This window comes from Corynebacterium pseudodiphtheriticum DSM 44287 (assembly GCF_000688415.1).
Lineage (GTDB): Bacteria > Actinomycetota > Actinomycetes > Mycobacteriales > Mycobacteriaceae > Corynebacterium > Corynebacterium pseudodiphtheriticum.
In genome coordinates this window covers 115344-230686 of the sequence record NZ_JIAH01000007.1, presented here as the reverse complement: position 1 = coordinate 230686, position 115343 = coordinate 115344, and the positions used below count along the sequence as shown (strand labels likewise).

Sequence of the window (115343 nt, the reverse complement as noted above, 5' to 3'; positions counted from 1 at the left end):
GAAATCACCTGCGGTGGTAACCCGACCACGGGGTGCCCGGATTTCGTGACCAAACCGAGTCGCCGGGCAATGGTTTTCGCATTCCGGCTAATTCGCAACTGGTACCGAGGAGTCTTGTGCGTACCTGCTAGGCCCGTGGGAGTGGGGCGAATCACGATATTAAACAATTCTTCTATGTCTTTGGCCAAACGTTCCGCAACCGCCCGTGAACTGAGTTCTACTTCAAAGGTGAGTGCATCACCTACGACTTCCATGGTGGATGCAAGACGTAGGATAGCGGCGACTTCCGCGCTTCGAGCAGATTGTTTCGTCGGAACCACCCTGGTGAGTTCTTCTTGGACCTGTTCTGTCAGTCCCATCGCGTCACCCCTGTTTCTCTTCGGTTGGTTCAATTTCGGCCGGCTCCTGGTCATGGGTGTATCTAACGTAAACATCGCTCAGAACCTGGGCCAGTTTTAGTTCATCATGTCGCGAACTTGCTCTGCCAGCCTCGTCGATTTCTCGAACATCAGCAAAAACCATCGAGGCCTGCAGAATGCGCGCTGCTTTCTGCAAATATTCGCGCTCAGATTCCGAGGTTACCGATGCCGAATCACAAATGACTACGTCGACATGCAAGCCCGGCGCATGTTGCGCTAAGACGTGGATATGACGCTCATAGGAAAATCCCTGCGTTTCGCCAGGCTCACCATTGAGGTTGAGCACCAAGATTCTTAAAGCATCGGACTCATTAATTGCACGCACTACCTGTGGAAGCACAAGATGCGGGATCACACTAGAAAACCATGAGCCGGGGCCTAGCGTGACCAGATCAGCTCCACGGATAGCCTCGAGTGCTGCGGGGTTAATTTCAGGGTTTTCTGGAATAACACTGACTCGCCGTACCTGCCCTGGTGTCGATGCGACAGCTACCTGACCACGAACTGAACGCATTACCCTTGGGTCGTCATCTAGACCAGACACGTCCGCTTGAATATCCAACGGCTCTGTACACACCGGCAGTACCCGGCCCTGAGCACCGGTGAGTCGCATGACCGCATCGAGAGCGGCCTGTTCCTGACCAAGAATTTCTTTCAAACCGGTAATCAATAAATTACCTAAGGCATGACCAGCCAGCGCGCCACTACCACCAAACCGATGTTGAAGGGTCTGTTCCCAAAACTTACCTTCCGCATCATCGCGCACTGACAAGGCGACTAACGCCATGCGGAGGTCACCAGGCGGAATCATATCGAATTCCTTACGCAATCGCCCAGAACTACCACCGTCATCAGCGACAGTGACGATTGCCGAAATATCCTCTGGAGCAAGCCGTCGCGCAGCTTTCAGCGTTTGAAACAGCCCATGGCCGCCCCCTAATGAGGCAATACGTAAGGGGCCTGGCTGTTTCTGACCTTGCTGGACTTCTAAGACACGCGAAGACACCGCGTTCGATGGGGTTGATTCGGGCTGTTCGGACTGTTCTGACTCTGCAGCCATAGCGCAGTATTATTCCTTCGTAGGTTGTATTACATATACGGAGTGCGGGTACTAAGGAGCAGTACCTAGGGTCTCTAGCAACAATTCTGTCTTCGACCCCTAAGGCAGCTAAGAGCACTCAAAATCACGATGCATGATAGTAACCTCGAGTTCATCACGGATCCGCAGCCTCCGAGCAAGCTCCTCCGAAATGGCAACTGATCGATGATGACCACCAGTACAACCTATTGCCACCGTGATGAAATTTTTACCTTCGTGCCGATAACCATCAAGCATGGAATCAAGCATCTTCTCGAAATTCGCGATAAAACTATGAGCAGCCGGGCTAGCCAAGACATAGTCGGCTACTGGCCCATCGGTGCCGCGGTATTCTCGCAATTCCGGAACCCAATACGGATTAGGCAAAAATCGCACATCGAGGACCAAATCCGCATCCCGTGGTGCCCCATGTTTAAACCCAAATGACTCGACAGTGACATGCTGCTTATCCAGACCTGTGGAACCGAAACTGGCTTCCATTGCACGACGTAAATCATGCACAGACAGATTTGAAGAATCGATAATGACGTCAGCTCGTTCTTTGAGTGCAGAAATTGCTGCCCGTTCTCGTTCAATACCGATTTGCAAGGTATCTTTTTCTTGCAACGGGTGGGTTCTGCGCACCGAATCAAAACGCCGAATCAAAACATCGTCACGGGCATCCATAAACAAAACTGTGACCGGCATATTCCGATTCTTTAGCTCATCCATAGCAGACAAGATCGAGCCACCAAACATACGCGAGCGAACATCCGCTACGACTGCCACTTTGTCAACCGGGGAATTGTCGTCTGCACACAAATCAAACAACTGCACCATAAGCTCCGGTGGCAAATTATGAGCGACATAGAACCCTTTGTCTTCCAGTACACGAGCAGCTGTAGACAGGCCGGCTCCAGACATTCCGGTAAGCAAAATTGGCGACGTGGCGAATGCGGTCATGCTGTAAAGCATAGTCGCTGGATCACACCAGTGCGATTCGCTTCCTTACTTATGGAGCGCAGCATAAATACTTTCTGCTAACGCAGGACCAAACCCCTTCACCTCAGTAATTTCCTTCACGCTGGCTTGCTTTAACTTTTTGACCGAACCAAAATGCTTCACCAAATCTGCGCGCCGGGCTGGACCCAAGCCAGGTACCGCGTCTAACGCTGAGCTGCGCATGCGCTTGGAACGCTGCTGACGGTGATAGCTAATTGCAAAGCGATGTGCTTCGTCGCGAATGTGCTGCAGCAAATAAAGTGCTTCACTGCCGCGTGGAAGGATAATCGGCTCTTCTTCACCGGGAACCCAGATTTCTTCGAGCCGTTTAGCCAAACCAATCAATGCTACATCGTTAACGCCAAGATCATCGAAAACTTTCTGTGCTGCATTAACCTGCGGTAAGCCACCATCGACGACGAATAATTGCGGTGGGTAGGCAAAACGATTCCCATCCGCGGATTCTTCTGTGACGTCCTCGTCTGCAAACGTGCTCGCTTCAAATTCTTCATCAGGCACATGCAATTTATCATCCTGGTGACGCTTGAACCGTCGCCGCGTGACCTCAGCGATGGAAGCAACGTCATCTGAATGCCCACCACCTGCAGCTTCCTTTATTCGGTAACGACGATAACTTGCTTTGCGTGGAAGACCGTCCTCAAAAACGACTAATGACGCGACCACGTCTGTGCCCTGAATATGCGAAATATCGATGCACTCAATACGTAGCGGGGCGCTATCCAAGAACAGAGAAGTCTGCAGATCTTGCAGGGCCGCCGACCGCGCGGTGAGATCACCGACGCGTTTTAGCTTGTGCTGTTTCAGCGCATCTAGGGCATTCCGATACACGGTGTCCATGAGGGCTTTTTTCTCGCCTCGTTGTGGTACCCGAACTTCCACTGACCCACCACGTAGATCAGATAATACTGTCGATACCTGTTTAACATCTTGTGGTTCGGTATGCACCATGATCTGGCGTGGAATCACATCGCGCGTGGTAGTCCGCGCTGCTTCGTCGTGTTCTTGGATTTCTAGCCTGGATTCTTGATCTACCCCGCGCCTGTCAATGAGTTTAGCGTCTTCCGCTGCTTCCATTTCTTCACGCTCAGCAGCATCGGAATAGAACTGGACCAAAAAATTTTCTATCAGTTCTGGAAGCTCCGTCAATTTTTCTACTACCCAGCCGCGCTGACCACGGATACGTCCATCGCGCACATGGAAAATCTGCACTGCAGCTTCCAATTCATCATCTGCGAAAGCGATAAGGTCTGCTGCCGTACCATCCCCCAGCACCACCGTCTGCTGCTCCATCAGCTTGTCGATCGCCCCTAGGTCATCACGCAAGCGTGCCGCTTTCTCAAATTCGAGTTCCTCTGACGCTTTTTCCATGTCTGCAGTCAGACGCTTAACGACGTCGTTAGTTCGTCCACGCATGAAACCAACCAACCCGTTCACGGTTTCCCGATGTTCATCGGCACTGACCCGTCCAATACACGGCGCATCGCATTTGCCGATATAACCTAGCAAGCATGGCCTGCCCAACCGTTCGTGTCGGCGATATACACCGGATGAACAGCTACGCATTGGGAAAACTCGCAACAACAAATCCATGGTTTCTCGCACCGCCCAAGCATGTGCGTATGGACCGAAATACCGGACTCCACGTTTTCTTGGCCCCCGGTAGAAAAACACTCGAGGAACCTGTTCTCCCACTGACACCGCGAGCATCGGATATGTCTTGTCATCGCGGTACATGACATTAAATCGGGGGTCGAATCTCTTGATCCAGGTGTACTCCAGCTGAAGTGCTTCGACCTCGCTAGCGACGACTGTCCATTCCACAGAATCTGCGGTCTGCACCATTTGCCGTGTCCTGGGGTGCAGTTGCGTGATGTCCTGGAAATAATTCGATAAACGTGCCCGGAGGTTCTTCGCCTTACCGACGTAAACTACCCGACGATTCTCATCACGAAATTTGTAGACGCCGGGTTCCGTGGGGATAGTTCCGGGCGCCGGCCGGTACGTTGCTGGATCACTCATCGCTAAGAAAAATTTCGCTATTCTTCGGGCATGTATTGGGCTTCAAGCTCGCGGAATTTTCGTACCGCCTGGATGGTGTCCGCACCATCAGAAACTTGAATCGCCCACAACGGCATATACTCGAATTCAGGAAGTTCGAGACGTGCCATACGAGCACCTTCGGGAACGGATAGTCCGTAAATGAGTTGCCAATAATAAAACCGAGTTCCGATAATATTACGGACTTCTACGCCATCACTATTGACCCGCACACGAGGACGCGAAAGCGCGAGCCAAACTAAAACAGAAATAATCACGCCGACGCCGGGAAATGCAATGAAATCGACGCCAGTGACCGATGCCCCAGTAAATTCGAGGCTAAGTTGCCACGCCATAAAAATGTGAACAGCCATGATGATCGGGATCAAGAGCGTGGCGTAGACGCGCAGTTTACGAGAAGTAATGGTTAACTCCCACGGTTTATTGCTCGTCACCGAAAATGGATCCAACGCGGTATACGCTGCTAATTTCTTTTCGTCGAGCTGCTGTTCTTTGTGAAACTGTTGGTGGGAATTCGTCTCATCAGATTGGGACGTCATGCTTGTTCCTCGCAAATGTCTGTCTCACGGTGGTGCGCAGTGGCACGCAGCTCACGAAGGGTAGCCAATGTGTCAAGCGCTGCAGCCATGGCCTCACCACCCTTATCCTCAATCGAATCCGGAAACCCAGCTCTGGCACGTGCCTGCTCTTGGGAATTCACGGTCAACACCCCGTTGGTAACCGGGGTCGATTCATCCAGACTCACCCGGGTCAACCCCTGGGTCACAGAATCACAGACATAATCAAAGTGCGGGGTTCCGCCCCGAATCACGCAACCCAAAGCAACCACGGCGTCGAATTGCCGTGCCGCTTGCTGGACAACAACTGGCAGCTCAATCGCACCCATGACACGTGCTTCCGAAACCGTGGCCCCTGCTTCAGCAGCCACGGCTAGCGCCCGGGAGCGCATCTGCTCACAGACTTCCTGGTTCCAGCGAGTGCTCACTACGCATACTCGCACCCCTTTAGCGCTGCCTAGGGGGATCTGCGGTGCTCCACCGTGTGCCATGTCAGCTCCTTGCTGTAAATAGATATATGATGACGCAAATTTGCCGCGGATTATTGTGGACGTTGCACATCCCAGTCCGCAACCGTTGGCAAGTCATGCCCCATGCGGTCACGTTTCGTACGTAGATACGCGATGTTATCTTCGTTCGCTTCGGTAAGCAGTGCAGTGCGTTTAGATACTTCGACGCCAAACCCTTCCAAGGCTTCAGCCTTGAACGGGTTATTGGTCAACAAATTCGCGCTCGCGATTCCCAGATCAGCCAAAATCTGACCAGCCACGGAAAATTCGCGTGCGTCCGCAGGCAGCCCTTGTTCCAAATTCGCGTCTACGGTATCGGCACCACTTTCCTGCAGACGATAAGCTTTAAGCTTGGCGAGAAGCCCGATGCCCCGGCCCTCGTGTCCGCGAATATAGATCACTACGCCGCTACCAGCTCTTTGGATATAGTCAATCGCTTGATCCAGCTGCTGTCCACAGTCACAGCGACGCGAGTGGAAAACATCACCAGTGAGACATTCCGAATGCACGCGTACTGGGACGTCTGTGGCATTGTGCAACTCGTCCACCGAGCCCGCGATCAGTGCCACATGCTCCGTCCCATCCACCTGGTGGCGGTACCCGAGCGCAGTCATCGGTCCAGCATCCGTCGGCAAGCTGGTTGCTACCTCACGGACCACCTGCATTTCATTACGACGTCGCCACTGAATCATTTGCTCTATTGAGATCAAAGCCAGGTCATGGGTATCGGCAAATTCCCGTAGTTCCGGAAGACGTGCCATATCGGTCGGGTCTTTTTCCGACACAATTTCACAGATCACACCGGCCGGGCGCAAACCTGCCAAGCGTGCCAAATCAACAGAAGCTTCGGTGTGTCCGTTGCGGTCCAACACACCATTAGGGCGAGCGCTCAGGGGTACGACGTGGCCCGGGCGGGTGAACTGCTCCCGATGCGCATCCGCGGACGCCAATGCACGCAAGGTCTTGGCACGACTAGCCGCAGAAATACCAGTGGTGCCGTCATTGAAATCAACAGTCACGGTATAAGCCGTACCGCGCACGTCCTCGTTAACCGCCGCCATAGGCGGCAAGCCCAGCTGATTGAGGTCGTCTGGAAGCATCGGCGCGCAGATATAACCAGAGGTGTACCGGACCATAAAAGCCACTAATTCTGGAGTAGCTTTTTCTGCGGCAAAAATTAGATCGCCTTCGTTTTCGCGGTCTTCATCATCTACGACCACTACAGCTTTGCCTGCCCGAATATCGGCTATTGCACGTTCGACGCTATCAAGCTTGATTGCTTTGCCATCCTGGGTGACCTCGATGCTCATATGTCTCCACTTTAGTGTGTGTCTGACGGAAAGCTATAACCGGTCGGTGTTCCCGCGGCCAACAGCTTTTCGACGTATTTGCCGATGATGTCGACCTCTAGATTAACCCTCTCGCCCACTGCCAAGGTGCCTAAGGTGGTTTCGGACAATGTCGTAGGGATCAAGGAGACTTCAAACCAGTCGCCACTGTCAGCATTAGGGATAGGAGTCGTTCTAGGAATCGCTTCAAATTCTGGACCAGAGGGCACAGTCGATGTCGCGGCCGTGGCCGCAGCTGATGGTCTAGGAGTCTCAGAAATAGCAGACACAGTCAAAGACACACCGCTGATAGCAATAGACCCTTTTTCTACGACGTATTTTGCCAGTTGCGCTGGTAATTCGAAGCGCAAAACTTCCCAGTTCTCTGAGGGAGTGCGAGAAACCAGTCGCGCTGTACCATCAACATGCCCTTGCATGATGTGCCCACCAAGTCGCGCGTCGGCACGGAGTGCACGTTCGAGGTTCACTATGCTGCCAGGGCGCAAGTCGCCCAGCACTGAACGATTTAGTGATTCCTGCATGACGTCAGCGCCAAAAACTCCGGATTCAACATCCAACTCCGCAACCGTCAAGCAGACGCCGTTGACTGCTATGGAATCCCCCAGGCTGGCATCGTGCATGATTCTCCCACCTTGGATGCTCATACGAACCGCATCACCGACGTTGTCGACCGTTACGACCTCACCAGTGTTTTCTACCAATCCACTAAACATTTATCGCCTTTCTCCGTAGCTTATCTACTTCGCTCCCGGCACCATGGTCAACAACACATCATTGCCAAGTCTTTCGACACGATTGATCTCTAAACGCATGCCATCTGCCAGATTCACACCAACAGCAGAAGCAAGCACACTACGCCCGTCTCCTAGCAATAACGGTGCCACATATGCTTGCACTGCATCGACGTAACCACTCCCGACAAATGAACTCAGGAGTTTCGGACCGCCCTCGACTAGCACATCTCGACAGCCCTGTTCCCATAAGGCAGTCAGAGCAGTAGGAATATCGGGATATTGTGCAAAGCCGAGACGCTGCAAATTACTGCATGCGGACAAATCTGACTTGCCGATTACCACACGACGTGGCTGCTGCTTATACAACAAGGTTTCTCCGGTTTCGGAGATATAGCGAGCGGTCAACGATGGATTATCGGCTAACGCTGTCCCCGTGCCAATAATGATCGCATCACGTTTACTGCGATCGAGATGCACCCTCTCTCTTGCCTTAGAACCAGTGATCCACTTGCTTGATCCGTCAGATGCAGCACTAAACCCATCGACCGATTGTGCGAACTTTGCCGTGACGTGCACTCGTCCCATGGCTGTAGCCTGCAGCCATGGCTCCAGCTCGTCGCCTAAAATCGCGGTGGAATCCCGCTGCAAAAGACCAGAGGCCCCAAGATGATGAACCGCAATTCCCGCCGCGCGTAGTTTTTCTGCACCACCGGCTGCAATCACATTGGGGTCAGCATGTAAATAATGCACTGAAGCCACACCTGCATCGATGAGAGCTTGCGAGCACGGGCCGGTCCTGCCTTGATGGTTGCACGGTTCGAGGGTGACCACTACATGCGCACCCTTCGAAGACCTACCCGCCTGGTCCAACGCAACAATTTCTGCATGTCGCCCACCTGGCGGTTCAGTGGCGCCGACTCCACAAATATCTCCATTTTCAGTCAGAATTACTGCCCCTACGGGCGGATTCGGGCTTGTACTACCACGGACCTCCAGGGCTGCTCGGTGAGCTGCCGAGAGCGCAGCGTTGAGAATACGAGCGTCTAAGGCGCTCGCAGAAAATTCAGAAGTCATTTAGTGTTGTGTCGCCCCAGTCGCTAACGCGCGAAGATGATTCACCGCTGCTGCCGGATCTGTTTTCTTGAAGACCGCGGAGCCTGCAACGAAGGCGTCACAACCAGCTTCAGCGGATTTCTCGATTGTATGTTCTGAAATTCCGCCGTCAATCTCGATGAGACAATCAAGATTCCGCTCATCAATGGCCTGGCGCAGTGCGCGAACTTTGTCTAATTGGTCAGGCATGAACGATTGTCCACCAAATCCGGGCTCGACACTCATTACCAAGGCCAAGTCGAAATGTTCAAGATCCGCAAGATACGGCTCAATCGGGGTAGCTGGTTTCAGCGAGAAGCCAGCACGAACGCCTTTTTCCCGGATCTTTTTGGCTAAAGCAACATGGTCATCAGTCGCTTCTACATGGAAGATGATGCAATCAGCACCGGCAGCAATATAGGTATCGACCCAGTGCTCCGGATTTTCGATCATCAAATGCACATCTAAATACTGCTCAGTGATCTTATCGACGGTTGCGGTCACATCCGGACCAAACGACAAGTTTGGGACAAAATGTCCGTCCATGATGTCCACGTGAATCCAGTCAGCGTTGTCAACGCTACGGACTTGATCGCCAAGACTGGAAAAATCCGCAGCCAAAATAGACGGCGCGATCAAGGCCCGCCGCTTGATTAATGGATCAGAAATAGAAGACGACGCATCAAGGGGCGAGACTCCCGGAGAGGAATTTGCTGAATCACGAACAGACATACTGGCCATTCTACGGTTATTCGGGCTAACGTCTAGTCCACTGGTTTAGGTACTCTTCCGGCGGAGCACAGCAAAAAACATAGCGTCAGTGCCGTGCCTATGTGGCCACATCTGTGCCGAAAGGAAATTCCCAGTGCCGATTCCTGGAATGTCCGGAAGAGTTGCCAACGCTGATAATTCTTCTACCGCCGGGCCGTCAGTATCCCCCAAAATTGTGTCAACGATTGACCGCGTTTCACGCAGGTCTGGCGAGCACGTGGAATAAACCACCACCCCACCTGGTCGCACCAACTGCAGCGCTGAGCGTAATAACTCCACTTGCAGTGTATTCAAATCCAGAATATCGCGATCGTCTTTTTTCCAGCGTGCTTCCGGACGTCGACGTAACGCTCCCAGCCCTGAGCATGGGGCGTCGACAAGCACCCGGTCAAAGCCAGCTGCTAACCCCGGACTTCTACCGTCAGCCACGTGCACTGTGACCGGCAAATCAGCCACCGTTGAGCGAATCAATTCCGCACGGTGAGGCGAGACTTCCACCGCGTCTACCGAGGCACCATCGATGGCGGCTAAAGCACCTAACAGAGCAGCTTTTCCACCAGGCCCAGCACAAAGGTCGAGCCAACGCCCAGAGTCCTCTCCCAGCACCTCGGCTTCCACGACCGCACGCGCAATCAACTGCGAACCTTCATCTTGCACTGCCGCCATTGACTGCTGCACTGGTTCCAGTGCCCCCGGGTTGCCACCAGACTCCAAGTACACCGCATATGGGCTATACCTGCCGGTTTCTCCCCCAATCATCAACGCGAGTTCTTCAGCACTAATCTCTCCTGGACGCGCGACCAAATGCACCAATGGGCGCTCTGAATCGGCCGCAAGCGCAGCGGCAAGTTCTGGATGAATCCCGTCAGAATGCGGGCTTTCCACATCTAAGCTGGCATCTTGGTTTTCCGCTAACAACGCCTCATTGAACGCCCCTGCAATCCACTCAGGGTGCGCATGTTCAAATGCCAAACCAGCGAGTTCACTTTCTGGTCGCAGCTGTGCGATCCATTGCTCTCGGGGGGTTCGGCCGACCGTGCGCAAAATGCCGTTAACAAAACCTTTAGCCTTACCATGCTCAGCCGATTCGACTAGCCGTACTGAAGTATCCACAGCAGCATGATCATCAACGCGCGTAAACAACAACTGGTAAGTTCCCAAGCGAAGGGCATTCAGGACCGGCGTGGCGAGCGAGTCCAACTCGCGTGACGAGCACGCGTCAATCACAGTATCGAGAACGCCAAGCGACCGGAGACAGCCATAGGTGATTTCTGTTGCAAACGCAGCATCACGCCCTTTAACACGCTCTTCCCGCAAACATTTCGGCAAAATCAAATTCGCATAGGCATCATCGTCGCTAACCCGATTCAAGACCGCAAAGGCAAGCAGGCGAGGCTTGTCGACGCCCGCTGTCTCGCGGTGTGTTCGCTTCTGTCGCTTCTGCTGCTTGTAGCTGTGTGGACGCCGCTTGTCATGCTGTTGCGACTTAGCTCCTCGAGCATCCGTCTTTTTTCCAGTCTGGTTGCCTGCTTTATCCGCTAAACGTGGGGATTCGCCGGAACGCGACCGAGATCGAAATCCGCCAGCTGCTGCACTCATGACAAAATTCCTTCCGGTTGATTTCCGCGCGCCCAAGCTGCGGCATCCATTCTCTTCTTTCCTGGTGCTTGGACCATTCCCAAGCGCACTGGTGTAGTAGCGGTGCCAACAAACACATCGTTTTTCGCAACATACAATTCGCCAGCAGACAAAGATTTCTTCGCAAACAGGGCCGCAGCGTCACTCCCCGCTGTAACCAGCGTCACCGGTGCAATCTTTAAACGTTGCTCACCGAGCATCGTCCACGCGCCAGGACCGGGTGTATAAGCCCGAATGTGCCGATCGATCGCAAAATCTGGTTGTGACCAATCGATGTGCGCCTGCTCAGCAGAAATTTTCGGGGCGTAGGTGGCCTCACCAGATTGCGGCTGCGCCTCTAAGCGTTCGTCGGCCAGCCCATCCATGGTAGCAACCAACAAATCCGCGCCGGAATAAGCCAGACGCGTCAACAGATCATCCGCCGTATCGTCGTCACGAATAACCTCCGTCACCGTGCCAAATACGTCCCCGGTATCAAGCCCTTCTTCAATCCGGAATGTGCTGGCACCAGTAATATCATCGCCATGCGCAATTGCAGCTTGCACCGGAGCCGCTCCGCGCCACTGTGGAAGTAGAGAAAAATGCAGATTAATCCAGCCATGCCGGGCAACGTCCAACAAATCCGTACTAATCAATTTACCGTAGGCCACCACCGCGATTGCCTCCGGAGCTAATTCCTGCAACCAGGCGCGAACCTGAGAACCAGCCTCGCTGTCAGCACGCAAAGTCTCGGGAGTAAGCACCTCAATCCCACGTTCCCGAGCCAAAGCTGCAACCGGCGACGACGCCAAACTACGACCGCGCCCTTTCCGTGCATCTGGACGGGTAAGCACACCGACGACCTCGTGCTCAGATTCCAAGAGTGCTTCCAAAGCCACAACAGCCGGCTCCGGTGTACCAGCAAACACAATCCGCATTGTTCTTCCTACTCCTTTAATGGTCCATAACTATTCAGACTAACCGATTCTGATTTAACCAATATGGGGCGGATCGACCTGAATCCGTAAAGGAAGCTCGTCTTTCCGCAAACTACGAGCCACCGCAGCGGTCCGCAACGCCACACCTAGTTCCGCCCGGGGCCCCAACGGGGTCCGCACCAAAATTCTCTGTGGGAGGCCAAAGCGCTGTTCATCATAGTCCCCAGGCAACCTGGTGGAATAAGGCAGGTCAACTGGGCCCAGTACCTCCGCGTGCGCTGGAAGTTCAACTAAGTCAAGAAACATGTCCAGGCTCGCATCCGCGCCATCAATAGCAGCCATATGCACGGCGGGGGGAAATTTGGTCTCCCTACGCCCTGCCAATTCAGCTGTTGCAGCGCCTACGGGGTCCCAACGAATCAAATACTGCACGGACGGCAAGCTAGCTTCAGCCACAACGATGACCATGCCACCTGAAGCACGACTTTCCACTAAAGCGGCAGCGCGCATCCACGTCGCCAGAGTATCTTCCGCGGCACGTAAATCCTGCCTGCCAAGCAAAGCCCAAGTATCTAATAACAACGCGGCCCCGTAATGGCCACCATCCACCAGGGGTTCCGCACCTGGGGTCGCAACCACCAACGCGGGTGAATCTGGAACCGAATCCAATACCCGCGAACCACCAGAGGTAATCACACGTGTGGACGGAAACGCTCTCCCCAATTCTTCCGCGGTGCGTTGCGCACCAAGTACCACTGCCCGGAGACGTTGTGAGCCACATTCGCCGCACCGAAACGCTGAGTGAATCGCTCCACACCATCGACATGTGGGCACTTCCGCTCGTGATTCGGTTGATGTCGCAACTCGTGACTGTGACTGTATCGCGCTTGTCGTGGATGCTGCCACAGCAGCCGCAGGATCCTGCCCGGGTAATCCTACCGGCCCATTACAGATACGACATCGCGCTGGATGTCGGCACTGTGCGCAAGACAGCGTCGGGATATAGCCCTTCCGTGGAACTTGCACCAATACTGGCTTTCCTGCAGAAAGCGCCCGACGAGCTGCATCAAACGCGAGCCCTGGTACACGAGCCTGCCTGGCTACCGGGTCTTTTTCCAGTTCAAAATCCGTATCGGCTGCCGCTCGTATAAGTGGGGACGATTCGCGTACTCGATCGCGTGAAGCAAGCAAACCGTGCATCCAGCCGGCTTCCACCAATAGCTGTGTCTCCGCGGTGCGGGCAAGCCCGCCGATGAGCAACGAGCAGCCCTCCAGCCCAGCGCGCGTGGTCAGCACTTCCCGAGCGTGAGCATAAGGAGCGCGCTGTTCGATGAGGTTTTCGTCTCCATCATCGATAATGACAGCTAAACTGAGATTTTTCAGTGGCGCATACGCCGCGCTGCGCGTACCAATTACTACCCGTGCTTGTCCATGTAAGACGGATAAAAATCTACGGTAGCGTCCCTGCGCCCCCAACTGAGCGTTAAGCACCGTGATTTGCTTCGGCCCCAAATGCTCGCGAAGGGCAGTTTCCACGCGGTCAAGATCCCTTTGATCAGGAACCACAGCCAGTGCTCCGCCCCCATCAATGGCCACTTTCGCTAGCAACGACGCCACGATGCCTGCCCAGTCATCGCCTGGTGTGATCTGCCATGCAGCGCGTGCGGAACGGCGAGCCAGTACTGAATCAACAAAAGACTGCCCGTGCCGATAATTCGACCAACCAGAAAGGTCCGGCTCAATAGCTTCGCCGAGTTTGTCCCAGGCAGTAACAAAATCGGAGGATTCCGCTTGGGCATGACGCGGAGGTATCGCGGTTCTGATGAGGTCCGCACGGGTGCCGCCATAGCGCTGCGCCAGGGATTCCACAAGCCGTGCGGTCTGCTGCGGATAGACAACGTGCTCGGAATAAACCCGCTCTAGATAACGCAATCGCCCTAAATGCTCTGAGTGCGCACGACGTTCCAACACAATCCCGTCGACGAGTCGGCCGTGAAATCGAATGCGCACACGAGTACCTGCCTGGGCTACTTTGTCGTCTTTGTCTGCGACTAAGTAATCAAACCCACGGTCCAGATGTGCTAACCCCAAAAGAGGCAACACATGCGCAACCGGATGAGCTAGCTCCATAAACTCTCCATGAAGAGCTAGGATACCCCCGCGGCAGCCCGTAACTGCTCAACACGGTTCGTCTGTTCCCATGGCAGATTCAAATCTGTGCGACCGAAATGGCCGTAAGCAGCGGTAGGACGGTAAATCGGACGCAATAGATCTAACTCACGAATAATAACCGCAGGGCGAAGGTCAAAAGTCTTCGCGACGGCAGCTTGAATTGATTCATCGTCCAACCCATGGTGCGCAGTGCCAAAGGTTTCGACATAGAGTCCCACAGGATTCGCTCGCCCGATAGCATATGCGACCTGTACTTCTGCACGGTCAGCCAGACCCGCAGCCACAATATTTTTAGCGACCCAACGCATCGCGTAGGCTGCGGAACGATCTACCTTCGACGGATCTTTCCCGGAAAAGGCTCCTCCGCCGTGACGCGCCATGCCACCATAAGTGTCAACAATAATCTTGCGTCCGGTCAGGCCTGCATCGCCCATAGGACCGCCCAGGATGAAGGAACCGGAGGGATTAATAAGCAGCGTAACATCGTCGGTATAGAAATTCTGCAGACCAGCTTCAGCAATAACGTATTCGATGACGTGCGTGCGGAGCTGCTCTTCCAACCATTCCTGCGTAACTTCCGGATCGTGTTGCGTAGAAATCACGATAGTGTCAATGTGCGATGGACGATCACCGGAATACGCAAACGTCGCCTGAGTTTTACCGTCCGGGCGCAAGTGCGGAACAATTCCTTGCTTCCGCACCTCCGTGAGTCGACGAGACAACCGGTGCGCGAGTGCGATTGGCAACGGCATAAACTCTGCAGTCTCATTCGTTGCATAGCCGAACATGAGCCCTTGGTCACCGGCACCAGCGAGATCATCGTCGTCAAGCTGCAATCCCGAACGCGCTTCGTGTGAGCGATCGACTCCATCCCCAATTTCCTGAGACTGCTCACCAATGGCAATATTCACGCCACAAGTACGACCATCAAAACCAACATCTGAACTGGTAAAACCAATATCGACAAGGGTTTTCCGAACTAATTGCGGGATCTCTACGTAACTCTTGGTACGCACTTCACCAGCGACATGAACTTGCCCGGTAGTCACTAGTGTTTCCACTGCCACGCGTGCATGTTGATCCTTAGCCAGGAGAGCGTCCAATATGCTGTCCGATATTGCATCGCAAATCTTGTCGGGGTGACCTTCTGTCACAGATTCTGAAGTAAACAGACGCAGGCCCGAGGCGCTTGCGCGAACTGGTGCAGCCACAAAAAATCCTTAATGAGCAGAGAAAACGACGTACATTGCTTATTCATGCTGTCCAAAACAGCTTGTGTGGCGCAGATAACTACTTCAGAAAACCACGCCTGAATACCACTTAGTATAGATTACTATAGACAAAGCTGTCTACAGGCGCAATGCCAATTTATCCAAAATCTGGGCAGCCACCATATGCTTCGTCGCCGCAGCGATCTCACTAATCCCGCCGTCCTTATCCAGGAGGTAGCCCTGGTTAGTGGATTGCCCGAAAACTTTGCCAACACCGACTTCATTGCACATCAGCATGTCGCAGCCCTTACGTTCGAGCTTTTCTTGGGCATATGTCAGAATCGATTGGGTATCGTCGCCCGTTTCAGCAGCAAAACCCATGATGACAGTCTCTGGAGCCAACGTGCGGTTTGCCCGCGCTTTAACCAGGCTAGCTAACACGTCCGGATTTTCCGTCATCTCAATTCTGTTCAGACTGGGACTGTCCGTCTCATTCGATTTCTTCATTTTGAATTCTGCTGGATTCGCCGGACGAAAATCCGACACCGCTGCAGCCATGATGATTAAGTCAGCCTCCGGTGCCTGATTGTGCAGCTCTTGCTGCAGTTCTCGGGTTGTTTCCACCGGAATAACGGTGGCCCCGGGAGGAGCTTGCAAGGCGGCACAATTCGCAGCGACCACAGTGACCGTAGCTCCCCGCTGTACTGCGATTTCTGCCAAGGCAAAGCCTTGTTTTCCAGAAGAGCGGTTACCGATAAAACGAACCGGATCAATAATTTCTTGCGTTCCACCTGCGCTAATAAGTACGTTAACCCCCGCAAGCGTCTGTTTCATGCTGGCACCGGAAAAAACAGTTCGCGCAATATCAGCGATATGGCTGGGTTCCGGCAATCGCCCCGGGCCGGAGTCTCTGCCAGTCAGACGACCGGTGGCAGGATTTACCACGACGATCCCCCGTTCACGCAGCGTTGCAACGTTAGCTTGCGTGGCCGGATTCTCCCACATTTCTGTGTGCATAGCCGGTGCAATAATCACTGGACAAGCCGCCACCAACACGGTAGCCGCCAATAAATCATCAGCACGCCCATGAGCCACACGAGCCAAAAAATCTGCGGTAGCGGGAGCAATAATGATGCCATCCGCTTCCTGACCTAGCCGGACATGGGCGACTTCATCAACTTCAGAGAACACCGTGGTAGAAACAGGGTTACCGGACAACGCCTCAAAGGTCGCGCTACCCACAAACCGCAAGGCAGATTCGGTGGGAATAACACGAACCTGGTCACCTGCTTCGGTGAAGTCTCGAATCAACTGACAAGACTTATAAGCAGCAATCCCACCACATACCCCGATGACGAGGTTGCGTGGCTGGCTTTGATCTCCAGGCATCGTACGTTGGCCTCCTGCTGGTTGGGCTAGCTCATAATGGGGACGTAGAAAAATCCTACCGCGCTAAACAAAATGGCAATAAAGCCGATCGCTACGTAAATGTATCGATTAGTCACCTTGACTTCCGCGACAGTCACGTCCGACTCTACGCGCTGCTTTAACTCCGAAATGTACTGCCACGAGTTTTTCTCGACTGGTCGAAGCATTGATCCAATGATGACCGCGATCAAACTTGCCGCAAGTCCGAACAACACCGGGTGGAATGCCATCGGCCAGTCCACACCCCCGAAGGTCTTGATGCTCTCCAGGATCAAGGTAATCACGCCACCCAACAACATTCCCCAAAACGCGCCAGTTTCGGAAATCCGCTTTGACTGTGTAGAGGCGAAGGCCACAATTCCCCAGGAAGCAGCAAAAAACGATGCAGCCATATAACCAATATCGAGCACGCTCGGGGTAGCAATATAGGCCAACAGCAACGCGATGGCCCCCACGATCAACATTGCCCAACGAGCACTGCGCACATTATCAGTCTTTGTATCTCCACCATCGAGACCTTCACCACGGCGGAACATCGGCCCCACGTCGTGTGCTGCACTGAAGCCGACTAACGACAAGAACGTCGATGCTGAAGATAAACCAGCAGCGACGATACCCGTGACAAGAATAACACCAATTGCAGTCGGCATGATGTTGTATGCAGCCCAAATGAATACCTGGGAGTTCGGTTCAATCTCCGGGTTAATCAAATTCACGGCATACGCCGCGAACATGACGAAAAGATAGAAAGATGGGATTATCAGCAGGGTAACAATACCCGCCCGTATAGCAGTGTGACTGGATTTTGCCATCATGTAACGCGAAGCCTGCCACGGGCTCACAGCCGTGACAAAGGCCCACACCAGACCAAAGGTGAATATATAGATGAGGGCTTCCCCTATCGAGTTCAGACGCTCACCTGGTCCTTCAACCTGACCATGCCACAACAAGCCTTCGCGCAGCGTAGGGTCAGCTGCCAGTTTGTTGAAGGTTTCTTTTACACCACCGGCCTCCCGGAAAATCGCTACCGACCCCAGCACGCCTCCGATGATAAAGAAAAAGAACATCATCGTATCGGTAATAATTACGCCCTTGGATCCAGACAACACCGTAAAAATCGTAAATGCCACCCAGGTTATGAACACCGCCCAAAAACCATCGATCCCCAGAATTGCTTCGATAACGACCGCTAGGCCACGAGTAACGGTAACCAGATAGAGCCCCATACCCACTAACACTGAAGCCCCAGCTAGAGCCCGTAACCGAGACGAGTTAAACCGCTTGCCAAAAAATTCCGGGATGGTCAATGCGTCAGAATCGCGGAGATAACGACCAAACAGTACGACCCCGGCCAGGTAGCCCATTTTGGACATGACACCGAGTAATAGGATTGGCCAAGGGAAACCGTCGTAGGCCATACCCGCCTCACCCATGAGCGCCACCGTCGACAGAAAGGAAGCCACGAGCGTACCGACGATGAACAAAACGCCGACGTTGCGACCCGCAACAAAGTAGTCGTTTTTATTATTAATTCCCCGACTAACCCAAATTCCGACTACCAAAAACCCGATAAACGAGAGGATTACAGTGATCGTGAATGTATCCACTATTTCTCAACCTCCCCGTTCTGCTCGGCGGGGTGCTGGGCGTTTTTCAATTCAGAATTCAGCTTCCAAAAGGCCAAACCAAGTCCGACACTAAACACCACAATATGCAATATGCTGGGAAACAGCAGTTCGAGCATTCATCACTCCATTCAACAACTCATCAGAACCAGGGTTCTCAAACAGTGGAATCCTAGCGTACTTTATAGTTATTGTCAGGTTTCTCACGCGCCCCACAGCTTGTGCCAACGCCAGAGTTCCCTGTTAAGTGCGCGAACAGCTTGAATTCAGAGGGGCGTTGCACGCGGAAAACCCACCGCCCCGTTCTCGGGGACAGTGGGTTATAGAATAAGCAATGAAGCAGAGACTCGATACCAGCTAAGCGTCGAAGCCTACACAACACTAAAAGTTATTCATTGCAGCGGAGCGAATTAGCGAGCTTCTTCGTGATCTAACAAGCCTTCTTCGATTTCACGCAAAGACAAAGAGAGAGGTTTTTCGCCTGGCTCTGGGGTGACCAGCGGACCGACGAATTCGAATACGCCCTCGTCTTGCTCCTGGTAATAACTATTAATCTGGCGTGCGCGCTTCGCAGCAAAGATCACCAGAGCATACTTCGACGAGACTTTATTCAGTAGTTCGTCGATCGGTGGATCAGTGATGCCTTCGGGTGTGTCGAAGACGCTGTCAGATTTCGTGGACTCAGTAGCCACTACGAGACCAACCCCTTTTCGCGTTGAGTGTATGAAAATATATTAGCCGTCCAGGTGAAACAAGAGCTAACTGCGCAAGAATTCACTAATGGACTCTACGGCCTGTTTTAGATCATCGTTAACCACAACGTGATCGAATTCGCCCTGTGCATCCAACTCTATACGAGCTGTGTCTAAGCGACGACGGACAACATCGTCTGGTTCGGTACCCCGGTTGCTCAAGCGCTCGCACAGCACCTCCCAAGACGGTGGCGCCAAAAATATCGTGGTTGCTTCCGGCATCTTTGCCTTCACATTTCTTGCACCTTCCAGGTCCACCTCTACAAGCACAGGGCGGCCTTGTTCCAAGGCCTCGGTTACTGGCTGAGCAGGTGTACCTGAACGCTGCAAGCCGGAGTGTACCTCTGCCCATTCAAGCATTTTCCCGCTGTCAATGGTCTCCTGGAAACGCTCGGGGCTAACGAAATAATAGTCGACTCCATCAGCCTCTCCAGGACGCGGTGCCCTGGTGGTCATAGAAACTGAAAAATAGAGATCTGGAACGGTAGTGCGCAGTTGTTTCACGACCGTCGATTTTCCAACGGCCGTCGGCCCAGCTAACACGACCAAACGGCCCCGTGGTATCACGCCGGTCATTAGCTTTAGTTTTCGGAGTATCCGAAACGATCCAGCAATGCACGACGCTGGCGCTCACCCAAGCCGCGAAGGCGACGAGTCTGAGCAATCTCCAGGTCCTCCATGATTTCGCGTGCCTTGACCTTACCAACCTTAGGCAAAGCTTCCAGCAAAGCCGCAACCTTGGTCTTGCCGATGATCTCATCGGTTTCAGCCTTGTCCAGAACTTCTTTTAGATTGGTTCCGCCACGCTTCAGTTCGGCTTTGAGCTCAGCGCGTGCTTTACGTGCCTCAGCAGCCTTTGCCAGGGCTTCTTTACGCTGCTCATCAGTCAACTTTGGAAGGGCCACGTGGATTCCTCCGATTCAATGTGGGTTTATGGTTCTTATCTTCGGCAACTGTATCAGTTGCCTCCCGACTAGGAATTATAGAGCCGAGATCTATAGAGCCGAGACGCGGTCAATTGACGTGAACTAGCCACTTGTGCCACTCACGTTTCTGACAACGTCAGCTTTTCGCATATCTTAACACCGCAACCAGGCAATCCGCGATATTGCACCAGGCACAACGGCATAATTCTGTCATGCCACAGCTTCATCCACGATATTTTCTCGCAGAATATTCAAATGGTACAAACGACTGAATATTAACGCCCAGGAAAATTATTAGCCTCCTTCAGAACCGCTTTCCGCAGGTCAGAAACATCGGGGCCTGCGGAAAGTACACTCCGAGAGACATTAGGAAATGACCATTCTGTCGCATCTGCTGTAATCCGTGCGATGTCAGCCACAGTGCCGCCTTGCGCCCCAACTCCGGGCATGAGTATTGGACCATTGAATCCGCCCAGATCGAGCGGGCTAGACACTGTAGCTCCCACGACAACTCCCAGCACTGCTGCATTACGGTTTTGGTTAAAATCCCGGCAATAGTCCACTACGTGCTGCGCTAAACTGACGCCTGCTTGTTGAAAGCTTTGCAGTTCTACCGCTTCCGGGTTCGAAGTTGCCGCTAGCACGAAAACGCCGGCTCCATTTTGCTCCGCAGCTGCAATTGCTGGTTTTAGTGCCCCCAAACCGAGATATGGAGCCACTGTGACAGCATCAGCGTGTAACGGCGAATCCGGATCGAGCCAAGCAAACGCATATCCTTCCATGGTGGAACCGATATCGCCGCGTTTGGCATCCGCAATTACCAGCGCACCTGCGTCTCGTAGCGCGTCGAGCGTTTCTTCCAGCACCGCATAACCTGCAGCACCGAAGCGTTCATAAAACGCGACCTGCGGCTTGACGACGCATGCAGTATCCGCAAAGGCGTCGACACAACGCCGGGAGAATTCTCGCAACCCAGCAATATCGTTGGCAAGCCCCCAATCCTGTAATAGACCTGCATGCGGATCAATACCGACGCATAGCCGCCCGCGCTCGGCGGCACGCTCGCGAAGACGTTCGCCAAAACTAACAGAATTGTCTCGCGTACTAGTCGCCATGGTTAAGTTCCTGCAAGCTACGGACGGTCAACTCATCTCCGCGGAGAGCTTCGATTCCCTGCACCGCTGCGGTGATTCCTTGGACGGTGGTAACGGCAGGAATTCCTACTGAAATTGCTGCAGTACGAATGTCATAGCCATCATGGCGGGCACCAGCAGAGCCAGCCGGGGTATTCAGGATCAGATCAATATCGCCTTCAGTGATCTGATCAACGATGGATTTTCCTTCGACTTTGCCGGCACGGATTTCCGACGCCTTATGCGCAATCTCACAATCAATGCCGTTACGACGAAGCATCTGTGCAGTGCCTGCGGTCGCTACGAGGTTAAATCCAAGCGAAGCGAGACGCTGAATAGGAACGATCAAAGTACGCTTGTCCCGGTTTGCCACGGAAACAAACACCGTTCCCTGGCGGGGCGGACAGCCAAAAGCTGCGGTTTCCGCTTTGGCATAAGCAGCGCCGAAGTTATCTGCCAAGCCCATTACTTCACCGGTAGATTTCATTTCCGGTGACAGCAAGGTATCTAATGGAGTACCATCCGGACGCCGGAAGCGCTTGAACGGCATCACGGCTTCCTTCACTGCGATTGGGTGATCCAATGGGAGTGACCCGCCATCATAAGTCGTTGGAATCATTCGTTCAGCACGTAAGTCTTGCAACGTCGCACCAAGCATAATCCGCGCTGCAGCCTTGGCCAGTGGCACACCGGTAGCTTTCGAAACAAACGGAACTGTGCGAGAAGCGCGCGGGTTCGCTTCAATGACGTAGAGAATGTCATCTTTGAGCGCAAACTGTACGTTTATCAAGCCTTTTACACCGATGCCGTGCGCCAATGCTTTGGTCGATTCACGTACTTTGTCGATATCTTCCGGCCCCAATGTCATCGGCGGCAATGCACACGACGAATCACCGGAGTGAATGCCCGCTTCCTCAATGTGTTCCATCACGCCAGCAAGATAGACTTCTTCCCCGTCGCACAGAGCGTCAACATCAATTTCAATCGCCGAATCTAAGAAGCGATCCACTAGGACCGGGTGGTCTTCACTAAGCTCCGTAGCGCGTTCAATATAGCTTTCCAGGCTGGCCTCGTCATAGACGATTTCCATGCCGCGTCCACCAAGCACGTAGGAAGGGCGCACAAGCACTGGGTAGCCGACCTGCGCAGCGACTTCGCGCGCTTCAGCATACGTGGTCGCAGTACCAAAATCTGGTGCTGGCAGTTTAGCTTGCGCCAACACTTTACCGAAGACCCCACGATCTTCAGCATTATTAATGGCCTCTGGACTGGTTCCCACCACTGGTACCCCGGCAGCCGCGAGACGTTCGGCCAGGCCGAGTGGTGTTTGTCCGCCGAGCTGCACGATCACGCCAGCGACGTTTCCGGACTGAGATTCAGCGTAGTAGACCTCCATGACATCTTCGAAAGTCAGAGGTTCAAAATATAGGCGGTCAGCCGTGTCATAGTCCGTGGAGACTGTCTCAGGGTTGCAGTTAACCATTACGGTTTCGTAGCCAATACGCGACAGTTCCAACGCGGCATGCACACATGAATAGTCGAACTCGATTCCCTGACCGATGCGGTTTGGCCCAGAGCCCAAGATTATGACTTTGTCCTTGTCAGGCTGCTCAGAAACCTCTGATTCTGCGTTTGGATCATATTCATAGGCCGAATAATGATACGGCGTATGGGCTTCAAATTCTCCAGCGCAGGTATCAACAGTCTTGTAGACAGGGCGGATGCCCAGGCTCCAGCGCAATGAACGCACGCCGTCTTCGCCAGCAAACTCTGGTCGAAGCGCAGCGATCTGTGCATCTGACAGGCCCATAACTTTCGCCTGCCGGAGTAGTTGCTCGTCTAAGACCGGTGCGGTGCGCAGATAATTACCAAATTCCACGAGGTGCGCTAATTCGGCAAGGAACCAGGGATCAATTTCGGAAGCTTCGTGCACTGCATCAATGCTGGCACCCCAACGAATAGCCAATTCAGCATCGTACATACGCCCTGCGGTTGGGCGCCGCAAGCGATCAAGAATCTCAGAAACCTCAGTTGCCTCGCCAGCGATGACCTCATCTGGCACAGTCCAAAGGCCAAACGGTTTGGCTTCCAGCGAGCGCATAACTTTGTTCAAGCCTTGGATATAGTTACGACCAATTCCCATGGCCTCGCCCACCGATTTCATAGTGGTCGTCAGAGTGTCATCTGCACCCGGGAATTTTTCAAAGGCAAAACGGGGTGCTTTTACGATGACATAGTCCAAAGTCGGCTCAAAGGCTGCCGGAGTAGTCCCCGTGATGTCATTGCTAACCTCGTCCAAGGAATATCCGATCGCGAGCTTGGCTGCCAGCTTTGCAATCGGAAATCCAGTGGCCTTGGATGCCAGAGCTGACGAGCGCGACACTCGCGGGTTCATCTCAATAACAATGATGCGCCCGTCGTCCGGGTTGATCGCAAACTGGATATTACATCCGCCGGTATCCACTCCCACTTCGCGAATAATGTCGATACCCAGATCACGCATTCTCTGGAATTCACGGTCGGTTAGCGTCAGGGCAGGCGCTACCGTTACCGAATCACCCGTGTGCACGCCGAGGGCATCGACATTTTCGATGGAGGCAATGACCACGACGTTATCATCACCGTCGCGCATCAACTCCAACTCGAATTCTTTCCAACCTAATATGGATTCTTCAATGAGAACATTCGCATCTGGAGATGCAGCGATACCTCCACCGGCAATTCTTTCCAAATCCTCGTAGGTGTAAGCAAGCCCTGAACCAAGGCCGCCCATGGTAAACGATGGACGCACTACGACCGGAAGCCCTAACCGCTCGACGCACGCATGGACTTCGTCCATCGTGTAGCACACCTCGGAACGTGCTGATTCACCACCGACTTTCTCGACGATGTCTTTAAACTTCTGACGATCTTCGCCACGTTCGATCGCATCGATATCAGCACCGATAAGCTCAATGCCGTGTTTATCCAGAACACCAGCACGGTCTAATTGGATCGCAGCATTCAACGCAGTTTGTCCGCCAAGTGTCGCAAGCACAGCGTCAATCGGATGGCCACCGGCGCGTTCTTTTTCGATGATTTTCTCTATGTACTCAGTCTCGATCGGTTCAACGTAAGTTGCGTCAGCAAACTCCGGATCGGTCATAATCGTAGCTGGATTTGAATTCACCAAGGTTACCCGTAGGCCCTCAGCCTTCAGAACCCGGCATGCCTGTGTACCCGAATAATCGAACTCACAAGCTTGGCCAATAACAATTGGTCCAGATCCAATGACCAGGACGTGTTGAATATCAGGGCGCTTTGGCATAATTAAGCTTTCCTTTCCTGGTCGTGCTGATCAAGCAGAGCGAGAAATTGATCGAAAAGTGGGTGGGCATCGTGTGGCCCCGCAGCTGACTCTGGGTGGTATTGAACCGAATAAGCTAAACCACTACGAAGTGCCACGCCTTCAACAGTGCCATCGTTAAGACAAGTATGAGTGATTAACGCCGGTCCGAAATCAGTGGAAAACGCTCGATCAGTTTCTGGGCTGTCAGCAGTCAAAGTCTTGGTATTACCAGGCGCGGCCAAGGCAAAACCGTGGTTTTGCGAGGTGATGTCGATCTTCCCTGACTCATGGTGCACCACTGGAACATTGATTCCACGGTGCCCAAACTTCATTTTGTACGTCTCTAAACCCAACGCTCGCCCAAGCAGCTGATTACCGAAACAAATACCGAAAAACGGAATTTTTGCAGCCAGAATTTCGCGTAGCGTAGACACCATCTCATCCGCTGTGGCCGGATCTCCCGGGCCGTTAGAGATAAATACTCCATCAGGCTGCAGCTCTTGCACTTCCGCAAAACTAGTACCCGCCGGAACCACGACAGTTTCAATTCCACGACGCGCAAAATTGCGCGGCGTCGCAGTCTTGATACCCATGTCGAAGGCAACTACGCGGTGACGGGTCTGCCCTTCTGCAGGCACCGTGTAGGCTTTATCTACCGACACCTCACTGGCCAAATCCGCACCGGTCATGTCGTTCTGCCCCTGAACTTCTGCAATCAGCTCAGCATGCGGACGTTGTGCTTGCGCACCAGAAAATATTCCGGCCTTCACGGAGCCATGATTACGGAGACGCCGAACTAACGTGCGCGTATCGATACCCGAAATTCCTATGATTCCCTGCTTTTGCATAACTTCGGGTAACGAGCTCGTCGCACGCCAATTGGACACGCGATGAGCCAGGTCACGAATAACGAGCCCTGCGACCCAGATTCGCCCATCATGTGACTCATCATCTTCCTCATTCCAGCCGGTATTACCAATGTGCGGAGCCGCGGCCACCACAATCTGACGATGGTACGACGGATCCGTCATCGTCTCTTGGTAACCAGTCATCGCAGTTGTAAATACAGCCTCTCCGAGGTTTTTTCCGGTTGCGCCGAATCCAAACCCCGGATATACACTGCCGTCTCCGAGGACAAGGACTGCAGGTATTGCCTCCGGTGGATAGCTTCTGGCTGCAGGATTATTCACGGTCGTTGCCTTTCGCTTGCTGTGTTCGTGTTCTCGAGTACTCAATGCAATTATTCCCTGTGGGACTACTTTTTGTTCGCCGGTTGTGCAGACTTGGCAAGCTCAAAACTCAAGCCACCACGCAAGATAGTGTGGGTGACTTTCGCCCCAAATTCGAGACCCTCATATGGGTTATTCCTAGATTTAGAGGCAAATTCCTCGGCTTTCGACGTCCAGGGATGAGCCGGATCTACCACCGTAAGGTTGGCGGGTTCTCCCACTGCGATCGGTCGACCGTGATCCGGCAGATGAGTAATTTGCGCAGGGCGTTCGGACATGACCCGCGCGACAAATCTCCAGTCAGCCATTCCTGATTCAACAAAAATCTGCGCTATGACAGCCAGAGATGATTCTAATCCGAGCATTCCGGGTTTCGCGTGTTCAAATTCCACGCATTTGTCTTCGCTACCATGCGGTGCGTGATCGGTTGCCACACAGTCAATTACGCCATCAATCAAAGCTTGGCGCAAAGCCATCGTGTCTGATTCCTCGCGTAGCGGAGGATTCACACGAAAAATTCCATCATACGTGCGCAGCTTCTCATCATGGAGCAATAAATGATGTGGCGTGACTTCCGCGGTGATAGGGATATTATTCTGCTTCGACCAGCGGATAAGCTCAACGGTTCCGGCAGTAGAAGCGTGGCAAATATGCACGCGGTTTCCGTAATCCCGTGCTAATAGCGCATCCCGGACGACGATCGATTCTTCTGCGACCCTCGGCCAGCCCGATAATCCAAGCTGCGCGGCAGTCGCCCCCTCGTGAGCAACCGCTGTTTGGGTCATACGATGGTCTTCTGCGTGCTGCGCGATCAATACGTTCAAGCCTTTGGCATATTCCAGGGCACGGCGCATCAATTGTGGATCGTTGACGCATTTACCGTCGTCAGAGAACATTCGCACTTTCGCGGCGCTGCGTGCAAGCATGCCAAACTCTGTAAGGTTTTTTCCCTCCAGCCCCTGGGAAATCGACCCCACGGGATGCACATCGCAAACCCCATATTGCTGACCCTTGTACCAGACGGACTCTGCGATCACCGGCTGATCAGTAACTGGCTGTGTGTTAGCCATGGTGAAGACTGCAGTAAAACCGCCGCGTGCCGCCGCCTCGGATCCCGTGACGATAGTTTCTGTGTCTTCCCTGCCCGGTTCACGCAAATGCACATGCATGTCTACCAGCCCAGGTAATAAGATATTGCCACCCAAATCCCGCTGGTCATCTGCATTAAGCTTCGCAGCGGCTGGTGAATCGGTAGGCTCTATCGCCTGAATGAGACCGTCGGCAAGTAGCACATCGACTGGGCTGCCCTCTCCGTACGGGCGCACGTTGCGCAACAACAGCGATTGCGGTGCTGCTGGACGCAACTCCCCGGTGGCTGGATATTCTCCGTGAGTCGGGGCATGGTGTGCGTGAGACATGTTCGTCGCTTCCCCTGTGTTATGTGGTTTGTGTGCTGTCATTTTTTGTTCTTTATATATGTTGTCTAACCTGTCTCGCATTACGCCACCCCGGACCCGGCCAACAACGTGAATAACACCGCCATCCGCATATGCACACCGTTATTTACCTGCCCCAATACGACGGTATTGGGGTAATCGGCGACATCATAGTTGATTTCCATGCCACGCAACATGGGGCCTGGGTGCATGATTATAGCTTCATCGCGTAACAGCGCCGCACGATCTTTCGAGAGTCCGTAATAGGTAGCGTACTCACGGTGCGATGGGAAAAACCCACCGTTCATACGTTCTTTTTGTACGCGCAGCATCATGACAGCATCCGCTTCAACTAATTCGGCATCAAAATCATGGCTGGTGCGTACCGGCCAGTTTTCCACACCATGCGGCAACAAAGTCTGTGGAGCCACTAACACTACGTCCGCGCCCATTGTGGCTAGCAAATCAACGTTTGAACGCACAACTCTGGAATGCAAACAGTCTCCAACGATTACCACCCGGCGGCCGGCAATTTCGCCGAGATGTTGGCGCAGGGTCATCGCATCCAACAAAGCTTGGGTAGGATGCTGATGCGCTCCATCACCAGCGTTAATCACTGACGGGCCTGCCCCATCAGTATCCACCCAGTTAGCAAGTAGTTGGGCTGCTCCAGACGATGGGTGCCTGGTAATAATCGCATCTGCGCCAATTGCTGCCAATGTCAATCCTGTATCACGCAGCGATTCCCCTTTAGACACTGATGACGAGGATGCAGACAGATTAATCACATCGGCGCTCATCCACTTCCCCGCAGTTTCGAACGAAGAACGAGTACGCGTCGAGTTTTCATAAAACAAGGTATAAATCGTCCGACCACGCAAGGTGGGAAGTTTCTTCACATCTCGATCGAGCAAGGCTTCCGAAAACCGTTCAGCTTCGTCCAGCAAAGCCGTAATTTCATCCGCGCTCAAGTCCGAGATCGACAACAAATGTTTCACTACTGTTCTCCTTGGCTAGTCTGCTCGCCGACAGATGTCACTAGCGCCTGTGTGGCACGCGAACCGCGCGACAAAATCACTGCGTCTCGACCGTCAATATCTGCGTTTAAAACCGAAATACCCTCAGAACGGGCAGTTGGCAGATTTTTACCGACGAAATCTGCGCGGATCGGAAGTTCACGGTGGCCACGATCAACTAAAACAGCTAACTGAATCGCGCGCGGGCGACCGATATCCGACATCGCATCAAGCGCCGCGCGAATCGTGCGACCAGAAAACAATACGTCGTCGACAAGCACCACAATGGCATCATCGATGCCACCACGCGGAATAGAAGTTGGTTTCAGTGCACGATGTGGCTTCGAACGAAGATCGTCACGGTACAGGGTAATATCCAACGCACCAGTGGCAACAGATTGTCCGGAAAATTCGTCAATTTTTTCCGCTATACGTTCTGCTAAAGGTAGGCCGCCTGATGGGATGCCCAATAAAAGCACCGGCGCTGATTCCGGTGAACCAATAGCATTTTTCTCAATGATCTGGTGCGCGATGCGTGCGATCGTGCGCGAAATTGCAGCTGCACTCAACAACTCAGTTGTCTCTGCTACTCCCGCGGACGGTTCTTCCACTGTCATCGTGCCCTCCTTCCCCGCCTCTCTGTGCGGACTTTAAAGGATGCCGACTGCATTTCTGTTTGAGTCTATGATGGAGACACCGCTTCAGTCTAGCACTAAGGATTACGCGCGTGAGCTTCTCCTCCCAGCACCTCGTTCCGGCCCCACGCCCCCAAGTGTGGGACTGGCATACCCGACCTGGGGCAATCAGTCGTCTCACCCCGCCTTTTATGCCAATGACCCCCCATTCTGAGGCCCAAAATCTCGCCACCGGAACCACAGTTTTCCGCCTGCCTGCCGGCCTGAAATGGGTCTCGCGCCACGATCTGACTCGTTACCAACCAGAAATATCCTTTTCCGATATATGTTTAAATTCGCCGGTGCGGCAACTTGCGCAATGGCGTCACGACCACCATTTCGCTGACGGTACGCAGCCAAACACCACACTAATCACCGACACCGTTCATACCCGTGCACCAGCGAATTTGTTGCGCTCAGTATTTGCCTACCGGCAACAACAACTCATCTCGGATTTGTCTTTCTTAACATCCCTCCGGCTCGTTGACGGTTCTGCGACTACTAAGCCCACGAAATCACTTACTATTGCCATTACCGGTGCGCATGGTTCTGTAGGTCGTAATCTCAAGGCTCAACTAACTACAGCTGGGCATACAGTCATCGAGTTAGTTCGCGGTACTACCACAACCGGTCAGCGCCACTGGAATACCGATTATCCATCAGTACACTTGCTTGCAGGCGTTGACGTGCTCGTGCACTTGGCAGGAGAACCCATTTTTGGTCGTTTCAACGAAGCACATAAAAAAGAGATTCGTGATTCACGAGTAAACCCTACCTACAAGCTAGCGCGGTTAGTCGCTGAATCCGCGAGCGTCACCACAATGGTATGCGCTTCTGCAATAGGCATTTACGGGCCAGATCGTAGTGCAGAAAAACTCACGGAAAGTTCTGATCGCGGCGATGGTTTCCTCGCCGACGTCGTCACTGACTGGGAGCACGCATGCCATCCAGCTGCAGACGCTGGAAAACGTGTGGTCAATATTCGTACCGGAGTGGCGCTTTCCGGAAATTCTGGTCTGCTGCCGCTTCTCAAAACATTGTTTTCCACCGGTTTGGGAGGGAGTTTCGGCGATGGCAATTTCTGGTTTAGTTGGATCGCAATGGACGATCTAACCGATATCTATACCCGCGCGATCGTCGACCATCGAATTAGTGGTGCAGTTAATGCCACTGCCCCAGAGCCTGTGCTCAATAAGGACATGGCGAAGGCACTCGGAACTGAACTCAATCGCCCAACCCTGCTGCCTATCCCTACCTTTGGCCCAAAACTTTTACTCGGCAAAGAAGGTGCTCATGAATTAGCTCTAGCTGACCAACGAGTATCAAGTGCGAAAATACGTCAACTGGGCCATAATTTCCGTTTTTCGACCATCGAGGCAGCGCTAGCGCACGAACTAGGAGGTGAACAACTACAGGATAGCAGCGCTTATCTTTAATACAGCCGGAGTAGTGCAAAAATGCATTCGCCGAACCAAGCCGAGGGTCGAAAATACCGATTTCGCCAATGTCTTTGCGTTAACGCATGTGAGACTACAATGATTTTCGGGAGTATTTCCCGGTACGGTGGCAGTAGTTAGATCAAGTCGAACCCCAGAATGGAAACAACCCATGAGCCAACAGTCCGTATCGAATGAGCAAGAACGTTCCCCAGAAACCGTCGGTGACATCGCAGAAGTAACCTTTGAGCGGATCGGCGAAATCCTCGAAGCGGAAAACCTCATTTACCGTCATGAAGAACAAAACACCCCCGATGGCAGCACGTTGCAGGTGGTACGAACCGGGTTTAGCAACGCAGCAATCGCGATAAGCGTACGACAAAATACTCTCATCGTCGATTCCCTCTGGCGTGGACAGTTGAGCACCAGCCAAGCCGTGGATGTGCTTGCGGTCGTAAACTCTTGGAACCAAGCGCAATTTGCGCCGACGCTGCGTTTTTTCGAACAGGGCGAAGAATTACTCGCAATCTCGGCTGTACGTGAGGCAGATGTCAGCACCGGAATGACGCGTAACCAATTGGGCGCGTTCCTTCTCAGCACGCTGGATGCAGTACTTGAATCCTTCCAGTCACTCGAAAAACAATTCCCGGATTCAGTCACCTGGGAAAGCAATCACGCACACAACAAATAAAAATAGGAGTCCGAGGATGAATCAAGCAACGCAGCTTGCACCTGCCAGCATCGATCGCGTCATTGCAACAATGCGGGAATTCAACGTAGAGCTAACAAAAGTGCAAGACAAAGAAATAGCCACGGCCAATCTGAATGACACGTTATGCACATTTGCTGTGCTCGGTTCTGCCATGGTCGTCCGGTCAGAGGTAGCAACAGACACAAAATATGACAGTGCTGACGCGGGCCTGTTTCTAGCCGCTAACCAAATTAACTCCACCTCGATTGGGGCGCGAGCCGTAATCGCAGAGCACGAAGGAAAACTAATCGTGCGTACCGAACGCGACATCGTCGTAGCGGCGGGGATCTCTGATGAACAGCTTCAGGCGAATCTTAAAACGGCCGTGGACGGCGTAGTCCGTGCTCAAGATGCCATGGTCGCGGCCGCAGAAGAAATGCGCAAACTTAACGAGCATCGTGATCAGTAAAGCTACTGGCTTAGGCGCCGCTGCTGCACAGCGACGTCATAGCCAGGATCAGGCCAGTTAAGCCCCATCGCCCGCAACCGGCGAAGTAATAAAAACTTCACGGCTGTGCGGGCATAAAGTTTGTTATCACTCGGGACGATGTACCACGGTGCGTGATCGCTATCGGTACGATCAATCGCAATCTCATAAGCGCGCTGATAATCATCCCATTTAGCGCGGTTCTCAATGTCAGACGGATCGAATTTCCAGCGTTTATCCACCCTGCGCAAACGGCGAAGCAAATTTTTCTTCTGGAAACCAGGAGAGATGTGGAGCATGACTTTTATTATAGTAACGCCTTGCGCAGCCAATTCTGATTCAAAATCGACGATGGCCCCATAGCGTCGCTCGATTTCTTCCGGCGTTGCCATGCTCTCTACTCGTTGAATCAGTACGTCCTCATAGTGAGAACGATCGAAGACAACAATTTCCCCCGGCTGCGGGGTGTGCTTTCGTATCCGCCAGAGAAAGTCGTGGGAAAGTTCCTCTGCATTCGGTGCACCGAAACTGATCGGTTTTAAGCCCTGTGGATCGAAAACTGATAAAGCATTGCGAATCATCCCGCCTTTGCCTGATGTATCCATCCCCTGCAGGATAAGTAGTATTGCTCCAGCTCTATTCGTACCTCTCCCACCCGAGGCAGAATCGTCGGTGCTAGCGCTAATCCGTGCATGGGCGAAGAGCTGCTCCTGTAGAGTCCGCAATTCTTCATCAAACTTATGGAATCGGCGACGCAGTCGTTTTCCGCTAACCTTGCCTACATATCCCGGGGTGGACAGAGGATTAATTGCGGCGAGATCGACAGGAAGGTCTGCCCGCAGTTGCTCTACATCTTTGGGCTTGAATCGCATTTTGCCTTAATCGTTTCCCTCCGATGATTCATCACTGGCTTCTGCAGTCGCCCCATCCCCCATCGGGTTATCTGCCGATTGGGTCTGCGCAATGTCATCAAGGACTGCATGAATGTATGGGGCGGCCGAATCAGTGGAATACTCGCTGGCTAATTCAACGCCTTCCACCACCGCTACAGCAGCGGGGACCTCTTTATTGAAGAGAATCTCCCACGCGGAGACTCGCATGATTGCGCGATCCACCGCCGGCAAACGCCTCAGTTCCCATTCTTGAGACAAGAAGCGCGCGATCAATTCATCAATTTCATCAAGCTTCTCAGCGGCACCAGCAACAATTTCTTTGGTGTAATCCGCCACTGGTGGAACAGGAGGTTGTTCCCAACTAGCTAACTCCACCCGTTCCTTGACGATTGCCACGGGGTCAAGGTCTCTAGCTTCAGCTTCATAGAGAATATCTGCAGCACGGCGGCGGGCCCGATACCGTTTAGTGTGTAGACGTTGGTCTAGCCTGGTAAATCGAGCACCCGCACTAGGCTGATTCTTCTTTACTGACATACCCTGCGCGTTAATTGTTACTACGGGACAGGTAGTCGCCGGTACGGGTATCAATCTTCACCACGTTGCCGGTCTCAATAAACAATGGCACCTGAACTTCCGCACCTGTTTCGAGCGTTGCGGGCTTGGTTCCGCCATTGGAACGATCTCCCTGCAAACCTGGTTCGGTGTGCTCTACTTTGAGGTCGACGTTGATAGGAAGTTCAGCGAACAGTGGCTCGTTGTCGTGGAAAGAAACCTGAATCCGCATATTTTCCAACAAGAAGTCAACGGCACGACCAAATTTCTCGGCGTCTAACTCCACCTGGTCAAAGGTCTTATCATCCATAACAACGTAGTTAGTGCCGTCATTGTAAAGATACGTCATATCCCGACGGTCAACCGTCGCGAGTTCTGCCTTTGCACCGGCATTCCAGGTCTTATCGGTCACCTTGCCAGTCATGACATCTTTCAGCTTGGTACGCACAAAGGCAGGACCTTTGCCAGGCTTCACGTGCTGGAATTCGACAATTTGCTGCAGCTTGTTGTCAATTTTCAGGACGACGCCGTTTTTAAACGAAGTAGTATCAGCCACGAATCAACTCTCCAATGTGTCTAGTTAGCGGCAGTACGCTGTTTTCCGGCACTGCTTAGTTCAGATTAGCTTGCGCCAGTATAACCCTAACGCTTCTGCACAAACTCCGCTGGTTTACAGTTCACGTAATTGCTTTGTAGGCGTTGACAGATTCTTGGGCTTACCGTCGGTAATCACCAATGTGTCTTCAATGCGAACGCCAAGCTTACCTGGAATATAAATACCAGGTTCAATCGTCAGTGTCATTCCCGCCTCAAGGCTACCTTGACCAGTCTTCGCAGCCGCCGGAGCTTCATGTACATCCAAGCCGATTCCGTGGCCAGTAGAGTGGACAAAATACTCGTCATAGCCTGCTTCTCGGATAATTTCACGACACGCCTCATCGACGTCAGAAAGAGATGTGCCCGGAGTAGCTGCTCGAACCCCTGCTTCCTGTGCTTTGAGCACAAGGTCATAAATTTCCCGGGCAAAATCATCAACGGGACCGATAGCCACGGTGCGGGTCATATCCGAGTTAAACCCGCGCAAATGCGCACCATAGTCGATAGTGACTAGATCCCCTTTTTGCAGCTCTCGATCGTCCGCCCCATGGTGTGGTTTCGCACCGTTCGGGCCACTTGCAACAATAGTGTCAAAACTAGGTCGTTCGGCCCCCAACAGCCTCATACGATATTCCAAATCGGCCGCCACCTGCCGCTCGGTACGGCCCGCTGCAATTTCGCCAGCAGCAATCATGTCTTCCAGTGCTTGCGACGCTAATTCTGCTACCCCAGTCAAACGCTCAATTTCAACGTTATCTTTTACCAGGCGGATCTTCTCAATCATCCCGGAAATAGGTACTAAGGTGACTTCATCCGGGCACTGTTTTTCGAGCTGCTTAAACTGCTCAATGCTCACGAAATCGGATTCAACCCCGACGCGACGCGGTCCTTCCAGTTTCTGCAACAGCTCTTTCGTGATAGCGCTCGTGATCACCGCGTCGATATCCGGTACTTCCTCAGCGATCTGTGTTGCATAGCGACCATCAGTGCTAATAGCAGCTGATTGGTCTTTCGACAGCAGGACTGCTCCGTTAGATCCAGAAAATCCAGAAAGGTAGCGCACGTGTATTAAGTGAGTAACCAAAAAGTCATCGAGTCGTTCTTCCGCCATTGCAGTCGCCAACTTACGACGGCGGTTACTGAAACGAGTATCTGCCAGTGCCATTTTTCTCCTCATCGTAAACTAAATCTTATGATCGAATTAAAATCTGCGGTGATTCGCGATTGTTTGCTCTCTTGCTCATATTCTAGAAAAAGAATTACAAATCACGATGTTACGCCAAATTCTTCGCCCAATAATCTACTGCTGCGTAATAACCGGAAACGCCTAACCCGCAAATCACTCCTCGAGCGATAGGAGAAAGGTAGGAATGCGCACGAAACGGTTCGCGGGCATGGATATTGGAGATGTGTACCTCAATGAACCCCTTCTGTTCGGCAACTTCTGCTAGCGCATCACGCAATACTACCGACGTGTGTGTCAGTCCACCCGGATTAATGATCACAGGCCACTGCTTATCCGCAGCTTCATGCACGTATTCCACTAATTCGTGCTCTGCGTTCGACTGTCGACATACTACCTGCAGGCCTCGTGCATGACCTGCGCTAACCAGCTGTTTTTCCAGTTCCGGCAAGGTTACAGCGCCGTAAACATCTGGTTGCCGCTTCCCTAAACGATTCAGGTTTGGACCATTAAGCACCAAAATCGTCGGATGCTTATCACTGGACATTAATTCCTCCTTAACGTTGCACACCTACAGTATTAGCTACTGATCGCTGTGTACGCTGCGCGTAATTCCTCATCTGAGGCATCTGAAATGCGAGTGCACTCACCGATTCTTGTCAGGGCGACAAAGCGCAGATTTCCATCACGATTTTTCTTATCTCGACTCATACCGTCGCGCAGTACAGAAAAATGTCCAGCTTCATACGAAACCGGGAGACCGACAGACTGCAAGATGCTTCGATGACGTCGCAAAAGATCTTCGTCAATCAGTTTGCGGTTGTGCGCGAGATGCGCAACATACATCATGCCGACAGCCACAGCATCGCCGTGGCGCCACTGGAATTCTTCTCGCAATTCCACTGCGTGTGCGAAGGTGTGTCCATAGTTCAAAGTCTCACGTAATCCAGACTCACGAAGATCCATCCCGACGACGTTCGCCTTTACTGCAATCGAACGCGCAATTAATTCTGGAAGGTAACCATCTGGGTCTAGGCAGTTCTGTGGGTCTGCCTCGTAACGATCGATGATAATGCTGTCACTGATAAATCCAGTCTTAATAATTTCAGCTGATCCAGCAATGATTTCGCTTTGCGGAAGCGTCGTAAGCCGGTCCAGATCGACAAATACGCTATCGGGCTCATGGAACGCTCCCACCAGGTTTTTACCGTGACCAGTATTAATTCCTGTTTTTCCACCAACAGCTGCATCCACCATTGCCAAAAGCGTGGTAGGTACTTGAATGACTTTGATACCGCGCATCCAAGTGGCAGCAACAAACCCGACGAGGTCTGTGACCGCACCACCACCAAATCCAATGACCACGTCGCGGCGAGAAAAATTATGCTGTGCGAGCTTATCCCATAATTCGCCGACAACCTCTAGGCTCTTCGCGGCTTCTGCATCGGGTACTGGAAACAAATGCACTCGTAAGCCACGGTCTTCGATGGCAGATGCTAGCTGACGCGCCGGGGCTGCCATCGTCGGCTGGTGAATAATACCCACGGTTTGTGCGCCAGTCTGTTTACTCCGCTCTGCTATCGCATCAGTCAAGCCACGGTCGACAATAACTTGGTAGGGATTAGGGCCGTTAACCTCAATAACCTCCGTGGTACCGCGGGTAAATTGCCGATTATCCGGCGATGGTGAAAACATGTTGAAGTTCATCGTCGTGTACTGCCTTCCAGGCGCTATAAGGTTTCCAAGAATCCCAAAATATCGGCAACAACCTGCTGCGGGCTGCGTTGCTCTGTCCGCGCACGATAATCAGCGACTTCTCGGTACAACGGTCGCCGTTGCGCCATTAATTTTCGGTACCGTTCGTTGGCGTCAGCCCCAGCTAGTAACGGGCGCTGGTCTCTGTTGTGCGGTCGAGTAGTCCGCTCGATACCGGTTTCATCACTGACGTCTACAAAGACTACGGTTTGTTCTCCAAGCAACCCACGAGTGCCTTCGTGTATAACTGCGCCACCGCCGAGTGCAAGAACCCCGGGCTCATGTAATGCTTCAGCAATTATTTCGGCTTCCAGCTCACGGAATGCATCTTCTCCGCTATCAGCGAAAATCTCGGCGCAGGTTTTCCCAGCACGTTGTTCAATTACGGAATCAGAATCGACAAAAGTTTGGTTCAGTACCCGCGCCAAGCGACGCCCAATAGTGGTTTTTCCAGCTCCGGGAGGACCAACGAGTACGACAGAAGGGCGTGGTTGTTCTGCAGAAGTCATTGGTCCCCTTCTTCTACTGGTCCCGTACTTGCCCCTCCTGCCGACTGAGTTCCGAAAAACGAAAACCGCTTGTCGACGCTTTCTTGATAAGCCTGAAAATTGCGACGCGTTTCCGCAACGCTATCGCCACCAAATTTTTCGAGCACCGCCTGTGCAAGTACCAAGGCAACCATAGCTTCTGCGACAACTCCGGCAGCAGGCACCGCGCAGACATCCGAACGCTGGTGAATAGCAGTCGAAGACTTGCCGGTATTCATGTCGAAGGAGCGTAAAGCTCTGGGGACAGTAGAAATTGGTTTCATAGCAGCGCGTAACCGTAGCTGTTCACCATTGGTAGTCCCTCCTTCCAAACCACCTGCGCGATTCGTCGCGCGGGTTAAACCAGATGCTGCATGCATAAATTCGTCGTGTGCTGCTGAGCCTCGTGAACGAGCCTGAGTGAAACCATCACCAATTTCCACGCCTTTAATGGCTTGAATACTCATCAAGGCTGCCGCCAGCTGTGCATCCAGTCGAGTCTGACCCGAAACATGAGAACCTAAGCCGATAGGAAGACCATCGACAACGACTTCGACGATGCCGCCAAGCGTGTCACCAGCTTTCTTCGCCGCTTCTATTTCAGAGACCATCGATCCTTCTGCATCTTTGCCAAAAGCACGCACTGGAGAAGCATCGATGCGGTCAATATCATCCGGCGTTGGTGCAGGGCCATCATAGGGTTGCGATGGCCCAATGGAGATTACATGGGAAAGAACTTCCACGCCGAGAACTTGCCGTAAGAAATTACGCGCAACCGTCGCACAGGCTACTCGCGCAGCAGTCTCACGTGCAGACGAACGCTCAAGAATATTACGAGCATCGCTATGCTCATATTTCACCATGCCTGAGAAATCTGCATGCCCTGGACGAGGTCTCGTCAACTGCGCACCACGCCCCGAGCTCATTGCTTTAGCAATCTCGGGGTCATCTACATCAACCGGATTCGCAGCCATGATAGTTTCCCACTTCGGCCACTCTGTGTTACCAATCATGATCGCGATTGGACTGCCCAGTGTCTTACCATGCCGTATCCCTGCAAGCAGACTTAACTCGTCTGCTTCAAATTTCATGCGTGCCCCGCGCCCATAGCCCAGGCGACGGCGTGCGAGTTGGTGCGCAATATCATCTGAAGTGAGTTCAACGTGTGCAGGCATATTCTCTACGACAGCCACAAGTGCTTGGCCGTGTGATTCCCCAGCGGTTGTCCAACGAAGCATAGACACCATTATTCCACAAACACTATTGAAACCATCACAGTGGCCAATATCATAGATGGCCCATGTGCAACGTAGCTGCGCCGCAATAGTGTTGCAGTGCACAAACTCAGTATTGCTGCAGTCATCGATGCAAGTAAAACAGCAAAAACATTGCCGACAGCGGCTGCGGCAACCCCCAAGGGAACGGCGAGTTTGATGTCACCGCCACCAACTCCGCGATTACATCCGTCCCGCCCATTGCAGGAAAAACTTACAACAAGTTGTGCAATATACAAGGCCGGCCAGGTTACTGCAGACCAGAGGATCTGACCTGTGTTCTGCATAAAAAGAGCCCAAACCACCGACACCAATGCAGCAGGCACGGTAAGTAAATTTGGCAACCGGTGATAGCGCAAGTCGTAGTAGATCAGAGCGCTAGCCCACACGATTGCAAGAACAACTAATGCATGTAGTGATAATCCCCCCATGCTTATTCACGCTACCGCAAGTCCTTAAAGCAACCGGTTATAAGCCACAATTATGCGATGCGAGACGCCAGTACCCCTTCCAATGCTTCCCACATACTTGATTCGGGAGCGGACTTTCCGGTAAAGGCTGTGAACTGGCCAAAAGCCTGATAGGCCAACATAACGTGTCCGCCTACGCTGCGGTGCCCATTAGAAGCAGCTTGGGTGGTCAATGCTGTCGGCCACGGATCATAAATCACATCGAGAACCGGTGCATGAGCAACACGTCGTTCATGACCAAGCAAAGCTGCGGAAGGAACAGTCGATATCACAGCATCACTATCCGGAACTTTGTCTTCCCAACTAATTGTCCGCCAATTAAGTCCGACCGCTTCTGCTAGCGGAGCCCATTCATTACTACGATCCCTTCGGTTTACGACGGTGACAGTAGAAACACCGAGCGTACCCAACGCCCACAAGACAGGCCGGGAAGTTCCCCCAGATCCCAACACCACGACATGCTCCAATTGTTTACTGGTCTGTGGAAACAGCTCTTTTAATGCACCAAGCACTCCATCTCCATCAGTATTATCGGCAAACCAGCCGTTTTCGCGGCGAACCAGGGTGTTCGCCGCACCAATCATTTGGGCACGCCCACTGACGGAATCGGCGACTTGGAGTGCTTCAAATTTTCCCGGCATGGTGACTGAAAACCCCTGAAATGAGGGATCAGCATTAGCCACAAACGATGCTAACTGTCCCTTAGGAACATCGAAGGATAGATAGTGCCACTGGTCAAGCCCCAATGCAGCGTAACCAGCATTATGTAATACCGGTGAGAGCGAATGAGAGACCGGCGACCCCAGCACGGCTGCACGGTGCACGATTTCCGAGCTACTCGGAACGGAACTACTCATGGTGATCCAAGATTCCGGATTCGAGCGCCCGATCTACATCTTCTAAGTGTTTTTCGAAGGTGTCGTTGAATACTGTGGTGCCTTTGTTGTCAATCGTCACGAAAAACAGCCAATTCCCCTCGGCAGGATGTTCCATAGCATGTAATGCATCATCTGAAGGCGCAGCAATCGGGGTTGCCGGCAAGCCATCCATCGCATAAGTATTCCACGGAGTTTGGCGTGCTCGATCTTCATCCGAGGTTGCGAGTTCTACATCATCCAACCCGTAATTTACCGTCGAATCAAATTCTAGACGCATTGGTTCGTCTAAACGATTCAGAATCACACGCGCGACTTTGTCAAAGTCGCCCGCTGGTGCTTCCCTCTCTACCAATGAAGCCGCAATCAATAGCTCATATGGTTCCAAGCCCACTGCTCGCGCACGTTCGACAATTTTTGAATCGTTGTACCGCTTGGTTGTTCGCGTTACCAGATCCGTTAAGATTTCTTCTGCATCCATATTCGGGTCAATGACGTATTGACCTGGAGCAATTAATCCTTCAAGACGTTTTGGATCAGAGCCTTGCGCGCGGACAGGATCCAGCGCCCACTCAGGCGCGCCGAGATCCGCAGGGTCTTTATTAGCGGCTACAGATGCTAGTTCTTCAGCGCTAACACACTGATCCTCTTCATTATCTGCGCAGCTGACATCGGAAATCTGGCTATATATCCCAAGCCGAACATTACCACCTTTGACGTTGACATCCTGCAAAGTAGCGCCGCCGTGAACGTCAAGCAGGTCGACCTGCTTAGCTGGATCCAGCAACGCTGCGACTGCAGCTTGAGCACTCATCTCTTCTTCCAGGCGATAAAATCCAGGCTGTACATTTCCAGCGTCTGGATTACTAGCAGCAGCAGTCTGGAATACGGAATCAGATGCTACAATGCCACGTTCTTCTAGCTCCGGGCCTAATGACGAAATAGAATCGCCCTCTTTAATCTGCACCATGGCAACGACGCCATTGCCGTTCCCGTCGTAGTCATCCACAGATGCACCTCCACGAGCAAAAACGACATTGAACGCAATATAGGCGCTCACACCGATTATCAAGATAAATGACGCAATGAGGACAGCAAGACCCCGCTGCCGACGTTTGACATACTTCGGGTCCATGCTGCGCTTTACGCGCACTCGAGTTTGATTGCTCATCTCTATAATCTCTTCTTAGTTCGGCGAGTCGTTTTCACGCTGGCGGGCGAGTGCAAGGGAATCCAACCACGATTGCAAAATTTCCACAGCTGCGGCTTGATCGATCACCGCTCGCCCGGCTTTTTCAGATACACCCGATGCTCGCAATGCTTGGGATGCGGCCACGGTAGTTAATCGTTCATCAGCGAACACTACGGGGGTTTCGACACCAGCATTACGCAGACGACGTCGGATGCGAAAGGCAATTTCTTTCGCGTGTTTTACACTTTTTGAGCCATGACCTTGTAGATCCCTAGGCAGTCCGACGATAATTTCCACAGCCTCGTACTGTTCGATCAGGCTGAGTAAACGATCGATATCGCTTTGGTCGCGATCTTTGAACCCAGTTTTGCGCTGGACAGTTTCCACAGGAAATGCCATTGTCGCTTCACGGTTCGAAGCAGCAACACCAATACGAACGGTACCGACATCGAGACCGATTCGACGCCCAGCGATTGAAGCATAGTCGCTAGGAGAATCAACGCTTGGCGCGTCTGGCTCGGGCATACTCACGTATACGTTCTACCTTTCTGGTGCCGACAGGTCCGTTGTATTCGGCTTCGTAGGTATTCTATAACTAAACGGTAACAAAATGGCGATCGGCGCGGCTATTACGGCCTATAGCCTCTCGAAATATCACGTTAAACCTGAGAAATTTCCTCGCGTACAGCCGCAAAGCCTTGGTTTATACCAGCTGCGAGGTTCCCTGAGCCTTGCGCTAAGTCTGGTTTGCCTCCACCTTTTCCACCAACATAGCTTCCAAACAGAGATACCAATTTGCCAGCTGCGATTCCCTTGTCGACTGCAGCCGAGCTTACGGCAGCTACGAACGGCACTTTACCGTCATTATCTGCAGCCAGAACGACCACGGCTGGGCGATCTTTAATGCGATTACGGATATCCACGGCGATCGAACGCAACTGCCCCCCATTAACATCAGATGGCAATTGTGCGCAGACAACAGCAATTCCGTTCACATCTACTGCATCGTTTGCGTATTCCGTGGCCTGTGCTGCCATTTGTTGTTGCCGGAGAGCCGCTACCTGTTTTTCGGCATCTTTCAACTTGCGGGTTAGTGCTTCGATTCGTTCCGGGACTTCATTCGGTTTAGCTTTCAACGACTGCGCCACACCATGGGCCAATGCAGCTTCTTTCGAGAAATAACGGAAAGCATCCAATCCAGAGTAGGCCTCAATTCGGCGTGCGCCGGATCCCACGGATGATTCGCCAAGAACTGAAACCGGACCAATCTGCGAAGAATGGCTAACGTGTGTACCGCCACATAGCTCTGTCGAAAACGGGCCAGCAATCTCGACTACCCGAACTCGTTCGCCATAGTTCTCACCGAATAGCGCGAGTGCTCCCATTTCCTTAGCCTGATCAAGCGTAGTTTCCATGGTGTTAACCTGATAATCTGCGTCGACGACTTGGTTGGTGATCGTCGCAATCTGATCCATCTGCTCAGCGCTCAGCTGCTCGGTGTAGTTGAAGTCGAATCGCAAATACCCCGGCCGATTCATCGACCCCGCCTGCACTGCAGTTGGGCCAAGAACGTCTCGCAAAGCACCGTGGATAAGGTGAGTTGCTGTGTGCGCCTGCCGTGCGCCGTGACGCCATTGCTGGTCGTATTCTGCCGTCGCTGCCTGACCGATTTCAATAGAACCGCCTAGCAGCTGACCACGGTGCACCCACAGTTTTTTGGCAATCTTTTGCACATCGGTGACTTCGACGGTGGCGTCCCCCGCGGTAATCGTACCTCGATCTGCCAGTTGGCCTCCGGATTCCGCGTACATCGGGGTTACATCCAGAATAACTTCCACATTCTCGCCGCTGTGGGCAGTTGTGACCGATTGACCGTCGCGAACCAAACCGATGATCGTGGAATTCGTCGCTTGCTCTGAATAGCCCGCAAATTCAGTGGGTTGGTTATCCACCCATTCGCGGTAGACGGATTCGTCAGCATGGGTATTTTTCTTCGCCTTATTATCAGCTTTCGCCCGCGCTTTTTGCTCGGCCATGGCGTTGTGAAAACCGTCCATGTCCACGTCTAAGCCAGCCTCTGCCGCCATTTCCATCGTCAAGTCAATAGGAAAGCCGTAAGTATCGTGCAGCAAAAAGGCGTCTGAGCCAGTGAGTACCTTTTCGCCACGTTGATTAAGCTGTTGTGCGGTCTCATCAAAGCGGCTTGTTCCCGATTCCAGCGTTTTCAAAAAAGCTCGTTCTTCTGCTGAAGATACAGCCAGAATTCGTTCGCGGCTTTCTTGAATTTCTGGGTACGACGGTTCCATCGTATCCATCACGGTCGACATAAAAGTCTTGATGGTTTCAGCACGGGCACCAAGCAGACGAGCAGAACGAATAATCCGGCGTAGAAGGCGTCGCAAAATATAGCCACGGCCTTCATTCGACGGTGTTACGCCGTCGAGAATTAGCATCATCGCGGTGCGCGAGTGATCAGCAATAACCCGGAACCGTACGTCATCGCCTTGCTTAGCACCATAATCGGCACCAGTGAGCTTCTCCGCTGCAGAAATCACTGGGCGTAACAGATCAGTTTCGTACACATTATCTACGCCCTGAAGCAGACAAGCCAGTCGTTCGATGCCTAAGCCAGTATCGATGTTTTTCGCTGGCAACTCCCCCAGAATTTCGAAATCGCCCTTACCGGAGCCAGTCGATTCACCACGTTCATATTGCATGAATACGAGGTTCCAAATCTCCATATACCGGTGTTCATCGGCTGCGGGGCCGCCTTCAATACCGTACTCTGGTCCGCGGTCATAATAGATCTCGGAGCATGGTCCGCACGGACCTGGTACGCCCATGTGCCAATAGTTGTCTTCAACACCCATTCGCTGGATGCGTTCAGCTGGAATTCCGACAACATTTTGCCAGATTTCGGCGGCCTCATCATCGGTCTCATAGACAGTAACCCAAAGGCGATCCGGGGCAAGCCCTAAACCACCATCAGCCAGCGAGTTGGTCAGCAGAGACCAGGCATTGGTAATGGCGCCTTCTTTGAAATACTGACCAAACGAGAAGTTACCAGCCATTTGGAAGAAAGTATTGTGCCTCGTCGTAATACCTACTTCATCAATATCAAGAGTACGGACGCACTTCTGAATCGAGGTCGCAGTCCCATTCGGGTACGGAGGGTTCTGTTGCCCCAAGAAAAACGGCTTGAATGGAACCATACCCGCGTTCACGAATAGCAAATTCGGATCGTCTAAAACCAATGAAGCGCTCGGCACAACCTCATGTCCACGACGCGCGAAATGCTGAATAAATCGGTCTCTAATCTCATGAGTTTTCACTGCGAAGTCCTTTTCTCTTTGTCAAAATCGTTTTCAGAAGCGAGTCTACTAACTCGCTTCTCGTTCTTATTTCTTACCTCGTACCAACCTACGCAGTCTGCCCAGGTATTCCGAAATACGGCTCTCATTACCGTGGTCAGTAGGCTGGTAATAAACTGCGTCGCCTAACCCATCCGGGATATATTGTTGCTTGACAACACCGCGCGGATCATCATGCGGATAGACATAGTCTTGCGCGTTCCCGAGGCGTTTTGCCCCTTGATAGTGTCCATCACGCAAATGAGCTGGCACCATTCCAGTTTTCCCCGCGCGAACATCCCCCAGTGCTGCAGTAATCGCTTGATATACACTCGCTGACTTCGGTGCAGTTGCAAGGTGAATAACTGCCTGTGCGAGAGTTAATTTTCCTTCAGGCATCCCGATAAGTTGCACCGCTTGGGCTGCTGCAACTGCAACCTGCAGCGACTGCGGATCGGCCATACCAATATCTTCGCTTGCCAAAATCACTAACCTGCGTGCGATGAACCGGGGATCCTCCCCTGCCTCAATCATGCGTGCAAGGTAATGCAGCCCGGCGTCGACATCGGAACCACGGATTGATTTGATCAAGGCACTGGATACGTCATAATGCTGATCACCATCACGGTCATACCGGACCAAAGCCTTGTCGACGCTTTGTGCCACCATGTCTGCGGTAATTTCGGGAGTATCCTGTTCATCGTTCCGATAAACAGCAGTTTGAGTCGCATCTCCATCTACAGCTGATTCTTCAGCCAAAGCAGATTCTGCAGCGGCTTCTAGGTATGTCAAGGCGCGACGAGCGTCCCCTCCTGCCATGCGCACGATGTCCTTGACGGCCGCATCTGAAATCTCCACGCGACGCGCGAGTCCACGATTATCAGAAACTGCCCGACGGACGAGTTCAGCAACAGCAGAATTATCCAGTGGTTGCAGAGTCAGTAACAAAGAACGAGATAACAGAGGAGACACAACCGAAAACGAGGGATTCTCCGTTGTCGCAGCTACCAAAAGCACGGTTTGGTTTTCTACCGCAGCTAAAAGAGCATCCTGCTGTGTTTTCGAGAATCGGTGGACCTCGTCTAGAAATAGCACGGTCTTCTTGCCAAGCTGCGCATCACGACGTGCCACGGTAATGACTTCGCGGACTTGCTTAACCCCCGAATCTAATGCGGACAAACCCACAAAATTATGATTCATTTGCGCAGCTATAAGTGAAGCTATTGTAGTTTTTCCCGTTCCAGGTGGACCATAGAGTATGACTGAACTACGGCCGAAACCTTCCACTAACCTGCGCAGCGGTTTGCCTTCATCTAGGAGGTGCCCCTGCCCCAAAACCTCGTCCAATGCCCTTGGACGCATGCGAGCTGCCAACGGTGCATCGTCCCCAGTTTGGAAGAGCTGTGTTCCGCGAAGGTTTTGCACATCCTCGCTTGGATCGTTTGTATCGGATCCAAGACGGGCAGAACCAAACAATGAATCCTGACTCATTACTTCCAACCAGGCTTTTCGACGCGCTGAGCAATGCTGCGGGCGAACTCTGCAATCTGAATACTAAAAGCTGCACCTCCATACGTGCCATACCTCGACATAGCTTCGAAAGTTTCAAAGATATCGCGGCGCGCGAGTATTTCGTCTTCAGTGAAACTGTCGGCTGCACCAACCCGTAATAGTCTCGCCGCATGTTCGAGATCTGCAGTAATATCGTCGCCTTTTTCTAACATCCCGACGACCCCACTCAAGTTCCCGGCAGCCATCGTCGCGAGTGTCGACAAGCCCCAACCAACAAGCGCAGCTAACACTCTGCCGTGGAGATACTCTGGCTCAGCGAGTTTAGGAAATACACCTTTGATCTCGCGTTTCCAAGCTGAGATGAAGGTCTCAACTTCATCGTCAGTAATAGGATGGGTGAAAACGAACTGTGGAAAGCCCGCAATGACGCAAGCGATGTCAAAAGACACGTCCCGAAATCCAGCCCATTCATAATCCAAAAAATGAGTTCTGTCTGAGACAATAATATTGTCCGGTGACAAATCAAATGGCGTAAATGCTCGGGCCGATCCCCCTAGTACCCGCTTGCGCGCAATCTGCGCGGCGTCGCGAAAAGCTTGTGGTAAAACAAATCCAGAGTGCTCTAAGATCTGCTCACCTAATAGAATCGACTTTTCTAAGGCCGCATCCCGAACGCCTTGGTTTTCACTAAATTGCGGGTGGTGTTTAAGCATGCGCGAAGTCAGAATATCGAATTCCTTTTCGCGCTCTGCAGTACCAGCATGCATGCGCCCAAGCGAACTACCAAGGTTACGTAAAATATGACCCCGTGTGTCCTGCTTAGCGGTTTCTAACAGCTCAGCAAAGGTATCGCCGTCCCCGGAATCTGTCATCACCACTAACCGCTCATCCATATCATAAGCCAAGAGGACCGGGCCAGGACGGACATTCTCTGGAAGAGCCGTTGTGAATTGGTAGGCCACCACTTCGCGCATCAAAGCAGCGTCGTAAAGTACCTCGCCGGTCATTGGAACAAATTTCAATACCACCGTGCGGTGCTGCAAAAATGGTTGGCTGGCAACCTGTGCACGCAACACCGTGGATTCTCCAGATCCTGCAAGCACTTCAACATTTTCAAGGCGTTGGGAACCGCCAAATCGGTGCGATAGCAAATCTTGGGCGATACGTACTAATTGTTCCTTGCTAGGCACTCTACTTACTCCATAATGTGGTAATACCGCGCTGCTCATAGTTTTTTGCAGGCTCTCCGCAACTGGAGAGTGAAATAGCTATCAGCCGCGCGGTGGGAAGAAACCGAAAACAGGCACCGAAAAAGACTAAGCCTTCGGATTTTCTGCCTGCGGTTTTCCGGCCTTCGGCTTATAATCCACTCCGGTTTCCTTACGTTGTGCAGCAGAAATTAGTGCTGGTGCATCAGTCAATGGGTCTACACCGCCACCGGACTTCGGGAACGCAATGACATCACGAATGGAGTCAAATCCGCCGAGCAACGAAACAATACGGTCCCATCCAAAGGCGATTCCACCGTGTGGAGGTGCACCGTAGCTCATAGCTTCCAATAGGAAGCCAAACTTCTCTTGGGCATCTTCCTCGCTGATGCCCATAACCTTGAATACCCGTTCCTGCAGATCTTTGTTGTGGATACGGATCGAACCGCCACCGATCTCGTTGCCATTGCAGACCAGATCATAAGCGTAGGCAGTAGCCTCACCTGGATTCTCATCAAAAGAGTCGATCCATTCTGGCTTTGGGGAGGTGAAAGCATGATGCACCGCGGTCCATTTCGAGTCGCCCAATGCGACATCGCCGTCAGCTACAGCGGCTTCCGCTGGTTCAAACAATGGGGCATCAACAACCCAAACGAACGACCAGTCGCCGTCTTTAATAAGGCCTAGTTTCTGTGCAATCTCATTGCGAGCAGCGCCCAGCAGTGCACGAGAGGACCTGGTATCGCCAGCAGCAAAGAAGATGCAGTCTCCAGGATTCGCTCCAACGTGTGCTGCGATTCCCTCACGTTCTGTCTCGGTGATGTTCTTAGCGACAGGCCCGGATAGCGTGCCGTCTTCACCAACCAAGATATAAGCAAGCCCCTTAGCGCCTCGCTGTTTGGCCCATTCCTGCCAAGCATCTAGCTGTCGCCGTGGCTGGTTGGCCCCTCCGTGCATTACTACTGCGCCGACATATTCGTTCTGAAAGACGCGGAAAGTTGTGTCCTTGAAAAAGTCGGCGCATTCGGTGATCTCAATATCGAAGCGTAGATCTGGCTTATCTGAGCCGTATTTACGCATGGCATCAGCGTAGGTGATGCGTGGAATTGGGCGCGTAATCTCATGTCCGATTAGGTTCCAAAGCTCAGCAGCAATCTCTTCACCCAGGGAAATAACGTCTTCCTGGTCTACGAATGACATTTCGACATCAAGCTGAGTGAACTCTGGCTGCCGATCCGCACGGAAATCTTCATCTCGATAGCAACGCGCGATCTGGTAGTACCGTTCCATGCCTGCAACCATCAACAACTGTTTGAAAAGCTGCGGGGACTGCGGTAGTGCATACCAGGACCCTGGTTTCAGACGTGCTGGCACAACGAAATCCCGTGCGCCTTCAGGCGTGGAACGAGTCAAAGTTGGGGTTTCAATCTCCAAAAAATCATGCTTGTCCAACACGCGGCGGGCAGCCTGATTAGCACGTGAACGCAGTTTCAACGCTTCTGCTTGCTTCTGACGGCGGAGGTCCAGATAGCGGTGACGCAAGCGTGCTTCTTCGCCTACGTCGTTAGACGAAGCATCTTCGACCTGGAATGGCAACGCTTCAGAGGCTGACAAGACCTTGAGCTCAGTGACGTTAACTTCAATCTCACCGGATGACAGGTTTGGGTTTTCCGATCCAGCTGGACGTGGCTCTACTTCTCCGGTGATCGCGATGCAGTATTCCGAACGCAGCGCATGGGCTTGTTCGGCGACCTGTGAATCACGAAATACAGCTTGCACGTATCCAGAATGATCTCGCAGATCGATAAAGATGACGCCGCCGTGGTCACGGCGACGAGCAACCCATCCGGCAAGGGTTACTGAGTTTCCTGCAAGGTCTTTGCCAAGCTGTCCTGCTGAATGTGTGCGCAGCACGATTATCGAAAATCCTTCCATAGGGTCGAATGGTTCTCACGCATTGCTTGTCTCACCGCACCGCAAACGCGTAAGCGGTAACATTAGCGCAACAAGGGGCGCTGAACCATATTTAGACTGTCCCAATCCTACATTGTTTGATTATTACTCTTCACATGCCGGGGTTAATCTGTCGACGAACGAATTTTTCCATGGAGACAGCCTTGTACGCATATTCACGATTTATATTTCGGTCACACAAAATTACGGGAATCTGACACCTAGATAGTTCGGCTCCAAGGCACGTAGACTAGACACCTCAAGCTTCGAAAATTGTTAAACAATTTTTCTTACTCGGTTAGTCCAGCGAAAAGCAAGAGTGCACACCCATAAAAGAATCGAGGGCATCTCTATGACCATAAGTGTGACTGATATTTTCTCCATCGGCATCGGACCATCCTCGTCTCATACGGTTGGCCCCATGCGTGCAGCAAAATCATTCATCAATTCTTTAACGGCCATTCCTCACCGAGTCCAAGCCGAACTCCGTGGTTCCTTAGCCGCTACTGGACGTGGCCATGCCACTGACCGTGCAGTTATTCTTGGCCTCGTCGGCTGGGATCCGCTTGATGTACCACTCGACGCCGAACCCCGAGCAGACCAACCCATTCCAACTAAAGGGTCAGCCACCGGCCCTGATAGGGAAATCCACTACGAACTACGGTTCATTAATGAGCCCCTTCCACAACACCCCAACGCCGTGGTATTTAGCGCATGGGACGCCGAAGGAGAATGTCTTGCCAACGGAATCGAATACTTTTCTGTCGGCGGAGGGTTTATCCTCACGCGAGAAGAGCTAGATAAAGAACTCGAAACAGACAACGAAGTACCTGCCGGTATGGCTGCAGCTGATGGGCAGTCAGAAGTACCATACCCATTTAGGACAGGCGCGGAACTACTGCGCATGTGCGAAGAATCGGGCCGGGAAATTTGGGAACTTGTCGAAGCAAATGAAAAGGCTTTACATAAAGACAACGGTGGCCTGGATTCCGTCAATAACCACTTGACCACTGTGTGGGATGTTATGCGTTCATGCGTAACCGAAGGCATCGCTACCCAAGGACATTTACCTGGCGGATTGCATGTACCGCGCCGTGCACACCGAGTCTATGAGCAGCTTCTCGACGCTGTCGATGACACGTCGCACGGTTTTTCCGCTATGGAATGGGTCAATCTCTACGCGTTAGCAGTAAACGAACAAAATGCTGCAGGCGGTCGTGTGATAACTGCACCCACCAACGGTGCCTGCGGAATCATTCCTGCAGTTTTGCACTACGCCCGCGATTTCCAAGCCAATTTCACCAGGGAATCCGCCCGACGCTACCTGCTAACCGCTGGCGCTATCGGCATGATCATCAAGCAAAATGCCTCAATATCGGGTGCAGAAGTTGGTTGTCAAGGCGAAGTGGGCTCTGCTTCAGCCATGGCCGCTGCAGGAATGGCACAACTACTGGGTTGCACGCCGGCACAAATTGAAAATGCCGCGGAAATAGCACTCGAACACAACCTCGGGTTAACGTGCGACCCAGTCGGTGGATTAGTGCAGATTCCGTGCATTGAGCGCAACGCGATTGGCGGAGTGAAAGCAATCAACGCTGCACGTCTAGCCAAGATCGGCGAAGGTACCCACCATGTCACACTGGACAATGCGATCAATACAATGGCTGAAACTGGCCGCGATATGCTCTCTAAATACAAAGAAACATCCATTGGCGGCCTAGCAAAAACCTTAGGCTTTACAGTCAGTCAGGTCGAGTGCTAACGCAGTTTCTCGAGTAGCCACTTCCCTAGTTGTTCGGCTGGGACTTCGGTTTGTTGGTGCGCAGCAAGGTCTTTAACCGCCACCACGCCCTCGGCTAACTCTGCCTCGCCAAGCACCAAGGCATAGGCCGCGCCGGAACGGTTAGCAGCTTTCATGGCCCCTTTCATTCCTTTGCCCCCGTAGGCCATATCCGCAGAAATACCCTCTTGCCTTAAAGAGTTCAGCAACAGTGGCATGCGAGCACCGGCGACTTCGCCCAACGGAACACCAAAAACCTCAACTCTCTGTTCAGTTCCTTTCAGCGTGATACCTTCGGCCTCCAATGCCAGGATCGCGCGGTCAACTCCCAGACCGAAGCCTATACCTGACAGTTCCTGTCCGCCGAGTTGAGCCATCAGCCCGTCGTAACGGCCGCCACCACCAATGCCCGATTGTGCACCCAAACCATCGTGGACGAATTCGAAGCAAGTCTTCGTGTAATAATCCAAACCACGAACCATACGAGGGTTAATCGTGTATTCGATTCCCATCTCATCCAGATAGTTCGTTACCGCATCGAAGTGAGCACGGCACTCGTCGTTAAGGTAATCCAGCATTAGGGGCGCGTCGGCAAGCTGACTTTGCACCGTTTCACGCTTATCATCCAGTACTCGTAAAGGATTGATTTCAGCACGCTTACGAGTCTCCTCATCTAAATCTAGCTGAAACAAGAAATCCTGCAGCTTCTGACGGTATTGCGGACGACAATTGTGGTCACCCAAACTAGTGATTTCCAAACGGTAACCACGGAGACCAAGCGCTTTATATGCCCGATCTGCAATCGCTATTACTTCAGCGTCCAGTGCAGGATCATCTGTACCAATCGCCTCAACGCCAACTTGTTGGAGCTGCCGATAGCGACCTGCTTGTGGCCGTTCATAGCGAAAGAACGGCCCATTGTATACCAATTTCGCTGGCAGAGGACCACGATCGAGACCATGCTGGATGACAGCACGCACCACCCCCGCAGTACCTTCCGGACGTAAAGTCACAGAACGATCACCACGGTCTGCGAAAGTATACATCTCTTTCGATACCACGTCGGTTGATTCACCTACGCCTCGGGCGAAAAGCTGTGTATCTTCAAAAATCGGGAGCTCAATATGCTCGAATCCTGCTAAACGAGCATGATGCACTAACGTGTCACGTACTTTCGCAAACGTCGCTGACTGTGGCGGAACATAATCTGGCACACCCTTCGGGGCTGCTGCTTTGAATTTCGAAGTACTCACAGGCAACCAGTTTAGCCCCTATACTCCGCTAAGAATGGATTGGTAGCCTTCTCGTATTTCATTACGGTTGTAGGACCGTGACCAGGCAAGACGGCTAGCTCATCAGGCAAAACTGCGACAACCTCACGCAAAGAAGAAATCATTGCCTGCTGATCTGAAAAAGGCAGATCAGTCCGACCGATAGCTCCCCGAAACAGCACGTCACCAGAGAAAATAACGTCTTCGTTTTGCAACATCACACAGCCAGGTGAATGTCCTGGCGCGTGGACCACACGAAAATGGTGTCCCAGCAATTCGAGCGATATTGGTTCGTTGCGCGAACCTGGGGTTCCGATAATACGCAAGTCTTTAATCGGGACCATGTTAGCTACGTCGAATAGCGCCTGCATCTGGGACGGGAGCTCGGTCATATCATTCAACCAGAATTCATCAGCAGCATGAATATAAACCGGAATATCGAATTTCGCGGCTAAATCACCGGCGGATCGCGTGTGGTCAAAATGCCCATGGGTCAGAAAAACCGCCTCGAGCTGCAACGATTCAGTTGCTTGCACGACGCGGTCTACAGCATGCATTCCGGGATCAACCACGATCGCACGCCCATTATCTGAAACAATATAACAGTTGGTTTTATACGGCCCTGCAGCAAATCCAGAAATCTCCATGGGCAGATTTTAACGGATTATTGCCGGGCCACCGCGCTGTCGTATACAGAGCTATTTCTGTAACGCTTCCAAAGCGGCGTCGTAATTAGGCTCAGAGGTAATTTCCTCTACAAGCTCCACGTGGGTGATGGTGTGCTGCGCATCAGCGACGATCACGGTGCGAGCGAGCAATCCCTTCAGCGGGGATCCCTCGAGTGTGACGCCATAATCCTTGCCAAAGCTGGAGCGGAAGACCGAGCCCGTTTTAACGTTATCGATGCCTTCTGCATCGGTAAACCGACCGTGTGCCATTGGCAAATCCGCGGAAATTCCCAAAACGGCAGCGTCCTCGAGACTGGCAGCTTCTTCATTGAAACGACGCACAGAAGTTGCACAAACACCCGTGTCCAAGGACGGGAAAATATTGAGAACTAGCTTCTTGCCAGAGAAATCCGCCAAAGAAAATTCCTGCAGGTCGGAGCCAACAACGGTAAAGTCAGGCAGCTTGTCACCGACCTTTGGCAGCTCTCCGACGGTAGCAGTTTCTTCATCGTGAAATTTAGTAGTAGCCATGCCCACAATAGTAATCATGGCTAGGAAATCCCGCCACCATTTGGGTGGCCATTGTATTCATTTCTGACTTATCGGCAGCAAGTCGCAGGTGGTCTGTCATGAAATCCTCAGTGCTATTGAAGATATTGCAAAGACTTATGCTCCCCAACTGTCAGCCATATTCGTTAAACTCTTCGCAGATGCCTAGGCTCAGGACAGTAACCGCTAGTAGAAAGTCCAACAGTGGAAAAGAAACAACAAAACAACCAACAACGAGGCGCAGAATCGCTTGACGAACTCGACAAAGCGCTCAAGTCTCGCGAACGTAAAGAAAAATCCCGCCCTTTGGGAATAGCAGCGATCGCAGCACTCGCAATCGTCGTTTTAGTGGGAGGCATTTGGTTATTGGCAACCCGGGACGGTGACGAGGCGGATCTTACTGCAGAAGAAGAAAGCACAACCCCAGACGCTCCAGATGTAGAGCCCCTCGCATTGGAGCGCTCCGAAAAACTTCCCCAAACCGTGACTTGCACCTATGAGAAGCGCGACGCCGAAAATGGGGCTTCCGACGCAGGCATTCCGGATACGGATGAAGTTTCTGCACGGGGGCACGTAAATGTCACGTTGGAAACCTCGCAGGGCGAAATCGGCATGGAGCTTGACCGCGAAGTGGCGCCATGCACGGTGAATGCAATCGAACATTTGACAAGCGCGGGGTACTACGATGACACCGTCTGCCACCGCCTGACTACTTCTGGAATCCACGTCTTGCAATGCGGCGATCCAACAGGCCAAGGTTCCGGCGGTCCGGGATTCCAGTTCGCCAACGAATACCCAACTGATGAATTTGGAGATGAAGCCGCGTCAACTCAAGTTGTATACCCCCGTGGATCCATTGCCATGGCTAACGCAGGCGCCGGCACCAATGGTTCACAGTTCTTCCTGAACTATAAAGATTCCCCGCTACAAGCCAATTACACCTACTTCGGACAAATCAACGACGAGGGACTGAAGACATTGGACGCAATTGCGCAAGCCGGCACCGAGGACGGCTCCGGTGACGGTACACCATCTGAAGAAGTCCGAATCAAGAAAGCTGTTGTACAGGAGTCTTAAACAATCTGACATCTCCTAGTGAAAACACTTGCAAGCAGAGAGGAACCTGCGTTATGCTGAGCAAAGTCCAGACACATCTAGTTCTAAGGAATTCAGGCAATATGAAGTTTTCCCCTCGCAAGGCAGTTTTGGCCGGCGCAACTGCCCTCGCACTGTCCACTACTGCCCTGACTGCCGCTCCAGCTATCGCTGTTGAGGGACAGCCTGCTCAGAACAAAACTGCAACATTTAGCTCTAACATCTCTGAGACCTTCGCCGGCTCTTCAAATGATGCAGACACCAAAGAATCCGGAACTGGCGCCAAGGAGACCGGCAACGGCTCTTCAACCGGCGAAGGTGGATTCAACTTTGATAGCTTCAACAAAATCTTGAAGGCCATCTCCGGTGTCGTTGGCGTTGCCAGCACGATCTTCGCTTTCTTGAAGAGCTTGAAGGTAATCTAACCAGAGGCTAACGAGGCATAAGCCCGTTAACAATTCTCGACTTAACGCGTTATTTCGGGCGTTCCCGGATAAAATAAGTCTAGATCATGGTTGATCTATAACAAGGGGACTCGTTGAGCAGTTGTACTGCTCAACGAGTCCCCTTTGTTTTGCGATGGTGAATCAATTACGGCCGACGAGAGAAAATCATCGGCCTAATTACTAGGCTGTCACCCGGTAAACGTCGAATACGCCCTCAGTGTTTCGCAGAGTATTCATCAAGGCTCCCAGCTGTTTGCTGCCCGAAACAGTAAAGGTAAACCGGACCGTCGCCACATGGTCTTCCGAACTTTGCGAATTCATCGAAAGCACTGACAACGAAGATTTCTGAAAAATCCCGGTCAGGTCATACAAAAGCCCCTGCCGATCTAGCGCCTCCAACTGCAAGGTGGCACTAAAGGCCCCCTCAGTATCAACGTTATTCGCCCAACTGACTTCAAGCACACGTTCTGGCTCATCGCGCAATTTAGTCGCGTTAGTACAATCAGCACGGTGCACCGATACGCCCCCACCCCGCGTGATAAAACCAAAAATTTCATCGCCGGGAACAGGCTGACAACACTTAGCAATTTTTGCCAGCACATCCGGATTGCCCTCGACCAAAATCCCGCTACGATTGTGATCTTGATGGGCTGCCTGCTGTTTGGATTGCAATAGTTCGCTCAATGGCGTGCGGTCTGCCAGTGCATCCACGGCATCTTCTTGGTCGCCGAACATTGCCATAAGTTGGTTCGCGACGTGCTGTGCCGACACATGACCAGCGCCAATTGCAGTATAAAGGGCATCGATGTCTGGGTAATGCAGCTGAGTAGCTACCTGCTTCATGGAGCTAGTCGTAAAAAGACGATGCATTGGAAGCCCGCCACGTTGGATCTCTGCCGCCAACGCATCCCTACCGGCCTCTAGATGCACCTCACGCATCTCTTTCGCAAACCACTGCCGGATATTTGCTCGAGCCCTCGGCGAAACTACAAAGTTCTGCCAGTCACGAGATGGCCCCGCATTGGGATCTTTTGAGGTAAAAATTTCCACGCGGTCGCCCGATTTTAACGCAGATTCCAAAGCCACCAGTTTTCCGTTAACTTTGGCACCGATGCAACGATGACCGACCTCAGTATGCACCGTATATGCAAAATCAACTGGAGTTGACCCAGCGGGAAGAGTTATAACGTCGCCCTTCGGCGTAAAGGCAAAAATCTGGCTGGAGGTAAGGTCATAACGTAAAGAATCCAAAAATTCGTTTGGATCAGCCGCTTCTTTCTGCCAGTCCAACAGTTGACGCATCCACGCCATTTGATCTACTTCGGCATCTTTGCCGCTGTTTTTTCCTTTAAGCTCTTTGTAACGCCAGTGTGCAGCTACCCCATACTCGGCGTTATGATGCATTTCATGCGTCCGTATTTGCACTTCTAATGGCTTACCTGCACCAGAAATTACCGTAGTGTGCAAAGACTGATAAACCCCGAACCTCGGCTGGGCAATATAATCTTTGAATCTGCCCGGCAAAGCAGAATACAAACCATGAACCACGCCAATCGCCGCGTAGCAACTATTGACGTCGTTGACCAAAATACGAATACCAACCAGATCAAAGATCTCGGCAAATTCGCGACCTCGAACGATCATTTTTTGGTAGACCGACCAGTAATGCTTCGGGCGGCCACGTACTTCGGCTTCGATACCATTGGCCTTCAGCGTCGAAGAAACTTCGTTAGTAGTTTCTTTCAATACACGATCGCGCTGGGGAGCTCGATCTGCAATCATTCGGACGATTTCGTCATATTTCTTCGGGTAAAGAATGGCAAAAGCCAGATCTTCTAGTTCCCATTTTACCGAGGCCATACCCAGTCGGTGCGCCAGTGGGGCGATGATTTCTAGGGTTTCACGCGCTTTTTTTGCCTGTTTCTCAGGGGGCAAAAAGCGCATGGTGCGCATATTATGCAGGCGGTCGGAGACTTTAATTACCAACACACGCGGATCTTTAGACATTGCGACAATCATCTTCCTGATCGTCTCCGCTTCTGCACCACTTCCGAAAGCTAGTTTATCCAGTTTTGTGACGCCATCGACCAGCCGCGTAACCTCAGTTCCAAAATCACGTGTCAGGTCCTCCAACGAATAATCGGTGTCCTCAACCGTATCGTGCAGCAATGCAGCCACCACGGTTGTGGTATCCATGCCAATCTCGGCGGCGATGGTCGCCACAGCTAGCGGATGCGTGATATAAGGATCACCTGAATTACGGGTTACCCCCTCATGCAATCGTTCAGCCGTCTCGTAGGCTCGATTGATAACATCAGCGTCAGCTTTTGGATGAAATTCGCGGTGAATCGACATCAATGGTTCCAGTACAGGTTTGATCTTCACCTTGCCTGAAGTCAATGATCTCGCGAGGCGCGCGGACATGCTGCGCACACTCGGTGACGGCCGTTTCGCTGCTTTGTTGTCAGTCATAGATGGCCTTTCCGGAAATTAGCGTCCTCTGTTGGGATAGATAACTACTAGGTTATCGCCGCCAAGCTGTTCCCGCCCACCCAAACCGGGTATTTCTAAAATCACAACGTTAGCCACCACATTCGCTCCGCACGTAGCAAGCAGTTTGGCTGCAGCGCCGAGGGTACCCCCTGTCGCTAAGATATCGTCGACAAGTGCAACGTTTTTGTCAGAAAGCTCAATTCCGTTCGCAGGAACTTCCAAAGCAGCCTCGCCATATTCCAGGCTGTATTCTTGGCTGTGCACTGGTGGAGGAAGCTTCCCTTGCTTGCGTATCGCAAGAATTCCTAGTCCCAATTTATATGCAACTGCAGACCCCAACAAGAAACCACGTGCATCCAGACCACCAATGATTTCCGCACCTGCAGCTTGGCACTGTTCTGCGACCGCGTCGACTAATTGTGCAAAAGATTCGGGGTCCGCGAGCACGGGAGTCAAGTCTTCAAACACGATTCCGGGCTGCGGAAAATCGTGGACCCGACGAATCTTTTTCTCCAGAACGTTCTGGGCTCCGACGAGAGTGTTGGTTCTAGTAAATTCAGTCACAGTCTGTATTCCAATGTTGGCGGTTTAGTAGTCCTCGTTACCAAGCCTGTGTTCAGGGCTAAGCAACAACACGTTTGACGTTAGCGAAGAATGAAACTGGAAGGTGGTTATTCCCAATCTCGCCAGTTGCTTTGCGAGTAATCTAACGCGATATCCACCAGCGATCCATATTCCAGCCTATCGCCGATTCACCAGTATAAGGCACAGCATTAACGACATCTCGGTTGATAACAAATACTCGAGGTTGCGCTGCCAGTGGAATCGTATGCATCTGCTCCCACATTCTTTTCTCCGCATCACGTAGAGCATTAACATCGTCGGTATGTACCGTCGCTCCCACATCGAGATTTGGCGGATAAATCGCACCTAGGTAGGCATCAATCTTCTGTCCGGAGATATTTTCTGCTGCATCTGCAGTATCTTCAGCGTTTTCGGCACTCGAAGCCCCCTCATCGATCACCGAGTTTCCTAGTGCTTCCACACCTTCGGGGTTGTCCCCCCGGGCGGAAGTCGCGTCGGTAAAAGGTCCGTCGCTACGATGCAAATCCTCTGCGGTCGTCTCGGGAACTGATACGTCCACAACCTCGATACCGGCTGGCCTACATAATTCGGCTATTTTTTCCACCATTTTGGCGAGCCGTTGATCTTGTCCACGATAGCCTATGCGAATTGTCTCGCCGGCTAATTCTCGAGCCACCTCCATATTTACCGCACGATGCGGATCAGAAATATCCCGCAAATGTTGGCGGGCAGGATCCTCATGTTCAACGCTCTGCCATAAAACAGCACCGACATCCACTCCAGATGCCGCAGAAGATGCGGCTGCAACTGCTTCCTGGTCAATACACGCAGCAAATGCACGACGCTTCGGTGCTTCGGCAAAGATGCCATTATCCGAAAGCAACAACGCGTCGGTGAGCTCGCCGACTTCCGGGAAGACATCGAACTTATTGCCTGCAGCATTACGGTCCAACCAATCCGGTTCAACCTCGCTGACATCGACGATATCCAAGGAATCGCGTTCTAGTAATGCGGCCGTCTCAGCTCTTGCGGGCCAGACCGCAAGACTTCCTAGCTGAGTATTATCCCCGTAATAAGTCTCATTCCGAGTCAAGATTGCTGCGCCGTCATCAGTGACGTGATCAATAAGAAACGGCCCAAAAGAAACTTGCAATAACGGGTCGAAATTCGCGAGGTCAAAACCTTCTGACCAAATTTTGGCAGGCTCCAATAATGCTTGCGCATCACGATTCTGCAACGCATTATGTAACGCAGCCAAAGGCATCCCCGCCCGCGACGCAATCGCGTGCGCGGGCAGCACCGTGCCCGGAGAGAATAGTTCACGCCACCGCAGTCCGGTCCCTTCAGCTAACTTGACGACGAAGCGTGAAGAATTCGGCTGGCATTCAAACTCCTCGATGTGCTGCATCAATGGTAGTTGCGAATCGAATAATTCCGTCATCACGCCAGCAGTATAAGTGAGCAAGAAATCGGAGCACGTCACAGGCGCACCATCCGAGAATTGAGCGTTCTCAGCAATGGTGTAAATGACCTGTGGCTTTAGACCCGGCAAAAAACGCGTGCTAATCAGATCACTATTTTGAATAAACTGCCCATGTGGTCCCGGAACATGGACTCCTGGGTACAGGCGAGCAGACAACTGTTGCGCAGCTGTTGAACTACCGGTGATCGAACCTGCGTTCGTGGTCGTCAACGGTGATGACGATTGGTAATTAAGCTCCTGTGTTCCGTCGTCAACAGTTGTGATCCACCCTGGGCGGTCCACGGCCTCCGGTGCTGGCTCATCTGCACACGCTGTTAACGTTGCCCCCAGCGCCAACGAAACCGCTAATGCCCCGAAGCGACTTACTCCACGGCGGGGACATAACGTTTCCGAATTTCGAGAATACGTCATAGGGTGGTCGTTCCTCATCATTATCAAGTCTCGCGTTTGCTTACGAGACCTACTCCGGGCGCCAGGTGCTACCACCGCTATTACGAAGGCGACCATCGTCATCTGGCTTTGGGGCAGCGACCGGGGCTACCTCAGGCGGAGCAAAGGTACGATGCTCAATGTTATCCCCGTCGGTATCAGGGTCCATACTGTGATCCTGATGTTTTTCTGCAGCACGATAGTCGGCAACTTCTTGGTTGTGTTTCTTAATTTTCTTGCTCCGATTCACCAGCGATACCAACAACGGTGTTGCTAGGAAAATCGACGAGAAAATTCCCTCGATCACACCAATAAGCTGTACCAAGGCCAAATCGCGCAGCGTTCCAATTCCCATCAACCATACGGCGACCACGAATAGCGCAATAATCGGCAATGCAGAGATCACCGAGGTGGAAATCGAACGCATCACTGTCTGATTAATTGCTCTATTAGCTTCTTCGCTGTACGTTGCTCGCCGAGAAGCAGTAACACCCTCAGTATTTTCGTTCACTTTATCGAAAACGATGACCGTGTCATAGATGGAGAATGTCAACACGGTGAGCAAGCCAATGATGACTGCAGGTGATACTTCGAAACCGAACAACGAATAAATACCGGCAATCACGATGCCGTCCACGACCAATGCCCCCATAGCAGCAACGGCCATATACTTTTGCAGGCGGAACGCGACATAAATCGTGGCAAACACTAGGAAAACCACCATCGACAGCAGCATGCGATGGGTGATCGTATCGCCCCAAGATTCAGAAACCGTAGAATCACCAATCGCATCCGGAGACGGAGCGCCAGTGTGGTCAAGCGGCTCGTGTTTTTCATAGATAGCCAGGCGCGCTTCGTCGATTTGGGCTTGTGAGAGGTGTTCGGAAGTAATCTCGAGAGTTTCGGAATCACCGGATCCAACGATTTGTGTAACCTCTGGTTCGATCCCTGTTGCTTCAACAAAAGTTGCCTCAACCTCTTCCGCAACAAGATCACCGGCCGGCATGGTCATCCTAGTGCCGCCCTGGAAATCAATCGACATTGAAAAACCGCGGAACAGCATTGACCCCAAACTAATGAGGATCAAAGCGACGGTAATAATGTAGAAAATCTTGGTACGCCCGATGAAATCGACGCCGCCGTCACCAGTAGTCAAGCGGTTAACAAGAGATTGTTTAGCCATGGGTTTTCTCCTCGCCCGCTTCTTCAGATTCCGTACGCCGCTCTTCGACGAGGTCATAGACCTTTCCTAGTCCATTAACTTGTGGTTTAGCCCAGAACGGCTTCCGTGCCGCCATGATCATCAATGGTGCCGTCACCAAGAACGACACGACGATATCAAATACAGTTGTGATGCCCAGCGTAAATGCAAAGCCTTTGACGTCGCCTACTGCGAGGAAATAAACCACGACGGAACCAATGAGCGTTACAACGTTTCCTGTGACAATTGTGCGCTTTGCACGATCCCATGCTCGTGGAGCTGCAGATCGGAACGTTCTCCCTTGCAGTAGTTCATCTTTAATGCGCTCATAAAGCACCACGAAAGAATCGGCTGCTGTCGCGATACCGATAATCAGACCCGCGATTCCCGAAAGATCTAGCGAATAACCAATCCAGCGCCCCAAAAGTACAATTGCGGCATACGTAATCAAGCCAGCTGCTGCGAGGGACACCAGAGAAATTAGCGCAAGCAGTCGGTAATAATAGAAAACAAAAACTGCGATTAGAGCAAGACCGACTAGCCCGGCAATCAATCCTGCCTTCAGTGCAGCTTGTCCCAGCGACGGTGGCACTGTTTCCGCAGTACCACCTGGCGTACCGTCTTCACCAACGAAGGAAAGTGGCAGCGCACCATAACGCAAGTTGTTGGCTAATTCTTGAGCTTCCTCCTGGCTGAACTGGCCAGTAATTGACGTGGTAGAGCCATAGGGAGTTACGCCCTGGATCACTGGCGCCGAGATCACGTTCGAGTCCAAAGTGATCGCGATCTGTTGTTGTAGGTATTCTTGCGTCAAATCAGCCCAGGTTTGTGCGCCTGATGGCCCCGAGCCTGTTTTGAACGCAAAAGAAATTTCCATCTGACCGCTGTGCTGATTGAAACCACCATTGATTGGACTATTAGTGTCAATCTCGTTACCCGTTAGCCGGGGTCCGTCTGAGTCAGTTATGCCATTCAGCAAAGGAGCAGGTTGCAGCAAGTATGGATGGCCTTGATCATAGTCACAGGTAACTAGTGGACGTGCGGGATCATCAGCACCAGACAACGGGTCAACATCTGCATCACAGGTCATCAGTGCGCTAGCGGCTGCTTGCGTCGTAGGATCTTCTGATTGCCGATCTTCAATCAGCATCTCGGTAGTCTTTTCCCTACGTTCTGCTTGTTCTAAGGAGTTCGCAGGCTCCGGTTTGGGTTTCGTAGTAATTTTAGGTTTTTCCGCTAGGTTCACACCCGCAGTTGCTTCACTTTGGCCTTCTTGTTCTTCGAAAGCCGCATAGATACGGTCGATGGTTCCTTCTGCATGCGTCTTGTCTATTAAATCGTATTCCACCCACCGATTTGCCATATCTCCAAGAATTTCAGCCAATTTTGCTGGGTTTGGAGATGGCTGTTGGGCAACCGGACGGAACAACAACTGAGAAGTCTGACCAACAGCCCGGGCCTGTGCCGTGTCTTCGCCCGGCACAGTGATAACGAGCGTGTTCCCGTCAGCGACCACCTGGGCTCCAGAGACTCCCATGCCGTTGACGCGTTGTTCCAAAATCGCGCGCGCTTGGTCTAGCTGATCCTGAGTTGGTTCATCACCTTGTGGCACCAGCGTCACGCGGGTGCCACCCTGTAAGTCAATGCCTAAGCGAGGCGCCGCTTGGCGATCCCCAGTAAATAAAATGAGGGAAAACAACGCCACGGTGACGAGGATAAACCAGGCTAAAGCCTTAACAGGCCAGCTACGGGAATTTCCCACGTGTTTGGCCTTATTTGTTAATTCCGGCAAGGGTGTCTCTCCTGAAGAACGATTTGAACCAATGAGGTATTTCTTTAGTTAACGGTCGCGCTCATCATTTTCTGGGTGATGTGCACCATTAGCTGTCGAGGTGTTATCTGCCGGGCTTACCTGATCTGCCGGGCTTACCTGATCTGCCGGGCGAAGAATCGCGATCTTCTCCATAGTGACTTCAACGCCGTGAGCCAGTTCTCCAGTCACAGTGGTTTCACCGATGTCGGTCAGCACCAAGTGAATTCCTCCAGCCGAAATCACGCGGTCACCAGGGTTTAAAGCTTGTTGAAAACTACGTAGCTCTTCTTGCTGTTTCCGCTGTTTGCGCATCATGAAAAAGGAAGGGAGTAGGAACAAGGCTAAAAGAGCAATGATCAGAATAATATCCATGCTCCATAGTGTGCCAGACACGGTTAAGGCAATGCTACTTAGCCATGATCGCTGATCATTGTCAGCCTCTACGGAGGTTATCGAACACAAGAGCCTGCCGTTACCGCACCGAATTTCTGCGCTCGATGGTGAAACGACTTAGTCGTACTGGCCGAGTGCGGTTTCTGGTGGTTCCAATCCAAGATGACGCCACGCACGGGCGGTAGCTACCCTTCCACGGCCAGTTCGCGCTAATAGCCCTGCACGAACTAAGTAGGGCTCACATACTTCTTCGACAGTTGCGGATTCTTCGCCGACAGCAACTGCCAGTGTGTTAACACCGACCGGGCCACCGCCGTGCCCTTTGACCAAGGCGTCTAAAACTGCTCTGTCGAGTCTGTCTAAACCAAGTTCATCAACATCAAACACGTCTAAAGCTCCTCGTGCCGATGCTAAATCAATGCGACCCGAGCCATGCACATCAGCGTAGTCACGGACGCGGCGCAACAGACGGTTAGCAATACGTGGAGTTCCCCGCGAACGTGATCCGATTTCGATTGCAGCGTCATGGTCAATGTCGACCTGCAATATTGTTGCGGTGCGTTCGATCACCTCTGTGAGATCTTCGGTGTCATAGAACTCCATTTGGGCATTAAACCCGAATCGATCTCGCAATGGGCCGGTAAGCATTCCGGCACGAGTTGTGGCGCCGACAAGCGTGAACGGAGGAATTTCTAGTGGAATAGACGTCGCACCCGGTCCCTTGCCGACGATGACATCAATGCGGAAGTCTTCCATGGCCATGTACAACATCTCTTCTGCTGAGCGTGCCATGCGATGTATCTCATCGATGAACAACACATCGCCCTCGATAAGATTCGATAACATCGCTGCCAAGTCACCCGCTCGTTCTAACGCAGGACCAGAGGTCATGCGTAAGCTGGATCCTAGCTCGCCAGCGATGATCATTGCCATGGTAGTTTTTCCCAAACCCGGCGGTCCAGAAAGTAAGACATGGTCAGGAGTAACGTTCCGTCCACGTGCGCCATCGAGCACAAGCGAGAGCTGTTCACAGACCTTCGGTTGGCCAATAAATTCGTGCAAGCTCTTCGGGCGTAGTGAACGCTCAATGTCTTGCTCACCGCTATGCCGATGCGGGTCCACTGCAGCATCTTTTGACCGGATGCCCTTTGCAGAAGTCGCAGCGCCACCGCCATGAATCTCGCTATGTGAAGCTAAACCTTGGGGCAATTCAAATTCTGTGCGTTCTATATCTGACATTATTCACCAGCTCATTTCCGGATTATTTTTTCGGCCCCAGCTCGGCAAGTGCGCCGCGTAACGCAGCCGACGAATCCGCGTCTGGTTGTTGTCTCAGAACCCGATCCACAACACCGGCTGCTTGCTTTTCACTGAAGCCCAATCCAACCAGCGCTTCCACAACGTGGTCAGCTATCCCCGCCTGGGCATTCTCTGCAAAATCTGTAGTGGAATCGCTCTTAGCGCTCAATGTTCCTTCGACCTCTGCTGGTTGCCATTGCGCTACTTTATCTTTCAGCTCGACAATTAATCTCTCAGCTACCCGCTTGCCAATTCCCGGGATACGCTGCAGGGTTTTTGCTTCGCCGGTGGAAATTGCGATCGCAAGTTCTTCGGCGTTCAGCACAGCCAATGCTGTCATGGCCAGTTTCGGTCCAAAACCAGACACCGTTTGCAATACGGTGAACATTTCTTGGTCACCGATATCGCTAAAGCCATACAACGTCATTGAATCTTCTCTGACCGCAAGCGTAGTCAAAATTGACGTCTGTTCACCCAGGTTAAGACTGGCGAGAGTCTTCGGTGTAGCTATCACCCGGTAACCGACACCCGCGCACTCTATAACGGCGGCATTCAAGCCAATATCGATTACTGTTCCACGTAAAGAGGCGATCATAGTCAGGTTAGGAATCTTTCTCTAGTGATTTGTGTAACAGCTGGCGTCTCTGGGCTAAGGCTGGCGCACGCCAACAGTGACAAATAGCCAAGGCGAGGGCGTCTGCCGCATCTGCAGGTTTTGGGGCTTCAGACAAGCCCAGAATTCGTTTAACCATGGCCGTCATTTGCTTTTTATCCGCCCGGCCATTTCCTGTAATAGCTTTTTTCACTTCGGAAGGCGTGTACATATCTACCGGCAGTCCACGTTCCGCAGCTGCCAATATCAAGACCCCCACGGCATGTGCTGTGTGCATGACTGTCGAGACGTTGCCGCGCTCAAATAAACGCTCAATGGCGACAACGTCCGGCTGATAATCATCGATCCATTCTCCTACGGCGTTCGAGATGCGGAGGAGACGATCAGTCAACGGAGCGTCGCTGGGGGTACGAATTACGCCTACGGACACCGGATAAATAGCTCGGCCTTTACCCGATTGCACAACGGATAGTCCACAGCGCGTTAGCCCTGGGTCAATCCCCATGACGCGTAGCCCTGCCAAATTCATCCGAATTAAGAGTTAAGCTCTTCCATGACTTCATCAGACACAGTTAGATTTGTGTAGACGTCTTGCACATCATCTACATCTTCGAGAGCATCAATCAATTTGAAAACCTTCTTAGCACCTTCGGCATCCAGCGGCACATCGACTGATGCTCGAAAATCCTGATCTGAATCCTCAACTTCGATCCCCGCTTCTTCTAGTGCGCTACGCACGGCCGGTACATCCGTTGGTTGACAGATAACCTCGAATTTCTCGCCTTGGTCCTTAACTTCCTCTGCGCCAGCTTCCAAAACAGCAAGCAAAAGCTCATCTTCGGTCAGGCTAGCCTTTTTATCTACCAGAACATAGCCCGTCCGGCTAAACATATAAGCCACAGATCCGGACTCACCCAGGTTTCCGCCGTTCTTAGTCATTGCAGTACGCACCTCGGTGGCAGCGCGGTTTTTGTTGTCGGTCAGGCATTCAATCAACATTGCCACACCGTTTGGCGCGTAGCCTTCATACATCAAGGACTGCCAATCCGCGCCTCCAGCTTCTTCCCCGGATCCACGTTTCCGTGCACGTTCGATATTGTCAGCAGGAACTGAGGCCTTCTTCGCTTTTTTGATCATGTCGTCAAGCGTTGGGTTAGCCGCAGGGTCACCGCCACCGTTGCGGGCGGCTACTTCAATATTCTTAACGAGTTTCGCGAATTCTTTCCCTCGTTTGGCATCATTGGCAGCCTTTTTGTGTTTGTTGTTTGCCCATTTTGAGTGGCCTGCCATGTTATTCCTTTCAACAGCTTCAACAGCTAAATGTCATAGTTTCTAAGCGTCTTTAACTCCGTTAAGTATACGTGCCACTGCAAGCTCATATATACCGGCCGTTTAGGTTTGCTAATTGGTTCTATCAAAGCAATGAGTCTGCCGATGGTCCGCACCATTGCTTCCTGCGTCACCATTGCGACAAGTCTGACATAAGTAGGTTCCAACCTTGACGGGCGCCAAGGTGCGTGGAGCCAACAACTTTCCGGAGGTTTCGAGTCACTTTCTAGTCGTTGGCATAATGGAATCTCATCCACACGCAGAACACGACTTACCTCGCTTAATTTCGCTGCCATAGCGCTCCACTCATTCACCGTTAGCTTAGTGATAAAGATTATACGACTATCGTGAAGTTTTACTCTGCCCCTAAACTAAGCTCCGTGTGTCATATACTCACAAATTGTTGAAGAACTAGAGTTACGATCATGACTCCACAAAAACTCCACCGAACCGCGGCGATCTTGGAAACGATCACCTGGGCGCTATTGCTCTTGGGTATGACCCTAAAATACTCTGACACCACTGATTCTGTCGTTCCCATCACCGGTAGCATCCACGGCTTTGGATTCTTATGCTTCGTGGTAATGACGACACTGATCTGGGTCAATAATCGATGGACTCCCATCCTGGGCCTCACTGGTTTGTTGGTATCAGTCATACCGTTCGCCGCATGGCCGTTTGCTCGTTGGGCAGAAAAGCAAGGCCACCTCGAAGGCGGTTGGCGGTTCCGAAATACTGAAACAGAGACTCATCCAGAAGGGATTTTTGACTGGGTTTTATACCAAACCGTTCGCTACCCAGCCCGCAGTATCGTTGTGGTGTTAGTAGTGGTAACGACCATATTCAGTCTTCTACTGCTTTTAGGACCACCAGTATCGGTAGAAGACATCATCAACGAATAACCGTACGAAAACCAATACAGTGCAATGCCCCAGAACGGAAAGAAAATTGCGACGCTTAAGAGCTCAAATACGAAGTATATTGAAAGAAATCTGGTAGCGGTGCTCTACCACCCAAGCGGAAATTTCTTACCAGCGGGCGCAACCTTAAGCCACGTGTGCTCGCAACTGCTTCGTTGTAAAACCTATGTGCAAGCTCAACGCGTACATCCGCATCAACCAGCTCCGCATAATGGGAACTGAGTTCGTGGGCAACAAGGCTGCCGGTTGCAGAATCATCGACAGCTTTGTCCGCCACAAACTCTTTGTTGACCCTGGCGGATAGTTCCCGTTCTGCACCTTCTCTCGGAGCCAAATTGCCGTGCGCGAGACGAATCGATTCCACTTCCCTAGCTTGGGGAGCCAAATGGGTACTCACAACAGCAACCACAGCCACTCTACGATCAAGTGCTGCTTGCAATGATTGCAGTGCCGCATCGAGTCGGATGTGCAAGCGATGTAGGCGCTGAGCAGTAAAATAAATCCATAATAATGCACTAACGACACAAATCAATAGCAACGCGAGAGCAAGATCAAACATCATTTGCCGTATCGCACCTTCGTACCGTTGACTACGGTTTCATACACCGTTTCTACCTGCGTTGCGACGGATTCCCAATCAAAGTTGTGTGCACGCTTGATCCCTGCTTCCACTAAACGCCTTCTATGCTCGAAATTATCAACAAGCATTCGCAATACCCGCATGAGGTCAGCGCTATCACCGGTCCGGAACAATACCCCTGCGGGTGATTCGTTCGCTGCATCGCATACAACTTCAAAAGCCTCAAGGTCACTAGCAACGACGGCACATCCTGCCGCCATCGCTTCGACTAACACGATTCCGAAGCTTTCGCCCCCTAAATTGGGTGCGACGTAAATATCAGCACGACCCAAAATCGCGGCCTTTTCAGCATCACTCACCCGCCCGACGAAATCTATCCCCGGCAGTTCGCGCTTGCGTCCTCCGCCCATGATCGTCACCCGCACGTCTCGGTCGAGCTGGTGCAGGGCTTCTAATAGCACGTCCAGACCTTTACGCGATTCGTCTAAGCGTCCGAGAAACACGATCTCAACCGGTGCGGTTTTCTCTTCTAACGGAACACGGTGTTGGGCATAGACTGAAGTATCGACGCCATTCGGAATCAGCACCGGGTCACCACCGAGTTGTTCAACTTGCCAGCGACGCGCCATTTCCGACACTGCAATACCCGCTCGAACCTTGTCCAAAACTGGCCGCAAAATCGGCTTAAAAATATTCAAGAGCAAAGAAGACTCCGCTGAGGCATGATAAGTAGCGACTATCGGCCCCTGCGCCATCCGCAGAACCGCCATCGAATAACTCGGTGAATTCGGTTCATGGATGTGTAGAACATCAAACTGTCCTTCACGAAGAAATCTTTTTACGGTTCGACGAACGTGTAGACCAAAGGACAAACGCGCAACTGAGCCGTTATATCGGATGGGAAACGATCCACCGCCCTTAACAACAAAATCAGGAACGTCGGTTTCTTCAGCAGCTGGACCAAGGACACGAACGGTGTGTCCACGAGTAATCAGTATTGTCGCAAGGTCATAGATATGAGCCTGCACCCCGCCCGGTTCATCAAAAGAGTATGGACAGACTATTCCAATGCGCATCGTGAATCGACCTATTTTTCTTCCTGGGTATGCGCGCGCAAAGCATCGAGTTGTTGTTGGCTCATCCGCTCCGGATCGAGGTCTCGCAACCACACGGGCTGCAGCATATGCCAATCTTGCGGAGTTTTCGCGATATTCTCAGCGAATGCATCGGCTAGACGCTGAGTTGTCGATTGCACATCACTGACCTCAATTTCGTGAGTGGCCGCTAGGCCCCAATTCGGCGATGCACCATCGTCAATTCCTTGGTACCACGAGTGCACAGCAAACAAGGTAGCTCCGGTCTCTCTGGCAAGAGCAGCTGGTCCCGCCGCCATGGAAGCAGGTTCGCCGAAGAAATCAACAATCGCTCCGGTATTCTTCAGGTCACGCTCGCATAATAGCGCAACTACCCCACCGTCATTAAGCACTTGTTTAAGGTACGGAAACGGGGGTTTATCCCCACCAGTGAGAGGGATGACATCAAACCCAATCGAGTTGCGATATTCTACGAAAGCGTCAAACAAAGATTCAGGTTTAACTCGCTCGGCAACTGTAGCAAATTGTCCGTAATGGGCGACAACAAACGCACCAGCCATATCCCAATTGCCGGTGTGCGGCAGCGCGAGCACTACTCCACGCCCGCGACTTAGCGCGGCGTCAAAAGCAGAACGCCCAGATACACCTGCAGCGAGCCGTTGCGGCAGGTTGTGTTCGTACTGCATAGTAGGAAGCCGGAAGGCTTCTAACCAATAACGGAAGTAGCTTCGTATTGAGTCGCGTACCAATTGTCTAGTCACATTTTCAGGTCCGACGACACGGGTCAGATTCTTCCGTAGCTGTTCAGGACCTTTACCATTTCTGCTAACCGCGTCGGCAATTTTTTCAAAGATCCTGCGTGTTAACCATAAAGGCAAACGCCGCACTAGGGACCATCCTGCAAAATAGCCGTAAGCCACGATATTCTCTTGCCATGGAGGGCGTTTGTGTAATCCGAAATCTTTTTTCATGCAGTGGCCTTCCTCGCAATAGAGTCGAGACGCCGGGCCATAGAAATCCGCTGGTAAACCGTAAACACCGAACCGACCGCTAAAATCCACAATGCGAAATCAATCGCGTACGGCACCCCGAGGCCTTGCAGACCAATTCCGGCTAAAGCAACGATCAAACGTTCCGGTCGTTCTACAAGCCCTCCAACCAGATTCAACCCGGACGCTTCACCGCGAGCCTTGACATAACTGATGACTTGTGAAGACACAAGGACCAATAGTGAAGCTACTATCAAAGGTTTTGGGGCGTCGTAAGAATAAATCAGCCACCAAGTAATTGCCGCAAACAGCGCGCCGTCAGTGATTCGGTCGCATGTAGCATCCAATGTCGCTCCGAAACCAGATGCCCCGCCTTTCAGGCGTGCCATCGTGCCATCTATCATGTCGAACGCGGCAAACAGTCCTGACAAAATCGCCGCCCACAATAGAAAGCCTGCAGGAATCAATACGACGGCAATCGCAGTAGTCACAACTGCCCCAATCACCGTCACCATATTCGGGGTTAAGCCAGCAGCAATTGCCAATTTGGCGAGGGGTTCTACAACCACTGCCGCGGGTTTTCGACCATGAACGCTAAGCATCGGTGGCGTTATTCACTCCCTCATTATCAGTATTTTCTGCGGCAATTTCTGCCCAGCCTTCCGCCAGAATACTGCGTGTATCCGCTAGTAACTCCGGCAACACCTTAATTCCATCAATTATTGTCAAGAAATTGGCGTCACCTTGCCAACGCGGCACCACATGCATGTGTAAGTGGTCGCGAACGCTACCGCCACTAGCCCCGCCGAGATTCATGCCGACATTGACCGCATGTGGACTGGAAACATGCTTTAAAACCCGAATGGCCATCTGGGTGTACTGGAACAATTCCACCGACTCTTCGAAATCCAAGTCTTCCAGATTCGAAACTTTTCTATACGGAACTACCAGCATATGACCTGCATTGTAAGGGTACAGATTCAGCAAAGCATAGACCTTTTCACCTCGTGCAACGATGAGTCCGTCCTCGTCGCTTTTCTTTGGTGCCTCAAGGAAGGGATCTTCGCTTTTTGCTGCAATATAAGCCTTACGATACGGAGCCCACAGGCGCTGCAAACGATCCGCTTCCCCAGCGCCCTGGTCAACCCACTGCTGCTCGTTAATCTCGTTTGCCAAAGGTCTCCTTCGACGGTGCATCGTTACGACGCTGAACGATCCACTCACTAATCAACGTAACCGCCTCAGCGACGGGAACCCCGTTTAACTGTGTGCCGTCGAGGAAACGGAATGATACTGCCCCGGCCTCCACATCACGTCCACCGGCGAGTAACATAAATGGGATTTTCCCGGTGGTGTGGTTACGAATTTTTTTCTGCATCCGGTCGTCGGAAGTATCCACGTCCGCGCGAATGCCCCGTGCTCGCAACTGTGCCGTGATCTCTTCCAAGTGAGGAACAAACTCATCAGCTACCGGGATGCCCATCACTTGCTGCGGCGCAAGCCAGGCCGGAAATACGCCGGCGTAGTGTTCGAGCAAAACCCCAAAGAAACGTTCAATTGATCCGAACAGGGCGCGGTGCACCATGATCGGGCGTTTTTTGCTGCCATCTGGCGCCGTATATTCGAGCTCGAAACGCTCCGGTAAGTTGAAGTCCAGCTGAACGGTCGACATCTGCCAAGTACGACCGATGGCATCGCGCGCCTGGACCGAAATCTTCGGCCCGTAAAATGCAGCACCTTCGGGGTCCGGCACCAAGCTCAGCCCCGAAGAATCAGCGACGCGTTGCAAAATGGCAGTCGAGCGCTCCCAGATCTCATCAGAACCAACGAACTTCTTCGGATCTTTGGTGGAAAGTTCTAGATAGAAATCATCCAACCCATAGTCACGCAGTAGAGAAATGATGAAATCGATGACTTTCCGAAGCTCATCTTCCAGCTGGTCTTCCGTGCAATAAATGTGGGCATCGTCCTGAGTGAAGCCACGTGCACGGGTCAGGCCGTGAACGACTCCTGATTTTTCGTAACGATAAACCGTACCAAATTCAAACAGACGCAAAGGCAATTCGCGATAGGAACGTCCCCGTGACGCGAAAATCAGATTATGCATCGGACAATTCATTGGCTTAGCGTAATAGTCTTGCGGCGGCTTAGTAACGCTGCCTTCCGCATCATATTCACCGTCAAGCTGCATTGGCGGAAACATGCCCTCGGAATAGAAGTCCAGATGGCCAGATTTACGGAACAGATCCCCCTTAGTCAAGTGTGGGGTGTTGACAAAAGAGTATCCAGCTTCAATGTGGCGACGGCGCGAAAATTCTTCCATTTCCATGCGCACGGTGGCACCATTCGGATGGAAGACTGGGAACCCGGAACCAATTTCTTCTGGAAAGGAGAAAAGGTCCAATTCAGCGCCAAGCCGCCGATGGTCACGCTTTTCGGCTTCCTCCATCATCGTCTGATACGCCTCTAAAGCTTCAGACGATTCCCATGCAGTCCCATAGACTCGCTGCAAATCAGCTTGCGACTGGTCACCACGCCAATATGCTGCCGAAGCCCGAGTCAGGCTAAAGGCTGGGATGTACTTCGTCGTCGGAAGATGTGGGCCACGACAGAGGTCCGACCATTCCACGTCACCGGTGCGGGGGTTGAGGTTGTCGTAGTATGTCAGCTCTCCGGCGCCGACTTCCGTCGCCTCATCCGAATCCGGATCCACGTTTCCCTTATCGGCTACCAGCTCAAGCTTAAACGGTTCGTCAGCAAGTGCTAACTCAGCGGCAGCGGAATCAGCGAATACACCACGGACAAAACGTTGTCCTGTCTTGATGATCTTTTTCATCCGTTTTTCGATCTTTTTCAGATCATCGGGAGTGAATGGTTCTGCGACCTGGAAATCGTAATAGAAGCCGTTGTCGATGGCCGGGCCAATTCCCAACTTCGTGCCAGGAAATTCTTTTTGCACAGCCTGCGCTAGTACGTGCGCACAGGAGTGGCGGATGACTCCACGGCCTTCTACAGAGCCTGCGATAATTGGCCAGAAATCGCCATTGGTTTCGGGAACATGGCTAAGGTCTTTTAGCGCGCCATCGGCGTCTTTGACGCACACGACCGCTTCCGGACCTTTATTAGGAAACCCAAGCTCCTTCATTGCAGCACCAACTGGTGTGCCAGCATGAACGCTAAAAGGCTGTTCGGGGTTCGCCAAAGGCTCGAGTGTGTGGACCATGAAAGTTTGCGCTCCTTTGCGCTCATTGGCTGCGGCATACCTGGCCGCAGCCTGAAGAAAACTAGTTACCGAGCTATTTTAGCGCCTCAGGTTTTACACGTTGCATCCAGGCTAGCCAACACCAGCTCAGAGACATACAGCACTCACGCTTACCCCTTACCATGAGTCTCTAATAAGGATTGCCCCCAATACTCATCTCGTCCCTTACCTTCTACATCGGTTCCGGGAGGGATAGCCCAGACCGAAGATCCAATGTGCGTAATCCACTCGTTAAGTCTGTCGACTTCGTCTAAACGGCTTTGAATCGGAATAAATTGCTCACGCGGGTCCTGCTGGAAACAGATAAATATCAACCCTGAATTCGAAAGCTGACCGTCTCCCGGCTCTGGGGGCAAATCGTAGCTAAACGGACGACGCAAGAGTTTCTGTTGCGGTTTGTCTAGCGGATTGCGCGCACGTGCCATGTGACTGGTGGGATCAATAACAGGTAGTCCAAATTTATCGCGGGCGGCAAAATCTGGATCATCGTGTTCTTCTGTTCCGGTCAATGGAGCCCCGGAATCGAGTTTCCGTCCCATAGCATTTTCGCGGGATGCCCGGTCTAGTTTCTCCCATGTATCCACGTTCATCCGAATGCGTCGAATAACCATCGCGCTACCACCATGTATCCATGATGGTGCAGGAGAGTCATCTGCGATAAAAACTTGGTTGGCAAATTCTTGCTCTGACCTAGGATTTACAGTTCCATCGAATTGTCCGAAAAGATTACGCGGTGTAGTGGACTTAGCACGGGCGCCATCAGCATGGTTGAATCCTTGTTGCAACCACGCCACATCGACGTAATCTACGCCAGAACGAATCATATGACGCAATGCATAGGCCGCTGTAATTGGCTCATCAGAGCCGATCTGCAGCATTAAATCGGCTTCACCCCACTGGGGATCTAATTGATCACGGTCAAATTTTGGCAACGGCGCCAACCAGTCTGGACGCTGGTCTTCAGCACCGATGACGGTAAACAGCCCTGGACCAAAGCCAACAGTGATGGTCAGGTTTCCAGGAATATTCAACAATTCAGGCTCCAACGTGCCACGGGGTGCGATACCGGCGGTCAATCGCCGTGCGTCCTCGGTCCATAGCTTCAGAAGCCTGGCTACTCCAACGCGGTCCACACCTTCCTTCAGGTTGAAAGCAACTATATTGGCGCGTGCCTGCTGTGCTTCTTTAATTCCTGCCTGATGTTCACCATCGAATTCCACGACGGCGTTTTGCAACCTTACGTCAGCCATGCCATCGCTACCGGGAGCACCGTTTCGGCTTTCCCGGCCTACCGTAGACTGCTGAGCTTGGGAGCATCCCTGCAAAGCCATCGCGGAAGCGCCAGTGCTTAAACCAGCGAGAAAGTGCCTGCGTGAAAAACCAGCCACGAAACTAGCTCCTTTTTAATGCTATTGCCCGTTGTCGTTTAGGTTCTTTCCTCAGCGTTGCGGTCGCTGCCGCGATAGTGTCGCAAGGAATTAACGATTCTTACTTGTGGTCGCCGTGGTCGTGACCTTCATGATCATGGTCGCTATGGCCGTGACTGTCATGGTCATGGCCATCGTGACCTTCTAGATCACCATATTTTTCATCTCCCGCACCGATAGTACGGACCGGAACGGGTTCTAGGTCCACTTCCGTGCCGTCACTAAGCTTGAGTGTGATGACGATTTCGTCGCCAGCAGAGATTTCTTCGTCATACTCCATGATCATCAAGTGACCGCCACCAGGCTGCAGTTTGTGTGACTCCCCGGCAGAAATTTTCAATTCCTCTTCCCGCTCTCGCATGGAACCATTGACAACCTCATGGATTTCGTACCGCGCCTCACCTAAGCTCGTGGTGAAGCTTTCGATGACGATGTCTTCACCGGAGGTGTTTTTCAGTTCACCGAAAATAGCTGTCATCGGTTCACCAGCAGCTTTCGCCTTGACCACGCCATCCTCCAGAATAAGCTCACTGTCGGCTGATTCCGTTGCTTTTGTGGTCGATTCGGCGGTAGAGCTTTCAGAAGTCGCCGGATTAGCACTACTGTCAGCTTCATCATTCGCGCATGCAGCCAAGGTCAAACCTGCTGTCAGAAAAAGAGCGGTCAATGGTACGGCTTTGTGCTTCATGATTTTCATCCTTTTCGCTTTAGACGACTTACACTAACTAGATTGCATTGTTTTACAGTGTGCCAGATTCCCATTGCACAGGACGGATACCGTGCTCGAGATTTGCACACAATTCCAGTTATTAGTTATCGAACCGCTTACGTTTTTGGATCAACAACACAATAACCGCAAGAGCAGCAGCGACAGCACCGATCGCAATAATGATGCTGGCAGCACCGATGCCATCCGACTCGTCAGCATTGTCAGCAGATTCATCTGTCTCGGTGGATTTGCTATCTGCATTGGACCCCGAGTTGGTAGATCCCTCGGCATCAGATTCATCACCAACGATAAACTCCAGACCACCGCGGGTCGCATGGCCGTCAGATGAGGTGATCTGATAGCCCAGGGAATATGCCCCATCAGGAGTATCGAGACCATCTGGCACCTCGACTGTCAGCATCCTCCCGTCCAGCACTGGCTCAGCATCAAAGACAGTTCGACCATTCGAATCCGTTACCGCAACTGTGTTAAAGCCTTCGCGTGGTTCTCCAGAAAATTCAAGAACAATGGTCTCTGGGAATTCCTCAACGACAGCACCATCAGCAGGGTTACTATCAACGACAACATCATGAGCTGACGCATGTGGCATAGACAACCACAAAGCAGCTGCACTCAAGGCGGTCGCCGCCAAGCCTGCGTTCATACGGCGTAGATGTGTTTTCTGAGCACCATTGCCCATCAAGTTCGGCCTCCGTTTTGTTCACTAGGTGTTGAGCTTCGGACGAGTCTCACATGAGTAGTCGTTACACCTAAACGATTAGTTCCGACAAACACCAGTTTACTAAAGTTATCTCGCCCACAATGCCAAAGTGCAAGCCATTCCATGCAAGCATGCGAAAGCGCCGCTTCTCCATATAAAGAAGCGGCGCTAGTCCTTTTCGGGGAACCAGAGCGGATGACGAGACTCGAACTCGCGACCCTCACCTTGGCAAGGTGATGCGCTACCAACTGCGCTACATCCGCAAAAGAAAACCACAGGCCCGGTTTCCTTGGAGAAATTCGACGTCGTCGAGATTTCTCGTGTGCGCGATACTGGACTTGAACCAGTGACCCCTACCGTGTCGAGGTAGTGCTCTACCAACTGAGCTAATCGCGCCAACAATGACGAGCTTGCCGCCATTGTGACTAGAGGTGGAAACGGGAATCGAACCCGTGTGCACGGTTTTGCAGACCGTTGCCTCACCACTCGGCCATTCCACCGTGGCAATACCGCCTCTAACAGGATACCCAAAAATCGGGAACCAGAGCGGATGACGAGACTCGAACTCGCGACCCTCACCTTGGCAAGGTGATGCGCTACCAACTGCGCTACATCCGCGGGCGAGGACACCGTGAGATGTGCCCTCTGTGCGCGATACTGGACTTGAACCAGTGACCCCTACCGTGTCGAGGTAGTGCTCTACCAACTGAGCTAATCGCGCTAGCCTATGGAGTTTTCACTCGACGCTCAACACCAGGGCCAGCCCATCAAAAATGGAGCCAGAACCGGCGCTTTGCGCTGAGCGGATGACGAGACTCGAACTCGCGACCCTCACCTTGGCAAGGTGATGCGCTACCAACTGCGCTACATCCGCAAGCAGTGCTTCGCGCACTGCTTAAGAGACTCTAGTGGCACCACTGCAGAAATACCAAATCACGAGGTGAGACCCATATCCGAGCCCTTCACCTATACGAGCCTATACCTCAACGAGTCTTTAAAAACACCCCACTTGATCGTCTCCCGAATCTACGACGGTAATGTGAGCGATATGTACAAGTGGCCCAGCATCGATCAACTTATCGGCCCAGAACGGCGAAACCAAGACGATTACTGGGTTCGCGCAGTCTTTGCAAGCACCATCACCGGCTCTACATCTGCCAACGGCAGTTCACAGGATCTGGGCAACCAGCTCGATACGGAATTATTACTAGGGCTTCGCGAATGGGCAGAGGTAATAGTCGTCGGTTCAGGAACTGTTCGTGCAGAAGACTATGCCGGCGTCCAACCAACCGATAAAAAACCCAACCCAGCGCCGCTGGCAGTCATGACTTCATCACTAGATTTCGACTACGATTCACGATTTTTTCACGACTACCATGTCCCGCATTTGTTCATGGTGCCCGAATCTTCGTTGCAGGATCCAACCAACTACACCAAGGTTCAAAAGTTGCAAGCCTTCGGAGAAGTTATTTCCACCGGCAGCGGTACAGTACGGGAATGTATAACGGCATTGGTCAATCGTGGTTTTGTACGCATTAGCTGCGAAGGTGGCCCTTCGATCTTGGGCGGCCTAATTTCGGCAAACGCTGTAGATCAGTTCTATCTCACTATCGATCCTACATTGACCAACGCGGTGGAATCACCGATTACTCGCTGCACCAGTGACACAACCGTCAAACACAAAATGCGTTTAGAATCTTCCATGCACTGCCCAGATAGCACACTCTTTCTGCGCTATGGCCACCCGCGGGTAAACTCAATGTGATGAAGGAACTCGAGCTACCGCAGGTGTCTAATCAGCACTTACAGGCTTTTTTATGGCCACTCGCTATCCTGCTTGGGTTGCAGCTGGTGTTGGTCGACAGCTTCAACGGAGCAGTAACCGACGACTTCACAACCGTCTATTCTGCTCTACAACGCTTCCTTGACGGAGAGAATGTTTATCAACAGATCTACCACCACACTGATCCGTTGTACCTTTACAATCCAGGCGCTACGCTTTTGCTGTCCCCACTCGGATTTGTTACCCATGCTGGAATTGCACGAGCATTATTCATCTTCGCTAATTTCGGCGCCATCATAGTCTCGTTGGGCATCTTAATCCGAATGTTCGGTTTTTCCCTGCGGAATCCTATTTTTCCACTGACGATCACAGTAGCCACCCTGACCGAATCTGTCCGCAATACCCTTATTTTTTCCAACGTCAACGGTCTACTCCTACTTGCACTCGTAAGCTACCTATGGTGCTTGACTGACGATCGTCGTTGGGCCCGTTGGACTGGCGGGATCATCATCGGACTCGCGATTCTCATCAAGCCGCAGTTTGCCCCACTGCTATTTTTACCTTTGGTTATGCGCTGGTGGTTCACGATATTCGTAGGCATCGCGGTGCCCTTAGTTCTCAACTTCGTCGCTTGGCCAATAACCCCTGGTGCTGACAACTACCGCACAGAACTCATCCCGCATCTACGTCAGACTCGAGATTTCGCTAATTCCTCACTACCGGGGCTCGCCGAATATTTCGCCATGCCCAGCTGGCTTTACTACTTATTGTGGATCTTTTTTGCGGGGCTAGCCGTCATTTCAGTACTCACACTGTTATCTCTGCGTAAAAAAGACCATCTGCTCTGGCTTGTCACTACATCTGGAGTATTGTTCTGCGGTGTCTTCTTCTTGTCTTCTTTAGGGCAAATGTATTATTCCATGCTGCTGTTTCCAATGATTTTCAGCGTAGCCAGGCAACGCAGCGTGTTCCATATCTGGCCATCGTGGTTAGCAGCAATTTTGTTCTTACTTCCAGTAAGTTGGGCTACCACATGGACACCGCGTGACTTTCCCCCACTGGGGATATGGCTAAACTATTTCGCTGCAACCGCTGGCTGGGGCCTATTGCTCTTGACCACGGTGTGCTGTTCCGTAGCATGGCATTTACACGACCGACAGCATACGGACTCGCAACTCGGTAATTAACTGCGGGCCATGCACCGGAAGCCCAGATAAGAGCGTACGGAAAATGAAACACCTGCGATACTTACTCCCGCTTACGCAGGCGTAGAATATCCCCCATGACAGATTTTTCCTTGATTGCCGATGACCAATGGCGCAAACGCCTCAGCGCGGAAGAATACCGTGTGCTCAGAGAAGGCGGCACGGAAGCTCCACACACTGGTGAATACACAAACACGACCACTGAGGGCATTTATTCCTGTCGAGCGTGCGGTGCAGAATTATTCCGCTCTAACCAAAAATTTTCGTCACATTGTGGCTGGCCATCATTCTTTTCGCCACTGGCTGGTGACTCGGTCATTGAGCGGGAAGATCGCTCACACGGAATGGTACGCACGGAAGTCCTCTGCGCCAGCTGTCACTCACATTTGGGACACGTATTCGCTGGGGAAGGCTATGACACCCCCACCGATTTACGCTACTGCATTAATTCGGTGGCGATGACGCTCAAAGAATCCTAAGTCTGACAGGTTTGAGGTGCGAGTAGCACTAGCACCTCAAGCGACGGAATACCGGCGGTATTGAATTCCCTAATCCTTTTCTAGGGCTTAGGGAAGAATCTGCACCAACTCGTCCAAGTTTTCCACCATTCGACCGGTGTAAAACGGCAATTCTTCACGTACGTGCAACCGGGCCTCCGTGTAGCGCATAGTGTGCATCAAATCAACAATGCGTCCCAAGTCTTGGGCTTCAAACGACAACATCCATTCGTAATCACTCAACACGAAGGCAGCGATGGTATTAGCACGCACGTCTGCAAAATCACGCGCTTTCAAGCCATGTTCGCGAAGAATACGGGCACGTTTTTCCTCGTCCATGATGTACCAGTCATATGAGCGAACGAACGGGTAAACGCAGCACCACTTTTCAGGCGATTCTCCCATAATGAAAGCTGGGAGGTGCCGTTTGTTGAATTCTGACGGGCGGTGCACACCATTTCCTGCCCACACCAACGAACTGGCCTTACCCAGAGAAGTCTCACGACGGAATGCGGCAAAAGCCGCTTGCAACTCCTCAAAGTTTTCTGCATGCCACCAGATCATGAAATCAGCATCGGCTTTCATACCCGCAAGATCATAAATACCACGAACGGTCACGAGACCTTCGTCGGCAAGCTTGTCGAAAAACTCTTGCGCCTCAGCTGCCATTCGCTCGCGCGATGTTTTATCGCCAGCAGTAAATCCCTTGTCAAGCTTAAACACCGCGTGCTGGCTGTAACGCTGCAGCTTATTCAGCTCATCGTAATTCAGTTCTTGTTGGGCTTCGTGTTCAGACGCCGACATGAAAACCTCCTGGTTTTGCAAGTTTGGTTCGCAAAATTATCGTGACAAGCAAAGTTTCTGGAGTGGTTTGTGCACAAGGCACAAAGCGAAACCCAAAAGCAGTGCTCACCGAAAAGCGACCACGCAATAGGTGGTACTGCCACCAATCCTACCCCACGGCGCGCCTTCACCACTATGAAGAGTCTCAACATTAGGTTGAACCTTGTGAATGAGACAGATGCGTCGATGAACTTGCAGGGCACCACTGCTTCTAAGTTAGAGCGTGGCCTGACACCCCCGACTTTTAGCGAAGCCGTGGAATCAATGCACCAGGCTAACCTGCGTCAAGGTATTTCACTCGGGACAATCCGCCCTCCCCAGCGATTAGCACCTTTTAGCCATGCAATAGGCCTGGAAGTAGACCATCTCGATAAAGAAAACACCCCGACCGATTCTGAAGGCGATGCTTTCGGTCGGCTGATTCTCTTGCATGACCCCGGAGCACAGGAATCATGGGAAGGGGAAATGCGGTTAGTCGCCTACATCCAGGCCGACATGGAGTCAGCAGTTGCTACCGATCCTTTGTTACCCGACGTTGCATGGCAATGGCTCGAAGAAGGTTTAGAAACGCACTCTGCTGGCTACACAAACCTTGGAGGTACCGTCACTTCTACAACCTCAGTCCGTTTTGGCGAAGTCGGTGGCCCTCCTCGCGCTTACCAACTCGAATTGCGGGCATCGTGGACAGCGAAAAACAATCAACTTGCCGATCATGTGGACGCCTTTGCAGAAGTGCTCGCCCATGTCGCTGGTCTACCACCAGAAGGGGTAAGTCAGCTACGTCGCTAAAGCTATGCCGCGACAGCCTTCCCGTTTATAATCTTGCTGACTCATCTATCAGCGTATCGCCTCAAACTGAAAGATCATGACCGAATTCCTTCGTCGCCCAGCCGCGGGTATCCCGCCCGTACTGACAACCCCTGAGGACTTTCACGAAGCGGCGGAGGCAATCGCCGGTGGGCACGGACCAATCGCGATTGATACAGAACGTGCTTCCGCATTTCGCTACAACGATCGCGCTTTTTTAGTCCAGATTAAACGTGCGGGTGCCGGTACCTTTCTTTTCGCACCAGAAGGCGTCCGCCAGCACCTCACCGAAGCCTTATCACCCGTCATCAACAACCTAACTTGGGTGGTACACGCTGCAGTATCAGATCTTCCCTGTCTTGCCTGGCTTGGGCTGTACCCAGCACAGCTACTTGACACAGAACTCGGCGGTCGTTTAGCTGGCTTATCCCGTGTCAGTCTCGCTGCAATGTATGAGGATTTACTTGGCATACGCGTAGCCAAAGAACACAGCGCGCAAAACTGGTCCTCGACGCCGTTACCCAAACCATGGGTCGCTTATGCTGCTCTCGATGTCGAAAAATTACTCGAGCTGGCTGCCGAGGTAGAGTATCTTTTACGCAGCCAAGGCAAGTGGGAATGGGCACTGGAAGAGTTCGAGTATGTGCGCAACCAACACGCCACAATCACCGGACCAGAACCCCGCGCGTGGCATTTGATGAAAGGGATGCGCGGACTCAAAATACCTCGACAATTGGCAGTTGCCCGCGAGCTGTGGCTAATTCGGGAGACCACTGCAGCAAACGATGATGTTGCACCAGGCAGTCTACTACCGAATAAGGTCCTACTCGCCTTCGCTAATATCCGCCCCAACACGCTTTCTCAGTTAACACGCGTTCGTGGCTCACAAAATTCACGGTTAGCACCAGAAGTGTGGTTGACCGCAATTCAACAGGCTGAAGCATTAGCAGAGGCGGAGCTTCCAATTCCTGGAAAAGGAGAATTAGCGTATTGGTATTCGTCGGGTGGCATTAATACCCGGAATTGGAAGAAAAACGACCCCGACTCTTGGAATACCTGGCAACTCATTCGGGACGATCTCAATGTCTTCGCCGACGAATTTGCTGTACCTACAGAGAACTTAATCAGCGTTGCCAAGGCAAAAAATCTCACCTGGGATATTACCGTCGCGAAAACCATTCTTTCCGAAGGCGATCTAGAAGCGTCTTTTACAAAACACGGTTTGCGCGAATGGCAAAAAGATATTATCTGGCCTATTTTTGCTGATTTTCTTCCAAGCTAAGCTCTGCAAGCACATTAGCGATGCCGGTCTCGTCAAGCCCGACCTCATGCAGCAATTCGTTACGTGAAGCATGCAATGGAAACACCGATGGGAATCCCAAATGCCGCACAGGCACATCTATCCCTGCTGCAGCGAATTCTTCAGCAATCAGCGATCCAATACCACCGCGGACAATACCATCTTCTACGGTCACAACGACATCGTGATCAGCCGCCAAGCTGAACAAGGATTCCGCTACTGGGACAACCCAACCGGGATCAACGACGGTCACGTTGGAATAGGTTTTTGCCGCAGATACCGCTGCCTCGACCATGGCTCCCATAGCGATCACCAAAACTGAACGAGTTGCCGGAGTAGATTCTTCAGTAACTTTATCGGCGTAATAAACAATATCGACACCATCACGAAGATTCGCCCAAGCTGGAATTTCGGCAGGCAAGTTTCCTTTGGGAAAACGCACAAGCGTAGGCCCGTCGTCGACAAGCAGCGCCTCACGGAACAAACGGCCCAATTGCGCCCCATCTCGCGGTGCAGCGATACGGACCCCTGGTACGACGCTCGCCACAGACATATCCCAAACCCCATTGTGACTTGCGCCATCTGAACCAGTAACGCCTGCGCGGTCCAGGACCAAGGTGACGGGTTGCTTGAGCAACGCTACGTCCATCAAAAGCTGATCAAAGGCGCGGTTTAAAAAGGTGGAATACACTGCAACAACGGGATGCATTCCTGCCAGTGCCAGACCGGAGGCTGAAGCGACCGCGTGTTGTTCCGCGATCCCTACATCGAAAAAACGATCTGGAAAGCGTTGTGCAAATGGCGTCAAACCAGTAGGGCCCGCCATCGCGGCAGTGATCGCAACAATATCTGAGCGTTTCTCAGCAGCCGCAAGCAGTTCTTCAGTAAATACTTGAGTCCAGCCAGGCTGAGATTTCGAGATCGGCAGCCCCGTAGCCGGATCGATCGCACCGGTAGAGTGCATCTGGTCGGCTTCATCGTTAACCGCATGTGCGTAGCCGTGCCCCTTTTCGGTCACAACATGCACGATAAGCGGGCCATGGTGCGTTTTTGCATAGCTAAAAGCTTGTTCCAGAGCATCAAAGTCATGACCATCAACAGGGCCAACATATTTCATGCCCAAATCCGGGAACATCTCTGTCGGCAAGACCGTATGCTTCACACCTTCCTTGAAAGCGTGAAGCGCATCAAACGCACGATTGCCAACCCACCCCATAGACTTCAGAGTTTTCTTTCCATGCTCCATCAGGCCGTCGTATGGTCCAGAAATGCGCAGGTTAGCCAGATTTTCAGCGAAGCCACCAATCGTCGGCGAATAACTACGTCCGTTATCATTAACAACGATGACTACGTTTCGGTCTTTTCCTGCGGCGATGTTATTCAGCGCTTCCCAGCACATGCCACCAGTCAACGCGCCATCACCGACAACCGCCACTACGTTATGTTGTCCTCGCCCGTCCAGAGCGAATCCCTTTGACAAACCATCCGCATAAGCGAGTGATGCTGAAGCATGTGACGATTCTGTCCAGTCATGCTCGGATTCAGCGCGAGCGGTGTAACCAGACAAACCATCTTTTTGACGCAAAGTAGAAAAAAGATGTGCACGACCAGTCACTATTTTATGCACGTAAGATTGGTGGGAGGTATCGAAGATAAAGGGCTCATCCGGGGAATCGAATACTCGGTGCAAAGCCAACGTTAATTCCACCACACCAAGGTTCGGCCCCAAGTGGCCGCCTGTCACCGACACGTTCTCGATGAGAAAGTCACGAACTTCCTCGGCTAATTGCGGGAGTTGTTCTTGGGACAAAGCCTTGAGGTCGGCGGGAGTCTGTATTCCGCGAAGAAGGCTCATTGTCTCTACCTCAACTCCTCGTCTCATCTGCATTCGTCGGTAACTAACGTATCCATCTTACTCGCTACCTCCCTAGAAATCGGAACCGGCGATTTACTAGGAAAAATCTTACTATTCACGTGCGTGTTAAGCAGATTTTCTTAATAACGCCATAAGTTCGAAGTGATGTGTTCCCGGGAATGCATTTATTAACGTGAGCTTGTCGACCCGATACCCATTATCAGACCAGCTCCTTAAATCACGCGCGCAAGTTGCCGGATCACAACCAATGTGAACCACTGTTTTCGGGTCGGCCGCAGCTATTTCGTCGATTACAGCTGCCCCTGCCCCTTTGCGTGGCGGATCGAGAACTACGCAGTCAGGAGCGGCTAACTGAGCAACTGCTTTTTCTACGTGTTGTTTATGCATCGAAACGTTAAGCCCTTGCAGTGCTGGTTGTGTATTCTCAAGAGCTGCTGAAGAAGTATCGACGCTGTGCAGCACTGAATCCGCAGGGTTTTCCGGGCTCAATGCTCGCGCAATTGCAGGTATAAACAGACCAACGCCCCCGTACAGATCCCAGCCGATTTTTCCTGCGGGTTGTCCAGGATCAGCTAGCCATTCCTCAATAATCGCACTATACGCCTGAGGTGCTGCGCGGTGCGCTTGCCAAAATGCGGTGACTGGAAAACGGAATGTTTTGCCATCAACGATCTCGGTGACCTCGCCGCTGCCTTCTAAAACTCTTTCGACTTTCTCCAAGCGCTTCCCACGCCCCGTTTTGCGCGACTCCACGACATGCCGTTGACCAGTTGAATCAATTGCCACAATCAATTCTGCACCCGGCCGGAAACGGCGAGCTCCGGTTCCAACGATGCCTTCGCTAAGACCGTCGACGAGCTGACTACAGGGATACTGTGTAACCAGTTCATGACTATGTTTTTTCCGGAGACCAGCTTTCCCATTCTCATCCACACCGAACCGCACCCGGGTGCGCCAACCGCGTACAGGGGCAAGCTCAACGGCGTTGAGTTCTGGCAGCTCTATTTCCGAAAATTTCCCTATTCGCGCGAGCTGATCAAGAAAAACCGAACGCTTCAGTTCCGTTTCCTGGGTGGTATCAAGCGTCGCAAAGTCACAACACCCAGCTCCGGCGGCAGCCGCCTGACAGGTTGGCTTGCCACGATATTTACTGGGGCTGATAACTTCTAGGATCTCACCAGTAACGAAAGATTTCTTTTCTTTCGTAACATCAATTTTTACTCTGTCACCAGGATAAGCAGAAGCAACAAATACCACGCGTCCATCGTCCGCAGTACCAATGCCGACACCACCATGTCCCATCCGGTCAATGGAAAGTTCGAGGTTAGGCACGCTTATCGCTGCTCCTTTTCATTCGTAGGCTGAGCAACGCCTTCATCATCACCGTGCTCACGAGATTTGGTCCCACCAGCAGCCTCCCTAACTGCTTGTTGCGCATCAGCTATGCGGGGCGATTGTTGTTGGCTTTGCGCTTGCCGCTGCTGCATTGCCTGTTGTACCTGCTGCATTAGGCTAGCGGGCATTGTGACCGGTAACGAATTACCTGCCAAAATAGGCTTATCTCCCCGGTAGACGAAAGTCCGCGCAATAACTTCACGTGCCAATTCCGCGAGTTTATCTGCCCGTTGGGCCGGACCTGCCAACGTTACCCGCAACATCCACCGTGGCCGTTCCGCACCAATCACGCGTGTTACAGCCTGTTTGTTTTCACCAACGACCTCTCTACCCCAAGGACCTTGTTCAAAAGTGACCTCGGCACCGCTTTGTTTCATGCTTTGCGCAATCTCATCAGCAGCTTCCTCCCACTGGCCAGCCGATGATGGTGCAGCGAAAGCAATCGGAGTGAGCCGACCATAGTGGGTGACCAAGTGGAGCATCTTCGGACCTTTTTCACCCATTTCAACCTGTACCTGCGAATCTTTCGGTACGGCAAGCTTCAGTGAACCAAGGTCTAACAACCCGGAGGAAAACTCACCAAAGTCGAATTCATTAATGTCAACGGTGTCTCCGTCGAATGGGCCGGTTTCCCCTATCGCTCCAGCTTCCACGGGAATAATCGGTGCATCGTGAGCAGATACTGCAGAATCTGCATTTTCCTGCGCCTCGGCACTAGTTCCCGCCGCCTTCTCGTTGGCAACAGCTGAAGTTTGAGCTCCAGCTCGGTCGCTCTCCAGGTTCAATTGTGCATCCCGCTGAGCTTCCCCACTGGATTTCTCATTCGCGTTCGCGCCAGCTTGTTGCGCTGGTTTTTTCTTTTTCGAAAATCCAAACTTCGAAACTCCAAACAACGCCATAACTAGTGTTGTCCTTTCCCGCAGTAATATGCATACTACGTCTTTAGGCTAAAAACCGATTTTGGGTTCAAATGTTTTGCGTGACAGAAACCGAAGCGTGCCCAGCTAATGGGTACCGGTGGAGCCGTAGCCACTAGAACCACGAGCAGTCTCATCCAATTGTGCAACTTCCACAAAGTCCACAAGCTCAACGCGCTGAATCACCAATTGCGCTATCCGCATACCACGAGTGATCTCAATAGGTGAGACTCGATCAAGATTAATCAGACACACTTTGATCTCACCACGATATTGCGCATCAATAGTTCCCGGAGAATTAACGATACTTAAGCCTTGACGTGCAGCTAGTCCAGAGCGTGGATGCACCAAACCTACGGTCCCCTCCGGTAATGCAATAGCAATTCCGGTTCCGACCACAGCCCTTTGGCCTGGTTCCAAGGTAATATCTTCAGTTGCGCACAAATCAGCCCCTGCGTCACCCGCGTGGGCTCGAGTCGGTAAAGCTATTTCCGGATCCAGTCGCTGGATTTTTATCGGACTCAAATCAGACAAGCTCATGTATGCAGACTACCCTGTATGCAAAGTAGTCGTCGGACAAAGGCTGCACTGAACAAGACAATCGCTCCCCATTGCTTTTACTCAAGCGCCCAGGGTTGGGGTTCTGTAGTTTTCGCGGGCTAAAATATCGCTCATGAGCGAAGTAAAATCTGCCCCGGAAATTCTTTACCACGAGCGCCAATGGGTGCCTTGGCATTGGTGGTTGATTGCATTGGCAGCAGTGACGGTTGGCACCGGGCAATTAGCCCTGAACCGCAATTTGTGGTGGTTTGCCGTGCCCTTTTTGATTTTCGCTGCGCTCGCCATATGGGTTCTTTTCCACCTGTCCTCAACCGTCATCCAGGTAGAAAAAGATTTTGACGGCACACGCTGGCTAATTACCGGAGATGCACAATTACCCGCGGATATTGTAAGTCGGAGCTTGGCTGTTCCTAAAAGTGCACGGCGGAACGCAATGGGGCCACAGCTGGACCCTGCAGCTTTTCTTGCCACCCACAGCTGGGTACCGCACTTGGCCATGCTCGTATTGGATGATAAAGACGATCCGACTCCGTACTGGCTAGTCAGCTCGAAAGACCCCCAAGCCTTGCTCGAAGCCTTTTTACCCGATCAAGCACTGGACGCTGCGCGCCAAATGCAGGGCTAGCTCGCTTTAGACGGAAATAATGCCAACTCCAGGGTGGCGCTCAGAGACAATGATTCCGGCTGACTTATAGCCCCGGGGCACGAAAGAATCAGGCACAGTCCAGGCAAATCTTTTGCCCATCTTCTTCATGTGAAAGGCGTTTGTTTCGCTGCACTAAAAAGCAGCTATCGCAGGTAAACTCGTCGGCCTGGCGTGGCACGACTTTCACGTTCAGTTCTTCGCCAGATACGTCGACTGTTGGTGGCTCAAATGGCTCGACAATTTCGCCGTCTTCATCCATCGGGTCAGAATCGTTCTCCGCAGCCTTCAGCCCTTCCAGCGAATCTGCTTCCAGTTCGTCTTCCGGTCGAGTACGAGCCGCATCGTAATCAGTAGCCATTTATCCACGTCCTATTGGGTAGTTGATCAGCAAACAGTTGATCTTTGTCTATGTGGGACGGATACTAAGGCAAAATAACTATATTGTCATATTTGCAGCTCAAACGTGGTTTTGAAACCATTATTGGTTTACTGGCAATGATGCTAGCGCACCCGCGCCCCGTAGAATTTCATCCATGGTTTCAGCTATGCCAGGCGCGTACGCCACCAAGACTTCTCCTGCGCTGCCTTCAGTCGAGAGCTTCGGTGCGCGGACCACTGCACCGGCTTCTTGTGCAATCAACATCCCTGCAGCATAGTCCCACTTATTCAACGCTGCCTCATAGAAGGCATCAACTTGGCCACTAGCTACTCGACAGAGATCTAACGCTGCAGACCCCATCCGACGAATATCTCTCACGTCACCCAACAATCGCGCCAGAATGCTCGCTTGTTGAAGCCGCCGGTCGCTCAGATAGGAAAATCCAGTAGCGACCAATGCGGCAGATGAATCAGTTATAGAATTCGTGCGCAATCTTCTCGGCTTTTTGACGAGAGTGAAACCGTCGGACGATTTCACTGTATGAGGGGTTATAGCGTACGCCCCACCGCCTATATGCGCGGAATACATCACGTCACCAGCGACGTTATAAACCGCTCCGGCAACAGGGGCAGATCCCCATACCGCAGCGACTGACACTGCGTATTCTGGAATACCGTACAAGAAATTCACTGTTCCGTCGATCGGATCAATAATCCAATCGATACCGGTTGACCCCTGCTGTCCAGTGCCTTCCTCCCCGACCACGCCATCGTTTGGACGTAATGTCAGCAGCTTTTCAACCAGTGCGCTCTCGGTTGCTTTATCAACGGCCGTGACCGGATCGACCGAACTGCTCTTTGTGTCTACTGTGTCAGCGATGTCAGATATCGTGCCTATTTCATTGGAACTGTGAGAAATAACTTCCCCGCCCAATTCTGCTAGCCCGCACGCAATCTCCTTAAGCCCGGCGGGAGACAAGTCCTGATGCATGCTTTGATGCTCAACAAAAGCGTTTATTACTTGTTCTCGGGACATAGTCATGCTTTTATCTTAGCCATTCCAGTATTTTGTGGACTCTGATCACGAATCATTGCTTGCTCGTGCGCTAGTCTGTCATCCATGCAAGAACAGCAACTCGGTTTTGGCATCGACATCGGCGGCTCCGGCACAAAGGGCGCGCTGGTCGATTTGCAAACAGGCGATTTTATTGGTGAACGCATCAAGTTCGAGACCCCCAGGCCCTCTACTCCAGAGGCAGTCGCGGCCACCGCTGCACGCATTGTTGAATTAGCAGAATGGGACGGACCTATCGGGATCACTCTGCCCGGTGTCGTCCGCGGTTCATCAATGCTGACTGCAGCGAATATCGACGCCTCGTGGCTGCATACCAACATCCATGACGCATTTCAGTCAGTTCTTGGCGCACGTGACATCACTTTCTTGAACGACGCCGACGCCGCCGGTTTGGCAGAAGTCGCCTATGGTAATCCTCAATCGAGAAGTGGCGCTGTCATATTTTTGACTCTTGGCACTGGTATCGGGTCGGCTTTTCTAGTGGATGGCAAGCTGTTTCCAAATACTGAGCTAGGACATCTTTTCGTTGGTGAAGAAGAGGCAGAAAAGATTGCTTCGTCGGGCGTCAAAAACTCGCTTGGGCTAAGCTTCACAGAATGGGCACCACGGCTAGAAAAAGTTCTTGCCGAATACGAACGGCTCTTCAATCCCTCGGCTTTTGTCATTGGTGGCGGTATTTCACGCAAATCTGCACGCTGGCTACCGCTCTTAGAAATTTCAACACCAATTATCCCTGCGACCCTCCTGAATCGGGCGGGGATAGTCGGCGCAGCCTTAGCCGCACATTCCCCTGATTACCTGGCAGGTTAGTGGAAACATCCGTGAACCACAGATTGATGGACCGCGTTGTCACCCCCTGACAACGCAAAACCATACGGTGTCCGTTATACTGGGCGCTCATTCCCTAGCATCTACTATGGTGTTGGTGTGACATGGTCCTCACACCGGCGTCCACAACACGCTGTATACATAGGTAGGCTAGATCATTGATGTCAGCACAATCCGGCGAAAGGGCGTACGTGTCAGCCACTGAATCTTCCGATCAGTCTCTTGCTGAGGGCGCACCCAGTTCTGCTCGCGCGCAAAGCGCGAAAAAAGCAACTAGGAAGTCAACCAGCAAGCCGAAGACCGCAAAGGCAACAACCGACAAGGTCCCGCAAAGCGGTGTGTCCATCGATCCCGAAGAAATCTCGCCTGCAACCGCACCGGTAGCGGATCCACTACTCGATGAACCTGGAGACGACGAAGACACCGACGTTGAGCCGGATCTTGCCGACGCCGATGCATTTGTAGACGAACCCCTAGACGATGATCCAGAACCCGCTGAACCGGAGCTCGGCGAAGAGGATGACGACGAAGATGTCGGCAGTTCCGTCTGGGACGAAGATGAATCTGCAGCTCTCCGCCAAGCCCGCAAGGACGCCGAGCTAACAGCATCAGCGGATTCAGTGCGCGCGTACCTAAAGCAAATTGGTAAAGTCGCGCTGCTCAATGCAGAACAAGAGGTTTCTCTTGCAGAACGTATCGAAGCCGGCCTGTATGCACAGTTCCGCATAGAAGAAATGTCGAAGGCTTTGGAAGCCGGAGACAAACAGGCAAAACTATCGCCTGCGCTCAAGCGTGATCTCCGGTCCATCGCTCGTGATGGCCGAAAAGCTAAGAATCACCTACTTGAAGCCAACCTTCGTCTTGTGGTCTCACTCGCTAAGCGTTACACGGGACGCGGTATGGCGTTCTTGGATTTGATCCAAGAAGGTAACTTGGGATTGATCCGAGCAGTTGAAAAATTCGACTACACCAAGGGTTATAAGTTTTCTACTTACGCCACCTGGTGGATTCGTCAAGCAATTACCCGCGCGATGGCAGACCAAGCCCGGACCATCCGTATTCCAGTACACATGGTTGAGGTCATCAATAAACTGGGTCGTATTCAGCGCGAACTACTGCAGGATCTAGGCCGCGAACCGACCCCCCAGGAACTCGCGAAAGAAATGGACATCACCGAAGAAAAGGTGATGGAGATCCAACAATATGCCCGAGAACCAATTTCGTTGGATCAAACCATCGGCGACGAGGGAGATAGCCAGCTCGGTGACTTCATTGAAGATTCTGAGGCTGTAATCGCGGTCGACGCTGTTTCCTTCACCCTGTTGCAAGACCAGTTGCAAGATGTCTTAACGACGTTGTCTGAACGGGAGGCTGGAGTGGTCCGGTTACGCTTCGGTTTGACTGACGGCATGCCACGCACCCTGGATGAAATCGGACAGGTGTACGGAGTTACCCGGGAGCGTATTCGCCAGATTGAATCGAAGACAATGTCGAAGTTGCGCCACCCTTCTCGTTCACAAGTATTGCGGGATTACCTCGATTAAGCTTTTAAAGCTGACATCGCAAAATCCTCACCCGCTCATATGCGGGTGAGGATTTTGCGTATTTATTATGCGCTCATGTCCCGAGCGCTGGAAGAGCGGCCGAAACAATGCAAAAGCGAAGCCAAACTAGCTGTCGTAATTCTCCACATTCGTGTTGATGCATTGCTCAATGGCATCCTCATCATCACCGTGTTGGTCAATACAGTCAACAATCCCCACCTCATCGAAAATATTGTAGACAGCAACCATGATTATTACTCCTACGATCATCGACAGAATCGAAGTCACCAACCCCACCACCGACATCACGGTGCGCCGGTTTTCCGGGTGACGTTTTCGACCGACAACCAGGGCTACAATCGCAAGAATCGTGCCGATAATGCCAAGCAACGAGCCGAATACAACAATTGATCCGAGCAATGACAAAATGCCAACCCCTAGAGCCCACGGCGCAACTGGGTTTTTCGACTCTTGCTGTGTTTCGAATCCGCCGTATTGTGGAGCCGAATATCCTCCAGCGTAGTACGCATCATGTGCAGTGTGATTCTCCACGGACTGATCCTGATTTACAGAAAAATCATAACCTCCGGATCCATATCCTTCATTGCCAGATTCGAAGCCGGAATTTTTGCCTTCCGCATACTCGCCGTATTGGCCGTCAGAATTGTTTGGATTATTGGGGGTAGTCATCTACTTTGCTATCCCTTCACGCATAGATGTAATTAACTATTTTTACCTTACCTTGCTTAGTCCCACTTATGTAGTGCTTCCGCCTTGAGCGGAGACCTCCACATCGGATTCACAAGGCTAACTAGTACAGGCTATTTTCTTCTACCACTTTCGCAAATAACGAATGCGCTCTTTCAACTGCTGTGCATTGCACAACGCCGTCGGCGGGCCCCCACATGCTTTACGTGCTTCCGTATGTATCGCTCCGTGCGGACGCCCTGATTGTTCAGCTTGGACTGCAACCAGCGTGTTCAGTTCTTGGCGTAATTTGGGAATCTCCACCGCAGCAACATCATTGGTTTCCTTGGAATTTACGCCTTTCACATCGGAATTTATTTTTCGAGGCGCCCCAGATGCTGGTTCGACTAATCCGTTTTTAAGCTTGTGTTGGTATTCGAGTTCGGCTTGCCTCCGAGCTTTCTCCTCGGCTTCCCGAGCATCAAGCTGTTCTTCTTGCCTTTTTCGCAGTAATGCTCTGACCTGCTCTTGGTCAAGCAACCCAGGTAGTCCGAGGAAGTCCGCTTCCTCATCGGATCCGCTAAACGCACCGGTACCGAATGTCGAACCATCGTAGATCAAGGAATCAAGTTCTGCCGATGCACCCACAGATTCAAAAGACGATTCTTCGGTCCGCTCATTTTTTTCTTTGTTCGCTTCAGCGACAGCATCTTCGTCCCAAGCTTCTTCCCTGTGCGGTTTGCCGATCACGTGATCGCGAGAGGTTTCTAGTTTTTCCGCAAGATCTAACAGCGTAGGCACAGAGGGCAAAAACACACTGGCAGTTTCTCCAGGCATGCGGGATCGGACGAATCGCCCAATGGCTTGGGCGAAGAATAATGGCGTCGACGCCGAAGTGGCATACACTCCTACCGCTAAACGGGGAACATCCACGCCTTCAGATACCATACGCACCGCAACCATCCACTCGTCCGTGGACTCAGAAAAAGCGTTAATGCGCTCAGAAGATCCAGGCTCATCAGACAAAATCACCGATACAGGAGTAGAAGAAATCTTCTCCAGGATCTTAGCGTAAGCACGCGCAGTGGTCGTGTCGGTAGCAATTACCAGCCCACCCGCATCAGGCATATTGGTACGGATTTGTTCCAACCGTGTGTGCGCCGCTTGCAATACAGCCGGAATCCACTCACCTTTCGGATCCAGAGCTGTTCTCCAAGCACGCGCAGTTTCTTCTGCGGTTAGTGGAGTTCCTAAACGCGCAGAAATTTCTTCACCCGCACTTGTACGCCAGGTAGCTTCACCTGAATATGCCAAAAAGACGACGGGGCGAACGACACCGTCGGCAAGCGCGTCGCCGTAACCATAAGTGTGGTCAGCCTGGGAAATTTCGTGGCCTTCCCCGTCTTCTTCATAACGTACGAAGGGAATATAAGAATTATCTGAACGAAACGGCGTGCCCGTAAGCGCCAACCGATATTCGGCCTCGTCATATGCTTCACGAACACCATCACCCCAACTTTTTGCGTCACCGGCATGGTGAATTTCGTCAAGAATCACCAAGGTACGTTTCGCCGAGGCCAATGCATGGTGTTTTAATGGGTGCATTCCCACCTGGGCATAGGTGACAACAATGCCGTCGTAAGCCTGGTTAATGACGCCAGCGTTGGTGAAACGATCATCCAGCGAAACTCCCACCCGACCAGCAGCTGCTGCCCACTGCCGTTTCAGATGCTCAGTAGGTACTACAACGATGACACGATCTACCGACCGATCCTCTAATAATTCAGTCGCGACCCTAATCGCAAAGGTGGTTTTACCTGCACCCGGAGTCGCGACTGCCATGAAATCTCGCGGACGCGACGTCAAAAACTTTTGCAACGCAGCCTGCTGCCACGCACGCAGCCTGGAGTTATTGTTGAATCTGCGCGGTCTCGCCACTAAATACCACCATTGCTAGAAATAGCTTTTGTTGCTTGCCCCAAAATATCGAGTGAATTCTATTTTTTACGCAGGCCAGAGTATATCTCCTGGCATTTCGGGCATACCGGCGAGCCAGGCTTGGCTTGTTTGCGAACCGGAAATTTTTCTCCACACAACGCGACAATCATTTTGCCACTGACCGCTGAATCTACAATCTGATTCTTTTTCACATAGTGGAAGAACTTTGGTGTGTCGTCGTCGGTTCCTGTCTGATCTCGAGTTTCTGGGCGTTCTAGAGTCTGCGTTGATGTAGTCGTCATGGGCATCCATTTTGCCGTATTCATAGGCATTTGGGTAGCCAGGCTCTAGGCTGGGAACCATGACTACTGGAAGCTCGCGTGGTACTAACGGGCCTCATAGCCCGCGGCGCTCACTCCGGCGTCACTTTCGTAACGGTTCTCGCCGGAATAAACCCGTCCTGATTACCACTGCGCGTATGACCCGCGCGCAAGGCCGAAAAAAGCGCGAATGGTGGTACGGATTACTCCAATTCTTAAGAGTTCCGCTAACTCTGGTGTGCGTCGGAATGTATGTGGCTTGGGATTGGGTGCTCATTCCCGTCCTGCTGGCCACGCTTACGTTTCCATTGCCGTGGATAGCTGTAATCATTGCGAACTTAGACGGCGCCCCCCAAGACAAACGCCAGCCGCGAGTATATAAACCCGCTATCGTTCGCCAAACCCAGCAGCGCACTAAACAGCAGCTACCTTCGTCTGATGCCACGTACGACCCGCCGCGCGAGCTTCCGCCGGGAATCATCGACGCCGAACCTCGCGATTCGCGTGAGTAATAAAGACGATAGGAAACGAATAACCTTCTACAATGATTCATTGATGAGCACTCACCTAGATTCCAGTACCCCTGACCCAGCCGAACGTTTCGGCGAGGCTGCAAGCGATTTAACCGCATACTTCACCGAGGTCGGTTTTGACTCAGCCGGCTTAGCTGCCCACTTGGGGCCAGAATACCTCTCTGCACTACACCGTGGCGATCCCGGGGCCCTGCGTTTTCGCACACAGACAGGAAGCGTCCTAGACAGGCTTATTCAGGCTTTTATACTCCGCGACCCGGTGGAAAAAACCGATTTTGTGCAGCTCCTCGGCACTGAGCTGGCAAATAAAGTCATTGCTGCAAATATTGCGGTTACCCATGGCCCTGCGATTGTGCGCGTAGTCATCGACGTGCGTCCACACATCATTAACGGCATTAGTCGATGGGTGTTTTCTGACCCTGATGCCGCCATGGTGCGTCAAGATGCGGCCGAGGACCATGTACCGGGTGTCGGGGCCGCGTCATTATCGCTAATGCAATTTTGCCCCACGACACCAGTCGGTTCGGTCTTAGATTTAGGAACAGGCTCGGGTGTACAGATTTTAGGGCAGGCACAAGCTGCAGATCAGATCACCGCAACGGATATTTCTACCCGTGCACTCGCCTTGGCAGATGCCACAGTTCGGGGCGCTGGACTTGCGCACAAAGTTACTTTCTCCACTGGGCCCTGGTTTGCACCGGTCGCCGGGCAAAAATTCGACCGAATTGTTGCCAATCCACCATTTGTGGTCGGGTCCACGGACATCACCCACACGTACCGTGATTCAGGTCTGGAATTAGATGGTGCCAGCGAACTAGTCGTGTCGGAAATTTCAGATTATTTAGCCCCGGGTGGCTCTGCTTATTTACTCGGATCATGGGTCCACCAGGGCGATATACCTTGGCAGCATCGGGTAGCCGGTTGGTTGCCGAGTCATGGTGTTGCAGCCTGGATCCTGCAGCGAGATTTCGCAGATCCGGCACATTACGTCAGTACGTGGCTACGTGATGAAGCAATCGATCTGCGTTCCCAAGAAGCCAGCGAACGCAGTGCCGAATGGCTACAACATTTCAATAATGCTGATGTCCATGCCATCGGTTTTGGTTATATCGCGATTCAAGACATCGGCGATCAGCCTTCAGAAATCATCGCTGAAGAAATCCCCCAAGCGTACGACGATCGGCTTGCCGACGAAGTGTCTGAGTATTTTCTACGTGCAGCTTGGCTGCGCGAGCAAACAAAAGACACCATTGCTGAAAGTCAGTTTCAACTGCGGCCACAAGTAGCCCGAGAGATAATCGAGGTTCCTGATACCGACTCCGGGATGGGCTTTCGCCCCTCGGTCTACCGACTCACCCGAATGGATGGCCCACGCTGGTCCCACGAAGTAGATCATCATGTGGCAGCAATCGTAGCCGGTTTACATCCGCAAGGCTTAGCACTAGCAGAAGTCGTCGAGATGTATACCGCCGCGCACGGACTCGAAGGCGAGCTTCTAGACCAAGCAACCCGAGTTATTGCAGACCTGGTCAGGCACGGGGTGGTGATTCCTGCAGAACTTCTCGACGTTTAACAGGCAGATTCAATACCGCAGTAGTTGAACAAGCACAATCCTGGCGGCCGATATCACCCCCGTGCAGGCCGCTGCCACCCCAGCATCAACAAGGGAGCTATCACGATGAAAGCTGTACTAACCCGTGTATCTTCAGCAAGTGTAACCGTCAACGATCAAGTCGTCGGCCAGATTTCTGCACCAACAACCGGGGGGATTCTTGCCCTTGTTGGAGTGGGGATCGATGACGCCAACCAGGAAAAATCCTGGCAAAAAATGGCCGCGAAGATTGCAGAGTTGCGGATTCTAGACGGGGAAAAGTCGGCGTCGGAAAGCGATGCGCCGATTCTTGTCGTCAGTCAGTTCACTCTCTACGGGCAAACTGCTAAGGGACGGCGCCCGTCCTGGTCAGAAGCTGCCCGCGCCGAGGTTGCGGAACCACTAATAAACAACATTGTCTCAGATCTACGTGAACGAGGATTAGATGTTGCCACCGGGAGCTTCGGTGCGAAAATGGAAGTCTCTTCTGTCAATCAAGGACCGTTTACCGTATTGGTGGAAACCTAGTCACCATAAACCCTATTTTCGCCTTAAATTACCCCCGACAATTACCCCTGCAATGACACAGGGAACAACACATGTCAATGAATCGTTATTAGCTATGTAAACGGCAACTTGAGGAGGCCATCACTGTGACTACCGCTCCCGTGCAAGAATTCGACGAAGAAGAGCAGGATCGGGGCTCCCGTCGTGGCCACACGAACGACAATCCATCTGCGGATTTAGTTCGGGTTTATTTGAATGGCATCGGTAAAACCGATCTGTTGACCGCTGACGACGAGATTGAACTCGCACAGCAAATCGAGGTTGGCTTGTATGCGCAACATTTGCTTAACGATCCAGAGCAGCATCTAACTCGCGCCAAAAAACGTGATTTGAAGGTCCTTGCGAAACAAGGGAAAAAAGCACGCTCCCACCTCTTGGAGGCTAATCTACGTCTGGTGGTCTCCCTCGCCAAGCGTTATACCGGGCGTGGCATGCCCCTGCTGGACCTTATACAAGAAGGCAACCTCGGGCTGATTCGAGCCATGGAAAAGTTCGACTATGACAAAGGCTTTAAGTTCTCTACGTACGCAACGTGGTGGATACGTCAGGCAATTACACGTGGCATGGCAGATCAGTCACGAACCATCCGCCTTCCAGTTCATCTTGTCGAACAGGTCAACAAACTTTCCCGAATCAAACGGGAAATGTACCAGTCTCTAGGGCGCGAGGCCACCAACGAGGAGCTTTCGGAAGAATCCGGCATTCCCGAGGACAAGATAGAGATGCTGCTCCACCAATCGCGTGACCCGGTCTCTCTCGATATGCCTGTCGGCGCCGACGAAGAGGCACCATTGGGAGATTTCATCGAAGATGCTGAAGCGACCGACGCGGAATCTGCAGTCGTGGCTTCGCTTCGACACTCCGATATACGGGATGTCATCGGCACCTTGGAACAACGAGAACAAGATGTCATCCGCTTACGGTACGGTTTAGATGACGGGGTTCCACGCACCCTGGACCAGATCGGTCGGCGATTTGAACTGTCTCGCGAGCGCGTCCGCCAAATCGAGCGAGAAGTGATGGCAAAGCTACGTGACGGCCACCGCGCTGATCGCCTACGCGAATACGCGCAATAGTCAACAGTTATTAACGGTCACGAAGCACCGTGAAGGTCTGGTTAATCCGTACCAGGCCTTCTTTTTGCGATAGAATAGCCAGCAGGCATTAGACGAATTAACAGGAAGGTTTCCCAACGTGAGGGACTTGGTCGATACCACTGAGATGTACCTGCGTACGATCTATGAGCTGGAAGAAGAAGGAATCACTCCACTGCGAGCTCGTATCGCAGAACGCTTAGAGCAGTCAGGCCCGACGGTCTCACAGACTGTCGCACGCATGGAACGCGACGGCCTGCTGCACGTCCGTCCAGACCGCAGTTTGGATCTGACTGTTCACGGGCGTGAATTAGCCACTAAGGTCATGCGCAAACACCGTTTAGCGGAGCTGCTACTTACTGAAGTCCTCGGCGTCGATATCCACGACGTGCACGACGAAGCCTGCCGTTGGGAACACGTAATGAGTGACAACGTTGAGCGTCACGTGGCATCCATCGTGCAGGACTGTTCCCGCTCTCCATTTGGCAACCCGGTTCCGGCTCTAGAAGAGCTCGGCGTCGATGTCGAGTCTCTCCCTAAGGTTGCACGCGCAATTGATCTTCCAGAAGAGCAAGAAATCGACGGAACTGTTGCGCAGATTAACGAAATCTTGCAGTCCGAAAACGACCGGCTACGCGAATTGACCAATGCTGGCATCGTGGTTGGCGCCAAAGTCAATGTTGTTAATTATGGCCATTCCGTAATTTTGACTGCTGGTGATGGGCCGAAAGTTGTTCTTAACGAAACCCTGGGCCACGCGATCCGCATCGCGACTAATTAGTCGCTAGCCATCCCATTTCATAACGTCGAACACAGGAGCCACATAAACATGCACGTGTTGGTCACTGGTGGCGCTGGATACGTCGGAAGCGTTTGCAGTGCTGTTCTCCTCGAATCCGGCCATGACGTGAGCATCATTGATGATTTTTCTACCGGCAACCGCGATGCAGTGCCGGCAGAAGCCCACTTAATCGAAGGTGAGCTCAGCAAGATAATTGATCAAGTCCTTGCAGAGAAATCATTTGACGCCGTCGTGCATTGTGCTGCACGCAGCCTCGTTGGAGAATCCGTGTCTAACCCTGAGTTGTATTGGCACGCAAACGTAGTCACTACACTTCGTTTACTCGACGCTATGCGGGCACACCAGGTTTCCAATCTCGTTTTTTCCTCCACGGCTGCAGCCTACGGCGAACCCGAGTCGGTGCCGATTGAGGAATCCGCGCCTACTAAACCCACCAACCCTTACGGCGCCAGCAAATTAGCGATTGACCATATCATTAGTTCTTACACTAAAGCTTATGGACTGGCAGCGACATCCTTGCGGTATTTCAATGTCGCTGGAGCCTACGGCAAAATTGGTGAAAATCGTCGTATAGAGACTCACCTTATTCCGCTAATTTTGCAGGTAGCACTCGGTCATCGTGACAAGATCATGGTTTTCGGTGACGATTACCCCACGGCAGATGGCACCGCCGTGCGAGATTACATCCACGTTTACGACTTGGCTCAGGCCCATGTGCTTGCTCTAGAGTCAAATATAAAAAGCTCGCACAGGGTCTACAACCTGGGTTCGGGTAATGGTTATTCAGTGCAGGAAGTGATCTCCCAGGTTCGCGCGACGACTGGCCACCCAATCCCGGCTGAATTGGCCCCACGTCGTGCAGGTGATCCCGCCACCCTCGTTGCTTCTTCTGCCAAGATCACCACCGAACTCGGTTGGAACCCCACGCGCACAAACCTGCCGACTATTGTTGCAGACGCCTGGGAATTCACTCGCCAGTTAGGTGTTAACGCTCATTCTCATCCAAGAGCCCGCACTTAACCGCGTCGAGAGCCGCATAGTGCATTCCGGAACTTACAGCCGCAAATAATAATTGGCTTAAATTGTGGCTTGGTTGCTCATGTAACGCGACCGTTAATGCCTGGCTTGCAGATAAGACCTGCCCGAGTTCAAGAAAAACCAGTGCGAGTGTTGCCAGGGCATTTGCACGCAACTCCCCGGATAGGCTGCGCACCGCTGCTATCAACAGATTTTTCGCAGCTTCCGGGGCGTCTAGCATCACGCCGATCACTTCATCCCTAAGCACAGTACGCGACATCCAGATCCCGACCGAGTCGATTATTTCTTCCTCGGATAACAACTCCTCTGTCGTTACGTCATTTCTGGCAAGGCCATTCAGCAATGCTGTTGCATCACTACTTGCGTTTGCGTCAACACTCGAAGATCGGTTGACCCGCCGTTGTATCTCACGAGTACGAGCTGTTCGTTGTTCTTCGTCACTGTCGGTGTCATCACCAAGCAAATAAGCAAACGCTTCTTGCCTGGTTAAGCTAGGAAGTTCGTTGCGAAGACTCCATGGGTGCATCGCCGGAGATGCCACAACCGATCCAACTGTGCCAGTCCGCCAGATCGTTGGTGTGATTTCGTCATAAAGCACTTCTACACCAAATAACAAGCGATACCGTGCGCCTTCACGGGTTTCATCAACCAACCAACACCCCATGAGCGGAACTTTTCCAGCCGCATCTGCCTGTTGAATAGCTTGAAACCAGGCTTGTTTTTCAATCCACCCTGAATATTCATGGTCATTACCTACGGCACGGTCGCTGACAATAAACCCAACGTGGAATGCGCATTGCGCATTTGCCAGATAACGGGCTATTTCTCCACTAGGAAAATCATCACTCAAATCAACTCGGACTGTCGGCCCAATATAGACGCTACCGTCCGGTTTTGAATAATATCCCTGGACTACAAACGATTCTTCTGGGTAAAAACCTAGCAATCCCGGTAGGTTTGCAATCAATTCGTCCGGCGTCGCAGCTAGGAGCCCATTTTCACCACTACTACGGTTCTCGTGCATTGCGCTTTTTCTAGCAGCATTGCCGTGCCGATATCGAGCATGTGATCTTTTCGAATTCCGGTTCCTCATGCCAACCAGTGTCAATGCTTTTACTATGCCTTTCCATGCTATTCGAGCACGAGCAAGCTAATCTGTGGATAACTAAAGTTATCCACACTCGCGCGGGCAACTGGGTTGCCTCCCAGCTATGCACGGAATAAGGTCTCATATTTCGGCGTTACACCATGTAGAAACTGATGCGGAGAAGGACTGAATGTCAGTCGCGCGCAACAGCGCTAGAATGCAACGAGGAGGTGCGCCAATGTACGACGATGCACGTGAAATGTACGAACTGGAATATCCGGCACCCGATATGGGTAACAATTCCAACGACCGCCTGACTTTAGTGGTGGCATTAAACGGTTATGCTGATGCTGGAATGGCTGTGGAGGCGGCTGCCGACCACCTCATTTCGGCGCTAGACCATCGCCCAGTAGCCACATTCGATTCAGATGAACTAGTCGATTACCGTTCTCGGCGCCCGGCGGTAACCATCGCAAACAACGAGCCGGTCGAGATCGAAAACACCGAAATTAGCATCAAGGTTTTGCGAGATAACCAGGGTAAGCCGTTTTTGCTACTGTCCGGACCAGAACCAGATTTGCGTTGGAATGGATTCACCGAGGCGGTCGCTGACCTCGTCGAAAAACTGGATGTGCAACAGACAATTTGTCTCTACGCCGCCCCCATGACCGTCCCCCACACGAGACCGATGACGATTTCCGGCCACGGCAATTCTCAGGAATTAATCAAGCGCCTAGTTTCGTGGGATCAAAAACTCATGGTGCCAGGCTCCGCTGCTCTCTACCTAGAGCGTGCGTTGCACAAGCGAGGTCGTAATGTCGCTGGTTACACAGCTCATGTTCCACACTATGTAGCCTCCTCGCCTTATCCGCTGGCGACGTACAATTTGCTTAGTTCAGTCGCTAACGCTAGCAATTTGGATTTGCCGCTGGGGAGCTTGGAGCACGACATCCAGCGCACCAGTCAACAGCTAGAAGAACAGATTTATCAAGCCGATGAGGTGCAATCCCTAGTAGCTGGGTTAGAAGAACAATTCGATGAGGGTTTAGAACGTTACCGAGAAAAGAATCCTCAAGCTATCTTGCCAGGTGAGCAAAATATGCCGACTGGTGATGAGATCGGAGCATCGTTCGAACAGTTCTTAAATTCCCTCGACGGTACTGAGCATGGAGAAGCAGACGAAGAAGAGTAGCTTTCATTGATCGACTACGGTGGTGGATGTGAATCTTAACGACGTAGTGCCTGATCTGTCAGAAGTTCCCTCCTCATTGCTTGAGGAATCCATCTGGGAGTCATTTCTTCGCTGGACAAAGGATAAAGGCATATCCCTTTATCCCGCACAAGAAGAAGCTAGTCTCGCTGCTTTAGCCGGGGACAACGTCATTCTGTCGACGCCAACCGGTTCCGGAAAGACTATGGTGGCAACTGCTGCACAATTCTTCTGTCTCGCGGAAGGTAAACGTTCGTTTTACACTGCCCCGATCAAAGCCCTAGTAAGCGAAAAATTCTTTGCGCTTTGTGACGTCTTCGGCCCGGAAAACGTGGGGATGATGACCGGCGATGCCACGGTTAACGGCAATGCTCCTATCATCGCTGCTACTGCGGAAATTGTGGCTAATATCGCTTTGCGTGACGGCAAAGACGCCAGAATCGACCAAGTCGTGATGGACGAATTCCACTTCTATTCGGAACCAGACCGAGGTTGGGCCTGGCAAGTTCCCCTACTCGAGTTGCCCCAAGCGCAATTTGTTCTAATGTCGGCGACTCTCGGCGACGTCAGCTGGCTGCGTGAAGACCTCACTCAACGCACTGGTCGAACAACTACCCTAGTAACGGGTACCACCCGCCCGGTCCCCTTAGCATTCAGCTATGAATTCATTGCTGTCGAGGAAATGATCGATACCCTTGTGGACAACCACAAGGCCCCCATTTATGTCGTGCATTTCTCGCAGCGCAAAGCCACTGAACAGGCTCAATCACTAACCGCAACCTCTTTTTTAAATTCCGAAGAAAAACAGCGAATGGTCGAGGAGATTGGTGATTTCCGCTTCAGCACCACTTTCGGCAAGCAACTGTCGAAGATGATTCGCCGTGGTATCGGTTTGCACCATGCAGGAATGCTGCCCAAATACCGGCGACTGGTAGAGAAGCTAGCGCAAACTGGATTGCTGAAGGTCATTTGTGGAACAGATACCCTCGGAGTGGGCATTAATGTCCCGATCCGTACGGTTCTGTTGACTGGCCTCGCAAAATTCGATGGGCGACGAGAACGCATCGTCAAATCCCGTGAATTCCACCAAATTGCCGGCCGTGCGGGTCGTGCTGGCTACGACACGGAAGGCACCGTCGTCGTACTGGCGCCCGAGTTCGAAATTGAGAACGCAAAGATGCGTCGCAAAGCCGGCGATGATCCAAAGCGCTTAAAGAAGCTTAAAAAGAAAGCTCCACGTGATGGCGAAGTCTCTTGGTCAGAAAAGACTTATGAGCGGCTCATCAACTCCGAGCCGGAATCGCTCAGCAGCCAGTTCCAGATGAGCAATTCTATGTTGCTCAATGTGATCGCCCGTCCTGGAGATGTCTATGCGCACATGAAGCATCTGATTCGTTCCAACCACGACACCCGAGCACAACAAAATCAGTCAATTTTGGCCGCGACTTCCCTATTCCGTGGTTTACGAAATGCGGGTATCGTGGACAAGCCCGCCAACGAGACGGGAACGGATTCACAGGGCCGACGCTACCACCTGACTGAAGAATTACAGCGTGATTTCGCGCTAAACCAACCTTTGGCTCCATTTGCTCTGGCGGCGGTTGGTTTATGGGACCCGGACTCTCCCACTTACACATTAGACGTGATTTCCACTTTTGAAGCCATCTTGGATGATCCTCGCCAACTTCTCCAGGCGCAGCAATCGTTCGCACGAGGCGAAGAAATCAATGCACTCAAAGCTGAAGGCGTTGATTACACGGAACGAATGAAAATCGTTGAGGAAATCAACTGGCCAATGCCATGTCGTGAAGAATTAGACGCAGCTTTTGAGACTTATTGCCAGGGACACCCCTGGGCCAGAGAATTTGACATCTCGCCAAAGTCGGTCGTGCGCGATATGTTGGAAAACTCCATGACCTTTTCGGATTTGATCGCAACCTATGGACTGGCCAGGTCCGAAGGGGTCGTACTGAGGTATCTTACCGATGCTTGGCGCACGTTGAACCATTCTGTCCCTGCCGAGGCCAAGACTGATGAGCTTTCGGATATCATCGTTTGGCTCGGAGAGCTGATTCAACAAGTGGATTCTTCGCTTGTCGACGAGTGGGCAACCATGACCGACGAAGATGCACCGGTCTCGCAAGAACGAGTCGACCGCGAGCTGGCATTCGGTGTAGAGGATCCTAGCGCACTAAGCGCGAACCCACGCGCTTTGAAGATCATGGTACGCAACTATATGTTCCGTCTAGTGCAACTTTTTGCCCTAGAACGAGAAGAGCGTCTCGAACAGTTGCTTGATTACCTGGAGAATTATCCAGATATCAGCGATGCTTTGGATGATTATTTTGAGCAATACACCGATCTTGATACTGGCCCCGAAGCACGCGGCCCGGAATATTTTCACCTCGATGCCTCTGCACGCTCGCGCCTCTGGCCCGTCCGACAGATCATTAGAGATCCAGAAGGAAATAATGACTTCCAGTTCGTTGCTACCGTCGACTTAGACGCCAGTGACGATGCTGGTGAAGTTAGGCTTAGGGATCTGCGTATCGAGCGCTAACGAATGCTGCAGGAAGAATGCATGCTATTTCGCCACTGTCCACGGCTGGCATTGCCAGCACAGTCATGCCATGGTCATACCGTGGTTCTGCGCAACCTTATTCCTACTGATTTCCGGTGGCCACTAGTCTCTGCTCACCGTTGATAGCCCCACACTAAAATTTTCGATAAAATCATAACTATGCCTAATAAGGAGTTTAGTCCGACACTGTCACAACTACGCACATTTGCGACTGTCGCCGAGAATCGGCATTTTGGTACCGCCGCAACTAAGTTGGGCATCTCCCAACCCTCACTTTCGCAAGCACTAGTTACTTTAGAGCAGGGGCTAGGCGTCCAGCTTATTGAGCGATCTACGCGCAAGGTGATTGTTACTGCAGCAGGCAAACGGTTACTGCCTTACGCTTTGGCTACGCTGCAAGCTGCGGAGCTGTTCGTTACAGAATCGCGTGGATCTGCGGGAACATTGGAAGGCCCGCTAACGTTAGGCATCATACCGACCGTGGCACCGTATATTTTGCCGGATGTCCTGCGGGCAACGGCAGCTGAATACCCGAACCTGACACTACATATCGTCGAAGAGCAAACTGCCCATTTGTTACAGCAGCTGCGCGACGGGCAAATTGATGTTGCAATGCTAGCACTCCCCACCAATGTCCCTGCGTTCGTGGAGCGGCCATTATATACAGAAAATATGGCTTTAGTTATCCACGACCAGCATGAACTTGCTGACCGTTCCGACCTTACACTCGACGCGTTGCATTCAGTTGAGTTGTTATTGCTTGACGACGGCCATTGTCTCCGGGACCAAATTTTGGAACTATGCCGACTTATTGACCGCCAACCACAATCACAAAATTCGTGGGTTACACGCGCTGCCTCACTAACCACAATCATGCAACTAGTAGTCGCGCACTTCGGAGCAACCCTGGTTCCGGAGTCTGCACTTGATGCAGAATGCCGTAAACCGGGATTGTCTGTATCGCATTTTGCTAGCGCGGTACAAGCTGACCGACGTATTGGGTTGGTTTACCGCGCTTCCAGCTCACGTGGCGACGATTTTGCTGCACTCGGCGATGTGCTAGAAAAAGCATTTCACCAAGCGGTCGAGCGTGCCCGCGATCTACAAACTCGCTCTTCCTAAGCTGCAGGTCGGCTATGCGGTGCTAGGTACCGCCTGGCGGAACATGTGAGCCGTCACAAGCGACCATGCGGGAACAACAACAATTAAGACCAAACCAAAGCTAATCAGCAAAGCGACAGTCACTACCAGATTAGCGACGATCGCAAACAACAATAACTTGGCAAAATTAGTCCAGCCGATCCCCCAGCCGGTTTTCATACTTGCTCCAAAACCGAACTGCCCGCTGACTGCTGCCCAGCTCATAAACATGCTCAACACCGACCACGCAACCATCGCGACGGCTCCAATAAGCATCATGGCGATGCCGGAAGCGCTAAAACTGTTGCTTTCTGGTGCTCCATCGCTGAAAGCTCGTCCTAATGGGGAGACTGCGATAAAATAAAGAATTCCGCTCACAATCGAGACGGCTAACATTACGCCAATAGCCCGAAGCAACGGGGTGTCTTTCCACAAATACCCCCACCCGGTATTTGCATCATCTACTTGAAAGATTGCCAACCGATAAAAATATGGGGTGAGAACCAAGGTGATCAGGATGATGCCAAGCGTGATTACATCAGAAACTGTCCCCGAAAACAGCTCTCCCCCGGTTTCTTCAAGCGTTCCCGGATCAGCAATTGACGCTATGACTGCGATCTGCGCAGCCACTGCTGCAATAATCCCGATAAACACAATCAGACCTAAAACAATCCACAACTTCGCATTTCTAAAGGTCGTAGCAAATCCCCAAGAAATGGCTTCAAGAATGTTGATTTTTCCTGGTTCTTGTTGCGCAGACACTTGCCCGTTGTGTTGAGCAGAGCTTTCCCCAGGATTGCTATAAGCACCATACGCTGCTTGCTCAGACCCCTGGTAGCCGAATTCAGGACGGTCTTCCGGGTGGTTGCTTGGTGGGTAAAACGGTTGTTGCTGTGAACCGCCACCATCTGGGTTTTCTTTGCTATTAGAATTGTCGTCTGCATTATGTCCGCGTGGGGGGTTAGTCATAGCACTCCCTAATCTCGCTGCTCATCCAATCGAAACTCATTTCCGGTATCCATGATACCGAGTTTCTCATCGGATTTAGGTTAGCCAGACTCACGACCGCTAAACTAGCACTATCGTTATGAATGACTCCGAACAACCAAACCAAAGCCATAAAAATGTGGATCACCAGCGTTCTTCGCCTTCTATAAACCCTCTTATGAATTCCTCTTTCACAAACTCAAAATGCCAAAACCAAACTGACACTGTTCCAAGCAAGCACGAGCTCTACCAGCGTCTTGAGCAGTTACGTTACGCAGACCAGCAACGCTTCCGCCGTAGATTATCGAAAGCCAAAACCGCGAAAGCCTTAAACGCTATTTCCGACGATCTCGACAAAGCTGCGGCAATCATTCCGGCTATTGAACAACACATTCCCACCATTGATTTTCCCGGTACTTTGCCGGTGAGCCAGAGCGTCGACGAAATTGCCGAAGCAATCACTGAAAATCAAGTCGTCGTCATTGCTGGTGAGACCGGTTCGGGAAAAACTACGCAAATCCCCAAAATTTGTTTGCAACTCGGACGTGGCCGCTATGGGTTGATTGGACATACTCAGCCACGTCGGCTTGCAGCACGAACCGTTGCTGAGCGCATTAGTGATGAACTGAACCAAAAGATTGGACAATCGGTTGGCTACGCCATTCGCTTCGATGACCGCGTAGGCAAAAATGCGGCAGTCAAGCTGATGACTGACGGCATTCTGCTGGCAGAATTGCAACGAGATCCGTACCTTTATGCTTACGACACCATCATTATCGACGAGGCTCATGAACGCAGTTTAAATATCGATTTTCTACTAGGGTATCTCAAGCGTCTACTGCCTAAACGACCAGACCTCAAGGTCATTATTACCTCGGCGACAATTGACCCGCAGAGCTTCGCCGAGCATTTCCGCGATCCGAAGACGCACAAGCCCGCGCCTGTGATTGAAGTGTCCGGCCGTACTTACCCGGTTGAGGTTCGCTATCAACCACTCGAGATTGAGGTTGACGGCAAGACTGTAGCCATCGATCCCCTAGATGGTTTGTGTACTGCGGCAGAACAGCTACTAGCCGAAGGAAACGGCGATATTTTGTGCTTTTTCCCTGGTGAACGTGAAATTCGCGATGCCCAAGAAGCACTCGAGAAAAAGCGCTTTCGCGGTGTCGAAATTGTCCCATTGTTTGGTCGTTTGTCGAACCAAGAACAGCACCGAGTGTTCGCACCTCATTCGAAACGGCGGATTGTCTTGGCCACGAACATCGCTGAAACCTCACTGACAGTGCCCGGGATCCATTATGTAATCGATACTGGAACGGCACGTATTTCCCGATATTCGACGCGGACAAAAGTTCAACGTTTACCGATTGAACCTATCTCACAAGCCAGCGCCAACCAGCGCGCTGGCCGTTGCGGACGCATCGCAGATGGTATCGCGATTCGTTTGTACTCTGAAGAGGATTTCTTTTCTCGCCCAGAATTTACTGACCCGGAAATTCTGCGGACCAACCTAGCGAGCGTCATTTTGCAAATGTCCGCGCTCCGGCTCGGAGCAGTTGCGGATTTTCCGTTTGTGCAATCGCCGGAACATAAAGCAGTCCGCGATGGGTTAGTTCTGCTAAGTGAACTGGACGCAATTGATTCGACCGCAAACTCCGATTCTGCACCACAACTAACCAAAATCGGCAAACAACTCGCACGAATTCCGGTTGACCCGCGCTTGGCCCGTATGTTGGTAGAAGCTGAACGCCTAGAATGTCTGCAACCCGTCATCGTTATCGTTGCGGCCATGACGCTGCAAGATGTCCGTGAACGCCCTCTTGAACAGCAGCAACAAGCGGACCAAGCCCATGCACGTTTCCGCTCTCACTCCAGTGATTTTTTGGGCTTGTTGTCATTGTGGGGTTATATCACTGAACAACGCGCGGAATTGTCCGGCAATCAATTTCGGAAACGCATGAAAGAAGAATTCTTACATTTCATGCGAATCCGGGAGTGGTTCGATTTGGTCCGTCAGCTCCAAGACATCGCCCTGGATATGAAGTGGACGATCTCAAACAACAAGGATAAACAACACGGTGGCATCTCGATCACCGATGGAAAATTCTCCGGCGACTCATCCGCGATACACCGCGCGCTCCTCACAGGCTTGCTGTCGAATATCGGATCGCGCGTGAGTGATTCTGCGGAATTCCAAGGTGCGCGCGGGACCCGTTTTATGATTTTCCCGGGGTCTGGAGTGGCAAAAAAGCCTCCAGAATTGCTGATGGCATCCGAGCTTGTGGAAACCTCGAAACTTTTCGCACGTGGTGTGGCTGCTATTGAGCCCTCCTGGGTGGAAACCGCTGCCCGCTCATTACTCAAACACCAGTACTCAGACCCGAGCTGGTCCTATAAACGCGGAGCTGCGGTGGCAACCCAACGTTCCACACTTTATGGAGTTCCTATCGTCGCTGATCGAACGATTTCTTATCATCGTGTCGATCCAGAAGCCGCCCGGGCAATGTTTATTCAGCATGCACTCATTGCTGGCGAGTGGAAGACTTCACATAAGTTTTTTCATCAAAACCTAGAGAAGCTTTCTACTGCAGGCGAATATGAAGAAAAAGCCCGTAGACGAGGCATCATCGTTGATGAGGATACCCTCTTCGAATTCTACGACCAGCGAATTCCAAATTCTGTGACCCATTCGAAAGCTTTCGATGGCTGGTGGAAAAAAGCACGCAGAAAACAACCGAACTTGCTGGATTTTGATCCCGACAAGCTGCTCACTGACGGGGCGAGTGCTGTCACTGAACAAGATTTCCCAAATCATTGGCGGCACGGTGGATTAGACCTAGAGCTGACGTATTTATTTGAACCAGGCCACCGCCGTGATGGCATAACGGTAAATATCCCGGTGCCCATGTTGGCCAACGTAGATCCAGAACCATTCGAGTGGTTGGTTCCTGGGCTACGCGAAGAGCTAGTGACAGAGCTGATTCGGAGTTTGCCTAAAGCATTACGCCGCAGCTTGGTTCCAGCACCAGATTTCGCCGCACAAGCCATAGATCATTTACTGCCTTACGAAACAGATTTACTGCAGCAGGTTGCGGAAGCTTTCCACCAAATAGGTGCACGTGGCATTAATGCCAGCGATTTTTCACCGGAGAAACTGCCTCCGCATCTACACATGACTTTTGCTGCTATCGATAAGCGCGGGAAAATTATCGATGACGATAAAGATCTCAGTGCTCTGCAACAGCGCCAAGCAGGCAAAATTAGCGCTTCAATTACCAAAAAAATGGAAAACAGGGTCCAGCAATCGCAAAATTCATCGCAAACAGATGCTAGACCCCGTATGCACACTACCCAGCGCACATACGTCTCTGCTTGGACTAAAGAAAACTTGGGCACCATCCCCGAGCAGATCGAGCACGAAGTCGATAATCATTTGGTCACGGCCTATCCCGCGCTCACGATCAACGAACAAGGGCTATCAGTTCAGTACTACCCAACTCGCGCAGCTGCAGATACTGCGATGATGACCGCCACGCTGACATTGTTATTGCGAAGTTTGAGCGTGAATACCCAGAAAATGGTTAATGGTCTACCGCTGCAACAACGAGTCGCTGTCGAACACTGCCCTCACGGCGGTGCCGACGGGTTGGTCGCTGATGCCCGCATTGCAGCATTGCGCGATTTACTGATAGCAGAAGGAGGGCCAGTACGGAGCCCCGATGAATTCGAGAAACTGAAAGCCGCTATCGGAGGAAAACTCCCACGCGAAGTACGTCAAGCCGTCGTCACATTGGCACCCGGATTGGTGCGGTATTCTGCACTCGCCGACGAGCTAAGCAACTGGGAAGGTCCAGCGATTGATGATATGAGAGGTCAATTGGATTTCTTATTCCCCAAGCAAGCTATCAGCACCCACGGAATACAACAGCTACGTCATCTGCCTCGGTATTTGCGAGCGATAGAAATTCGTTTATCTGACATGACAACTGCCCCAGACAAGGATGGAGAACGCCAAGACATTATCGATGACTGCCACGCTTATTTAGAAAATCGCCTACGCCGACTTCCTTCCGGAGCGGAAAGATCTTCGGCTGTGGCAAAAATTCGGTGGATGATCGAAGAACTACGAGTGAGCTTATTCGCACAGCGCTTGGGAACTGCACATCCTGTTTCTGCGCGACGGATCCACAAAGCTATCGATGCCGTCGGTAAAAATTCTCCAACTAAATCACAAAAGTAACAGCGTTGCACTGCTGTTACGTAGACCGAATGTAATTAGTCTTCGCGTTCACGGCGGCGCATCAACCGGATTTCTGATTCGAAATCCTGTGCGCTGTCGAACGATTTATAGACCGAGGCAAAACGCAAATAAGCCACTTCGTCGAGTTCACGAAGGGGTTCCAAGATAGCCAGACCGATAGCGTTTGCATCAACCTGAGAGCTGCCGTGCCCACGAACAGTTTCTTCAACCTGCTGTGCCAGTCGTTTCAAAGAATCTTCGGTAACAGGCCGCCCTTGGCAGGCGCGGTGGACACCGCGGATGAGCTTGTCGCGCGAAAACGGCTCGGTCAACCCATTTCTCTTTGTCACCAGCAATACTGATTTTTCTACAGTCGTAAAACGCCCTTGACATTCGGTACATTCCCGACGTCGGCGTATGGCAACACCGGCATCGACTAGGCGCGAATCTACGACTCTGGACTGTTCATGGTGACAGAATGGGCAGTACACAGCCTAGTCATCCTCCTTGTAGCGTAAGCCTTCAACAGATTCACTAAGACAACCGAACGGTTAATAGCAATCACTAACGATCTTAGGCATTTAAGCTGCACCAACGAAAACTCCCAGGGCCATAATCAGCCCTAGCACTACTCCCATCAAATACGGTGCTATACCAACCGAAGATCGCGGCTGTGCCGCCCGAGACAGCTGTAGACTACCTTGCTCCAGATCATCCGGAACCAGCGAAATTGGCTGCAAGGTGTAAATCATTTCACGGGGATGCTCATTCGTGCATTGCTGGGGCTCCCACTGCGCAACAGGGGAAACAACATTATTAGGTCTATGATTAGAAACCACAACCACGCGCGGGGACGTACCCCGGTCTATGCGAATCATGACGACAGTCCACGCTCCTTCCGAACTCATGCGATGAATTGGACTAGTAACTTCGGCTAGCTACCGAATACCAGCTCACCACCGACCGACTATTGCCTAGCCGTTCAATCGGCTTACACTGAATCCTATAAAGTGAGTCTCACACCACCCCTACAAAAACTAGTAATTGTGTTCGATTAGTACTTCGATTAGACTCGGATTCACCACACGGAAGCAATTTTCCATCTACATTCAATATCCAAAATGTGAACTACAGCATTAAGGTTGTTCATATTGGACGATCGTTGACGAGAATTTAAGGAGTTATGCATGCCGCGCCCACGCACTTCATCAGCACCGAAACCTACCTTCGAACAACTCTCCGACCGACAACGCCGCATCCTAGAAGTTATCCGTGATGCTGTCATGCTGCGTGGATACCCTCCGAGCATTCGGGAAATTGGTGATACCGCCGGCCTGCAATCCACATCATCTGTGGCATACCAGTTAAAACAGCTGGAAGAAAAAGGCTTTTTACAGCGCGACCCAAACAAACCGCGCGCCATGATCGTGCGCAATATGCCAGAGACGAAAAAACCAGGTAGGCGCACAAATAACGCAGAACGCAACGTTAATAGCGGGTCACAAGCACCAACAGATGCTTCTGGTTATTGCTACGTCCCCGTATTAGGACGTATCGCTGCCGGTACTCCTATTACCGCAGAAGAGAATATCGACTCGTATTACCCCATGCCGAAAGAAATCGTCGGTGGCGGAGATCTCTTCATGTTGCAAGTCGTTGGTGAGTCCATGAAAGACGCTGGGATCTTAGACGGCGACTGGGTGGTTGTACGCTCACAAAAAGTGGCCGAAGTCGGCGAATTCGTTGCCGCGCTGTTAGACGGTGACGAAGCCACTGTCAAAGAATTTCACCGCGATTCGTCCGGAATTTGGCTACTACCCCACAACGATGCATTTAGCCCTATTCCCGGTGATGAAGCCGAAATAATGGGCAAGGTTGTTTCTGTGATGCGCAAACTTTAACCCGAGATTGGCCCACTCCGGCTCAGCAGAAAGGACACTATACAAACATGTACGCCGAGGAACGACGCCGTCATATTGCTTCCCTGGCGGCAGTCGATGGTTGGGTCAAAGTTGGGTCTCTTGCCGAGCGCTTCGCAGTAACCTCGGAGACAATTCGTCGGGATCTTGCGGCTCTCGATGCAATTGGAGCCGTTCACCGTGTACGCGGCGGCGCACGTGCAGCGCACAGCTATCAGACCTCAGAGGTGCCATTGGCCGATCGAAATCGTTCGGCCACAGAAGCGAAGCTCGCTATCGCAACGGCAGCCTTAGACTTTGTTCCGAAATCCGGCACAATTTTTATCGGGGCTGGAACCACCAATAATTCACTGGCGGAATTTTTAGGGCAAACGGAACGCGCAGCCGACCTCAATATCGTCATCAACAGTTTGCCGGGCGCCTTGAGCCTTGCTTCCTACGGTCTCGATAATGTCCAACTACTAGGCGGAACCGTGCGCGGTATGACCCAATCCATAGTCGGTCCCACCGCTTTGCGCTATTTAGCTTTACAAAGAGCCAGCGTCGCTTTCATCGGTACAGATGCCCTGACTGTGGAACATGGATTATCCACTGCAGACACCCAAGAAGCGGCTATCAAAACCGCATTTATGACGAACGCTGAAAAGGTCGTAGTGCTTTGCGATTCCAGCAAGCTTGGTCGAGATTACCTCGTTAGTTTCGCAACCATCCGAGATATCGATGTGTTGATCACTGACTCTGCAGCACCAGATTCTCTCGTTACTGCTGTAAAGAAACAGGGTGTGAACGTCATCGTCGTCCAACGTTAACGTAGCCCTGTCGCATGACGACTTAAGTTGCGTTAGGCCTGCCCCTCTCCGATTCGCCCATATAGATAACGCATAATCGGATACAGCACCATGATTCCTACTGACCCCCAGGCGATACCTTCTAGCTCGATTGGGCCAACAGACAGCGTTAAATTACCGATCCCCGCAACCAAAGCAATCGCAGCAGCAGTCAGGTTCACCGGGTTGTTGAAGTTGACCTTATTGTCCATCCAAATGCGTACACCCAACATGCCAATCAAGCCGTAGAGTAACAGCGTGGCGCCTCCCAGCACTCCCACCGGGATACTGAAGATCAAAGCCCCAAATTTCGGGATAAATGCTAGCGCAACCGCTCCCAATGCTGCTACCCAATATGCAGCAGTCGAGTAGACCTTGGTCGCAGCCATGACTCCAATATTTTCTGCATAAGTGGTTGTGCCTGAACCACCTGCACCACCGGCCAAAGTAGTAGCTAACCCATCAGCGAGTAAGGCGTCTCCAGCCAGGTGGTCAACATTGCGACCCGTCATCGCAGACACAGCCTTCACGTGGCCCACGTTTTCTGCGATCAGCACCACCAACACCGGCAGCGTGGTTAGCACGACCGAGAGCTGAAATTCTGGTGTATGGAATTCCGGAATTCCGACCCACGGTGCATTTTCAATCGCCTGTGCAGCTTCGGCATCAACTTCCCCGGTGATAACGGCAAAAATCCACCCTGCAACCACTCCAATGAGGATGCTCAATCTGCTGATCATACCGCGTCCAGCCACCGTAGCGAGTACAATCGCGCCCAGAGTAATACCAGCAACCAGTGGTTGAGCTTGGAAATTTTCTGTCGCAGTCGGCGCTAGATTAAGTCCGATCAAAGCCACAATCGCACCAGTCACCGCAGGAGGTAACACAGCATCAATCACTGAACGGCCGGCAATTTTCACTAGCAGCCCCACCAACATAAGCACGATG

General features: G+C 52.0%; 105 protein-coding genes, 6 tRNA genes and 1 pseudogene (2 of these 112 cut by a window edge). 27 read left to right on the top strand and 85 right to left on the bottom strand.

Annotated features, from left to right (window positions below; translation table 11 throughout):
• The 26 genes from whiA to pyrR all read right to left on the bottom strand — a co-directional run.
• Window positions 1-359, bottom strand: the beginning of a protein-coding gene (whiA, locus tag O146_RS11285; RefSeq protein ID WP_051619286.1) for a DNA-binding protein WhiA. 664 nt of this gene lie to the left of the window's left edge; 359 of the gene's 1023 nt are visible here — the first part of the coding sequence; it begins with the start codon at window positions 357-359; the stop codon falls past the left edge of the window.
• A gap of 4 nt (window positions 360-363) precedes the next feature.
• Window positions 364-1479 (bottom strand): gluconeogenesis factor YvcK family protein, encoded by a 1116-nt coding sequence (locus O146_RS11280; protein ID WP_023019435.1) that lies wholly within the window; start codon window positions 1477-1479, stop codon window positions 364-366.
• 108 nt (window positions 1480-1587) lie between these two features.
• On the bottom strand, window positions 1588-2472 hold the full coding sequence (rapZ, locus tag O146_RS0105995; protein ID WP_244266808.1) for an RNase adapter RapZ: 885 nt from the start codon (window positions 2470-2472) through the stop codon (window positions 1588-1590).
• Window positions 2473-2505: 33 nt separating this feature from the next.
• A complete protein-coding gene (gene uvrC / locus O146_RS0105990) occupies window positions 2506-4539 on the bottom strand; it encodes an excinuclease ABC subunit UvrC (protein ID WP_027017938.1) in 2034 nt (677 codons plus the stop codon).
• Window positions 4540-4556: 17 nt separating this feature from the next.
• Entirely contained in the window at window positions 4557-5117 is a 561-nt protein-coding gene (locus tag O146_RS0105985) for a PH domain-containing protein (protein ID WP_021353967.1), read from the bottom strand.
• A complete protein-coding gene (ribH, locus tag O146_RS0105980) occupies window positions 5114-5626 on the bottom strand; it encodes a 6,7-dimethyl-8-ribityllumazine synthase (protein ID WP_023019433.1) in 513 nt (170 codons plus the stop codon). The genes O146_RS0105985 and ribH overlap by 4 nt, the downstream gene beginning before the upstream one ends.
• Before the next feature lie 50 nt (window positions 5627-5676).
• Window positions 5677-6954, bottom strand: coding sequence for a bifunctional 3,4-dihydroxy-2-butanone-4-phosphate synthase/GTP cyclohydrolase II (locus O146_RS0105975; protein WP_023019432.1), 1278 nt, complete (start codon window positions 6952-6954; stop codon window positions 5677-5679).
• Between the two features lie 11 nt (window positions 6955-6965).
• Window positions 6966-7706 carry a riboflavin synthase gene (locus O146_RS0105970; protein ID WP_023019431.1) on the bottom strand — a complete coding sequence of 247 codons (741 nt, stop codon included), beginning with the start codon at window positions 7704-7706 and terminating at the stop codon, window positions 6966-6968.
• 24 nt (window positions 7707-7730) lie between these two features.
• The gene (ribD, locus tag O146_RS0105965; protein WP_023019430.1) at window positions 7731-8801 is read right to left on the bottom strand and encodes a bifunctional diaminohydroxyphosphoribosylaminopyrimidine deaminase/5-amino-6-(5-phosphoribosylamino)uracil reductase RibD; all 1071 of its coding nucleotides are present in this window, start codon (window positions 8799-8801) and stop codon (window positions 7731-7733) included.
• Window positions 8802-9551: a ribulose-phosphate 3-epimerase gene (rpe, locus tag O146_RS0105960; RefSeq protein ID WP_081820590.1), complete on the bottom strand. Its 750-nt coding sequence runs from the start codon at window positions 9549-9551 to the stop codon at window positions 8802-8804.
• Between the two features lie 45 nt (window positions 9552-9596).
• The gene (locus tag O146_RS0105955; protein WP_021353973.1) at window positions 9597-11189 is read right to left on the bottom strand and encodes an RsmB/NOP family class I SAM-dependent RNA methyltransferase; all 1593 of its coding nucleotides are present in this window, start codon (window positions 11187-11189) and stop codon (window positions 9597-9599) included.
• Window positions 11186-12145, bottom strand: a complete 960-nt coding sequence (gene fmt, locus O146_RS0105950) for a methionyl-tRNA formyltransferase (RefSeq protein WP_021353974.1) — start codon at window positions 12143-12145, stop codon at window positions 11186-11188. Before fmt ends, O146_RS0105955 begins: the two co-directional genes overlap by 4 nt.
• 54 nt (window positions 12146-12199) lie before the next feature.
• Window positions 12200-14275, bottom strand: coding sequence for a primosomal protein N' (locus tag O146_RS0105945; RefSeq protein WP_023019428.1), 2076 nt, complete (start codon window positions 14273-14275; stop codon window positions 12200-12202).
• Window positions 14276-14292: 17 nt separating this feature from the next.
• Window positions 14293-15528: a methionine adenosyltransferase gene (gene metK, locus O146_RS0105940; protein ID WP_021353976.1), complete on the bottom strand. Its 1236-nt coding sequence runs from the start codon at window positions 15526-15528 to the stop codon at window positions 14293-14295.
• Window positions 15529-15666: 138 nt separating this feature from the next.
• Entirely contained in the window at window positions 15667-16917 is a 1251-nt protein-coding gene (coaBC, locus tag O146_RS0105935; RefSeq protein WP_023019427.1) for a bifunctional phosphopantothenoylcysteine decarboxylase/phosphopantothenate--cysteine ligase CoaBC, read from the bottom strand.
• Window positions 16918-16943: 26 nt separating this feature from the next.
• Entirely contained in the window at window positions 16944-18563 is a 1620-nt protein-coding gene (locus O146_RS11275) for a sodium:solute symporter family protein (protein ID WP_023019426.1), read from the bottom strand.
• Complete coding sequence (locus O146_RS12610; protein WP_021353980.1) at window positions 18563-18700, bottom strand: hypothetical protein; 138 nt, start codon at window positions 18698-18700, stop codon at window positions 18563-18565. Before O146_RS12610 ends, O146_RS11275 begins: the two co-directional genes overlap by 1 nt.
• Before the next feature lie 291 nt (window positions 18701-18991).
• Complete coding sequence (rpoZ, locus tag O146_RS0105920) at window positions 18992-19273, bottom strand: DNA-directed RNA polymerase subunit omega (RefSeq protein WP_023019425.1); 282 nt, start codon at window positions 19271-19273, stop codon at window positions 18992-18994.
• A gap of 66 nt (window positions 19274-19339) precedes the next feature.
• A complete protein-coding gene (gene gmk / locus O146_RS0105915) occupies window positions 19340-19909 on the bottom strand; it encodes a guanylate kinase (RefSeq protein ID WP_021352520.1) in 570 nt (189 codons plus the stop codon).
• A 5-nt stretch (window positions 19910-19914) separates the two neighbouring features.
• On the bottom strand, window positions 19915-20238 hold the full coding sequence (mihF, locus tag O146_RS0105910) for an integration host factor, actinobacterial type (protein ID WP_021352521.1): 324 nt from the start codon (window positions 20236-20238) through the stop codon (window positions 19915-19917).
• 296 nt (window positions 20239-20534) lie between these two features.
• Window positions 20535-21374 (bottom strand): orotidine-5'-phosphate decarboxylase, encoded by an 840-nt coding sequence (gene pyrF, locus O146_RS0105905; RefSeq protein ID WP_023019424.1) that lies wholly within the window; start codon window positions 21372-21374, stop codon window positions 20535-20537.
• Window positions 21364-24699, bottom strand: a complete 3336-nt coding sequence (gene carB, locus O146_RS0105900; RefSeq protein WP_021352523.1) for a carbamoyl-phosphate synthase large subunit — start codon at window positions 24697-24699, stop codon at window positions 21364-21366. Before carB ends, pyrF begins: the two co-directional genes overlap by 11 nt.
• Before the next feature lie 2 nt (window positions 24700-24701).
• Window positions 24702-25910 carry a glutamine-hydrolyzing carbamoyl-phosphate synthase small subunit gene (carA, locus tag O146_RS0105895; protein ID WP_023019423.1) on the bottom strand — a complete coding sequence of 403 codons (1209 nt, stop codon included), beginning with the start codon at window positions 25908-25910 and terminating at the stop codon, window positions 24702-24704.
• Between the two features lie 65 nt (window positions 25911-25975).
• Entirely contained in the window at window positions 25976-27367 is a 1392-nt protein-coding gene (locus O146_RS0105890; RefSeq protein WP_051619285.1) for a dihydroorotase, read from the bottom strand.
• Window positions 27368-27447: 80 nt separating this feature from the next.
• Window positions 27448-28383, bottom strand: a complete 936-nt coding sequence (locus O146_RS0105885; protein WP_021352527.1) for an aspartate carbamoyltransferase catalytic subunit — start codon at window positions 28381-28383, stop codon at window positions 27448-27450.
• A complete protein-coding gene (pyrR, locus tag O146_RS11270; RefSeq protein ID WP_023019421.1) occupies window positions 28383-29018 on the bottom strand; it encodes a bifunctional pyr operon transcriptional regulator/uracil phosphoribosyltransferase PyrR in 636 nt (211 codons plus the stop codon). The genes O146_RS0105885 and pyrR overlap by 1 nt, the downstream gene beginning before the upstream one ends.
• Window positions 29019-29659: 641 nt before the next feature.
• Between pyrR and O146_RS13220 the strand changes: the two are divergent.
• The 3 genes and pseudogenes from O146_RS13220 to O146_RS0105865 all read left to right on the top strand — a co-directional run.
• Window positions 29660-30511: pseudogene (locus tag O146_RS13220) on the top strand (TIGR01777 family oxidoreductase); the annotation flags it as partial.
• A 172-nt stretch (window positions 30512-30683) separates the two neighbouring features.
• On the top strand, window positions 30684-31202 hold the full coding sequence (locus O146_RS0105870) for a YbjN domain-containing protein (RefSeq protein ID WP_027017932.1): 519 nt from the start codon (window positions 30684-30686) through the stop codon (window positions 31200-31202).
• Window positions 31203-31218: 16 nt separating this feature from the next.
• Window positions 31219-31671 carry a YbjN domain-containing protein gene (locus O146_RS0105865; RefSeq protein ID WP_027017931.1) on the top strand — a complete coding sequence of 151 codons (453 nt, stop codon included), beginning with the start codon at window positions 31219-31221 and terminating at the stop codon, window positions 31669-31671.
• Between the two features lie 2 nt (window positions 31672-31673).
• On the opposite strand, the gene O146_RS0105860 is transcribed toward O146_RS0105865, so the two are convergent.
• The 16 genes from O146_RS0105860 to aspS form a co-directional block, all read right to left on the bottom strand.
• Window positions 31674-32561 carry a PPK2 family polyphosphate kinase gene (locus O146_RS0105860; protein ID WP_027017930.1) on the bottom strand — a complete coding sequence of 296 codons (888 nt, stop codon included), beginning with the start codon at window positions 32559-32561 and terminating at the stop codon, window positions 31674-31676.
• Window positions 32562-32567: 6 nt separating this feature from the next.
• Window positions 32568-33116 carry a transcription antitermination factor NusB gene (nusB, locus tag O146_RS0105855; RefSeq protein WP_027017929.1) on the bottom strand — a complete coding sequence of 183 codons (549 nt, stop codon included), beginning with the start codon at window positions 33114-33116 and terminating at the stop codon, window positions 32568-32570.
• A gap of 10 nt (window positions 33117-33126) precedes the next feature.
• The gene (gene efp, locus O146_RS0105850; RefSeq protein WP_021352535.1) at window positions 33127-33690 is read right to left on the bottom strand and encodes an elongation factor P; all 564 of its coding nucleotides are present in this window, start codon (window positions 33688-33690) and stop codon (window positions 33127-33129) included.
• Window positions 33691-33804: 114 nt separating this feature from the next.
• Window positions 33805-34896, bottom strand: coding sequence for an aminopeptidase P family protein (locus O146_RS0105845; protein ID WP_021352536.1), 1092 nt, complete (start codon window positions 34894-34896; stop codon window positions 33805-33807).
• 109 nt (window positions 34897-35005) lie between these two features.
• Window positions 35006-35461 (bottom strand): type II 3-dehydroquinate dehydratase, encoded by a 456-nt coding sequence (aroQ, locus tag O146_RS0105840; protein ID WP_027017928.1) that lies wholly within the window; start codon window positions 35459-35461, stop codon window positions 35006-35008.
• A 32-nt stretch (window positions 35462-35493) separates the two neighbouring features.
• Window positions 35494-36609, bottom strand: a complete 1116-nt coding sequence (gene aroB, locus O146_RS0105835) for a 3-dehydroquinate synthase (protein WP_051619299.1) — start codon at window positions 36607-36609, stop codon at window positions 35494-35496.
• Between the two features lie 35 nt (window positions 36610-36644).
• Window positions 36645-37178: a shikimate kinase gene (locus tag O146_RS0105830; protein WP_021352539.1), complete on the bottom strand. Its 534-nt coding sequence runs from the start codon at window positions 37176-37178 to the stop codon at window positions 36645-36647.
• Entirely contained in the window at window positions 37175-38434 is a 1260-nt protein-coding gene (gene aroC, locus O146_RS0105825; RefSeq protein ID WP_051619298.1) for a chorismate synthase, read from the bottom strand. Before aroC ends, O146_RS0105830 begins: the two co-directional genes overlap by 4 nt.
• 8 nt (window positions 38435-38442) lie before the next feature.
• A complete protein-coding gene (locus tag O146_RS0105820) occupies window positions 38443-38901 on the bottom strand; it encodes a prepilin peptidase (protein ID WP_035000609.1) in 459 nt (152 codons plus the stop codon).
• 50 nt (window positions 38902-38951) lie between these two features.
• Window positions 38952-39797, bottom strand: coding sequence for a shikimate dehydrogenase (locus O146_RS0105815; protein WP_021352542.1), 846 nt, complete (start codon window positions 39795-39797; stop codon window positions 38952-38954).
• Complete coding sequence (gene mltG, locus O146_RS0105810; RefSeq protein ID WP_023019411.1) at window positions 39790-40986, bottom strand: endolytic transglycosylase MltG; 1197 nt, start codon at window positions 40984-40986, stop codon at window positions 39790-39792. Before mltG ends, O146_RS0105815 begins: the two co-directional genes overlap by 8 nt.
• Before the next feature lie 15 nt (window positions 40987-41001).
• Window positions 41002-41532: a Holliday junction resolvase RuvX gene (gene ruvX / locus O146_RS0105805; RefSeq protein WP_021352544.1), complete on the bottom strand. Its 531-nt coding sequence runs from the start codon at window positions 41530-41532 to the stop codon at window positions 41002-41004.
• A gap of 134 nt (window positions 41533-41666) precedes the next feature.
• Window positions 41667-44339 (bottom strand): alanine--tRNA ligase, encoded by a 2673-nt coding sequence (gene alaS / locus O146_RS0105800; RefSeq protein WP_021352545.1) that lies wholly within the window; start codon window positions 44337-44339, stop codon window positions 41667-41669.
• Window positions 44340-44405: 66 nt separating this feature from the next.
• The gene (locus tag O146_RS0105795) at window positions 44406-45848 is read right to left on the bottom strand and encodes a replication-associated recombination protein A (protein WP_023019409.1); all 1443 of its coding nucleotides are present in this window, start codon (window positions 45846-45848) and stop codon (window positions 44406-44408) included.
• Window positions 45848-47098, bottom strand: coding sequence for a phosphotransferase (locus O146_RS0105790; RefSeq protein ID WP_023019408.1), 1251 nt, complete (start codon window positions 47096-47098; stop codon window positions 45848-45850). The genes O146_RS0105795 and O146_RS0105790 overlap by 1 nt, the downstream gene beginning before the upstream one ends.
• A gap of 87 nt (window positions 47099-47185) precedes the next feature.
• On the bottom strand, window positions 47186-48991 hold the full coding sequence (aspS, locus tag O146_RS0105785) for an aspartate--tRNA ligase (RefSeq protein ID WP_027017922.1): 1806 nt from the start codon (window positions 48989-48991) through the stop codon (window positions 47186-47188).
• A gap of 391 nt (window positions 48992-49382) precedes the next feature.
• Between aspS and O146_RS0105780 the strand changes: the two genes are divergently transcribed.
• On the top strand, window positions 49383-50792 hold the full coding sequence (locus tag O146_RS0105780) for an L-serine ammonia-lyase (RefSeq protein WP_023019406.1): 1410 nt from the start codon (window positions 49383-49385) through the stop codon (window positions 50790-50792).
• Here the strand turns inward: O146_RS0105780 and hisS are convergent.
• The 3 genes from hisS to tpx are packed head-to-tail and all read right to left on the bottom strand — an operon-like array spanning window position 50789 to window position 53280.
• The gene (gene hisS / locus O146_RS0105775; protein WP_027017921.1) at window positions 50789-52063 is read right to left on the bottom strand and encodes a histidine--tRNA ligase; all 1275 of its coding nucleotides are present in this window, start codon (window positions 52061-52063) and stop codon (window positions 50789-50791) included. The genes O146_RS0105780 and hisS overlap by 4 nt on opposite strands.
• 11 nt (window positions 52064-52074) lie before the next feature.
• On the bottom strand, window positions 52075-52728 hold the full coding sequence (locus O146_RS0105770) for an MBL fold metallo-hydrolase (RefSeq protein ID WP_027017920.1): 654 nt from the start codon (window positions 52726-52728) through the stop codon (window positions 52075-52077).
• Window positions 52729-52779: 51 nt separating this feature from the next.
• The gene (gene tpx / locus O146_RS0105765; RefSeq protein ID WP_027017919.1) at window positions 52780-53280 is read right to left on the bottom strand and encodes a thiol peroxidase; all 501 of its coding nucleotides are present in this window, start codon (window positions 53278-53280) and stop codon (window positions 52780-52782) included.
• A gap of 222 nt (window positions 53281-53502) precedes the next feature.
• Here tpx and O146_RS0105760 point away from each other — a divergent pair, with 222 nt between their 5' ends.
• Together O146_RS0105760 and O146_RS0105755 are read left to right on the top strand one after the other, a co-directional pair.
• The gene (locus tag O146_RS0105760; protein WP_027017918.1) at window positions 53503-54375 is read left to right on the top strand and encodes a peptidylprolyl isomerase; all 873 of its coding nucleotides are present in this window, start codon (window positions 53503-53505) and stop codon (window positions 54373-54375) included.
• 101 nt (window positions 54376-54476) lie between these two features.
• On the top strand, window positions 54477-54818 hold the full coding sequence (locus O146_RS0105755; protein WP_021352556.1) for a hypothetical protein: 342 nt from the start codon (window positions 54477-54479) through the stop codon (window positions 54816-54818).
• 201 nt (window positions 54819-55019) lie between these two features.
• On the opposite strand, the gene O146_RS0105750 is transcribed toward O146_RS0105755, so the two are convergent.
• The 10 genes from O146_RS0105750 to O146_RS0105705 all read right to left on the bottom strand — a co-directional run bounded on the left by O146_RS0105750 (window position 55020) and on the right by O146_RS0105705 (window position 66438).
• On the bottom strand, window positions 55020-57311 hold the full coding sequence (locus tag O146_RS0105750; RefSeq protein WP_027017917.1) for a RelA/SpoT family protein: 2292 nt from the start codon (window positions 57309-57311) through the stop codon (window positions 55020-55022).
• Between the two features lie 18 nt (window positions 57312-57329).
• Window positions 57330-57896 (bottom strand): adenine phosphoribosyltransferase, encoded by a 567-nt coding sequence (locus O146_RS0105745; protein WP_021352558.1) that lies wholly within the window; start codon window positions 57894-57896, stop codon window positions 57330-57332.
• 142 nt (window positions 57897-58038) lie between these two features.
• Window positions 58039-59811, bottom strand: a complete 1773-nt coding sequence (locus tag O146_RS0105740; RefSeq protein ID WP_162163371.1) for an ABC transporter substrate-binding protein — start codon at window positions 59809-59811, stop codon at window positions 58039-58041.
• A gap of 49 nt (window positions 59812-59860) precedes the next feature.
• Window positions 59861-61012, bottom strand: coding sequence for a protein translocase subunit SecF (secF, locus tag O146_RS0105735; protein WP_021352560.1), 1152 nt, complete (start codon window positions 61010-61012; stop codon window positions 59861-59863).
• Window positions 61005-62792, bottom strand: a complete 1788-nt coding sequence (secD, locus tag O146_RS0105730) for a protein translocase subunit SecD (RefSeq protein WP_064833344.1) — start codon at window positions 62790-62792, stop codon at window positions 61005-61007. The genes secF and secD overlap by 8 nt, the downstream gene beginning before the upstream one ends.
• Window positions 62793-62870: 78 nt before the next feature.
• Window positions 62871-63215, bottom strand: coding sequence for a preprotein translocase subunit YajC (gene yajC / locus O146_RS11265; protein WP_051619283.1), 345 nt, complete (start codon window positions 63213-63215; stop codon window positions 62871-62873).
• Between the two features lie 138 nt (window positions 63216-63353).
• Window positions 63354-64475, bottom strand: coding sequence for a Holliday junction branch migration DNA helicase RuvB (ruvB, locus tag O146_RS0105720; RefSeq protein ID WP_023019397.1), 1122 nt, complete (start codon window positions 64473-64475; stop codon window positions 63354-63356).
• 22 nt (window positions 64476-64497) lie between these two features.
• Window positions 64498-65130, bottom strand: a complete 633-nt coding sequence (gene ruvA / locus O146_RS0105715) for a Holliday junction branch migration protein RuvA (RefSeq protein ID WP_023019396.1) — start codon at window positions 65128-65130, stop codon at window positions 64498-64500.
• A 7-nt stretch (window positions 65131-65137) separates the two neighbouring features.
• Window positions 65138-65677, bottom strand: a complete 540-nt coding sequence (gene ruvC / locus O146_RS11260) for a crossover junction endodeoxyribonuclease RuvC (RefSeq protein WP_021352566.1) — start codon at window positions 65675-65677, stop codon at window positions 65138-65140.
• A gap of 5 nt (window positions 65678-65682) precedes the next feature.
• Window positions 65683-66438: a YebC/PmpR family DNA-binding transcriptional regulator gene (locus tag O146_RS0105705; RefSeq protein ID WP_021352567.1), complete on the bottom strand. Its 756-nt coding sequence runs from the start codon at window positions 66436-66438 to the stop codon at window positions 65683-65685.
• A gap of 464 nt (window positions 66439-66902) precedes the next feature.
• On the opposite strand from O146_RS0105705, the gene O146_RS0105700 reads away from it, so the two are divergent.
• A complete protein-coding gene (locus tag O146_RS0105700; protein ID WP_027017913.1) occupies window positions 66903-67379 on the top strand; it encodes a DUF3817 domain-containing protein in 477 nt (158 codons plus the stop codon).
• Between the two features lie 55 nt (window positions 67380-67434).
• Here the strand turns inward: O146_RS0105700 and O146_RS0105695 are convergent, their stop codons facing one another.
• From O146_RS0105695 to O146_RS0105625, 15 genes are all read right to left on the bottom strand, one after another.
• Window positions 67435-67959 (bottom strand): hypothetical protein, encoded by a 525-nt coding sequence (locus O146_RS0105695; RefSeq protein ID WP_027017912.1) that lies wholly within the window; start codon window positions 67957-67959, stop codon window positions 67435-67437.
• Window positions 67956-69053, bottom strand: a complete 1098-nt coding sequence (locus tag O146_RS0105690; protein ID WP_027017911.1) for a glycosyltransferase family 4 protein — start codon at window positions 69051-69053, stop codon at window positions 67956-67958. The genes O146_RS0105695 and O146_RS0105690 overlap by 4 nt, the downstream gene beginning before the upstream one ends.
• Before the next feature lie 11 nt (window positions 69054-69064).
• Window positions 69065-70042 carry a phosphatidylinositol mannoside acyltransferase gene (locus O146_RS0105685; RefSeq protein ID WP_023019392.1) on the bottom strand — a complete coding sequence of 326 codons (978 nt, stop codon included), beginning with the start codon at window positions 70040-70042 and terminating at the stop codon, window positions 69065-69067.
• On the bottom strand, window positions 70039-70662 hold the full coding sequence (pgsA, locus tag O146_RS0105680; RefSeq protein ID WP_021352572.1) for a phosphatidylinositol phosphate synthase: 624 nt from the start codon (window positions 70660-70662) through the stop codon (window positions 70039-70041). The genes O146_RS0105685 and pgsA overlap by 4 nt, the downstream gene beginning before the upstream one ends.
• On the bottom strand, window positions 70655-71257 hold the full coding sequence (locus O146_RS0105675) for an HIT family protein (RefSeq protein WP_024272711.1): 603 nt from the start codon (window positions 71255-71257) through the stop codon (window positions 70655-70657). Before O146_RS0105675 ends, pgsA begins: the two co-directional genes overlap by 8 nt.
• Complete coding sequence (gene thrS / locus O146_RS0105670; protein ID WP_027017909.1) at window positions 71220-73283, bottom strand: threonine--tRNA ligase; 2064 nt, start codon at window positions 73281-73283, stop codon at window positions 71220-71222. The genes O146_RS0105675 and thrS overlap by 38 nt, the downstream gene beginning before the upstream one ends.
• A 149-nt stretch (window positions 73284-73432) precedes the next feature.
• Window positions 73433-74653: a Dyp-type peroxidase gene (locus O146_RS11255; protein ID WP_081820595.1), complete on the bottom strand. Its 1221-nt coding sequence runs from the start codon at window positions 74651-74653 to the stop codon at window positions 73433-73435.
• 157 nt (window positions 74654-74810) lie between these two features.
• Window positions 74811-75437 (bottom strand): copper chaperone PCu(A)C, encoded by a 627-nt coding sequence (locus O146_RS0105660; RefSeq protein ID WP_027017908.1) that lies wholly within the window; start codon window positions 75435-75437, stop codon window positions 74811-74813.
• Window positions 75438-75558: 121 nt separating this feature from the next.
• Complete coding sequence (locus tag O146_RS0105655; protein WP_023019389.1) at window positions 75559-76158, bottom strand: copper resistance CopC family protein; 600 nt, start codon at window positions 76156-76158, stop codon at window positions 75559-75561.
• A gap of 211 nt (window positions 76159-76369) precedes the next feature.
• Window positions 76370-76442, bottom strand: a tRNA-Gly gene (locus O146_RS0105650).
• Between the two features lie 60 nt (window positions 76443-76502).
• Window positions 76503-76575 (bottom strand) — tRNA-Val (locus O146_RS0105645).
• A 33-nt stretch (window positions 76576-76608) separates the two neighbouring features.
• Window positions 76609-76679, bottom strand: a tRNA-Cys gene (locus O146_RS0105640).
• Window positions 76680-76724: 45 nt separating this feature from the next.
• Window positions 76725-76797, bottom strand: a tRNA-Gly gene (locus tag O146_RS0105635).
• A 30-nt stretch (window positions 76798-76827) separates the two neighbouring features.
• Window positions 76828-76900, bottom strand: a tRNA-Val gene (locus tag O146_RS0105630).
• An 80-nt stretch (window positions 76901-76980) separates the two neighbouring features.
• A tRNA-Gly gene (locus O146_RS0105625) sits at window positions 76981-77053 on the bottom strand.
• A 135-nt stretch (window positions 77054-77188) separates the two neighbouring features.
• On the opposite strand from O146_RS0105625, the gene O146_RS0105620 reads away from it, so the two are divergent.
• From O146_RS0105620 to msrB, 3 genes are all read left to right on the top strand, one after another.
• Complete coding sequence (locus O146_RS0105620) at window positions 77189-77944, top strand: dihydrofolate reductase family protein (protein WP_162163370.1); 756 nt, start codon at window positions 77189-77191, stop codon at window positions 77942-77944.
• The gene (locus O146_RS11250; protein WP_051619282.1) at window positions 77944-79149 is read left to right on the top strand and encodes a glycosyltransferase family 87 protein; all 1206 of its coding nucleotides are present in this window, start codon (window positions 77944-77946) and stop codon (window positions 79147-79149) included. The genes O146_RS0105620 and O146_RS11250 overlap by 1 nt, the downstream gene beginning before the upstream one ends.
• 95 nt (window positions 79150-79244) lie before the next feature.
• Window positions 79245-79646 (top strand): peptide-methionine (R)-S-oxide reductase MsrB, encoded by a 402-nt coding sequence (gene msrB / locus O146_RS0105610; RefSeq protein ID WP_021352582.1) that lies wholly within the window; start codon window positions 79245-79247, stop codon window positions 79644-79646.
• 87 nt (window positions 79647-79733) lie between these two features.
• On the opposite strand, the gene hemQ is transcribed toward msrB, so the two are convergent.
• A complete protein-coding gene (gene hemQ, locus O146_RS0105605; RefSeq protein WP_021352583.1) occupies window positions 79734-80468 on the bottom strand; it encodes a hydrogen peroxide-dependent heme synthase in 735 nt (244 codons plus the stop codon).
• A 225-nt stretch (window positions 80469-80693) separates the two neighbouring features.
• Here hemQ and O146_RS0105600 point away from each other — a divergent pair, with 225 nt between their 5' ends.
• Together O146_RS0105600 and O146_RS0105595 are read left to right on the top strand one after the other, a co-directional pair.
• Window positions 80694-81296, top strand: a complete 603-nt coding sequence (locus O146_RS0105600; RefSeq protein ID WP_051619296.1) for a DUF3000 domain-containing protein — start codon at window positions 80694-80696, stop codon at window positions 81294-81296.
• Window positions 81297-81372: 76 nt separating this feature from the next.
• Window positions 81373-82596, top strand: a complete 1224-nt coding sequence (locus O146_RS0105595; RefSeq protein ID WP_027017904.1) for an HRDC domain-containing protein — start codon at window positions 81373-81375, stop codon at window positions 82594-82596.
• On the opposite strand, the gene dxs is transcribed toward O146_RS0105595, so the two are convergent.
• The 4 genes from dxs to dut form a co-directional block, all read right to left on the bottom strand.
• Window positions 82568-84469 carry a 1-deoxy-D-xylulose-5-phosphate synthase gene (dxs, locus tag O146_RS0105590; protein WP_023019383.1) on the bottom strand — a complete coding sequence of 634 codons (1902 nt, stop codon included), beginning with the start codon at window positions 84467-84469 and terminating at the stop codon, window positions 82568-82570. The genes O146_RS0105595 and dxs overlap by 29 nt on opposite strands.
• A gap of 126 nt (window positions 84470-84595) precedes the next feature.
• Complete coding sequence (locus O146_RS0105585; protein ID WP_311198276.1) at window positions 84596-85822, bottom strand: class I SAM-dependent RNA methyltransferase; 1227 nt, start codon at window positions 85820-85822, stop codon at window positions 84596-84598.
• Window positions 85823-85824: 2 nt separating this feature from the next.
• The gene (locus tag O146_RS11245; protein WP_081820585.1) at window positions 85825-86784 is read right to left on the bottom strand and encodes a DUF3710 domain-containing protein; all 960 of its coding nucleotides are present in this window, start codon (window positions 86782-86784) and stop codon (window positions 85825-85827) included.
• 105 nt (window positions 86785-86889) lie between these two features.
• Complete coding sequence (dut, locus tag O146_RS0105575) at window positions 86890-87342, bottom strand: dUTP diphosphatase (RefSeq protein WP_035000605.1); 453 nt, start codon at window positions 87340-87342, stop codon at window positions 86890-86892.
• A 133-nt stretch (window positions 87343-87475) separates the two neighbouring features.
• Between dut and O146_RS11240 the strand changes: the two genes are divergently transcribed.
• Complete coding sequence (locus O146_RS11240; RefSeq protein ID WP_021352591.1) at window positions 87476-87988, top strand: DUF3093 domain-containing protein; 513 nt, start codon at window positions 87476-87478, stop codon at window positions 87986-87988.
• Between the two features lie 88 nt (window positions 87989-88076).
• Here the strand turns inward: O146_RS11240 and O146_RS0105565 are convergent, their stop codons facing one another.
• Both O146_RS0105565 and O146_RS0105560 read right to left on the bottom strand, forming a co-directional pair.
• Window positions 88077-88367 (bottom strand): DUF4193 domain-containing protein, encoded by a 291-nt coding sequence (locus tag O146_RS0105565; RefSeq protein ID WP_021352592.1) that lies wholly within the window; start codon window positions 88365-88367, stop codon window positions 88077-88079.
• A 120-nt stretch (window positions 88368-88487) separates the two neighbouring features.
• On the bottom strand, window positions 88488-89429 hold the full coding sequence (locus O146_RS0105560; RefSeq protein ID WP_238632663.1) for an inositol monophosphatase family protein: 942 nt from the start codon (window positions 89427-89429) through the stop codon (window positions 88488-88490).
• Window positions 89430-89507: 78 nt separating this feature from the next.
• On the opposite strand from O146_RS0105560, the gene ppgK reads away from it, so the two are divergent.
• Together ppgK and O146_RS0105550 are read left to right on the top strand one after the other, a co-directional pair.
• On the top strand, window positions 89508-90272 hold the full coding sequence (ppgK, locus tag O146_RS0105555; RefSeq protein ID WP_027017900.1) for a polyphosphate--glucose phosphotransferase: 765 nt from the start codon (window positions 89508-89510) through the stop codon (window positions 90270-90272).
• Window positions 90273-90451: 179 nt separating this feature from the next.
• Window positions 90452-91834, top strand: a complete 1383-nt coding sequence (locus O146_RS0105550; RefSeq protein WP_023019376.1) for an RNA polymerase sigma factor — start codon at window positions 90452-90454, stop codon at window positions 91832-91834.
• Between the two features lie 126 nt (window positions 91835-91960).
• On the opposite strand, the gene O146_RS11235 is transcribed toward O146_RS0105550, so the two are convergent.
• The 3 genes from O146_RS11235 to O146_RS12420 form a co-directional block, all read right to left on the bottom strand.
• Window positions 91961-92524 (bottom strand): tripartite tricarboxylate transporter TctB family protein, encoded by a 564-nt coding sequence (locus O146_RS11235; protein ID WP_051619281.1) that lies wholly within the window; start codon window positions 92522-92524, stop codon window positions 91961-91963.
• 141 nt (window positions 92525-92665) lie between these two features.
• Window positions 92666-94459 carry a DEAD/DEAH box helicase gene (locus O146_RS0105540; RefSeq protein WP_051137385.1) on the bottom strand — a complete coding sequence of 598 codons (1794 nt, stop codon included), beginning with the start codon at window positions 94457-94459 and terminating at the stop codon, window positions 92666-92668.
• A 59-nt stretch (window positions 94460-94518) separates the two neighbouring features.
• Window positions 94519-94761, bottom strand: coding sequence for a DUF3039 domain-containing protein (locus O146_RS12420; RefSeq protein WP_081703770.1), 243 nt, complete (start codon window positions 94759-94761; stop codon window positions 94519-94521).
• A 59-nt stretch (window positions 94762-94820) separates the two neighbouring features.
• Between O146_RS12420 and O146_RS12415 the strand changes: the two genes are divergently transcribed.
• The 6 genes from O146_RS12415 (at window position 94821) to galE (ending at window position 100386) form a co-directional block, all read left to right on the top strand.
• Entirely contained in the window at window positions 94821-95291 is a 471-nt protein-coding gene (locus O146_RS12415; RefSeq protein ID WP_081820584.1) for a DUF3099 domain-containing protein, read from the top strand.
• Between the two features lie 43 nt (window positions 95292-95334).
• Window positions 95335-96885: a DUF7782 domain-containing protein gene (locus O146_RS0105530; protein WP_023019371.1), complete on the top strand. Its 1551-nt coding sequence runs from the start codon at window positions 95335-95337 to the stop codon at window positions 96883-96885.
• A 105-nt stretch (window positions 96886-96990) separates the two neighbouring features.
• Entirely contained in the window at window positions 96991-97431 is a 441-nt protein-coding gene (dtd, locus tag O146_RS0105525; protein ID WP_027017897.1) for a D-aminoacyl-tRNA deacylase, read from the top strand.
• 125 nt (window positions 97432-97556) lie between these two features.
• Window positions 97557-98546 (top strand): sigma-70 family RNA polymerase sigma factor, encoded by a 990-nt coding sequence (locus tag O146_RS0105520; RefSeq protein ID WP_018119693.1) that lies wholly within the window; start codon window positions 97557-97559, stop codon window positions 98544-98546.
• Window positions 98547-98664: 118 nt separating this feature from the next.
• On the top strand, window positions 98665-99345 hold the full coding sequence (locus O146_RS0105515; RefSeq protein WP_021352603.1) for a metal-dependent transcriptional regulator: 681 nt from the start codon (window positions 98665-98667) through the stop codon (window positions 99343-99345).
• A 48-nt stretch (window positions 99346-99393) separates the two neighbouring features.
• Window positions 99394-100386 (top strand): UDP-glucose 4-epimerase GalE, encoded by a 993-nt coding sequence (galE, locus tag O146_RS0105510; RefSeq protein WP_027017896.1) that lies wholly within the window; start codon window positions 99394-99396, stop codon window positions 100384-100386.
• Here the strand turns inward: galE and O146_RS0105505 are convergent.
• Window positions 100352-101428 carry a DUF4192 domain-containing protein gene (locus tag O146_RS0105505; RefSeq protein WP_027017895.1) on the bottom strand — a complete coding sequence of 359 codons (1077 nt, stop codon included), beginning with the start codon at window positions 101426-101428 and terminating at the stop codon, window positions 100352-100354. The two genes, galE and O146_RS0105505, sit on opposite strands and share 35 nt — an antisense overlap.
• 301 nt (window positions 101429-101729) lie before the next feature.
• On the opposite strand from O146_RS0105505, the gene O146_RS0105500 reads away from it, so the two are divergent.
• From O146_RS0105500 to O146_RS0105490, 3 genes are all read left to right on the top strand, one after another.
• Window positions 101730-102683: a PAC2 family protein gene (locus O146_RS0105500; RefSeq protein ID WP_021352606.1), complete on the top strand. Its 954-nt coding sequence runs from the start codon at window positions 101730-101732 to the stop codon at window positions 102681-102683.
• 28 nt (window positions 102684-102711) lie between these two features.
• Window positions 102712-105261 (top strand): DEAD/DEAH box helicase, encoded by a 2550-nt coding sequence (locus O146_RS0105495; RefSeq protein WP_027017894.1) that lies wholly within the window; start codon window positions 102712-102714, stop codon window positions 105259-105261.
• A 180-nt stretch (window positions 105262-105441) separates the two neighbouring features.
• Window positions 105442-106404: a hydrogen peroxide-inducible genes activator gene (locus O146_RS0105490; RefSeq protein ID WP_023019366.1), complete on the top strand. Its 963-nt coding sequence runs from the start codon at window positions 105442-105444 to the stop codon at window positions 106402-106404.
• A 12-nt stretch (window positions 106405-106416) separates the two neighbouring features.
• On the opposite strand, the gene O146_RS0105485 is transcribed toward O146_RS0105490, so the two are convergent.
• A complete protein-coding gene (locus O146_RS0105485) occupies window positions 106417-107391 on the bottom strand; it encodes a M48 family metalloprotease (protein WP_021352609.1) in 975 nt (324 codons plus the stop codon).
• 196 nt (window positions 107392-107587) lie between these two features.
• On the opposite strand from O146_RS0105485, the gene hrpA reads away from it, so the two are divergent.
• Complete coding sequence (hrpA, locus tag O146_RS0105475; RefSeq protein WP_027017893.1) at window positions 107588-111649, top strand: ATP-dependent RNA helicase HrpA; 4062 nt, start codon at window positions 107588-107590, stop codon at window positions 111647-111649.
• A gap of 35 nt (window positions 111650-111684) precedes the next feature.
• On the opposite strand, the gene nrdR is transcribed toward hrpA, so the two are convergent.
• The gene (nrdR, locus tag O146_RS0105470; RefSeq protein WP_023019363.1) at window positions 111685-112140 is read right to left on the bottom strand and encodes a transcriptional regulator NrdR; all 456 of its coding nucleotides are present in this window, start codon (window positions 112138-112140) and stop codon (window positions 111685-111687) included.
• Window positions 112141-112230: 90 nt separating this feature from the next.
• Window positions 112231-112557: a hypothetical protein gene (locus O146_RS12605; protein WP_126849813.1), complete on the bottom strand. Its 327-nt coding sequence runs from the start codon at window positions 112555-112557 to the stop codon at window positions 112231-112233.
• 279 nt (window positions 112558-112836) lie between these two features.
• Between O146_RS12605 and lexA the strand changes: the two genes are divergently transcribed.
• Together lexA and O146_RS0105455 are read left to right on the top strand one after the other, a co-directional pair.
• A complete protein-coding gene (gene lexA, locus O146_RS0105460) occupies window positions 112837-113550 on the top strand; it encodes a transcriptional repressor LexA (protein ID WP_023019361.1) in 714 nt (237 codons plus the stop codon).
• 47 nt (window positions 113551-113597) lie between these two features.
• Entirely contained in the window at window positions 113598-114377 is a 780-nt protein-coding gene (locus O146_RS0105455; RefSeq protein WP_021352616.1) for a DeoR/GlpR family DNA-binding transcription regulator, read from the top strand.
• Window positions 114378-114409: 32 nt separating this feature from the next.
• On the opposite strand, the gene O146_RS0105450 is transcribed toward O146_RS0105455, so the two are convergent.
• Window positions 114410-115343, bottom strand: partial view of a uracil-xanthine permease family protein gene (locus O146_RS0105450; RefSeq protein ID WP_051619279.1) — the 3' portion only. It continues 329 nt past the right edge of the window; 934 of the gene's 1263 nt are visible here — the last part of the coding sequence; its start codon lies beyond the right edge, outside the window — the gene reads right to left on this strand; it ends in the stop codon at window positions 114410-114412.

Coding starts and splice junctions, on each gene's coding strand:
- O146_RS11280 (WP_023019435.1), bottom strand. CDS start 1,479: ATGGCTGCAGAGTCAGAACAGTCCGAACAGCCCGAATCAACCCCATCG.
- rapZ (WP_244266808.1), bottom strand. CDS start 2,472: ATGCTTTACAGCATGACCGCATTCGCCACGTCGCCAATTTTGCTTACC.
- uvrC (WP_027017938.1), bottom strand. CDS start 4,539: ATGAGTGATCCAGCAACGTACCGGCCGGCGCCCGGAACTATCCCCACG.
- O146_RS0105985 (WP_021353967.1), bottom strand. CDS start 5,117: ATGACGTCCCAATCTGATGAGACGAATTCCCACCAACAGTTTCACAAA.
- ribH (WP_023019433.1), bottom strand. CDS start 5,626: ATGGCACACGGTGGAGCACCGCAGATCCCCCTAGGCAGCGCTAAAGGG.
- O146_RS0105975 (WP_023019432.1), bottom strand. CDS start 6,954: ATGAGCATCGAGGTCACCCAGGATGGCAAAGCAATCAAGCTTGATAGC.
- O146_RS0105970 (WP_023019431.1), bottom strand. CDS start 7,706: ATGTTTAGTGGATTGGTAGAAAACACTGGTGAGGTCGTAACGGTCGAC.
- ribD (WP_023019430.1), bottom strand. CDS start 8,801: ATGACTTCTGAATTTTCTGCGAGCGCCTTAGACGCTCGTATTCTCAAC.
- rpe (WP_081820590.1), bottom strand. CDS start 9,551: ATGTCTGTTCGTGATTCAGCAAATTCCTCTCCGGGAGTCTCGCCCCTT.
- O146_RS0105955 (WP_021353973.1), bottom strand. CDS start 11,189: ATGAGTGCAGCAGCTGGCGGATTTCGATCTCGGTCGCGTTCCGGCGAA.
- fmt (WP_021353974.1), bottom strand. CDS start 12,145: ATGCGGATTGTGTTTGCTGGTACACCGGAGCCGGCTGTTGTGGCTTTG.
- O146_RS0105945 (WP_023019428.1), bottom strand. CDS start 14,275: ATGGAGCTAGCTCATCCGGTTGCGCATGTGTTGCCTCTTTTGGGGTTA.
- coaBC (WP_023019427.1), bottom strand. CDS start 16,917: ATGCCTGGAGATCAAAGCCAGCCACGCAACCTCGTCATCGGGGTATGT.
- O146_RS12610 (WP_021353980.1), bottom strand. CDS start 18,700: ATGCTCGAACTGCTGTTTCCCAGCATATTGCATATTGTGGTGTTTAGT.
- gmk (WP_021352520.1), bottom strand. CDS start 19,909: ATGACCGGCGTGATACCACGGGGCCGTTTGGTCGTGTTAGCTGGGCCG.
- pyrF (WP_023019424.1), bottom strand. CDS start 21,374: ATGGCGACTAGTACGCGAGACAATTCTGTTAGTTTTGGCGAACGTCTT.
- carB (WP_021352523.1), bottom strand. CDS start 24,699: ATGCCAAAGCGCCCTGATATTCAACACGTCCTGGTCATTGGATCTGGA.
- O146_RS0105890 (WP_051619285.1), bottom strand. CDS start 27,367: ATGTCTCACGCACACCATGCCCCGACTCACGGAGAATATCCAGCCACC.
- pyrR (WP_023019421.1), bottom strand. CDS start 29,018: ATGACAGTGGAAGAACCGTCCGCGGGAGTAGCAGAGACAACTGAGTTG.
- O146_RS0105870 (WP_027017932.1), top strand. CDS start 30,684: ATGAGCCAACAGTCCGTATCGAATGAGCAAGAACGTTCCCCAGAAACC.
- O146_RS0105865 (WP_027017931.1), top strand. CDS start 31,219: ATGAATCAAGCAACGCAGCTTGCACCTGCCAGCATCGATCGCGTCATT.
- O146_RS0105860 (WP_027017930.1), bottom strand. CDS start 32,561: ATGCGATTCAAGCCCAAAGATGTAGAGCAACTGCGGGCAGACCTTCCT.
- nusB (WP_027017929.1), bottom strand. CDS start 33,116: ATGTCAGTAAAGAAGAATCAGCCTAGTGCGGGTGCTCGATTTACCAGG.
- O146_RS0105845 (WP_021352536.1), bottom strand. CDS start 34,896: ATGGCACTGGCAGATACTCGTTTCAGTAACCGCCGTCGTAAGTTGGCG.
- aroQ (WP_027017928.1), bottom strand. CDS start 35,461: ATGTCCAGTGATAAGCATCCGACGATTTTGGTGCTTAATGGTCCAAAC.
- aroB (WP_051619299.1), bottom strand. CDS start 36,609: ATGTTTTCACCATCGCCGGATAATCGGCAATTTACCCGCGGTACCACG.
- O146_RS0105830 (WP_021352539.1), bottom strand. CDS start 37,178: ATGACTTCTGCAGAACAACCACGCCCTTCTGTCGTACTCGTTGGTCCT.
- aroC (WP_051619298.1), bottom strand. CDS start 38,434: ATGCTTCGTTGGACAACCGCTGGGGAATCACACGGCCAAGCACTTGTG.
- O146_RS0105820 (WP_035000609.1), bottom strand. CDS start 38,901: ATGGGGGGATTATCACTACATGCATTAGTTGTTCTTGCAATCGTGTGG.
- O146_RS0105815 (WP_021352542.1), bottom strand. CDS start 39,797: ATGAGTAGTTCCGTTCCGAGTAGCTCGGAAATCGTGCACCGTGCAGCC.
- mltG (WP_023019411.1), bottom strand. CDS start 40,986: ATGAGCAATCAAACTCGAGTGCGCGTAAAGCGCAGCATGGACCCGAAG.
- ruvX (WP_021352544.1), bottom strand. CDS start 41,532: ATGCCCGAGCCAGACGCGCCAAGCGTTGATTCTCCTAGCGACTATGCT.
- O146_RS0105795 (WP_023019409.1), bottom strand. CDS start 45,848: ATGAGTCAGGATTCATTGTTTGGTTCTGCCCGTCTTGGATCCGATACA.
- O146_RS0105790 (WP_023019408.1), bottom strand. CDS start 47,098: ATGAGCAGCGCGGTATTACCACATTATGGAGTAAGTAGAGTGCCTAGC.
- O146_RS0105780 (WP_023019406.1), top strand. CDS start 49,383: ATGACCATAAGTGTGACTGATATTTTCTCCATCGGCATCGGACCATCC.
- O146_RS0105770 (WP_027017920.1), bottom strand. CDS start 52,728: ATGGAGATTTCTGGATTTGCTGCAGGGCCGTATAAAACCAACTGTTAT.
- tpx (WP_027017919.1), bottom strand. CDS start 53,280: ATGGCTACTACTAAATTTCACGATGAAGAAACTGCTACCGTCGGAGAG.
- O146_RS0105755 (WP_021352556.1), top strand. CDS start 54,477: ATGAAGTTTTCCCCTCGCAAGGCAGTTTTGGCCGGCGCAACTGCCCTC.
- O146_RS0105750 (WP_027017917.1), bottom strand. CDS start 57,311: ATGACTGACAACAAAGCAGCGAAACGGCCGTCACCGAGTGTGCGCAGC.
- O146_RS0105740 (WP_162163371.1), bottom strand. CDS start 59,811: ATGACGTATTCTCGAAATTCGGAAACGTTATGTCCCCGCCGTGGAGTA.
- secF (WP_021352560.1), bottom strand. CDS start 61,012: ATGGCTAAACAATCTCTTGTTAACCGCTTGACTACTGGTGACGGCGGC.
- yajC (WP_051619283.1), bottom strand. CDS start 63,215: ATGGATATTATTCTGATCATTGCTCTTTTAGCCTTGTTCCTACTCCCT.
- ruvB (WP_023019397.1), bottom strand. CDS start 64,475: ATGTCAGATATAGAACGCACAGAATTTGAATTGCCCCAAGGTTTAGCT.
- ruvA (WP_023019396.1), bottom strand. CDS start 65,130: ATGATCGCCTCTTTACGTGGAACAGTAATCGATATTGGCTTGAATGCC.
- ruvC (WP_021352566.1), bottom strand. CDS start 65,677: ATGAATTTGGCAGGGCTACGCGTCATGGGGATTGACCCAGGGCTAACG.
- O146_RS0105705 (WP_021352567.1), bottom strand. CDS start 66,438: ATGGCAGGCCACTCAAAATGGGCAAACAACAAACACAAAAAGGCTGCC.
- O146_RS0105700 (WP_027017913.1), top strand. CDS start 66,903: ATGACTCCACAAAAACTCCACCGAACCGCGGCGATCTTGGAAACGATC.
- O146_RS0105695 (WP_027017912.1), bottom strand. CDS start 67,959: ATGATGTTTGATCTTGCTCTCGCGTTGCTATTGATTTGTGTCGTTAGT.
- O146_RS0105690 (WP_027017911.1), bottom strand. CDS start 69,053: ATGCGCATTGGAATAGTCTGTCCATACTCTTTTGATGAACCGGGCGGG.
- O146_RS0105685 (WP_023019392.1), bottom strand. CDS start 70,042: ATGAAAAAAGATTTCGGATTACACAAACGCCCTCCATGGCAAGAGAAT.
- pgsA (WP_021352572.1), bottom strand. CDS start 70,662: ATGCTTAGCGTTCATGGTCGAAAACCCGCGGCAGTGGTTGTAGAACCC.
- O146_RS0105675 (WP_024272711.1), bottom strand. CDS start 71,257: ATGCACCGTCGAAGGAGACCTTTGGCAAACGAGATTAACGAGCAGCAG.
- thrS (WP_027017909.1), bottom strand. CDS start 73,283: ATGGTCCACACACTCGAGCCTTTGGCGAACCCCGAACAGCCTTTTAGC.
- O146_RS11255 (WP_081820595.1), bottom strand. CDS start 74,653: ATGGCTTTGCAGGGATGCTCCCAAGCTCAGCAGTCTACGGTAGGCCGG.
- O146_RS0105660 (WP_027017908.1), bottom strand. CDS start 75,437: ATGAAGCACAAAGCCGTACCATTGACCGCTCTTTTTCTGACAGCAGGT.
- O146_RS0105655 (WP_023019389.1), bottom strand. CDS start 76,158: ATGGGCAATGGTGCTCAGAAAACACATCTACGCCGTATGAACGCAGGC.
- O146_RS11250 (WP_051619282.1), top strand. CDS start 77,944: ATGAAGGAACTCGAGCTACCGCAGGTGTCTAATCAGCACTTACAGGCT.
- msrB (WP_021352582.1), top strand. CDS start 79,245: ATGACAGATTTTTCCTTGATTGCCGATGACCAATGGCGCAAACGCCTC.
- hemQ (WP_021352583.1), bottom strand. CDS start 80,468: ATGTCGGCGTCTGAACACGAAGCCCAACAAGAACTGAATTACGATGAG.
- O146_RS0105600 (WP_051619296.1), top strand. CDS start 80,694: ATGAACTTGCAGGGCACCACTGCTTCTAAGTTAGAGCGTGGCCTGACA.
- O146_RS0105595 (WP_027017904.1), top strand. CDS start 81,373: ATGACCGAATTCCTTCGTCGCCCAGCCGCGGGTATCCCGCCCGTACTG.
- dxs (WP_023019383.1), bottom strand. CDS start 84,469: ATGAGCCTTCTTCGCGGAATACAGACTCCCGCCGACCTCAAGGCTTTG.
- O146_RS11245 (WP_081820585.1), bottom strand. CDS start 86,784: ATGGCGTTGTTTGGAGTTTCGAAGTTTGGATTTTCGAAAAAGAAAAAA.
- dut (WP_035000605.1), bottom strand. CDS start 87,342: ATGAGCTTGTCTGATTTGAGTCCGATAAAAATCCAGCGACTGGATCCG.
- O146_RS11240 (WP_021352591.1), top strand. CDS start 87,476: ATGAGCGAAGTAAAATCTGCCCCGGAAATTCTTTACCACGAGCGCCAA.
- O146_RS0105565 (WP_021352592.1), bottom strand. CDS start 88,367: ATGGCTACTGATTACGATGCGGCTCGTACTCGACCGGAAGACGAACTG.
- O146_RS0105560 (WP_238632663.1), bottom strand. CDS start 89,429: ATGACTATGTCCCGAGAACAAGTAATAAACGCTTTTGTTGAGCATCAA.
- ppgK (WP_027017900.1), top strand. CDS start 89,508: ATGCAAGAACAGCAACTCGGTTTTGGCATCGACATCGGCGGCTCCGGC.
- O146_RS0105550 (WP_023019376.1), top strand. CDS start 90,452: ATGTCAGCACAATCCGGCGAAAGGGCGTACGTGTCAGCCACTGAATCT.
- O146_RS11235 (WP_051619281.1), bottom strand. CDS start 92,524: ATGACTACCCCCAATAATCCAAACAATTCTGACGGCCAATACGGCGAG.
- O146_RS12420 (WP_081703770.1), bottom strand. CDS start 94,761: ATGACGACTACATCAACGCAGACTCTAGAACGCCCAGAAACTCGAGAT.
- O146_RS12415 (WP_081820584.1), top strand. CDS start 94,821: ATGACTACTGGAAGCTCGCGTGGTACTAACGGGCCTCATAGCCCGCGG.
- O146_RS0105530 (WP_023019371.1), top strand. CDS start 95,335: ATGAGCACTCACCTAGATTCCAGTACCCCTGACCCAGCCGAACGTTTC.
- dtd (WP_027017897.1), top strand. CDS start 96,991: ATGAAAGCTGTACTAACCCGTGTATCTTCAGCAAGTGTAACCGTCAAC.
- galE (WP_027017896.1), top strand. CDS start 99,394: ATGCACGTGTTGGTCACTGGTGGCGCTGGATACGTCGGAAGCGTTTGC.
- O146_RS0105505 (WP_027017895.1), bottom strand. CDS start 101,428: ATGCACGAGAACCGTAGTAGTGGTGAAAATGGGCTCCTAGCTGCGACG.
- O146_RS0105500 (WP_021352606.1), top strand. CDS start 101,730: ATGTACGACGATGCACGTGAAATGTACGAACTGGAATATCCGGCACCC.
- O146_RS0105490 (WP_023019366.1), top strand. CDS start 105,442: ATGCCTAATAAGGAGTTTAGTCCGACACTGTCACAACTACGCACATTT.
- O146_RS0105485 (WP_021352609.1), bottom strand. CDS start 107,391: ATGACTAACCCCCCACGCGGACATAATGCAGACGACAATTCTAATAGC.
- hrpA (WP_027017893.1), top strand. CDS start 107,588: ATGAATTCCTCTTTCACAAACTCAAAATGCCAAAACCAAACTGACACT.
- O146_RS12605 (WP_126849813.1), bottom strand. CDS start 112,557: ATGAGTTCGGAAGGAGCGTGGACTGTCGTCATGATTCGCATAGACCGG.
- lexA (WP_023019361.1), top strand. CDS start 112,837: ATGCCGCGCCCACGCACTTCATCAGCACCGAAACCTACCTTCGAACAA.
- O146_RS0105455 (WP_021352616.1), top strand. CDS start 113,598: ATGTACGCCGAGGAACGACGCCGTCATATTGCTTCCCTGGCGGCAGTC.